This window comes from Enterobacter cloacae complex sp. P24RS, from assembly GCF_014982165.1.
In the GTDB taxonomy this organism is placed as follows: Bacteria; Pseudomonadota; Gammaproteobacteria; order Enterobacterales; family Enterobacteriaceae; genus Enterobacter; species Enterobacter quasihormaechei.
This window is the reverse complement of record NZ_JADCKU010000008.1, coordinates 57,120-172,462: the sequence shown is the minus strand read 5'-3', so window position 1 is coordinate 172,462 and position 115,343 is coordinate 57,120. Positions and strand designations below refer to the sequence as shown.

The window sequence follows — 115,343 nt, the reverse complement described above, 5'->3', positions numbered from 1 at the left end:
CGAGCAGAAAATGCGTAACGGTGGCATTACCCTGAACTTCACCCCGGATGAGAAGAACGATTTCGATCTTGATTTTGCTCGCGAGCTTCAGGACAGAAACAGCACGCCAGGGATGTCGAAAGCGGCTGAAACCTGCCGGGGAACGACCTGTAAGCCAAATACCAAAAGCGACTCGCGCTATGAGCACACGACCTACTCCTTAACCCACAGCGGGTATTACGACGACTTCAATACCACCAGCTATATCCAGCAGGAAGAGACCAATAATCCAGGTCGCAAAATGCGCTCGTATAACACCACCTTCAACAACCAGAACCAGATTTTCCTCGGCGATCATACGTTGACCCTCGGCGGACAGTATCGGTATGAGAAACTGCGCGACAAGGGCAATCAGCTGGAAGCGGCGGACGGCCTGAACAAACTGACGCGCTGGAGCTGGGCCCTGTTTGCCGAAGATGAATGGTCAATGACGGAAAGCTTTACGTTGACCGGCGGCCTGCGTATGGACAAAGACCAAAACTACGGGACGAACTGGACGCCGCGCGGTTACGGCGTATGGCACCTGGCCGATCACTGGACGTTGAAAGGCGGGGTTTCGGCTGGCTACCGTGCGCCGGATTTGCGTCAGTCGTCTGCCAGCTGGGGCCAGGTAACGGGTGGCGGCCGTCTTGACGGTATCATCGTCGGCAACCCGGATCTGAAACCAGAGAAGAGCCTGAGCGAAGAGCTCGCCCTGCTCTGGGATAACAACGATAATCTGAATGCTGGCGTGACGCTGTTCAATACCGACTTCAAGGACAAGATTACGGAAGTTCGCCGCTGTAACAGCAGCGCCGATCCCGCCTGTACGATTGGCGATCACAGCTATGATTTCGTGAGCGACCGCGTCAACGTGGATAAAGCCAACATGCGCGGCGTGGAGTCCTCCTTCGGCTGGAAAATCTCGCGCGATGTAAACTGGACCGCAAACTATACCTATACCGAATCCGAGCAGAAGAGCGGTCAGTTCTCAGGCAAGCCGCTGAACAAGATGCCGAAGCACATGTTCAACACCACCCTGGACTGGCAGGCGACGCCCGACGTCGGTTTCTGGAGCCGTCTGAACCTTCGCGGTAAAACGTCTGAGTACCTGAGCCGCACGTCAATGTCACAGGGCACACCGTCCTACACTCAGGTTGATGTCGGTCTGCGCTACAACGCGAACAAAAACCTGTTGGTTACTGCCGGTGTGTATAACGTGCTTGATAAGCAGATTGACTACGACACGTATGACACCGTGCTGGACGGGCGTCGCTATACGGTTGGCATGACCTACAGCTTCTGATCTGCCCATAAAAAAGCCCGCTCGGTTGAGCGGGCTTAAAGAGAGGAAGTGCGGTTATTGCTTAAATCGTTCAGGGAAATCCATTTCACTGTAGCGAACGAAGCGTGTTCCTTTCGTCAACTTGTAGCCAAACCAGATGAGCAGGAACAGCGGGATACCAATGTAGGTGGCCGTAACGGCGCCCCAGTCAATGGTGTCCGCAAGGAAGGCCTCATAGTTCTGACCCAGAGTAATGATCAGGCACAGAACGAAGGCGAAAATCGGCCCCAGCGGGAAGAACCCTGAACGGTACGGCAGATTATTCAGATCATGACCCTGCATGACGTAGCCGCGACGGAAACGGTAGTGGCTGATGGCAATACCCAGCCAGGCGATGAAGCCCGTCATACCGGAAGTGTTAAGCAGCCACAGGTACACCGTCTGGTTGCCGAACATGGAGGTCAGGAAGCACAGACCCGCAATCACCGTGGTCGCATACAGCGCGTTGCGCGGCACGCCACCGCGAGACAGTTTCGAGAAGATACGCGGCGCTTTGCCGTCGCAGGCCAGGGTATAGAGCATACGGGTGGAGGCGTACATGCCGGAGTTACCCGCAGACAGTACCGCCGTCAGGATCACCGCGTTCATCACCGCCGCCGCAGAGAGCAGGCCCGCGTGCTGGAAGACCAGGGTGAACGGGCTGACGCTGATGTCTTTCACATCGTTACGCAGCAGGCTTGGATCGGTATACGGAATGATCAGGCTGATAATCAGGATAGCGAACACGTAGAACAGCAGAATACGCCAGAACACCTGACGCACCGCGCGCGGAATGGTCTTCTCCGGGTTTTCAGATTCACCGGCCGCGATACCAATCAGCTCCGTGCCCTGGAAGGAGAAGCCGACAATCATCGCCACGCCAATCATCGCCGAGAAGCCCCCGGCAAACGGCGCGTCGCCAATGGTCCAGTTACTCCAGCCCGCCGGTTCGGCCCCTTTGAAAATACCAACGATCATCGCCACACCGACGACGATAAAGATGATGACGGTTGCCACTTTAATCAAAGAGAACCAGTATTCCGCTTCGCCAAAGCCGCGCACGGAGATGTAGTTCAGCAGGAAGATAACGGCCAGGAACAGCGCGCTCCAGATCCAGCCAGGCGTGTCCGGGAACCACCAGGTCATCACCAGCTGTGCGGCAACGAGGTCCACGGCGATAGTCACCGCCCAGTTGTACCAGTAGTTCCAGCCCAGCGCGAAGCCGAAGCCTTCCTCAACGTATTTTTGTCCGTAGGTCGAAAACGACCCCGATACCGGCATGTAGGCCGCCAGTTCGCCCAGGCTGGTCATCAGGAAGTAAACCATCAGGCCAATCAGGATATAAGAGAATAGTGCCCCACCCGGGCCGGCTGCCGAAATCGTTGCGCCAGAGGCAACGAAAAGACCTGTACCGATGGATCCGCCAATGGCGATCATCGTCAGGTGACGCGCCTTGAGTTCGCGACGTAGCGCGGGCGCTTCTGTGGTTTTAGTTTCTGAAACCATGTGAAAATGCTGTCCATTCAATAAATGAGGCGCGATTGTAGCAGACGATCCGCGTTCCTTCCGGCAGAAATGCTCAGTTATAAGAGAGCTTCATGACTCGGCCAGGATTATAAGTAAAGCATAAAAATGTGGGGTGGTAAGCGCACATAGCCCCGGTAAGCGAAGCGCCACCGGGAATGTTAAATGGCGCAGTAACGCAGAAAACGCTGGAGCGAACTGGAAAGGTGTTTCTGACGATGATGGATGCACCACAGCGTACGCACCAGCTTCGGCAGCGGAACGGGGATCTCAACCAGCGAGCCGGTTTCCAGCTGTTCGGCAATCACCCGACGGGAGAGACAGCTGATGCCCAGACCATGACGCACGGCGTGCTTGATGGCCTCCGAGTTACCTAACTCCATCCCCAGCTGGAACTGCGGCAGATGGGACAACAGCAGATAATCGACGATTTCACGCGTACCGGAGCCCTGCTCGCGCAGGATCCACTGGGCCTGCGCCAGCCGTTCCAGCGTGACCTCGCCCTGTAACAGAGAAGAGGCCGGGGAAGCGAATACCACCAGCTCATCCTCCAGCCAGGGTTCCGCAATGATATCCACGTTGTGGCATGGCCCTTCGATAAGCCCGATGTCCACGCGGAAATCAATGACCGCGTTTATGACGTCCTGACTGTTGCCGACGCTCATCTCCAGCGGCAGGGTCGGAAAATCACGGCGGTAGCGGGCGATCACTTCCGGCAGAATGTAGTTACCGATCGTGCTGCTGGCAAAAACGCGAATAGCGCCGTTGTCCTCGCGGAACAGCTGCTCGATCTCCGTCGCCTGCTCCAGTAGCGCCAGCGCGCGCGGGTACAGCAGTCGGCCATGTTCGTTCACCACCAGCCGCTTCCCTACCCTGTCGAAAAGCTGGACGCCCAGCTGCCCTTCCAGATCGGTCAAGGCCGCGCTGACGGCGGACTGCGAGAGCGCCAGCATTTGTGACGCCTGGGTCGTCGAGCCGCTTTTAAGCACTTCGGCAAAAACTTCCAGCTGACGCAATGTAATGTGCATGGTTGCTTACCACTTATAAAGATTGATTATAAATATATAATCAATTTTATTTTTAAGCCAGAGCGCCGTAACCTTTAGCCAGACAAAGGAGAAGGTTATGTCAGAAATCACCTTACAACATCATCGTACAGTGTGGCACTTCGTGCCGGGTCTCGCGCTCAGCGCCGTAGTTACCGGGGTTGCCTTATGGGGCGGCAGTATACCGGCGGTTGCCGGCGCAGGGTTCAGCGCCTTAACGCTGGCCATTCTGCTCGGCATGGTGGTGGGGAATACCGTTTATCCGCACCTCTGGAAATCCTGCGACGGCGGCGTGATTTTCGCCAAGCAGCATCTATTACGTCTCGGGATTATCCTTTACGGCTTCCGACTCACCTTTTCGCAGATTGCGGACGTGGGCGTCAGCGGGATTGCCATTGACGTCCTGACCCTTACCAGCACCTTTTTACTGGCGTGCTTCATCGGCCAGAAGATCTTTGGGCTGGACAAACAGACCAGTTGGCTGATCGGCGCGGGCAGCAGCATCTGCGGCGCCGCCGCGGTGCTGGCGACGGAGCCGGTCGTTAAGGCCGAAGCCAGTAAAGTGACGGTCGCCGTTGCAACGGTGGTCATCTTCGGTACGCTGGCGATCTTCCTCTATCCGGCCATGTACCCGCTGGTGGCGCACTGGTTTAGCCCGGAAACCTACGGCATCTATATTGGCTCAACCATGCACGAAGTGGCGCAGGTGGTGGCGGCAGGTCACGCCATCAATCCGGAAGCGGAAAACGCGGCGGTCATCGCCAAAATGCTGCGCGTGATGATGCTGGCCCCGTTCCTGATTTTCCTCGCGGCGCGGGTTAAGCAGCTGGCTCCGGCAGGCGGCAGCGAGAAAAGCAAAATCACCATCCCCTGGTTTGCGATCCTGTTCATCGTGGTCGCTATCTTCAACTCCTTCCACCTGCTGCCAAACGCGGTGGTGGAGATGCTGGTGACGCTCGATACGGTGCTGCTGGCGATGGCGATGGCGGCGCTGGGGGTGACCACTCACGTCAGCGCGCTGAAAAAAGCCGGTGCGAAACCGCTGCTGATGGCGCTGGTGCTCTTCATCTGGCTGATTGTGGGCGGCGGCGCGATTAACCTTGCCGTGCACAGCCTGATGGCATAAACCATCTCGTCCTTCTCCTGTTAACCCGTTATCATAGGCGTTTCGGGTTAACAGGAGTCTTTTCATGAAATATGTTGGAGCGCACGTTAGCGCTGCCGGTGGCCTTGCGAATGCCGCCATTCGCGCCGCCGAAATCGAGGCGACCGCTTTCGCCCTGTTCACCAAAAATCAGCGCCAGTGGCGCGCAGCGCCCCTCACCACCGAGGTGATTGACGATTTCAAAGCCGCCTGTGAAAAATACCATTACGGGCCGGGCCAAATCCTTCCCCACGACAGCTATCTGATTAACCTCGGGCATCCGGTGCAGGAAGCGCTGGATAAATCCCGCGAGGCGTTCCTTGATGAGGTTCAGCGCTGCGAACAGCTGGGGCTGACGCTGCTGAACTTCCATCCGGGAAGTCATCTGATGCAGATTGACGAAGACGCCTGTCTGGCGCGCATTGCCGAGTCGATCAACATGACGCTGGATAAAACCCAGGGCGTGACGGCGGTGATCGAGAATACCGCCGGTCAGGGCAGCAACCTCGGCTTTAAGTTTGAGCATCTGGCGGCGATCATCGACGGCGTGGAGGATAAATCCCGCGTGGGCGTGTGCATTGATACCTGCCACGCGTTTGCCGCCGGGTATGACCTGCGCACCACCGAGGCCACGAAAACTACCTTCGAGGAGTTCGAGCGCGTTGTTGGCTTCAAATATCTTCGCGGTATGCATTTAAACGATGCGAAAAGCGGGTTCGGCAGCCGCGTTGACCGTCACCACAGCCTGGGCGAAGGCAATATCGGCCACGATGCGTTCCGCTTCATCATGCAGGACGCCCGCTTCGACGGCATTCCGATGGTGCTGGAAACCATTAATCCGGACATCTGGGCGGAAGAGATTGCGTGGCTGAAGGCCCAGCAGACCGCTGAACAGGCGGCATAAAAAAAGCCGGGCGCTTAACGCGACCCGGCTTTTTTGTAGGTCGGGTAAGGCGAAACCGCCACCCGACACCTCATTCAGGCTGCTTTTGCTACCGCTTCCGCTTCCGGACGCTTCAGCACCGCGTAAGACAGACCCGCCACCAGCGTACCGGCGACAATCGCCAGCAGATAACCCAGCACCGGAGTAATCGCGCCAGGGATCAGCAGGACGAACAGACCGCCGTGCGGTGCCATCAGCTTCGCGCCAACCGCCATGGAGATAGCGCCAGTGACCGCGCCGCCCACGATACAGCAGGGCAGAACGCGCATTGGATCGCGCGCCGCAAACGGGATTGCGCCTTCGGTGATGAAGCACAGCCCCAGCACCAGCGCCGCTTTGCCGCCTTCCTGTTGCGCTTTATCGAACTTACGACGGGCAATGAGTGTCGCCAGGCCGAGCGCCAGCGGTGGCACCATACCTGCCGCCATGATCGCCGCCATCGGCGCGTAGGTCTGGGTACTCAGCAGGCCAACGCCAAAGGCATATGCCGCTTTGTTTACCGGGCCACCCATGTCGGTACACATCATACCGCCGAGGATAGCGCCCAGCAGAACCGCGTTCGCCGTCCCCATGGTTTGCAGCCAGTGGGTCAAGCCTTCCAGAATGCCCGCGACCGGTTTACCAATCAGGTAGATCATCGCCAGGCCCACCACCAGGCTGGAGATCAGCGGAATGATCAGGATAGGTTTCAGCGCTTCCATACTCTGCGGCAGCTTCAGCTTCGAGCTGATCAGCTTCGCCACGTAACCCGCAAGGAAACCGGCAATGATACCGCCGATAAAGCCAGAACCGGTGCTCACGGCCAGCATACCGCCGATAAGACCCGGGGTCAGGCCCGGACGGTCAGCAATGGAGAAGGCGATAAAGCCCGCCAGTACCGGCACCATCAGCGCGAACGCGGAGCCGCCGCCAATCTGCATCAACGCCGCCGCCAGCGTGCCCGGCTCTTTAAACGCCTCGATACCAAAGGCGAAGGAGAGCGCAATGCACAGGCCCCCCGCCACCACCATCGGCAGCATGTAAGACACGCCTGTTAACAGGTGACGATAGGCACCGGCAGACTCTTTCTTGCCTTCGGCTGGCGTTTTCGCCGCACCGGTTGCCTGATAAGGTTTGGCTTCCGCCAGCGCTTTATCAAACTCCTGCGCGGTTTTCTTCAGCGCCAGGCCGGTAGAGGTGCGGTACATCGGCTTACCGGCAAACTTCGCCAGATCCACTTCGATATCGGCCGCCACAATCACCAGATCGGCTTCTGCCACCTCTTCCGGCGTGATGGCATTGCCTGCGCCCACGGAGCCGCGGGTTTCAACCTTCACCCACCAGCCGCGTTTTTTCGCTTCGGTTTCAATGGCTTCAGCCGCCATAAAGGTATGAGCCACGCCTGTCGGGCACGCCGTTACCGCGACAATGCGTTTCGGGCCAGTGGCTGCAACCGGCGCCGCCTCAACGAGGGCGCTGTAGACCGTCGCATGGCCTTTTGCTTCGCTCAGAAACAGTTCAGGGTGAGCCACCGCGCGATTAATATCACCCAGCCACACCTTTTTGCCGTTCAGGGCGCTGTCAGCGGGGATTTTGTCACCCAGAACAATCGCCATTTCGGCATCACCCGGGTTATCAATGATATCCAGGTGCGCTTTTTGTGCCGCCGCGCCCAGCAGGGTCTTCGCCATGTAGGCACGAGCCTGTCCGAGACCGGAGTCAATGATCAGCAGCGTTTTCATTATTCCTCTCCTGCTGTTAGTTAAAAGGTTTTAAGTCAACGCGCGCCATCATCGCGGCTAACTGGGTACGATCGGTAATGCCGACGTTGCTCTGGCTCACGGCCAGGGCCGCCACGGCGGTAGCAAGACGTAAGGTGTGTTCGCTGGATTCGCGCATCAGCAGGCCATAGATCAGGCCGCCAACCATTGAATCCCCGGCACCCACGGTGCTGACCACTTCCATTGACGGCGGTTTGGCAATCCACTCCCCGGAGGCGTTCACCCACAGGGCACCTTCTGCGCCAAGCGAAATCACCACGTGAGCAATACCCTGCTCGCGCAGCGCATGGGCAGCTTCAATCACATCTTTTAATTCTGGCAGCTTACGGCCCGCCCAGATCTCCAGTTCACGGCGGTTAGGCTTAACCAGCCACGGAGAGGCTTTCAGACCGGCGACCAGCGCGTCGCGGCTGCTGTCGAAAATAATGCACGGGCACTGGCTGCGCAGGCGCGTCATCCAGTCGGTGAACGCTTCCGGGCTGACGCCGGACGGCAGGCTGCCGCTGACGCACACCATGTCAAACTGGCCCAGCCAGCTCAGGGAATCGGCAACGAAGCGCTCCCAGTCAGCCGGCGTCACTTCGAAGCCGGAGAAGTTCAGATCGGTCACTTCACCGTCTTTCTCGGTCAGCTTAACGTTGATGCGGGTACGGCCCTGCACAACCTGAAAACGGTTGGCGATGCCCAGCTCGCTGAACAGCTGCTGAAAGCCGTCCTGGTTATCTTTGCCGAGGAAGCCGCCAACGGTGACGTCGATGCCGAGATCTTTCAGCACTTTCGCCACGTTAATGCCTTTACCTGCGGCATGCAGGCCGGTAGTCCGAACCAGGTTGACTTCACCACGCTCAATTTCGGGGCAGAAGCCCACCAGATCGTAAGCCGGGTTCAGCGTAATGGTTGCAACACGTCTGCTCATTATGCGCCCTCCCCCAGACCGGCCGCGATGGCATCGCCAATCGCCTTCAGCGCCTGTTCAGCATCTGCACCCTGCGCGGTGAAACGCAGGCGATGGCCTTTCTTCACGCCCAGCGCGACAACTTTCATCAGGCTGCGCCCGTTGGCAGGTTTACCCGAACCGTCCAGATTGGTCACGGTAATCTCACTTTCAAATTGTTTGATGGTATTCACCAGCATGGTACCCGGACGGGCATGCAGGCCGTGTTCGTTACGCACCACGTACTCTGCGCTCAGCAGGTCGTCCGTCAGCGCATCGTCGCTGGTCAACAGGGCCAGCACCGTCGCCGCGTCGGCATTCAGCAGTTTTTCAGCTTTATTGTTCAGCAGCAGATCGCTCAGACGCTTCAGCACGGCAACCGGCTGGTCGTCAGCCATGGCGACAGTCACCAGCATCGCGGCGCGCTCGCCGTCTGTTTCAAAAGCAACAGCCGCCCGGCTGACGGCGATAGCGCTACGCAGGTTGCCTTCAGCACTGTCGTTCAGCCAGATGCCCTGCCCCAGGTTTAAAGGCTTATCATTGATGGTACGCGTCACAAAAGTGGTATCCGCCGCCCCCACCTCTTTCAGACGAGCCGCGTTCAGCGCCTGGAGCGTCACCAGATCGGACGCCACGACGTCCAGCGTCAGGGTTTCATTGTCCAGCTTCAGCGCTTCGCTCTGTTTTTCGCCCATCAGCAAAGCACGCAGCTCTTCAGCCGTGGTCGCAGATTTAAGCTGTTCCGCCACGGCATCATCGCTCAGCACGTGCGTCAGCTGACGCAGCAGGCCCAGGTGTTCATCACCGCTGGCCGCGATGCCGATCGCCACGTAAGCCACCTGACCCTCGCCCCACAGTACGCCCTGCGGGAACTGGAAGACCTGCACGCCGGTTTTCAGCACCTGATCGCGGGTGTCGGTGGTGCCGTGTGGGATAGCAATACCGTTACCGAGGAACGTGGACGTCTGCTGTTCGCGCGCCAGCATGCCGTTGACGTAGCCGTCAGCCACGTTGCCTGCCTGCACGAGCGCAGCAGCAACCTGGCGAATAGCCTCTTCTTTATTCCCGGCCTGTTCGCCCGGGTGGATATCCTGAACAGATAACTGGAACATGATTCTCCTCTCCTGCTGAAATTGAATCGTTTCAGCTTAACTGAGAAAATAAGCGCTAAACTGCTTCATCTCGACGTGCAAGATAGCGCTGAAACGTTTCAAGAAGTCTTGTCTTTTCTACAACAGGTTGCAAGAAAAGTTACATTTCTTGTTGCAGAATTTAGAAGTGCAGCACATTTCTTCTTCATCTCAGGGGGTTTTGCTGATGTTCAGCAAACAGGTTCAGCACGCTTCAGAGAGGCGGCGCGAAAGTGAAATGCCATTTTGATTTTTTGTAGCAATCTTGACTTTACCCTCTGTTTATTTAATGACGGGCGGCGTAAACTCCGCCTCTCTCTGTTACTCGCAAAGACTGAACATGCATAACACCCCCGCTGCCGCCTCACCAAAGCCCTTTGATTTGACGTCAACAGCGTTTTTGATTGTTGCTTTCCTCACCGGTATTGCCGGTGCGTTACAAACGCCTACGCTGAGCCTGTTTCTGACCAACGAAGTTCACGCCCGTCCGGCGATGGTCGGCTTCTTCTTTACCGGGAGCGCCATCATTGGCATTTTCGTCAGCCAGTTTCTTGCCGGTCGTTCAGACAGAAAAGGCGATCGCAAAAGCCTGATCGTTTTTTGCTGCCTGCTCGGGGTGTTTGCCTGTCTGCTGTTTGCCTGGAACCGCAACTACTTCATTCTGCTGTTTGTAGGCGTCTTCCTGAGCAGCTTCGGCTCTACCGCCAACCCGCAGATGTTCGCCCTTGCCCGCGAGCACGCAGACCGCACCGGGCGGGAAGCGGTGATGTTCAGCTCAATACTGCGTGCTCAGGTGTCGCTGGCCTGGGTAATTGGTCCCCCGCTCGCCTACGCGCTGGCGATGGGTTTTGGCTTTACGGTGATGTACCTGAGCGCAGCCGTGGCCTTCGTGGTGTGCGGCGCGATGGTCTGGTTCTTCCTGCCCTCCATGCGTAAAGAGCCGAAAGTGGCGACCGGCACGCTGGAGGCACCGCGACGTAACCGGCGCGACGCGCTGCTGTTATTCATTATTTGTACGCTGATGTGGGGAACGAACAGCCTCTATATCATTAATATGCCGCTGTTTATTATTGATGAGCTGCATCTGCCGGAGAAGCTAGCCGGGATCATGATGGGAACCGCCGCAGGGCTTGAAATCCCAACCATGCTGATTGCGGGCTATTACGCGAAGCGCTTCGGCAAGCGCTTTTTGATGCGCATCGCCGCCGCTGCCGGGCTGCTGTTTTATGTCGGTATGCTGACGGTCCATACGCCAGCGCTGCTTCTTGCTTTACAGCTGCTTAACGCCATTTACATTGGCATTCTGGCCGGTATCGGCATGCTCTATTTCCAGGATCTGATGCCGGGTCAGGCGGGCTCTGCCACCACCCTTTATACGAATACCACCCGCGTGGGCTGGATTATTGCAGGCTCGCTGGCGGGCGTGGTGGCTGAAATCTGGAACTATCACACGGTGTTCTGGATTGCGCTGGTGATGTGCGTCCTGACGCTGAGCTGCCTGACGCGCATAAAAGACGTTTAAGGCGCGGTGAGCGCTTCCAGCTCAAGCAGATAAGTAATGGCCTGCTGGCGCGTACTGCCGCACATTTCGGCGGTGGGCTGTAGCCCGGAGCACACTTTCGGGCGTAACGGCGAGCCAAAGATCATGCACAGGTTGGATTCCGAGAGCTGAACGCAGCGGGTATTGGCAGGCTTGCCGTCCGGCATGCCTGGAATGGGACTTGAGATGGACGGTGCGGTACAGCACGCGCCACAATCGGAACGACAATCCATACATGCTCTCTGTGGGTGGCAAATGCCCGCGCGGTCGGGCATTGCGCGCACAGTAACACCTTTTATGTATTGATAGCAAAAGCCACGAATTCCGCTTGCCTGAAAGGCCGCGCGCGAGTAATTTGGCGCGATATTTTTTACCTCCCGTATACAGGATTACTGCAATGCCAAGAGCGAACGAAATTAAGAAAGGTATGGTACTGAATTACAACGGCAAACTGCTGATTGTGAAAGATATCGACATTCAGGCACCAAGCGCCCGTGGCGCAGCAACGCTGTACAAAATGCGTTTCGCCGACGTCCGTACCGGCCTGAAAGTGGAAGAACGTTTCAAAGGTGACGATATCGTGGATACCGTGACCCTGACCCGCCGCTACGTTGATTTCTCATATGTCGACGGTAACGAATACGTGTTCATGGATAAAGAAGATTACACCCCGTATATCTTCACCAAAGACCAGATCGAAGAAGAGCTGCTGTTTATTCCTGAAGGTGGAATGCCGGACATGCAGGTGCTGACCTGGGATGGCGTGCTGCTGGCGCTGGAGCTGCCGCAGACCGTTGATCTGGAAATCGTGGAAACGGCGCCGGGCATCAAAGGCGCGTCTGCAAGCGCGCGTAACAAACCGGCTACCCTGACGACCGGTCTGGTCGTACAGGTGCCTGAATACCTGTCAGCGGGCGAGAAAATCCGCATCCATATCGAAGAAAAACGCTATATGGGTCGCGCTGACTGATAGTGGCGTTTGCCGGGCGGCGGCTTCGCCTTACCCGGCCTACAAATACACAAAAACCGGCTTCAGAGCCGGTTTTTCGTAGGCCCGGTAAGCGAAGCGCCACCAGGCAATTCCGTCTACAGAAGCTCAGGATATTTGGTCATTTTCAGCGCCAGCTCAATACCGCGCACTTCCGCCATGCCCTTCAGACGACCAATCGCCGAATAGCCCGGATTCGTTTTCTTGCGCAGATCGTCCAGCATCTGGTGCCCGTGATCCGGACGGAACGGGATAGGACGCACATCGCCCGCCTGTTTACGCCGTACTTCTTCAGCCAGAATGGCATCTACCACCGCAACCATATTCACGTCACCGCCAAGATGCGCGGCTTCGTGGAAGGTTTTCGGGTTCTCTTCCCGGCAGGTTGCGCGCAGGTGGGTAAAGTGAATGCGATCGCCGAAGGTTTCGATCATCCGCACCAGATCGTTATCCGCACGCACGCCATAGGAGCCCGTACACATGGTAAAGCCGTTGTAGATGCTATCCACCGTCTCCTTCAGCCACTGCATATCGTCGATTGTCGACACGATACGCGGCAGGCCAAGGATAGGACGCGGAGGATCGTCCGGATGGACCGCCAGGCGCACGCCCGCTTCTTCGGCCACCGGCACGATAGCGCGCAGGAAGTGCGCCATGTTTTCACGCAGCTGGTTTTTATCGATATCGCCGTATTCCGCCAGGCGCGCGCGGAACTGGTCGAGGGTGTATCCTTCTTCCGCCCCCGGCAGGCCCGCGATGATATTGCGGACCAGTTTGTCTACGTCCGCTTCACTGGCGGCTTTAAACCACGCCAGCGCCTGCTGCTGCTCTTCGGCGGTATAGTCGGCTTCCGCGCCTGGACGCTTCAGAATGTGCAGCTCGAAAGCCGCAAACGCGATTTGATCGAAGCGCAGCGCTTTCGAACCATCGGCCATTTCATATTCCAGGTCGGTACGCGTCCAGTCCAGAATCGGCATAAAGTTATAGCAGACGGTATCAATACCGCAGGCCGCCAGGTTACGAATGCTCTGCTGATAATTCGCAATCCAGGTTTCACACTCGCCGGAGTGGGTTTTAATGTCTTCGTGAACCGGAATACTTTCCACGACGGACCAGGTTAACCCCTTCTCAGCCAGCTGTGCCTGACGCTTTTGAATTTCCTCAACCGGCCACACCTGACCGTTCGGAATATGATGCAGCGCCGTGACTACACCCGTTGCGCCAGCCTGACGCACATCATCAAGAGAAACCGGATCGTTCGGCCCGTACCAACGCCAGGTTTGTTCCATTGCCCCACCCTCTCAAGTTGTTATACCAATATGTGTTAGCTCAATGACGACTACCATACATGTTTAATCGGAGTGGTCAACACAGCGCGCGACATTGATTGATCAAACTCACATAACGGGGATATTTACGGCTTACCAATTTAATTTGTTGTCATATAACTTTACACTGACATTGTTAATTAATGGTTAATCAGGTGTGTACTACATGAAGACTATTGCCTCCACCGCGCTTCCTGCTCATGTCCAGCAGCCCCGCTACGATCGCCAGCAGTTACGCTCCCGCATCGTCCATTTCGGCTTTGGCGCGTTCCACCGGGCGCATCAGGCGTTGTTAACAAACCGGGTGCTGAACGCCAAAGGAGGCGACTGGGGAATTTGTGAGATTAGCCTCTTTAGCGGCGATGTCCTCATGAGCCAGCTCCGGGCGCAGGATCATCTTTTTACCGTGCTGGAGAAAGGTGCAGAAGGTAACCAGCCGATTATTATTGGTGCGGTAAAAGCGTGCCTGAACGCAAAACTCGACTCGCTGGCGGCCATTATTGAGAAGTTCTGCGAACCGCAGGTAGCAATTGTCTCCCTCACCATAACCGAAAAAGGCTACTGCATCGATCCGGCGACGGGAAAGCTGGATATGCAAAACAGCCGCATCCTTCACGATCTGGAGCACCCGTCTGAGCCGCATTCCGCGCCGGGCATTCTGGTCGAAGCGCTTCATCGCCGCCGCGAACGGGGCCTGCCGGCGTTTACCGTGCTCTCCTGCGACAATATCCCCGACAACGGTCACGTGGTGAAAAACGCCGTACTTGGCATGGCCGCAAAGCGTTCCGCAGAGCTGGCCGGATGGATAGAGACGCACGTGAGCTTCCCCGGCACCATGGTCGACCGAATCGTGCCCGCCGCCACCGACGCCTCGCTCGCGGAAATCACCCGGGAGCTGGGGGTTGACGATCCCTGCGCCATCAGCTGTGAACCGTTCATTCAGTGGGTGGTGGAAGATAATTTTGTCGCCGGGCGCCCGGAGTGGGAGGTTGCAGGCGTACAGATGGTTGACGACGTCCTGCCCTGGGAGCAGATGAAGCTGCGGATGCTGAACGGCAGCCACTCCTTCCTCGCTTATCTGGGCTACCTTGCCGGTTACGCGCACATTAATGAATGCATGCAGGACGACAGTTTCCGCGAGGCAGCCCGCAGACTGATGCTGAATGAGCAGGCCCCTACGCTGCGCATCACCAACGTCGATCTGACGGCGTATGCCGACAGCCTGCTTGACCGCTTCGCCAACCCGGCGCTACAGCACCGTACATGGCAAATCGCCATGGACGGCAGCCAGAAGCTGCCTCAACGCATGCTGGATGGGATCCGCGTCCATCTTGAACGTAAGACCGCCTGGCCACTTCTGGCGCTGGGGGTGGCGGGCTGGATGCGCTACGTCAGCGGTACGGATGAACAGGGCAACGCCATCGACGTGCGCGACCCTCTGAGCGAAAAGTTTCAGGCGCTTGCTGAAGCCAGCAGCGACGCGGAACGCGTTAATGCCCTGCTGGCGCTTAAAGAAATCTTTGGCGATGACCTGCCGCAAAACCCGGTGTTTGTCGAGGCGATAACCGGAGCGTACCAGCGCCTCGTCCGGCTCGGCGCGCGTCAGGCCGTTATCGAAACGTTAAAAATTTAGCGATTATTGCGTTTAAGGCGAACGGTTATGCGCTCCGTTCGCCCTCCCTCTTCTCAATGCCCGTTTTTTTCGTCAGGATGATAGATAATTGTTACGACATCACAATTATCTATCGGAGCGAACGTGACCAAAACCAACCTGATCACCGGTTTTCTCGGCAGCGGTAAAACTACGTCCATTCTGCATTTGCTGGCCAATAAAGATCCGGCGGAAAAGTGGGCCGTGCTGGTCAACGAATTTGGCGAAGTGGGGATCGACGGCGCGTTGCTCGCCGACAGCGGCGCAATGGTGAAAGAGATCCCGGGCGGGTGCATGTGCTGCGTGAATGGTCTGCCGATGCAGGTCGGCCTGAATACGCTGCTGCGCCAGGGTCAGCCGGACCGCCTGCTGATTGAGCCCACCGGCCTGGGTCATCCGAAGCAAATCCTTGATTTACTCACCGCCCCGGTATACGAGCCATGGCTTGAGCTGCGCGCGACGCTTTGCCTGCTTGATCCCCGCCAGCTTCTGGATGAAAAAGCGATCGGTAACGACAATTTCCGCGATCAGCTCGCCTCGGCAGACATTATCGTGGCGAATAAATCCGATCGCGCGACGGCCGAGAGCGAGGCCGCGTTCGAAGCCTGGTGGCAGCAGGCTGGCGGTGGACGTCGGTATGTTCAGACAACCCAGGGCAACATTGACGGCGTCCTGCTCGACCTTCCCCGCCTCAACCAGACGCAACTGCCCGCCAGCGCAGAGCATTCGCACAGCCACGGCGTGAAGCAAGGACTGGCCGCACTGAGCCTGCCGGAACATCAGCGCTGGCGCCGAAACCTGAACAGCGGCCAGGGGCACCAGGCGTGCGGATGGATCTTCGATGCCGATACGATTTTCGACACCATTGGTATACTGGAGTGGGCGAGACTGGCTCCGGTTGAGCGGGTAAAAGGGATCATGCGCACCCCGGATGGTCTGGTTCGCATTAACCGTCAGGGCGAGGATTTCTTCATAGAAACCCAGAACGTCGCACCGCCCGACAGCCGGATAGAGTTAATTAGTGCGGTTAATACCGACTGGAATGCCCTCCAGTCAAGCCTGTTGAAGCTTCGTTTAAGTTTGGGCGGCTAACGTTGCCGCTGGTTTTATTCAGTGCTGAAGACTATGACGACTCGACTTCCTGCTATTTTATTGCTCAATGCTGCCGGCCTGGCGATCTTTTTCTCCTGGTATCTTCCGGTGGATCACGGTTTCTGGTTCCCGCTGGATTCCGGTCTTTTCCACTTCTTTAACCAGGCGCTGGCGAAGAGCGAGGCCTTCCTGTGGCTGGTCGCGATCACCAACAACCGCGCCTTTGACGGCTGTTCGCTGCTGGCAATGGGCTGCCTGATGCTCTCCTTCTGGCTGAAAGAAGACAAAACGGGTCGTCGCCGTATTCTGATTATCGGCCTGGTGATGCTGCTGACCGCCGTGATTATCAACCAGCTGGCGCAGCATCTGATGCCGGTTAAACGCGCCAGTCCGTCGCTCTCTTTCCCGAACATTAACCGCGTCAGCGAGCTGCTGCATATTCCAACCAAAGATGCCTCGAAGGACAGTTTCCCGGGCGACCACGGTATGATGCTGCTGATTTTTGCTGGCTTTATGCTGCGCTATTTCGGTAAAAAAGCCTTCGCCATCGCCCTGGTTATTGTTGTGGTATTCGCATTCCCGCGGGTAATGATTGGTGCGCACTGGCTGACCGATATCGCCGTGGGCTCATTCACGGCGGTGTTGATTGGCTTACCCTGGGTACTGATGACCCCGTTGAGCGATCGCTTAATAGATATTTTTGATCGCTATCTTCCCGACAAATTTAAACAAGTCGGAAACAAATAAATAACGCAAATTAACACCATTCATCAGGGATTGTTTTCGATCCCTGACTCCCTTCTTACCGGCGTCATTCACCCCTGTCATCTTCCCGTCATACTATTCATGATTAAAATGAAGCAATTGCGGGGATTAGCGTCAGGAATGGCGGCGTTTTGAGCATTTCCACGCTGTAACGTTGTGTATCACAATTTCTTATAAAAAAAGGGACTTTTTTGCTCGCAATACCCTGAGCAATCGGTTAACCTCGAATTCGTTTTGCCCCACTGAGACAATTATTATCGTGGTGAATAATTTTGTGCGTTGCGCCACAGTTTTCACCATAAAGAATTGTCTCATTGTGAACAGATAATTAGTCTCGTCACGGTTGGCATTTTTATAACGATATTTTCGTTAAGGACTTCAAGGGAAAACAAACAAAATGGTCAAATCTCAACCAATCTTGAGATATATCTTGCGGGGGATCCCGGCGATTGCAGTGGCGGTTCTGCTTTCGGCATGTAGCACAACGAATACCGCGAAGAATATGCATCCTGAGACGCGTGTTGTGGGAATGGAAGATTCCTCTTCACTGCAAGCCTCTCAGGATGAATTTGAAAATATGGTACGTAATCTCGACGTTAAGTCGCGCATTATGGATCAGTATGCTGACTGGAAAGGCGTGCGTTATCGTCTGGGCGGCAGCACCAAGAAAGGCATCGATTGTTCTGCGTTCGTACAGCGTACGTTCCGCGAGCAGTTTGGGTTAGACCTTCCGCGTTCTACTTATGAACAGCAGGAAATGGGCAAGTCCATTTCGCGTACTAAACTGCGCACGGGAGATTTAGTCCTGTTCAGAGCGGGTTCAACCGGTCGGCACGTTGGCATCTATATCGGTAACGATCAGTTTGTCCATGCTTCCACCAGCAGCGGCGTGACGATTTCCAGCATGAACGAACCCTACTGGAAAAAGCGCTACAACGAAGCTCGCCGCGTTCTGAGCCGTAGTTAATCTTGCTGTCGTATCGTGGGTTATCCCTTGGCTGGCGATACGATAAAAAAAAGCACTGCTCCGGCAGTGTTTTTTTTTGCCCGTTACACTGATAGACATCCAGCGGCATTTCAGGAATCACGACATCTATGTTTACCCGCTACTTCTCCAGCAACCGCAAGATACTGTTTCTCAGTTTTCTTACGGGGTTATTCACCGCCCTGCTTCTGGGTGCGTTACAGTTTTACTGGAGTTATCACAAGCGAGAAGTCAGGTTCGACACCCTCATTACGGATTTAAGCGTCTATATGGAGGGCTATTTTGACGAGCTCAAAACGTCTATTGATACGCTCCAGCCGCTCACGCTGAACAGCTGTGACGAAGTCAGCGCGGCGCTGACCTCACGCGCGGCCTTCAGCATTAACGTGCGCGCCTTTTTGCTGGTCAGGGATAAACAGGCCTTCTGCTCTTCGGCAACAGGTCCGATGAATACCCCGATGGAAACGCTTATTCCTCAATTACATATCAGCAAACCTGTTGATATCGCGCTCCTGCCGGGCACGCCCATGCTGCCGGATAAGCCCGCGATTGCCATCTGGTATCGCAATCCGCTGGTAAAAGACGGCGGCGTGTTTACCTCCGTCAACCTCAACCTGTCGCCATACCTTCTCTACACCTCGCGTCAGGATGAGTTTGCCGGCATTGCCATCGTCATAGGCGATTCTGCGTTATCCACCCGGTCCGAAATGCTGGTTCAGGCGAGTGAGTTACCTGACGTCCCTGCGCGCACCGCCACGCTGAAAAATATTCCTTTGACCGTTAACGTCTATGCGCAGGCCTGGACGACCGATGAAGTGCTGTACGCCGTCTTTTTCGGCCTGGTCTGCGGCATCGCGGCGGGTCTGCTGAACTTTTATATTCTCACTATCCGTTTGAATCCCGGGAAAGAGATCCTCACGGCCATCAAGCGCGACCAGTTTTACGTGGTCTATCAACCCGTCGTGGATGCGCAGTCGCTCAAAATGACCGGGCTGGAAGTCCTGATGCGCTGGAAGCATCCGGTGATGGGTGAAATCCCACCGGACGCCTTTATCACTTTCGCCGAAGCGCAGAAGCTGATCGTTCCGCTGACGCTGCACCTTTTTGACCTGATCGTTCGCGATGCCCCGGTTCTGCAAACGCGGCTTCCGCCCGGCGCCAAGTTCGGGATAAACATCGCGCCCGGTCATCTGCATGCGGAAAGCTTTAAAGAGGATATGCTCGCCTTTGCCGCTGCCCTGCCGCCCGATCACTTCCAGATAGTGCTGGAAATAACCGAGCGCGACATGATTAACCACCGCGAGGCTAATCAGCTGTTCGAATGGCTGCACGATGAAGGTTTTGAAATCGCCATCGATGATTTTGGTACCGGCCACAGCGCGCTGATCTATCTTGAACGCTTCACCATGGATTACCTGAAAATAGATCGCGGTTTCGTCAACGCCATCGGGACGGAGACCGTCACCTCGCCGGTGCTTGACGCGGTGCTGACGCTGGCGGGTCGCCTGAATATGTTAACCGTCGCCGAGGGCGTTGAAACACCTGAGCAGGCGGCGTGGCTGCGCGAGCATGGCGTGAACTATCTTCAGGGCTACTGGATCGGCCGCCCGATGCCGCTGGAGGAGTTTAAGACGTGGCAGCCCGACGTCACGCTCGGGGAATAATTTCACAATCGCGGCGCAGTCACTTATTATTCTCCTCAACCGAGCCTGCCTGTGAACAAAGGGATCCGCCGCACGATGATTATGCGCGTTGTAGTGATGCTGTTGGCGCTGGTGAGCCTGTCGAGCCAGGCGCAGTCCATCAAAGAAAGCACGGCCTTTGCCGTCATAGGCGAGCCGAAATACGCGGTCAACTTTACTCACTACGATTACGTGAACCCCGCCGCACCCAAAGGCGGGAACGTGACGCTTTCCGCCACGGGAACGTTTGATAACTTTAACCGCTTTGCCCTTCGCGGCGTGGCGGCAGCCCGAACCGAATCCCTTTATGACACGCTGTTTGTCACCTCCGACGACGAGCCCGGCAGTTATTATCCCCTGGTTGCCGAGAACGTGCGTTACGCTGATGATTTTAGCTGGGCAGAAATCGCGATCAATCCGCAGGCGCGTTTTCATGACGGCTCCCCGGTTAGCGCCCGCGACGTGGCGTTCACCTTTCATAAATTTATGACCGAGGGCGTACCGCAGTTTCGTCTGGTGTACAAGGGCACCACGGTGAAAGCCATCGCCCCGCTGACCGTGCGAATCGAACTGAGTGAGCCGAACAAAGAGAACATGCTGAGCCTGTTCTCCCTGCCCGTCATGCCTGAATCGTTCTGGAAAAACCATAAGCTGAGCGATCCCCTCTCTACCCCGCCGCTGGCCGGAGGACCGTATCGCATTACCGACTGGCGCATGGGCCAGTATGTGATCTATTCCCGCGTTAAAGATTACTGGGCTGCCGCGCTGCCGGTAAACCGTGGCCGCTGGAACTTCGATACCCTCCGCTACGACTACTACCTCGATGACAACGTGGCCTTCGAGGCGTTTAAGGCAGGCGCGTTTGATTTACGTGTCGAGAACAGCGCCAAAAACTGGGCTACCCGGTATATCGGAAAAAATTTCGCGAAAGGCTATATCGTTAAAGACGAACACAAAAATGAATCTGCGCAAGATACGCGCTGGCTGGCATTTAACATCCAGCGTCCGGTGTTTTCCGATCGTCGGGTGCGTGAAGCCATTACCCTGGCGTTTGATTTTGAATGGATGAACAAAGCGCTGTTCTACGGAGCCTACAGCCGGGCGAACAGCTATTTCCAGAATACCGAATACGCCGCCCGTGATTATCCCCACGCGGATGAACTGCTTCTGCTGGCTCCGATGAAAGCGCAGCTGCCGCCGGAGGTGTTCACCCGCGTATTTGAACCGCCCAAATCCGACGGAAACGGGTTCGACCGTGAAAATCTGCTGAAAGCCAGCAAGCTGCTGGATGACGCCGGGTGGGTGCTGAAAAACCAGCAGCGAGTGAATGCCAAAACCGGTAAACCTCTGAGCTTCGAACTGCTGATTGCCTCCGGCGCGAACGATCAGTGGGTGCTGCCCTTTAAGAAGAACCTTGCCCGGCTTGGGGTGATCATGAATATTCGCCAGGTGGATATCGCGCAGCTTACCAACCGCAAGCGCAGCCGCGATTACGACATGATGCAGAGCCTGTGGGCCGCGCAGCCGTGGCCGAGCTCAGATCTGCAAATCTCCTGGGCATCGGGCTATATCAACTCCTCCTACAACGCACCGGGCGTCAAGAGCCCGGTGATTGACGCGCTGATTGCGAAAATCGTGGCCGCTCAGGGCGATAAAGAGAAACTTCTGCCGCTCGGGCGCGCGCTTGACCGGGTGTTAACCTGGAACTATTACATGCTGCCGATGTGGTACATGGGTGAAGATCGCGTGGCCCGCTGGGACAAATTCTCCCTGCCCGCCGTTCGCCCGGTTTATACGCTTGGTTTTGATACGTGGTGGTATGACGTGAATAAAGCCGCAAAACTGCCCGCAGCGCGGCGTTAAGGAGTGACGATGGGCGCTTATCTTATCCGCCGGCTGCTGCTGGTGATCCCGACCCTGTGGGCCATCATCACCATTAACTTTTTTATCGTGCAGATTGCCCCCGGCGGCCCGGTGGACCAGGCGATTGCGGCAATCGAATTTGGTCACGCTGGCGGCATGCCGGGCGGCGGCGGTGAAGGGATGGGCGCCAGCCATGCCCGGACGGGCGTGGGCAATATCAGCGAAAGCCACTACCGGGGCGGCCGTGGGCTGGATCCGGAGGTGATCGCCGAGATCACCCACCGCTATGGTTTCGACAAGCCGCTGCACGAACGTTATTTCAACATGCTCTGGGATTACGTCCGTTTCGATTTTGGCGACAGCCTGTTTCGCAGCGCCTCGGTGTTAACCCTGATCAAACAAAGCCTGCCGGTGTCCATCACGCTCGGGCTGTGGGGAACGTTGATCATCTATCTGGTCTCCATTCCGCTGGGGATCCGCAAAGCGGTCCACAACGGTAGCCGTTTCGATATCTGGAGCAGCACGTTCATTATTATTGGCTACGCGATCCCGGCGTTTCTGTTTGCCGTGCTGCTGATTGTCTTTTTTGCCGGCGGCAGCTATTTCGACCTCTTCCCGCTGCGCGGGCTGGTCTCCGCGGATTTCAGCACGCTGCCGTGGTATCAAAAAATCACCGACTACTTCTGGCACATCACGCTTCCGGTGCTGGCAACGGTTATTGGCGGCTTTGCGGCGCTTACGATGCTCACCAAAAATGCCTTTCTCGATGAGATCCGCAAGCAGTACGTGGTCACCGCCCGCGCCAAAGGGGTCGGTGAAAAGCAGATTATGTGGAAGCACGTTTTTCGCAACGCCATGCTGCTGGTGATTGCCGGTTTTCCCGCCACGTTCATCAGTATGTTTTTTACCGGCTCGCTGCTGATAGAAGTGATGTTCTCTCTCAACGGATTAGGGCTGCTGGGCTATGAGGCCACCGTCTCCCGTGATTATCCGGTGATGTTTGGCACACTGTACATTTTCACCCTGATCGGCCTGCTGCTGAATATCATCAGCGATATCAGCTACACGCTGGTCGATCCCCGTATCGATTTTGAGGGCCGCTGATGTCGCGTTTAAGCCCCGTCAATCAGGCCCGCTGGGCTCGCTTTCGCCACAACCGTCGCGGCTACTGGTCGCTGTGGATCTTCGCCGTCCTGTTCGCCTTATGTCTGTGTTCGGAACTGATTGCCAACGATAAACCCCTGCTGGTGCATTTCAAAGACCGCTGGTACGTGCCGGTACTTACTACCTATAGCGAAAGCGATTTTGGCGGTCCGTTTGCGACGCCAGCCGAGTATCAGGATCCCTGGTTACGTGAACAGATCGCGCAGCACGGCTGGGCGCTCTGGGCACCGATTCGCTTTGGCGCGAACAGCATAAACTATGCCACCTCCACCCCCTTCCCTTCCCCGCCTTCCTCGCAGAACTGGCTGGGAACGGACGAGAACGGCGGCGATGTGCTGGCGCGCATTCTTTACGGCACCCGCATCTCGCTCCTGTTTGGACTGATGCTGACGCTCTTTTCCAGCATCATGGGCGTCGTGGCGGGCGCCGTGCAGGGCTATTACGGTGGAAAAATCGATTTGTGGGGGCAGCGCGTGATTGAAGTCTGGTCCGGTATGCCGACGCTGTTTCTGATAATCCTGCTTTCCAGCGTGGTTCAGCCTGGCTTCTGGTGGCTGCTCGGGATCACCGTCCTGTTCGGCTGGATGGCGCTGGTCGGCGTGGTGCGCGCGGAATTTCTGCGCACGCGAAATTACGACTATATTCGCGCTGCGCAGGCGTTAGGCGTGAGCGATCGCGCAATTATCTTCTGCCATATGCTTCCCAATGCGGTGGTGGCGACCCTCACCTTCCTGCCGTTTATTTTGTGTAGCTCCATCACCACCCTGACGTCACTCGATTTTCTGGGCTTCGGTTTGCCGCTGGGCTCACCGTCCCTTGGCGAACTGCTGTTACAGGGCAAAAATAACCTCCAGGCCCCCTGGCTGGGCATCGCCGCATTCCTTTCCGTGGCGGTGCTGCTTTCCCTGCTGATTTTTATTGGCGAAGCCGTGCGCGATGCCTTCGATCCCAACAAGGCGGTATGACATGACCCGGCCTCTTCTGAGCATAGAAAACCTGTCGATTGCGTTTTCAAAGCAGGGCGAATCACGCACGGTAGTGACGGATTTATCGTTGCAGATCCAGCGCGGAGAGACGCTGGCGCTGGTTGGGGAATCCGGTTCCGGTAAAAGCGTCTCGGCACTTTCGGTGCTGCGCCTGCTCCCTTCCCCGCCGGTCAGCTATCCGCAGGGAGACATTCTGTTCCATGGACAATCGCTGCTGAATGCGGATGAGCAAACCCTGCGCGGCATTCGCGGCAATAAAATTGCCATGATTTTCCAGGAGCCGATGGTGTCGCTTAACCCACTGCATACGCTGGAAAAACAGCTCTATGAAGTGCTGTCACTTCATCGGGGGATGCGTAAAGAGGCGGCGCGGGGTGAAATTCTGGACTGCCTGGAGCGCACCGGCATTCGTCATGCGGCGAAACGACTGAACGATTTCCCGCACCAGCTTTCCGGCGGCGAGCGCCAGCGCGTGATGATCGCGATGGCCCTGCTGACGCGCCCCGAGCTGTTGATTGCGGATGAACCCACCACCGCGCTGGACGTCACGGTGCAGGCGCAAATTCTGCAACTGCTGCGCGAGCTTCGCGACGAGCTGAACATGAGCCTGCTGTTTATTACCCACAATCTGAGCATCGTGAAAAAGCTCGCTGACGCGGTGGCCGTGATGCAAAACGGCCGCTGCGTGGAACAGAACAGGGCATCCGCCCTGCTGAGCGCGCCTCAGCACCCGTATACCCGGCGCCTGCTGGACAGCGAACCTTCTGCGACCCGGTTCCGCTTAACGCCGACGGCGCGCCGCTGCTGAAGGTTGAGGGGCTGTCGGTGTCATTCCCGATCCGCAAGGGCATTTTGCGCCGCGTGGTTGATCATAATCATGTCCTGAAAAACATGAGCTTCTCTCTGCGTGCGGGTGAGTCGCTTGGGCTTGTGGGCGAATCCGGCTCGGGCAAAAGCACCACCGGCCTGGCGCTGCTGCGCCTGATTGCCTCGCAGGGAGACATTCTCTTTGACGGCATGCCGCTGCAAAACCTAAGCCGCCGCCAAATGCTGCCCGTCCGCCCGCGCATGCAGGTGGTATTTCAGGATCCGAACTCTTCGCTGAACCCGCGGCTAAGCGTGTTGCAGATTGTCGAGGAGGGCCTGCGCGTTCACCAGCCCGCGCTGACGGCACAACAGCGCGAAAGTGAGGTGAAGCGGGTGCTGGCGGAAGTCGGGTTAGATCCCGAAACCCGCCACCGCTACCCGGCAGAGTTTTCCGGCGGCCAGCGCCAGCGTATCGCGATTGCCCGCGCGCTGATCCTGAAACCGGAGCTGATCGTGCTGGACGAGCCGACGTCCTCGCTGGACCGCACCGTGCAGGCGCAGATCCTGACGCTGCTGAAGGGGCTACAGGAAAAGCATCGGCTGGCCTATATCTTTATCAGCCACGATTTACAGGTGGTGCGTGCGCTTTGCCATCAGGTGGTGGTATTGCGGCAGGGAGAGGTTGTTGAGCAAGGAGAGTGCCAGCGCGTATTTACCGCGCCGACGCAGGATTACACGCGCCAGCTATTGTCCGCTGACTAGCACTCAGAAGGGATATTGACCGGAGAACGGTTCGGCAATCGCCACGCCGAAGTTTTTCAGGCGGCAGGTCGCGGCAAATTCATCCTGGCTGTTAACAAACAGGCACGGCTCACCTTCGCATTCCAGCACGGAGCTGTCTACTTCGATGTCCGTCAGCGCCTGGCTGAGACGTTCCATAACCGGCCACGCGTTTTCATCGCTCGGGCTGAGCAGCTTGAGCGCCACCAGGCAATTATCCTCCCCTGCAACGCTTTGCGGAATCGGTTCAACTTTCGAACCTGCAAAACCCGTCGACCAGCGATAGCTCTGGGGCAAGCGATGGACAATGGAGAGTTGTAATGTATTCACGTTCAGTTCCCCGGAAGCAAATTTACTTCACAATTTATTTACATTTATAGTAACACATCATCGCCAACCTGCACTGTTTAGCGGATTTTATAGGCGTCACAGGCTCGCGTCGGCGCTATATGTACCCGTTTCTGCGATCTAACTCAACCTTTTTAAATACAATGATGTGACTTTTTACATAAATAGATTTTACATAAAAGAAACAAACACAGGGTAAACGAACGAAGGGTTGGTTGATATGGGTCAACAAAAAGGCCCGTATCGGGCCTTAAGCGTTCATTTATGCGCCGTCTTACGCGGCCGGCTGGCATACAGATAGAAGAGGATGGAGCTGGTCGCGCAGAGGGCGATCGCCCACAGCATCGGCCAGGCGGTATTAAACGTCGCCATTGAGAGCAGCGCTCCGACTATCGCGCCAATCCCGAAGCGGAACGTCCCTGCCAGCGACGAGGCGGTGCCCGCCATATGCGGGAATTCGTCGAGGATCACCGCCATCGCGTTGGACGAGACCATCGACACGCATCCGACAAACGCTGCCACGCCCACCACCAGCGCCCAGAAGCCGACGCCTAACAGCGCGCTCACCACCAGCCAGATAGCCATCACGAACTGGATCCACAACCCGGCGCGGAACATATTCAGCGCTCCGACCCGCCGGACAAAGCGGCTGTTGATAATGGTCATGACAAACAGGAAGACGATATTCAGCGCGAAGTAGTAGCCAAAGTGCTGGGGTGACACGTGGTTCAGTTCGATGTACACAAACGGCCCCGCGCTCAGAAACGAGAACATCCCGGCAAAGCTAAAGCCGCTGGCCAGCATATAGCTCAGCACGCGCTTGTGGCGAAACAGCGAGGCAAAGTTGCCAAGCGTGGTGCGAACGTGAAACTTCTGGCGTCGCTCGACCGGCAGCGTTTCATCGATAAAGACGAAGATCATCACCGAGGCCAGCAGCGCGGCAATCGCCAGGATCCAGAAAATCGCATGCCAGCTGAACCACACCAGCACTGCCCCGCCCACCATGGGAGCGATCAGCGGCGCAATGGTCGTGACCAGCATGACGAACGACATCATGCGCGAGAACTCTTCCTTCGGGTAGACGTCGCGCATCAGCGCGTTGATGACCACGCTTGCCGCAGCCGCCGCCAGGCCATGGAAGAAACGCATCACGATCAGCTGATCGATACTCTGCGCCAGCGCACAGGCCACCGCCGCCGCGGCAAATATCAACGTTCCGCCCAGAATAACCGGTTTACGCCCCAGGCTGTCAGCCATTGGGCCATAAAAAAGCTGGCCGAGCGCGAACCCAAGGATGTAGGTGCTGAGCGTCATCTGCGCGCTGCCCGCCGGTACGCCAAACTGCGCGGAAATCACCGGCAGCGCGGGCAGATACATATCGATAGACAGCGGCATCAGCATGGCCAGCAGGCCAAGGATAAACACAATTTTAAACGACGAGTGTGGCCTGGTGGTCACAGGGTTCTCCTGAATTTAGCGTGAAGGCAGCCCGACGCTGGCGATCTCTTCTTCCGTCAGCGGGCGATATTCCCCTGGCGCCAGGTCTGGATCGAGCTCAATCGCGCCGATACGTTCACGATGCAGCCCCACCACGTGGTTGCCCACGGCGGCAAACATACGTTTCACCTGGTGGTAGCGGCCTTCACTGATGGTCAGACGGACGTCCGTTGGGGTGATGACTTCCAGCACCGCTGGTTTGGTCAGATCTTTTTCATTATGCAGCTGAACGCCTTTCGCGAATTGCTCTGCCGTGTCATCCGAGACCGGCGATTCCAGCGTCACCCGATAGGTTTTCTCGCAGTGGTGGCGCGGGGAAGTGATGCGGTGCGACCACTGCCCGTCATCGGTCATCAGCACCAGGCCGGTGGTATCAATATCCAGACGCCCTGCCGCATGCAGCTTGTGCGCCACAGGCTCATCCAGGAAGTAGAGCACCGTCGGGTGATCCGGATCGTCCGTTGAACAGACGTACCCTTCCGGTTTGTTGAGCATGAAGTAGCGCGGGCCATTCTGCTGGGTCAGCGGGTTGCCGTCATACTCCACCTCGTGGTCGGGCTGGAGTTTAAAAGCGCTGTCTTTCACAATGTCGCCGTCCACGGTAACGCGGTTGGCGCGAATTTCGCGCCCGGCAATAGCGCGGCTTACGCCGAGTTGCTGAGCGATAAACTTATCAAGTCGCATGAAATCTTTTTAGCCTTAATGGTGCTGGAAGTCGGACTACGCGTCCGAAAAAGAAGCTGTCAGGAACGGTTCAGTATAATGGTCTGGTTGCGCCACTCAAGGGAAAAAGTTTCGTGGCATACTATATGCGAGTTAACTGAATAGAGAAGCCATGACTTTCACACTACGCCCCTATCAGCAGGAAGCCGTTGATGCCACCCTCGCCTGGTTTCGCAAGCACCGGGAACCCGCCGCCATCGTGCTCCCGACCGGAGCCGGTAAAAGCCTGGTGATTGCCGAACTGGCGCGCCTGGCCCGCGGGCGCGTGCTGGTGCTGGCGCACGTCAAAGAGCTGGTGGCGCAAAACCACGCCAAATATTGTGCGCTCGGCCTGGAGGCCGACATTTTTGCTGCCGGGCTGAAACGCAAAGAGAGCCACGGGAAAGTGGTGTTTGGCAGCGTACAGTCGGTGGCCCGCAACCTGGACCTGTTTCGCAGCGAGTTTTCCCTGCTGATTGTCGACGAATGTCACCGCATCAGCGATGACGACGACAGCCAGTATCAGCAAATCCTCACTCACCTGAAAGCGGTGAATCCTCAGATACGTCTGCTTGGCCTGACCGCCACGCCGTTTCGTCTGGGCAAGGGCTGGATTTATCAGTTCCATTATCACGGTATGGTGCGTGGCGACGAAAAAGCCCTGTTCCGCGACTGTATCTATGAGCTTCCGCTGCGCTACATGATCAAGCACGGCTACCTGACGCCGCCGGAACGGCTGGATATGCCGGTCGTGCAGTATGATTTCAGCCGCTTGCAGGCGCAGAGCAACGGGCTGTTCAGCGAGGCGGATCTTAACCATGAGCTGAAAAAACAGAAGCGGATCACGCCGCATATCATCAGCCAGATTGAAGAGTTCGCGCAAACGCGTAAAGGGGTGATGATTTTTGCTGCCACCGTCGAACATGCGCGCGAAATCACGGGACTGCTGCCCGCCGACGACGCGGCGTTAATTACCGGTGAAACCCCCGGGCCGGAGCGCGACAGCCTGATTGAGGCCTTCAAAGCCCAGCAGTTCCGCTACCTGGTGAATGTCTCCGTATTAACCACCGGGTTTGACGCCCCGCACGTCGACCTGATTGCGATCCTGCGCCCAACCGAATCCGTCAGCCTGTATCAGCAGGTTGTCGGGCGCGGGCTGCGCCTGGCGCCGGGCAAAACCGACTGCCTGATCCTTGATTACGCCGGTAACCCGCACGATCTCTACTCCCCGGAAGTGGGCACGCCAAAAGGCAAAAGCGACAACGTGCCGGTACAGGTATTTTGCCCGGCCTGCGGGTTTGCCAACACTTTCTGGGGCAAAACCACCGCCGACGGCACGCTGATTGAGCACTTTGGCCGCCGCTGTCAGGGTTGGTTTGAAGACGACGACGGTCATCGCGAGCAGTGCGACTTCCGCTTCCGCTTCAAAAACTGCCCGCAGTGCAACGCCGAGAACGACATCGCAGCCCGCCGCTGTAGGGAGTGCGACACGGTGCTGGTCGACCCGGACGACATGCTGAAAGCGGCGCTGAAGCTGAAGGATGCGCTGGTGCTGCGCTGTTCCGGCATGGCGCTACAGCCCGGCGCGGATGAAAAAGGCGAGTGGCTAAAGATTACCTATTACGACGAGGACGGCGCAGACGTCAGCGAGCGGTTCAGGGTTCAGACGCCCGCCCAGCGAACCGCGTTCGAGCAGCTTTTTATCCGCCCGCATACCCGCACGCCCGGCGTGCCGCTGCGCTGGATAACCGTGGCGGATATCGTGCACCAGCAGGTGCTGCTGCGCCATCCCGATTTCGTTGTCGCCCGCAAAAAAGGCCAGTTCTGGCAGGTGCGTGAGAAGGTCTTTGACTATGAAGGGCGCTTCCGGCGGGCAAACGAATTACGCGGTTAGCGGGACTTTTCGTTGATGCGCGCGCCATTTGAGTATAAAATGCCGCCCGCTTCACATCCGTGAGGCAGAACACTCACCTGCTGCTGGGTCGCCTGTAGCAGGGTTTTAAATACAGAGAGAAATCAATGTTCACTATCGAAGCAGAAGTACGTAACGTGCAGGGTAAGGGTGCGAGCCGCCGCCTGCGTACCGCTAACAAGTTCCCGGCTATCGTTTACGGTGGCGAAGCTGCTCCAGTTGCTATCGAACTGGATCACGACAAAGTATGGAACATGCAGACTAAAGCTGAATTCTACAGCGAAGTTCTGACCATCGTTGTTGGCGGTAAAGAAGAAAAAGTGAAAGTTCAGGCTGTTCAGCGTCACCCGTTCAAGCCAAAACTGTCTCACATCGACTTCGTTCGCGCGTAATCGCAAACCTGTCGAGAAAAACCCCGCTTCTGCGGGGTTTTTTTATGGCCGTTATTTACCGCCTGAGGTGCGACGCTGGAGCTGATCGCGCAGGTTCGGCGGCGTGCCTTTAATGGTCAGCGTGTCGGTGGCCGGATCCCAGAAGATACGTTCCCCGAGCAGCATGGCATCAAAGTTAATGGTTAACCCACCGCCGCTGCCGGCAAATTTCGTCAGCTGACGCAGGGTGCTGCGATCCGCCGGGAAGCTCTCTTCCAGCTCATAGCCTTTGTCCGCAGTAAATTCCTGGAAGCTGACTTCGCTGACGCCCGCCAGCTCTTTGGACAGCGACTCCAGCTCAATCTCTTCCCCGGCCTGTAACTGCTCGTTGCAGTAGCTGTAAACCTGCTGACGCACGTTCTGACGCTCAGACTTATCAAGCTGCGCCTCAGCCGTAAAGTCATCCACCGCCTGGAGCAGACCTTTGTTCTGCGCTTTGGCGTTCAGCCCTTCGCTGGCGCCGAGGAAGTCCATAAAGAAATCTGCCACTTTGCGGCCCACGCGGCCTTTGAGGAAGGTCAGGTAGCGCGTCGATTCCGGGTTGGTTTCCCATTCGGTTAAATCGATACGCGCCACAATATCCGCATGGTTGATATCCAGATAGTGCGTTGAGCTGATATCCAGCTGCTCGTTCACGCGCATGCTGCTTAAGTTATTCAGCACGGTCACCAGCAGATACTCTACCGCCAGATAACGGTAGTGGCAGAACAGGACGATACCGCCATCGGCGAAGGGATATTTCGCCAGTTCGTCACGCAGACGGCCCGTGGCAGCGCGGCTGAACGCCAGGAAATCCTCTTCGCCCTGACGTTGCAGGCGCAGGCTATCCGCCAGCTCGCTCTCTTCGCTGAACAAGCCATAGGCTTTATTTTTCGCGCTGTAGACGCGATGCAGCTCCGCCATCATCTCGACAACGGTAGGCGTTGGTTCCAGTAACGAATCGCGCAGCACCACTTCAAGGGTTTGCTCATCACGCTTGATAAGCTGGTGCAAGGCAATCTGGTTGATTTCCAGACTCATGATAAACTCTCCTTTTAGACCGGGCGGTATTCAACCACCACCAACGCATGTGTGCAACAGAAGATAAAAAAGGGGAAAAAAAGCTGTTGCTACGGTAATATGTCGCCCTTCTCTCAACAAACTGATTTTGATTTATGCCACAACATTCCCGCTACAGTGACGAACACGTTGAACAACTGCTCGGTGAGCTGGTCAACGTACTGGAAAAACATAAAACGCCAACCGATCTCTCCCTGATGGTTTTGGGAAATATGGTTACCAATCTGATTAATACCAGCGTTGCTCCGGCTCAGCGTCAGGCGATCGCCAAATCTTTCGCCCAGGCATTGCAGTCCTCCGTTAGCGACGACCAGGCACACTAAGGGAAACGAACAACAGTTTATGGTGACGAATCGTCAGCGCTACCGTGAAAAAGTCTCCCAGATGGTCAGCTGGGGGCACTGGTTTGCCCTGTTCAACATTCTGTTGGCGATGGTGCTCGGCTGCCGTTATCTGTTTGTGGCGGACTGGCCAACCACGTTAACCGGGCGAGTCTACTCGTGGATGAGCCTTGTTGGTCACTTTAGCTTTCTGGTTTTCGCCACCTATTTGCTGATCCTGTTCCCTCTGACGTTTATCGTCATGTCGCAGCGGCTGATGCGCTTCCTGTCCGCTATCCTTGCGACGGCGGGCATGACCCTGTTGCTTATCGACAGCGAAGTCTTCACCCGGTTCCACCTGCACCTGAACCCTATCGTCTGGGAGCTGGTGATTAACCCGGATCAGAACGAGACCGCGCGCGACTGGCAGCTGATGTTTATCAGCGTGCCGATTATCCTGCTGATTGAAATGCTGTTCGCCACGTGGAGCTGGCAAAAGCTCCGCAGTCTGACCCGACGCCGCCATTACGCGAAGCCCGTCGCGGCGCTCTTTTTCGCCTCATTTATCGGTTCGCACCTGATGTATATCTGGGCAGATGCGAACTTCTACCGCCCGATTACCATGCAGCGCGCGAATCTGCCGCTCTCCTATCCGATGACGGCGCGTCGTTTCCTGGAAAAACACGGCCTGCTGGATGCGCAGGAGTACCAGCGTCGTCTGGTGGAACAGGGTAATCCGGAAGCGGTTAGCGTGCAGTATCCTTTGAGCGATCTGAAATATCGCGACATGGGCCGCGGTCAGAACGTGCTGCTGATTACCGTTGATGGCCTGAATTATTCTCGCTATGAGAAGCAGATGCCTGCCCTGGCTGAATTCGCGCAGAACAACATCGCATTCACCCAGCATATGAGCTCCGGTAATTCGACCGACGCGGGTATTTTCGGCCTGTTCTACGGCATTTCACCGAGCTATATGGACGGCGTGCTGTCTGCCCGTATTCCGGCCGCGCTGATTACCGGGCTTAATCAGCAGGGCTACCAGCTGGGGCTGTTCGCCTCCGATGGCTTCAACAGCTCGCTGTACCGCCAGGCGCTGCTGTCTGATTTCTCACTGCCTGCCGCGCAGAGCCAGTCTGACGATCGGACCGCTGAACAGTGGATAGACTGGCTGAAGCGCTATGCGCAGGAAGATAACCGCTGGTTCTCCTGGGTTGCGTTTAACGGCACAACGCTTGATGACAGCAATCAGAAAGGCTTCGCGCGCCGCTATAGCCGTGCGGCGGGTGACGTCGATGCGCAGATTGGCCGCGTGCTGACCGCCCTGCGCGACGCGGGCAAGCTGGACAATACGGTCGTCATTATTACGGCGGGACACGGCGTGCCGCTAGGCGACGGGGCGAAGGGCATGGAATGGTCGCGTCCCAACCTGCATGTTCCCCTGGTGATCCACTGGCCGGGCACGCCCGCGCAGCGCATCAACATGCTGACCGACCATAAAGACGTCATGACCACGCTAATGCAACGGCTGCTGCACGTCAGCACGCCGGCGAATGAGTACTCGCAGGGACAGGACCTCTTTAGCGCCACGCGCCGTCATAACTGGGTCACGGCGGCCGGCGGAAATACGCTGGTGGTGACCACGCCGACGCTGTCCCTGGTGCTGAACAGCAACGGAAATTACCAGACGTATAATCTCGAAGGTGAGAAGCTCAAAGATCAGAAACCGCAGCTCAGCTTGCTGTTGCAGGTGCTGACAGACGAGAAGCGCTTTATCGCTAACTGATTATTTATGAATCAGTTAGCGCTGCTTTCCCCTTGCAATCAAAAAGGAATCGAGTAGTATTCCTTTTATGCGTCGGCACGTAGCGCAGCCTGGTAGCGCACCGTCATGGGGTGTCGGGGGTCGGAGGTTCAAATCCTCTCGTGCCGACCAAAAATACACAAAAAAAACCAGCCGCTTATGGCTGGTTTTTTATTGCCTGTACCCACATGCAGTAGGGTCAGTGCTTATCACGCCCACCGAGAAAGAAAATCCCCAGCGGAATCGCAAGCAGGACGGTGAACACCAGACTGTAAACAAAGATCATCGCCGATTGCAGGACAAACATGCTGGTTGTCCACGCAGAGAGCGGAATGTTGTACTGCTCGATCACACCGACAATGGTCGCGCGCCCCACGCATGCGGCAGCAATCATAAATACAACCAGTAACGCCAGCAGGAACTTGCGGCCTTCAGGTGTCTTCAGTTTTTCCCCTACCATCTCTCCTCCCTTTACAGATAAATAACAATAATTAACGCGTAAAATAACACGATCGCCGCCCCGACTCCAACGTAGCATTAAACACCACAAAAAGAACACTAAAGCAGTGTATTACTCCATTTAAATTGAAAACATGAGTAAATTGCGCCAACCATTCACGTACATTATGTTAGTCTTTCCCGGATCGTTTTGACAAAAAAGGAATGACAGTGAAAAACGCACCTAAATTTGCCATCGCCCTTCTCGCCGCTGCGTGCGCCAGCACCAGCGCTTTTGCCAGCGAAACCCAGAAAGAGCAGCCGCTGGAAAAAGTTGCCCCGTATCCGCAAGCGGACAAAGGGATGAAGCGCCAGGTTATTCAGCTCCCGGCCCAGCAGGATGAAGCAAATTTCAAAGTTGAGCTGTTAATCGGCCAGACGCTGGAAGTGGACTGCAACCAGCATCGTCTGGGCGGCAAGCTGGAAAGCAAAACGCTGGAAGGCTGGGGTTATGACTACTATGTCTTCGACAAAGTAACGTCACCGGTTTCTACCATGATGGCGTGTCCGGACGGCAAGAAAGAGAAGAAATTTATTACCGCGTATCTGGGTGATAACAGTCTGCTGCGCTATAACAGCAAGCTGCCAATTGTCGTCTATACGCCGGAAAACGTAGATGTGAAATATCGCGTGTGGAAGGCAGATGAGACTGTCGGGCAGGCGGTAGTTCGTTAAAAAAAAGCCGGGTGGCGCTCACGCTTACCCGGCTTTTTTACGCTACAGCGCGATATCCGCAACCGGCTTGTTTTCTGCCTGTGGCTTCAGCTCCGCCTTTGGCGCCGCATCCGCAGCCTGCGGTTTGACGTATTGCAGTTGCAGTACGCGGCTGGTGTATTCCAGCTCTTGCTCCGTGGCGTCAACGTTACCGTTCAGCTTCGTACCGTAAGATGGAATAATGGTTTTCAGCTTCGCCTGCCATTCCGGGCTGGACACTTTATCCTTAAACACTTTTTCCATCAGGTGCAGCATGATTGGCGCAGCGGTAGACGCACCCGGGGATGCCCCCAGCAGCGCGGCAATGGTGCCATCCTTATCGCTCACCACTTCGGTACCCAGACGCAGTACGCCGCCCTCTTTCGGATCGCGCTTGATGATCTGTACACGCTGACCCGCCTGCCACAGACGCCAGTCTTCTTTCTTCGCCTGCGGATAGTACTCTTTCAGCGCCTCGAAGCGTTCTTCATCAGAAAGCATCACCTGGCTAATCAGGTATTTCACCAGATCAAAGTTATCCAGCCCAACGTCCATCATAGGTTTGACGTTCGACGTCGTGGTCGCGCTCAGCAGATCCCACAGGGAACCGTTTTTCAGGAACTTGGTAGAGAAGGTAGCGAACGGCCCGAACAGCACCACGCGCTTACCGTCCAGCATACGGGTGTCGATATGGGGAACGGACATCGGTGGCGCGCCAACGGAGGCCTGACCGTACACTTTAGCCAGATGACGGTTAACCACTTCCGGGTTTTCCGACACCAGGAACTGGCCGCCGACCGGGAAGCCCGCGTAGTCGTCAGCTTCCGGAATACCGGACTCCTGCAACAGTTTCAGCGCCGCACCGCCCGCACCGATAAACACGAACTTCGCCTTAATGACATGCTCGGCTTCGTTGTTTTTCAGATCGGCAACGGTCACGCTCCAGCTGTTATCCGCGTTGCGCTTGAAACCACGCACTTCGGAGCTGAGTTGCAGGTTGAAGTTCTCTTTTTTCTTCAGAGAGGCCACCAGCTGACGGGTGATTTCACCGTAGTTAACGTCAGTACCAATTTCAGTGCGGGTCGCCGCCACTTTCTGGTTCGGATCGCGTCCTTCCATGACCAGCGGTGCCCACTCTTTGATTTGAGCGTGATCTTCAGAGTATTTCATCCCGCGGAACAGCGTGCTCTGTTGCAGGGCAGCGTAACGCGCGCGCAGGAAATTGACGTTTTGATCGCCCCACACAAAGCTCATGTGCGGTACGGTGTTGATGAAGGAGTGCGGATTGTGTAACACGCCGCTGTTCACCTGGTGAGACCAGAACTGGCGTGAGATCTGGAACGCTTCGTTGATCTCTACCGCCTTCTCGATACTAATGGAACCGTCCTTTTTCTGCGGCGTATAGTTCAGTTCCATAAGTGCCGAGTGCCCCGTCCCGGCGTTATTCCAGCCGTTAGAGCTTTCCTGCGCCACGCCATCAAGGCGCTCGACCATGGTCATGGACCAGTTCGGCTCTAATTCCTGAAGATACGTGCCCAGCGTAGCGCTCATGATGCCGCCACCAATTAAAAGGACATCCGTTTCCTGCTCTTTTGGTGCGTCAGCTTTCGCCGCCAGCGAGACGGCGTTCAGCCCCACGGCCAGTGAAAAGAGCACGGCAGTCATTTTTTTCATCATTTATGCCTTAGTTGAATAGTGCTTGATGCGTAGAAATTACAGGTGAAACACGCTGCGGGGGCACGGTAACAACTTTTAAATATTGTTTAAAGGTTACGAAATTATTGTAATTGTGAAATTTAATGATGGATTGTTTGTGGGGTTTTGACAGGCAGGCTGGCACCAGGCGATTTTCCTGGCTATTATGCTGCACTTTGTGATCGCGCGCACGGAAGCCTGCCCCTACTAGCGAATTCTTATGTCATTACCCCACTCGTCTGTACCCCACGAAGGCCACGTCGCCACCGTTTTACGTTCGCCTCAACGTCTGATGCGCGAAACCCTGGCCGGCGTGATTACCGCGCTGGCGCTGATCCCGGAAGTGATTTCGTTTTCCGTGGTTGCGGGCGTGGACCCGAAAGTGAGCCTTATCGCCTCCGTGGTGCTCTGTTTTGCCCTTTCCCTGCTCGGCGGGCGTCCGGCCATGGTGACCGCGGCGGCGGGCTCCGTCGCGCTGGTTATTGGTCCGATGGTTCATCAACACGGCGTACAGTACATTCTGCCTGCGGTAGTCATGGCGGGCGTGATTCAGATCCTGTTCGGCGCGCTGGGTATGGCGCGGCTGATGCGCTTTATTCCCCAGTCGGTGATGACCGGGTTTGTTAACGCCCTTGGCATTTTGATTTTCTTTGCCCAGGTTCCCCATTTCTGGAGCCGAAGCCCGCTGATTGTGGGCCTGTTCGTGCTGACGCTGCTGATTGTGCTGTGGGTGCCACGCTATATCAAAAGCGTCCCCTCCCCGCTGATTGCCATTGTGGTGCTGACGCTGTTTACCGTCACCAGCGGACAAATTCTGCCAACGGTGGGTGATGAAGGCTCCATGAGCGGCGGTTTGCCTGGCTTTACGCAACTGCTGGTGCCGCTTAACCTGGAGACGCTGAGCATCATCTGGCCGTGCGCGCTGAGTATCGCCTTCGTTGGCCTGCTGGAATCGCTACTGACGGCTAAGCTGGTGGATGAACTGACCGTGACCCCTTCAAGCAAGCGCCGCGAGAGCATCGGGCTGGGCGTAGGAAATATCATGGCCGGGTTCTACGGCGGCATTGCGGGCTGCGCGATGATTGGGCAAACCATCGTTAACGTGGAGATGGGCAAAGGCAGAAGCCGTATCTCCACCCTTGCGGCAGGCGTTGTGCTGCTGGTACTGGTCACGGCGCTCAGCGAGGTAATGGCTAAAATCCCGATGGCGGTACTGGCGGGTATTATGGCAATTGTGGCCGTCAAGACCTTTAGCTGGCATAGCGTTCAGCCCGGAACGCTGAAAAACGCGCCGGTGGCGGAAACCGTCGTGATGCTGGTGACGGTTGTAGCAACGGTTTCCACCGGTAACCTGGCGATTGGCGTGCTGGGCGGGATCGTGATGATGTTCATCCTCCCTGCCCGACTGAAGCAAAAGGCGCTGGCTACAGAAGAAAAATCGTCGCCAGTCCAAGAAAAATAAAGAAACCGCCGGTATCGGTAATGGCGGTGATCATCACGCTCGACCCCACAGCGGGGTCGCGCCCCAGACGGGTCATCGTCAGCGGGATAATCACGCCCATCATCGCCGCCACCAGCAGGTTCAGCACCATCGCCAGCATCATGACCCCGCCGAGCGCCATATCATCGTACAGCCACCAGGTGATGCCGCCCATGATGCCGCCCCAGACCAGGCCGTTAATCAGCGCAACGCCCATCTCCCTGAAGATCAGCCACGAAAAATTACCCGGCTGAATATTTTCCAGCGCCAGGGCACGAACGATCATGGTGATAGTCTGGTTACCGGTATTCCCCCCGATCCCCGCCACAATAGGCATCAGAGAAGCCAGGGCTACCAGCTGGGAAATGGTATGTTCGAAGCCGTCGATGACGCGGGAGGCCACAAACGCGGTGCATAAATTGATGGCAAGCCACGCCCAGCGCGTTTTGACGGCCTTGCCGACGGAGGCGTGAACGTCATCTTCGGCACTGATCCCACCAAGGGCTCGCAGGTCGTTATCGGTCTCTTCATAGACCACATCAACGATCTCATCGATGGTCAGACGCCCCATCAGTTTGCCCACGGAATCCACCACCGCGGCGCTCACCAGGTCATCACGTTCGAAGGTACGCGCCGCTTTTTCGGCATCGTCTTCCGGCGAGAACACCATCGGCTCGGTTTCCATCACCTCACTCACCCGCTGCTGGGTGCTGTTCAGCAGGATCGTTTTAAGCTCCAGCTCGCCGAGCAGGGTTTTGTCCCGCGAGGTGACAAACAGTTTGTCGGTGTTGTCCGGCATGCTGCCGAGCCGACGAAGGTAGCGCTGCACCGTGCCCAGGGTGACGTCCGGACGCACGGTGATAACGCCAAACTCCATGATTGCGCCGACGCTGTTTTTCTCGTAGTGCATCACCTGACGCACGCGCGCCCGCTCCTCAGCAGGCAGGGAAGCCAGCAGGCGACCGGTCAGGTTTCGCGGAAGGTGCTGTACAAGGTAGATCTGCTCGTCGATATCCAGCGTTTGCAGAGCGTCAAGAATGTCCCGGTCGCTCATCTCATCGATAAGGTCATCCCAGACGTTTTCCGACGCTTCAAGCAGCACCTGACCGCGCTCATGATCCTGCACCAGCCGCCACAGGGCGTGGCGCTCCTCGGAAGGCAGCGCCTCCAGCGTATCCGCCAGATCCGGGGGCGGTAAATGTGCTACCAGCGCACCTACCTCAGCAATATCGTCGGCCAGCGTGCCGACATCATATTGCTCAGCCAGGGTCAGCTTACCCAATAACGTTGACGTCACCGCTTTATCGGTCGTCAGGAGCCAGATGAGGCGCGCACGCTCCTGGTCACGCTGCCTTGCGCTGTTTTTCTTTAATAACGACATTAATCATAAATCCATGAAATAGGTTGGCTTTAAGCATAGCGCGGGGATATGTAAATAAGAATAAACGGCGTGTCGGGATGGAGAAAAAATCGGCATATATGAAAAATTAACGTGCCGGGCGCACCCGGCACAATCGCACTCAGGCCGTACGCGCCACCGCATCCCGTGACGCAGCATCGCGCTCGTCACCGGTCAGCTCGCTCAGCTTGCCGTCGCGCATCTCCAGCAGACGGTCGGCGTGAATGAAGTAGTGATCGTCATGGCTGATGGCAAAAATGGTTTTCCCCATCGCCTGCATCAGCGGCAGCAGCACCTGATAAAACTCGCGGCGGAAGTGCGGGTCCTGATCGGCGGCCCACTCGTCCAGCAGGATGATGTCGCGCTCCTCGGCCAGCGCCAGCAGCAGCGCCACGCGTTTCTTCTGCCCTTTCGACAGCCTGAGATTGAGGATTTTGCCATCCTGGAGCTCCAGCTTGTGTGACATTTGCAGGTGCGCAAGCCACTTCTCCACCAGCGCGGGATCCGCCTGCTGCCCTTCCGGACCCAGCAGCTGATCGAACAGCCAGACGTCGGTAAATACCGCCGAGAAGAGCTTGCGGTAGTCCTCCGGTTTCTCCGCGCTCAGCGCGTTGCCATCCAGCAAAATTTCACCCGACTGCGGCTGATAGAGCCCCGTCAACAGCATCGCCAGAGTGGATTTGCCGCTGCCGTTGCCGCCGATGAGGAACAGCAGCTCGCCACGGTGAAGGGTCAGGTTTATCGGCCCCACGGAGAACGCGCTCTCCTGATAGCGGAAGGTAACGTTACGCAGCTCAAGCGTTTGCCAGTTCGGGAAGGCCTGCGGACGCGGGAACTCGGCCTTAAACGGCGCAAGGTCGAGCTTCTTCAGCTTGTTAAAGGCGACCTGAGCGCTCAGCAGCGTCGGCAGTGCGCCAACGGCCGACAGCAGCGGCGTGCGTAAAAACAGCAGCGTCAGGGAGTACGTGGCCGCCACGTTGGTATCCGCCCACCCCAGGCTATTCGCCATCCAGAACACCAGGCCAATGGCGCCCAGCATCATAATGTTGGACCAGTTCACGGCGCTCAGGTGGAACGTATCGGCGCGAATAATATGATGACGATATTCGTGCGCGTCAGGAATATAGAGGTTGTTGAAGATGTGCTCGGCGCGCTCGCGGTTCAGCGTCAGCTCTTTGCGCCCTTCCAGCACCGTCTGGTAGTCGTTATAGAGCTTGTCTTCCGTTTCGCGCAGCACCGCCATGTGCTTATAGACACGGGAGACCAGCAGGAACCCGCCCCAGATGGTGATGGCAATCCACAGCGCCGTCACGGCCAGCATTTTGCTGGAGAGCCAGGCGAGATAGGCCGCCGAGCCAAAGGTCAGGATGATCCCCTGCACCAGCTCCGGCAGACGTACAAACGCGATGGTAATGGCGCGCACGTCGCTGGTCAGCCCCGCCAGCAGAGAGGCGCTTCCCAGCTGTTCGATGCGCTCAACCTGGGTGTCGAGAATACGTTTGATGAACTCACTGCGCAGACGGAAAACGAAATGGTGGCCGAGCGCGGTCAGCGCCAGCTGCGATCCGAGCGTGACCGCCATCAGCAGCAGCAGTAATCCCAGAAATTCCGGCAGGACGGAGAGTGACGTGTCGACCATTTCGATCAAACGCACGTTAATGAAGGCAATCAGGCCAATCCCCAGCGCCGCGCTGGCAAGGCTTAGCGCCATTACCGCGATGAAAGGCCAGCGGTACTGCCGCCAGACAAGAAGAAGTAGTTGCATGCAGAGCAATCCGGACAAGAAAAATCAGCCAGCAGTGTAAACTGCCTTTCACACACATCAAGAATAATTCTTATTTTTATTCTCTGTACGCTGCCTGCCGGAACGTAAGGTTGTAGCGAAACGCCCCCGCCACCGGGTGTTCGCCATTTTTAAGCGGCTGAATACCATGGTAAAAAAGCCGTGACTCACCGCCCCAGACCACCACATCGCCATGCTCCAGCATCAGCCGTTTTAGCGGGTCGTTGCGCCGCAGCCCGCCAAACTGAAAGACAGCGGGCAGCCCAAGGGATACCGAGACAATCGGCGCGCGCAGATCCGGCTCGTCCTTATCCTGATGCAGGGAGAGTTTTGCCCCGATGGCATAGCGGTTGATAAGACAGGCGTCGGGTCGAAAATCAGGATAGCCGGCCGCGACGGCGGCATCATGGCACAGCGCCTGAAACGCCTCCGGCATTGGCGGCCACGGCTGCCCTGTCAGCGGATCGTTCGGCGCATATAAATAGCCCCGCGCATTTGTCGCCCATCCCAGTTCGCCACAGTTGGTCATCGCCACGGACATGGTATACCCGCCCGGCGTGACCATATGGCGAAACGGCGAACGGGCGGTGACGGCATCAATACCGTCGAACAGCGCCGCCGCGCGGGAAAGCGCGAAGCGTCTCAGGATCGTCGCCCCCGGCGCGAGCGGCTCCTGCCAGGGTTCAGCCTCCGCAAAAAGATCGAGCATTATCCCTCCTGTTTATTCGCCTCACGTTTTAATAATAGTACCTTACGCGCTGCCCCCCAGCGATAGCCCGAGAGCGCACCGTCGTTACGCACCACGCGGTGACAGGGGATCACAATCGCCAGTTTATTGGCGCCGCAGGCCCCCGCCACGGCGCGCACGGCGTTGGGTTTGCCAATGGCCTTTGCCACCTGCTGATAGCTTGCCGTCTCACCGCAGGGGATAGCCCGTAGCGCCTGCCAGACCTGCTGCTGGAAGGCGGTACCGCGGATATCCAGCGGCAGCGTCAGGGGCGTCGCGCGGCTGTCGACAGAGGCAATCACCTGACGGATCCGCCCGGCAAACGCGCCTTCCATCGGTTCACGGACGGCAAGCGGAAACAGTGAAAGCAGCTCGGCCGTCAGCGCGGCGTCGTCATCCCCCAGCAGTATCGCGCAGATCCCGCGCTCGCTTTCCCCCACCAGACAGCGGCCCAGCGAGCAGTCGCTGATGGCATAGCGGACTGCGGCATCCCCGTTGCGGTACTGTCTGGCCGTCATGCCCAGCGCGCCATCGGCTTTACGGTAGTAGCTGCTGCTGTCCGGGAACCCGGCGGCCAGAACGGCATCGGTGATTTTACCGCCCTGCGCCAGCGTGCTGCGCAGGCGTTGTTCGCGCGCGGCCTGCTGCCAGGCTTTCGGCGTCATGCCGGTAACGGATTTAAACAAGCGGTGGAAATGGAACGGGCTCATGGCAACCTGCTGCGCCAGCGCGTCAAGGTTCAGCGCGGCATCCTGCTCAAGCAGCCGGCAGGCCAGCGCAATACGGGCCTTTTTCTGCGCCATAGGATCGTCCTGGTCTGGCAAACAGCGTTTACAGGGACGGAAGCCCGCCAGCCCGGCCTGGTGAGCATCAGGATAGAAGCAGACATTTTTACGCAGCGCGTGGCGGGCACGGCAGGACGGGCGGCAATAAATGCCGGTCGTCTGCACGGCAAAAACAAACTGGTTATCCGCATGAGGATCGCGGGCCAGAACGGCCTGCCAGCGATCCTCATCGGTGAGATAGGTTGTGTTTTTCATCATCGGCTCCTCTTACAAGCATACGCTTAGCCTGCCTGAACGCCACCGAACAAAAACCCGCAACCTTGCTTTTTAATTTTTCTCGCTTACCAGGAAGCTGTTGAACTGCGGTGAACTCCAGGTTTTAAACCCGTCAGCCTCTTTGGTGATCATATAGACGGCCAGCCCTTCCTGGCGCACCACCTCTTTGGCTTTCTCCGTGCCGAGCACCATCAGTCCGGTATCCCATGCGTCCGCTTCCAGCGCGGTTGGGGCTATCACCGTAACGGACACCAGATTGTGGGTAATGGGGCGTCCGGTTTGCGGATCGATAACGTGCGAAATACGTTTGCCGTCCAGTTCGTAATAGTTGCGGTAGCTGCCGGAGGTGCTGATACCGTGCCCGTTGATGTCGACAATCGCCTGCACCGCGTTCTGCTGGTCGGTTGGTTTCTGGATAGCCACCCGCCACGGCCTGCCGCTGGCGTTCATACCCCGGCTGACGAGCGCGCCCCCTACGGAAACCAGGTAACGGGGAATGCCTTCCTGCGCCATCAGGGCCGCAAGATGGTCCGCCGCATACCCCTCGCCTACCGTAGAGAGATCCACAAACAGATCGGGAATATCCTTTTGCAGGTATTGTTGACCGTACTGGCCGATCACCGACAGATGTTGTAACCCTGTACGGGCGCGGGCGTCGTCGATGGCGTCCTGATCGGGGGTAGCCACCGGCTGTTTGTCAGGCCCAAATCCCCACAGATTGACCAGCGGCCCCACGGTCACATCCATTGCGCCGTTGGTTTTGTAGCCCACGCGCATAGATTCCGTGACGATATCGGCCATCGCTTCGCTCACCGGCCACAGCGAGGTGCTGCTGGAGCGATTGAAACGCATCAGTGCTGAGTCATTCTTATACGTCGAGAGCAGCTGATCGTCAGCATCCAGCTGCGCCTGAATTTTTCCGCGTAATTCTTCAGCGCGGGATTTATCAATATCCATCACGCTGACGCGCCAGAAGGTCCCCATGGTTTTCCCTTCCAGCACCGTCGCGGCTGGCGCCTCGATTTTTGCGGGCTGCGTAGAAGAGTCACACGCGGTCAGGAGTAAAACAATCGCCAGAAAGCTGGCGCGCAAAAAAGTCATTTCCATTGGTTATTATCCTCATGCCAGGGCGGCAAGAGTACACTAAAACAGCGTATTTGTAAGACCCTAAAAAAGCATGAAAAAAGGGGCCTGATGGCCCCTTTGTTGCAGTATGAGCAATTAGAACTGGTAAACCAGACCCAGCGCTACGATATCGTCGGTGCTGATACTGGTGCGGCGAGTGAAGTCGTTTTCATCCAGCAGGTTGATTTTGTAATCAACATAGGTGGACATGTTTTTGTTGAAGTAGTAAGTCGCGCCTACGTCAACATACTTCAGGATATCCTGATCGCCATAGCCTTCGATGTCCTTACCTTTAGATTGCAGGTAAGCCACGGATGGACGCAGACCGAAGTCGAACTGATACTGAGCAACCACTTCGAAGTTCTGTGCTTTGTTAGCCCAGCCCTGATCGCCAACGCGGGTCGCGTTGTAGGTCTGAGAATACTGTGCAGCCAGGTAGATGTTGTTCGCGTCGTATTTCAGACCGCCGGTGTAGGTCTCAGCACGATCGCCGTTACCGAAGTAGTTTGGCGCGTTCTGGTCATCAGTACGTTTAGAGCTGGTGACAGCCGTACCGAGTGCGAAGCCTTCGCCCAGATCGTAGGTCAGAGAGCCGCCGTAGCCGTCACCGTTCTGACGCAGCGCGTCACGACCGTTATTGGTCTGGCCTTCACCGCTTGGGCTGCCGTTTTTACCCTGGTACTGTAACGCAAAGTTCAGACCATCAACCAGACCGAAGAAGTCCTGGTTACGGTAGGTCGCGAAGCCGTTACCGCGCTGCTGCATGAAGTTGTCAGAACCGTAGGTGTCGCCGCCGAATTCCGGCAGAACGTCGGTCCAGGAAGTGACATCGTAAACAACGCCGTAGTTACGACCGTAGTCGAATGAACCCGCATCAGCGAATTTCAGACCAGCGAACGCTACACGCGTCCATGAGTTGTTTTCGTTCTCGCCAGAGTTGCCCTGGATCTGGTATTCCCACTGGCCGTAACCGGTCAGCTGATCGTTAACCTGAGTTTCGCCTTTGAAGCCCAGACGCATGTAGGTCTGGTCGCCGTCTGCACCGTCGTCATCGGAGAAATAGTGCAGGCCATCCACTTTACCGTACAGATCTAATTTGTTGCCGTCTTTGTTATAAATTTCAGCCGCATTTGCTGCGCCTGCCACCAGCAGAGCTGGTACCAGGAGGGACAGTACTTTAACTTTCATTTTATTAACCCTCTGTTATATGCCTTATTATTTACCACTGCTTACTGGTCAACCCTCTTAACCAGTCGGCAAGTTCATTCTCCTCAAAAATGCAGAATAATCCAACAGGAATATGATACGAAAACTTTGAAGATGTTTCACTTTACCATCAAGATGTTTCAATTTGTAAATATTAAGGAACTTTCACAGAGCATCAAAAGTTTAAAAATATAGCACGGATAATCAAAAAAAAATATATCGTAAAAATTTCAATAAATTAACTTAAAAAACAGTACCGCACTGAATGACAAAAAAATTCCCTTCAACACCACTAAAATAACTCTCGCTATCATCATTAACTTTATTTATTACCGTCATTCAGTTCTGAATGTCTGTTTATCCCTAATTGAACCGGATGCTTTGCATTCGGTTTTTTTTTACCTTTCTTTACGTCAGCAGACATTTAATGTGCTACCCGCCTGTAATGATAACGACTATTAACTAAATTCAGCGTTGGCGTTTACAGAATTCTTTTTTTGTAGCCGCAATTAATTTCTTGTTAATTCGTGCTATTTTTCAGCCGTTGTGACGGCGTATTTGTACATTTGACTGGGTTTTGTACATCTTTTACCCGGATGTCGTTGAAGCGGGTTGCGACAGATAAAAAGTCAAGGTCATGCCGATAACGACGCTGGAAATTCGGTTATTACCCTTTATACTGCCCTATCCCATTACCGCGCGGCCATTACGGGTTAAACACATCAATGAGTCAGACAGAAACTACCGCCCCGAGCAAATTCTCCCTTCTACCGGGCAGCATCACCCGTTTCTTTCTTCTGTTGATCGTTGTGCTGTTAGTCACAATGGGGGTGATGGTCCAGAGCGCCGTGAACACCTGGCTTAAAGATAAAAGCTATCAAATCGTCGATATCACCCACGCGGTGCATAAGCGCATTGATACGTGGCGCTATGCGACCTGGCAAATCTACGACAATATTGCCGCCGCGCCTGCCACTTCGTCAGGCGAAGGGTTGCAGGAAACGCGCCTTAAGCAGGATGTTTATTACCTTGAAAAACCGCAGCGCAAAACTGAAGCCCTGATTTTCGGTTCGCACGACAGCGCAACGCTGGAGATGACGCAGCGGATCTCCTCCTATCTGGACACCCTGTGGGGCGCCGAGACTGTTCCGTGGTCCATGTATTACCTGAACGGCCAGGACAACAGCATGATCCTGGTCTCTACCCTGCCGCTTAAGGACCTCTCGTCCGGCTTTAAAGAGACCACCGTTGGCAGTATTGTGGATTCCCGTCGGGCAGAAATGTTGCAACAGGCCAACGCGCTGGACGAGCGCGAAAGTTTTTCTTCGCTACGCCGCCTGGCCTGGCAGAACGGCCATTACTTTACGCTGCGCACCACCTTTAACCAGCCGGGCCATCTCGCGACCGTGGTTGCCTTCGATCTGCCGATTAACGATCTCATCCCGCCGGATATGCCGCTGGACAGTTTCCGTCTGGAGCCAGACAACAGCACCCAGAATATGCGCACGCCGTCGGACAAAGAAGGCGCGGACAGCGTCGCGATCTCCTTCAATGGCTCAAAAATTGAGATTGCCTCATCGCTCAATTCAACCGGTATGCGGCTGGTGTGGCAGGTGCCTTTTGGCACCCTGATGCTTGATACCCTGCAAAACATTCTCCTGCCGCTGCTGCTGAATATCGGCCTGCTGGCGCTGGCGCTGTTTGGCTACAGCACCTTCCGTTTCCAGTCGGGCCGCCAGAGCGACTCGACATCGGTATCCTCAGGAACCAGCAACGAACTGCGCGTCCTGCGTGCCTTAAACGAAGAGATTATTTCCGTGCTGCCGCTGGGGGTGCTCGTTCACGATCAGGAAGCAAACCGCACGGTCATGAGCAATAAAATTGCCGACCACCTTCTGCCGCACCTTAACCTGCAAAATATTACGGCCATGGCGGACCAGCATCAGGGCGTTATCCAGGCCACCATTAATAATGAACTGTATGAGATCCGTCAGTTCCGCAGTCAGGTCGCCTCGCGCACGCAAATCTTCATCATTCGCGATCAGGACCGCGAAGTGCTGGTAAATAAAAAGCTCAAGCAGGCGCAAAGGCTGTACGAAAAGAACCAGCACGGCCGCGCCGCGTTTATGCAAAATATCGGCGATGCCTTTAAACAACCGCTGAAGTCACTCGCCACGCAGATTGCTGATTTAAGCACGCCGGAAAGCCGACAGCTGAGCAGCCAGGCCGACTCGCTGGTTCGTCTGGTGGACGAAATCCAGCTGGCGAATATGCTGGAGAACGACATCTGGAAGGGCACCCCGACGCTCTTCTCCATCCAGGATCTGATTGATGAGGTGGTACCGGAAGTGCTACCGGTGATCAAGCGCAAGGGACTCCAGCTGTTGATCAACAACCATTTACCGGCCAACGACGAGCGTCACGGCGATCGTGATGCCCTGCGCCGCATTCTGATGATGCTGATCCAGTATGCCGTCACCACGACGCAGATCGGCAAGATCACCCTGGAAGTCAGCACCGATGAATCCACCGACGATCGCCTGACGTTCCGCATTCTGGATACGGGCGAAGGCGTGACCGTCAGCGAAATCGATAACCTGCACTTCCCGTTCCTGAACGATACGCAGCGTGATCACTACGGTAAGGCGAATGCCCTCACCTTCTGGCTCTGCGATCAGCTGGCGCGCAAGCTGGGCGGTCATCTGAACATCAAGGCCCGCGAATCCCTCGGTACCCGCTACTCCTTACACGTCAAAATGGCGGCGAATCCACAGGAAGAGGATGAAGAGCGTCTGCTGGATGATGTAGTCGTGATGGTGGATGTGACCTCCAGCGAGATCCGTAATATCGTTGTTCGTCAGTTAGAAAACTGGGGCGCGTCCTGCATCACCCCGGACGAAAGGCTCGCGAGTCAAGAATTTGATCTATTTTTAACTGATAATCCGTCTAATCTTACTGCCTCAGGCTTGCTTTTAAGCGATGATGAGCCAGGCGTGCGGAAAATTGGCCCTGGGCAGCTGCGCGTCAACTTTAATATGAGCAATGCAATGCAGGAAGCTGTATTACAACTGATTGAAGAGAATCTGGCGCAGGAAGAGATCCTGGAGTCACCGTTAGGCGGCGATGAAAATGCAGAACTCCATGCCAGCGGATATTATTCGCTCTTCGTTGATACAGTACCAGATGATGTTAAGCGGTTGTATACTGAGTCCGCTGCGCAGGATTTTGCAGCGCTGGCACAGACAGCACACCGGCTTAAAGGGGTGTTTGCCATGCTTAATCTGGTTCCCGGCAAGCAGTTATGTGAAACGCTGGAACATCTAATTCGTGAGAAAGATGCCTCTGGCATTGAAAAATACATCAGCGACATTGACGCTTACGTCAAGAGCTTGCTGTAGCAAGGTAGCCTTATACATGAACAATATGAACGTAATTATTGCCGATGACCATCCGATTGTACTGTTCGGTATTCGCAAATCACTTGAACAGATCGAGTGGGTGAATGTAGTCGGTGAATTTGAAGATTCCACAGCTCTCATTAACAACCTGCCTAAACTTGATGCGCACGTGCTCATTACCGATCTCTCCATGCCTGGAGATAAATACGGTGACGGCATTACGCTCATCAAATACATTAAACGCCACTTCCCGGACATTTCGATCATTGTTCTGACCATGAACAATAACCCGGCGATCCTGAGCGCCGTTCTGGATCTCGATATTGAAGGGATTGTACTGAAACAAGGCGCACCTACCGATCTGCCAAAAGCGCTGGCGGCGCTACAGAAAGGGAAGAAATTCACCCCTGAAAGCGTCTCACGCCTGCTCGAAAAAATCAGCGCGGGTGGCTATGGCGACAAGCGTCTTTCGCCAAAAGAGAGTGAGGTTCTGCGTCTGTTCGCTGAAGGTTTCCTGGTCACTGAAATTGCCAAGAAGCTGAACCGCAGTATTAAAACCATCAGTAGCCAGAAAAAATCCGCGATGATGAAGCTGGGTGTGGATAACGATATCGCCCTGCTGAACTATCTCTCTTCCGTAACGCTGAGCGCAACGGACAAAGATTGATCTTCGCTGTTTACGCCGGGTGGCGCTCGCGCTTACCCGGCCTACAGCCGCCGGAGAAATAAAAAAGGCCCTTTCGGGCCTTTTTTATTGTCTCGCTTTTCTTACCCGCTCCGCATACACGGATAGGGTCTGCTTCAGGACATCCAGCGTGACCGGCTTCGACAGACAGCTGTCCATCCCGGACTCCAGACAGCGCTGTTTCTCCTCTGCCAGGGCGTTGGCTGTCACCCCGACCACCGGTAGCGTCAGCCCCAGCTGTCGGATACGCTGTGTCAGACGGTAGCCGTCCATGTTAGGCATGTTCACATCGCTGAGCACAATATCAATATGGTTCTTACTTAAAACGTTCAGGGCATCCACGCCATCATTGGCCGTTTTACACTGATAGCCCAGAGAGCCAAGCTGGTCTGCGAGCAGACGACGGTTAATCGGATGATCGTCGACAACCAGAATCATCATGTCGTCGTTCACCGACGCCAGCTCATCAGGAGAGGCCAGCGCGGTCGCGCCATCGCTGTCCTCAAGCTGTACGCTGTAAATGCGCGCCAGCAGGCCCAACAGCTCGTGCGGTGTCGCCACGCTGTGCACCCACAGCCCAGGCGAACGCTCAATCGGAATACCGATATGGCGGCGGCAGAACATCACCACCCCGCGTCCCGCCCACGCCTGGTCTGGCTCAACGTCGGTGATCAGCATGTCATCCGCGTCCGGCGTCTGGCCTTCATAGCGTGAGACCCGCACGCCGCTGCTGGTCAGCATCGAGGTCAGGAAATCGTGTAAGGAGGCGTTGTGCACCGCCAGCCAGCAGTGCTTATCGCTCAGTCCGTCGACCGTGGCTTTCGCCGGATAGTGTGCCGAATAGAGCGGAATACGGATGGTGAACTGGCTGCCCATACCCGGCTCGGTATCGACGGAGATATCCCCGTCCATCATGCTGATCAGCTTCTCACAGATCGCCAGGCCCAGCCCGGTCCCCTGGAAGTTGCGCTGTACGCCCGTTCCCACCTGGAAGAACGGATCGAACAGGCGAACAACCTCTTTCGCCGGGATGCCGACCCCCGTGTCGCGCACGCGAATGGTCAGGTACTCCCCTGCCCGACAGACATGCAGCACAATACAGCCGATATCGGTGAATTTGATGGCGTTGCTCAGCAGGTTCGAAATGACCTGTTGCAGACGCATCGGATCGCCATGCAGCGTCAGCGGCACATCCGGCTCGATAAAGCAGTACAGCCCCAGCTGCTTGCGCACCACCAGCGGCAGATAGTTGGCGCTGATATGGTTCATCACCTCGCGCGGGGAGAACTCACGCGGTTCTATTTTCAGCTGCTCAGACTCAATTTTAGAGAAGTCGAGAATATCGCTGATGATTTTCAGCAGCAGGCTGGAGGAGTTGTTCATGGCCGTCACCAGCCGGTCGACCCCTTTCGGCAGCTCCTTGGTCTGGAGCAGATCGAGGTTACCGATAATGCCGTACAGCGGCGTACGCAGCTCATGGCTAACGGTCGCGAGGAACATCGACTTGGACTGACTGGCCTGTTCCGCCGCCTGCGCCATATCCTGCAATGACTCTTCCATCTTCACGCGCGCAGAAACATCCACCAGCACGCAAATCGCCACGTTTTCATTGCGGTAGCGCGAATGGACGAAGCTGATTTGCAGGTTGGTGTGGGTACTGGTCAGCACGTCCACAAAGTTAACCTGCTGACCGCAGATGATCTGCGTTAACCGCTGGCGGTCTTCATGCGTGAGCATGTTCAGGTAGTTATGGGCAAGCTCGTTACTGAGGATATTCGTCCCGTCCTGAGTACGCAGGATACAGATCCCCACTGGCGCCGAGGCGACAATCTTACGGTTAAACTGCTCGTGCTCTTCCAGACGCTGCGCATCCGCTTCCGCCGGAATAAAGATCCGCCGCTCATACATTCTCGCCAGCATAAACAGCGCTACGCCTACCGCGATGTTCAACAAAATGGCGTTAAGGATCAGGATGCGAATGCGCTCCAGCACCTTGTCCACCGGCAGCGAGTAAACGATGCTCAGCGACGACGGCGGCAAACTTTTTTTCAGCACCAGCTCGCGGAAACCGGAGGTATAGCCAAACCATGACCGCTCCTGCATCCAGCTGGGCTCCACCTTCAGGCGGTTTTCAGGCCCGGCAAGGGAAATGAGCGGGTGGGCGTTTTCATCCAGAATGGTCACCCCCATCGGCAGGCTGCCCGGCGTGAAGAAGTTTTCCATGCGGATGGTTTGTTCAATCCCCAGCAGCGCTTGCAGGCGGTTACCGAGATAAACCGGAGTCAGGGCATAGAAATAGCCGACGCCCATGCGCGACCCCTGGCTTATCCAGAAGATGTTGTTTCCACGCTCCTCCTGAGGCGCATTACGGTATTTCACGATGCGCTCGTGCAGGCTTTTCAGCGCGTCTTCGCGTTCGACGGGCATATCCCGCAGGCCGAAATCCGCTATGCAGAGGTTTTCGTTGCCAATCAGGTAGACGCGGTTCAGATCGTAGGCGGCGGAGAAGTTATCGCGCCAGTAGCGCATAAACCATGAAAGCGACTCCAGCGAGCCACGCCAGGCTTTGCCCATGGCTGAACAATCGGAGTCCGGGAAGAGCGGTTCGAAATCAGGTACTTCGGTTTTTTCATCTCGTCCACGAAGGGCCAGAATGCCGTTCTCTGCCGTCAGTCGATTTTCGGCAATATATTTAAGCTCTTTCATCACATCAGACGTGCGCTGGATATAGCGCTGGGCCTGATCCGAGCTTAAGTTAAACTCCTGACGGATCTCCGCTTCTTTCTGGTGCAGCGCGTTAACGATGTAAAACACCGAGAGCAGCGCCACCAGCAACCAGAGCAGCAGCGCAAGCGCCCGAAACAGATAGCGAGAGACTTTTAGCGTGGTACGAAAGGAAACGAGGTATTTCAAAGGGGCGAGGCTCCGCCATCGGGGAAAAAAGAATGTGGTTAAGGTAGCGGTAAACGCGGCTTGTCGCAACGTTCACTTGTCTGCTTACGCAAAACAAAAGGGCCGGAAACCGGCCCTTTATGCGTCAGGAGACGTTACTCGTCAGCGTCATCCGCTGCGTCATCATCGGTGTCCGCTTCCGGGACGATTTCGTCATCCCCTTCCGCGACGCTGCCATCGATAGAGTCGAGCTCTTCGTCATCCACCGGCTCAGCAACGCGTTGCAGACCGACGACGTTTTCATCTTCCGCAGTACGGATGAGGATAACGCCCTGGGTGTTACGACCCACCACGCTGATCTCAGACACGCGCGTACGCACCAGCGTACCGGCATCGGTGATCATCATGATCTGGTCCGCGTCGTCCACCTGCACCGCGCCCACAACGGAACCGTTGCGCTCGGTGACCTTGATGGAGATAACGCCCTGCGTGCCACGTGATTTGGTCGGGTATTCGCTTTCCGCCGTACGCTTACCGTAACCGTTCTGGGTGACGGTCAGGATTGCGCCTTCGCCACGAGGAACGATCAGGGAAACAACGGTGTCTTCACCCGCCAGCTTGATACCACGCACGCCGGTCGCCGTACGGCCCATGGCGCGAACGGCGTTCTCTTTGAAGCGCACCACTTTACCGGCCGCAGAGAAGAGCATCACTTCATCAGAACCGGACGTCAGATCCACGCCAATCAGTTCGTCGCCTTCGTTCAGGTTCACCGCGATAATCCCGGCGGAACGTGGACGGCTGAACTCGGTCAGTGCGGTTTTCTTCACGGTACCGCTCGCGGTCGCCATAAAGACGTTCACGCCCTCTTCGTACTCGCGTACCGGCAGGATGGCGGTGATACGTTCGTTCGCTTCCAGCGGCAGCAGGTTGACGATTGGACGTCCCCGCGCGCCACGGCTCGCTTCCGGCAGCTGATAGACCTTCATCCAGTACAGACGGCCCCGGCTGGAGAAGCAGAGGATCGTGTCGTGGGTGTTAGCCACCAGCAGACGGTCAATGAAGTCTTCTTCTTTAATACGTGCCGCAGATTTGCCTTTACCGCCACGACGCTGTGCTTCGTAGTCGGTCAACGGCTGATACTTCACGTAGCCCTGGTGAGACAGGGTCACTACCACGTCTTCGCGGTTGATCAGATCTTCAATGTTGATATCAGAGCTGTTGGCCGTGATTTCGGTACGACGCTCGTCGCCGAACTGATCGCGAACCAGCTCCAGCTCTTCGCGGATCACTTCCATCAGGCGCTCTGCGCTGCCCAGGATATGCAGCAGCTCGGCAATCTGCTCCAGCAGCTCTTTGTACTCGTCGAGCAGTTTTTCATGCTCAAGGCCGGTCAGTTTCTGCAAACGCAGATCCAGAATCGCCTGGGCCTGCTGTTCAGTCAGGTAGTACTGACCGTCACGCACGCCGAATTCCGGTTCCAGCCACTCAGGACGCGCGGCGTCGTCGCCGGCACGTTCCAGCATCGCCGCCACGTTGCCCAGATCCCATGGACGCGCAACCAGCGAGGCTTTCGCTTCTGCCGGGGTTGGCGCACGGCGGATCAGTTCGATGATCGGGTCGATGTTCGCCAGCGCAACGGCCAGTGCTTCAAGGATATGAGCACGATCGCGCGCTTTGCGCAGTTCAAAGATGGTACGGCGAGTCACCACTTCACGGCGGTGACGCACGAACGCGCTCAGGATCTCTTTCAGGTTCATGATCTTCGGCTGACCGTGGTGCAGCGCAACCATGTTGATACCGAAGGAGACCTGAAGCTGAGTCTGGGAGTAAAGGTTGTTCAGCACAACTTCACCCACCGCGTCGCGCTTGATTTCAATCACGATGCGCATACCGTCTTTGTCAGACTCGTCACGCAGCGCGCTGATGCCTTCAACGCGTTTTTCTTTTACCAGCTCGGCGATTTTTTCAATCAGACGCGCTTTGTTCACCTGATACGGGATCTCGTGAACAATGATGGTTTCACGGCCGGTTTTGGCGTCCGCTTCCACTTCGGCGCGGGCACGGATGTAAATCTTGCCGCGACCGGTGCGGTACGCTTCTTCAATACCGCGACGACCGTTGATGATCGCCGCCGTCGGGAAGTCCGGGCCCGGGATGTGCTCCATCAGCCCTTCAATGCTGATGTCTTCATCGTCGATGTAGGCCAGGCAGCCGTTGATCACTTCCGTGATGTTGTGCGGCGGAATGTTGGTTGCCATACCGACGGCGATACCGGACGAACCGTTCACCAGCAGGTTTGGGATCTTCGTTGGCATAACGTCAGGAATTTTTTCCGTGCCGTCGTAGTTATCAACGAAATCAACCGTCTCTTTTTCCAGGTCGGCCATCAGCTCATGGGCAATCTTCGCCAGACGGATTTCCGTATAACGCATTGCCGCGGCGGAGTCGCCGTCGATAGAACCAAAGTTACCCTGACCATCTACCAGCATGTAACGCAGCGAGAACGGCTGCGCCATACGGACAATGGTGTCGTACACCGCGGAATCACCATGGGGATGGTATTTACCGATTACGTCACCAACGACACGGGCAGATTTTTTGTAGGCTTTATTCCAGTCATTGCCCAATACGTTCATGGCGTATAGTACGCGACGGTGTACCGGCTTCAGGCCATCGCGGACGTCCGGCAGCGCACGGCCAACAATGACCGACATCGCATAGTCCAGATAGGAGCTTTTCAGCTCTTCCTCGATGTTAACCGGTGTAATTTCTCTCGCAAGGTCGCTCATCTAACCGCTATCCCTCTACTGTATCCCGGATTCAAAGGTCGCAAATTATAACACAGCCGCGGTGATACAGGTAAACCTATACGCTTTATTCACAGGGATTGCCTGATATACTCATTTGTCTTGCTAAATAAGGAGTAAAAGCGCCCATGAATGCCGAAAAATCCCCGGTGGCTCACAACGTTGACCACGAAGAGATTGCCAAATTTGAAGCGGTGGCGTCCCGCTGGTGGGATCTCGAAGGTGAGTTCAAACCTCTGCATCGTATTAACCCGCTGCGTCTGGGCTATATCGCGGAGCGTTCCGGCGGTCTGTTCGGTAAAAAAGTGCTCGACGTTGGCTGCGGCGGCGGCATCCTGGCGGAAAGCATGGCGCGCGAAGGGGCCACCGTCACCGGCCTGGACATGGGCTTCGAACCCCTACAGGTTGCCCGTCTTCACGCGCTGGAGTCCGGCGTACAGGTAGAATACGTTCAGGAAACCGTGGAAGAGCACGCGGCAAACCATGCGCACCTGTACGACGTGGTGACCTGCATGGAGATGCTGGAGCACGTTCCCGACCCGCAGTCGGTGGTGAACGCCTGTGCAAAACTGGTGAAGCCGGGCGGCCAGGTCTTCTTCTCGACGATCAACCGCAACGGCAAAGCCTGGCTGATGGCCGTGGTGGGCGCGGAATATGTGCTGCGCATGGTGCCGAAAGGGACGCACGACGTGAAGAAGTTTATCAAGCCTGCCGAACTGCTGGGCTGGGTTGACCAGACATGGCTTAAGGAGCAGCACATCACCGGCCTGCACTACAACCCGCTAACGGATAAATTCAAACTTGGCCCGGGCGTGGATGTTAATTATATGTTGCATACAACCGCCAAAAACGACTAACGTCATCCGTTATTCTTATAATGATTGCGCGACATCATGTTGCGCAATTCTGACCTCCCGTTGAAGAAATCAGCACTCGATCAAATTTTGAATTTTTTTTCTGGAATATTGACATCTCTTCCAGGCCTTATGGCACGAGGACTTAGCCTTTTTTACCCTTTCACAACCTCAATTTAACGTCAAAATCAACCCTTGTACTGAAAAGAATCCTTACTAGAATACTCACCATATAGCGTTATTCTTATCGCAAAACCCCTATATGTAGTATTTATCCACAGAGTTAGTCACAAGACGGATCTGTGGATAAGCGGGGGATATTTTTTATTTCACGGACAGGTAAAAACCCACATGAATCAGAGTCTGCTGGTGACAAAGCGCGACGGTACCACCGAGCGTATCAATCTGGACAAAATCCATCGAGTTCTCGACTGGGCAGCAGAAGGACTGAACAACGTATCTATCTCCCAGGTTGAACTGCGTTCTCACATTCAGTTCTACGACGGCATCAAAACGTCTGATATCCACGAAACCATTATCAAAGCAGCGGCGGATCTGATCTCCCGCGACGCACCGGATTATCAGTACCTCGCTGCGCGTCTGGCGATTTTCCACCTGCGTAAAAAAGCCTACGGCCAGTTCGAGCCGCCGAAGCTTTACGATCACGTGGTGAAAATGGTCGAGCTGGGCAAATACGACACGCATCTGCTGGAAGACTATACGGAAGAAGAGTTCGAGCAGATGAACGGGTTTATCGATCACTGGCGCGACATGAACTTCTCCTACGCGGCGGTGAAGCAGCTCGAAGGCAAATATCTGGTTCAGAACCGTGTGACCGGTGAGATCTACGAAAGCGCCCAGTTCCTCTATATTCTGGTGGCCGCCTGCCTGTTCTCGAATTACCCGCGTGAAACCCGTCTGGATTACGTGAAGCGTTTCTACGATGCGGTATCAACGTTCAAAATTTCTCTGCCTACGCCAATCATGTCTGGCGTGCGCACCCCTACCCGTCAGTTCAGCTCCTGCGTTCTGATCGAGTGTGGTGATAGCCTGGATTCCATCAACGCCACCTCCAGCGCCATCGTAAAATACGTTTCCCAGCGTGCCGGTATCGGCATTAACGCTGGCCGTATCCGCGCGCTGGGCAGCCCGATCCGCGGCGGCGAAGCGTTCCACACCGGCTGTATTCCGTTCTACAAGCACTTCCAGACGGCAGTAAAATCCTGCTCTCAGGGCGGCGTGCGCGGGGGTGCAGCCACCCTGTTCTACCCAATGTGGCACCTGGAAGTGGAAAGCCTGCTGGTTCTGAAGAACAACCGTGGCGTGGAAGGCAACCGCGTGCGTCACATGGACTACGGCGTGCAGATCAACAAGCTGATGTACACCCGTCTGCTGAAAGGTGAAGACATCACCCTGTTCAGCCCGTCCGACGTCCCGGGCCTGTACGACGCGTTCTTCGCCGATCAGGACGAGTTCGAGCGTCTGTACACCAAATACGAAAAAGACGACAGCATTCGCAAGCAGCGCGTGAAGGCGGTAGACCTGTTCTCCCTGATGATGCAGGAACGTGCCTCTACCGGTCGTATCTACATTCAGAACGTTGACCACTGCAACACCCACAGCCCGTTTGACCCGGTCGTTGCGCCAGTACGCCAGTCTAACCTGTGCCTGGAGATCGCCCTGCCGACCAAACCGCTGGACGATGTGAACGACGAAAACGGCGAAATCGCTCTGTGTACGCTCTCCGCGTTCAACCTGGGTGCGATTAAGAGCCTGGACGAGCTGGAAGAGCTGGCCGTGCTGGCAGTTCGCGCGCTCGACGCCCTGCTGGACTACCAGGATTACCCAATCCCGGCGGCAAAACGCGGCGCAATGGGCCGTCGTACCCTGGGTATCGGCGTGATCAACTTCGCCTACTGGCTGGCGAAAAACGGCAAGCGTTACTCCGACGGCAGCGCCAACAACCTGACCCACCAGACGTTCGAAGCGATTCAGTACTACCTGATGAAAGCCTCCAACGAGCTGGCGAAAGAGCAAGGCGCGTGCCCGTGGTTCAACGAAACCACCTATGCGAAAGGCATTCTGCCGATCGACACTTACAAAAAAGACCTGGATGCGATCGTCAGCGAGCCGCTGCACCTCGACTGGGAAGGCCTGCGCGAGTCCATTAAAACGCACGGCCTGCGTAACTCCACGCTCTCTGCCCTGATGCCGTCCGAGACCTCTTCGCAGATCTCCAACGCCACCAACGGTATTGAGCCACCGCGCGGCCACGTCAGCATCAAAGCGTCGAAAGACGGCGTGCTGCGTCAGGTGGTACCGGATTACGAAACGCTGGGTAACAACTACGAGCTGCTGTGGGAAATGCCAAACAACGACGGTTACCTGCAACTGGTGGGTATCATGCAGAAGTTTATCGACCAGTCGATCTCTGCCAATACTAACTACGACCCGACGCGCTTCCCGTCAGGTAAGGTTCCGATGCAGCAACTGCTGAAAGACCTGCTCACCGCCTACAAATTTGGCGTGAAGACCCTGTACTATCACAACACCCGTGACGGTGCAGAAGACGCGCAGGACGACCTGGCCCCGTCAATTCAGGACGACGGCTGCGAAAGCGGCGCATGTAAGATCTAATGTAAATGCCGGGTGGCGCTCCGCTTACCCGGCCTACGATTTTGTTTGCCCGATTGACAAAATCTCTCACAGGACACACTCATGGCATATACCACCTTTTCACAGACGAAAAACGACCAGCTCAAAGAGCCGATGTTCTTCGGCCAGCCGGTCAACGTGGCACGCTACGATCAGCAAAAATATGACATCTTCGAAAAGCTGATTGAAAAGCAACTCTCCTTCTTCTGGCGTCCGGAAGAAGTGGACGTTTCCCGCGACCGTATCGATTTCCAGGCGCTGCCGGAACACGAAAAGCACATCTTCCTCAGCAACCTGAAATACCAGACGCTGCTGGACTCCATTCAGGGTCGTAGTCCGAACGTGGCGCTGCTGCCGCTGATTTCGATTCCTGAGCTGGAAACCTGGGTAGAAACCTGGGCGTTCTCTGAAACGATCCACTCCCGCTCTTATACCCACATCATCCGCAACATCGTGAACGATCCGGCGGTGGTGTTTGACGATATCGTTACCAACGAGCAGATCCAGAAGCGCGCCGAAGGCATTGCGCACTACTACGACGAGCTGATCGAGATGACCAGCTACTGGCATCTGCTGGGCGAAGGCACGCACACCGTGAACGGCAAAACCGTCACCGTGAACCTGCGGGCGCTGAAAAAACAGCTCTATCTGTGTCTGATGAGCGTCAACGCGCTGGAAGCAATCCGCTTCTACGTGAGCTTCGCCTGCTCCTTCGCCTTTGCCGAGCGCAAGCTGATGGAAGGCAACGCCAAAATTATCCGTCTGATCGCCCGCGATGAAGCCCTGCACCTGACCGGCACCCAGCATATGCTGAACCTGCTGCGCAGCGGAACGGACGATCCGGAGATGGCGGAAATTGCGGAAGAGTGCAAACAGGAGTGCTACGACCTGTTCGTGCAGGCCGCCCAGCAGGAGAAAGAGTGGGCAGACTACCTGTTCCGCGACGGCTCCATGATTGGCCTGAACAAAGACATTCTGTGCCAGTACGTTGAGTACATCACCAACATCCGCATGCAGGCGGTTGGCCTCGATCTGCCGTTCCAGACGCGTTCTAACCCGATCCCGTGGATTAACACCTGGCTGGTGTCCGATAACGTGCAGGTGGCGCCGCAGGAAGTGGAAGTGAGTTCGTATCTGGTCGGTCAGATTGACTCTGAAGTCAACACCGACGATCTGAGCGATTTCCAGCTCTGATGACCCGCGTAACGCTACGCCTTTCGGGTACAGAGGTGCTGTGCCAGGAAGAGCACCCTTCCCTGCTGGTGGCGCTTGAAGCGCATCAGGTGGAGGTAGAGTACCAGTGTCGTGAAGGCTATTGCGGCTCCTGCCGCTGCCGTCTGGTCGCAGGCCAGGTGGACTGGCTGACCGAACCGCTGGCCTTTATCAGTGAAGGGGAAATTTTGCCCTGCTGCTGCCGGGCAAAAGGCGATATAGAGATCGAGATGTAACAGTGTCGGGTGGCGCTACGCTTACCCGACCTACAAAACCGCAGTTCGCAGGCCGGGTAAGCCGAAGCCGCCACCCGGCAATTTTAGCGTTTATCCTTCAAAAAACTCACCGCTTTATCCGGGAAATCCGTAAACACCCCGTCCACATCCGCCTGGTTATACAGCACGTCGTAAAGCTGATTCACGTCCGTCGCATAGTCCGGCAGCTGGTCTGCACGCACGGTATACGGATGCACCTGCATGTTGCTCGCGTGCGCCTCTTTCACCATCGCCGTCAGCTTCACGTGATCCGGCGTTGAGCCTTCCGCCACCAGCATGTGGTAATCCGGCCCAATGCCGTCGGCGTACTGCGCAATCTGCTTCATCGCGCCCGGCTTAAACATCCAGTCGTAGCTGTAGTTCACCCACTTCCCGTCCGGCTGTTTTTCCTGGGTTTCGTTCCAGTCGGTATAGGCAATCAACTGCACCAGATTGAGATCCATCCCCATCTTCGGCTCCAGCTCGGTTTTGATGCGCTTCAGCTCCGCCGCATCGAAACATTGCAGGAAAACCTTATCCTGCTTGCTGGTGTAGCCGTACTTTTTCAGCACCTCCAGCGTTGTAGCGGCAATGTCTTTTCCTTCCTGATGGTGGAACCACGGCGCTTTGATTTCCGGATAGATACCGATGTTTTTCCCGGTCGAGTGGTTCAGCCCCTGAACAAACTCGATCTCCTCTTCGAAGGTGTGAATACGGAAGTCAGATTTGCCCATCGGGAAACGTCCCGGATAGACCTGCACCTTCTTGCCGTTTTCAATCTCGAAGCCCTCGGTAAACCTCAGCGAGCGGATCTCGGCCAGCGTAAAGTCGATGGCGTAATAGCGACCGTCTTTACGGGCGCGATCCGGGAAGCGTTCCGCCACGTCCGTGACGCGGTCAAGATAGTGGTCATGCAGAACGACCAGCCGGTCGTCCTTCGTCATCACCAAATCCTGCTCCAGATAATCCGCGCCCTGCGCATAGGCCATCGCCTTCGCCGGCAGCGTATGCTCCGGCAGATAACCGCTGGCGCCGCGATGGGCAATCACGATTTTATCCGCCGCCAGCGCGGAGCCGGTCATCAAACCGGCCAGCAGCAGGCCGGCTGCAAGTTGAGTGAATTTCATGACAAGGCTCCTTATTGACGACGCGCCAGCACTTCAGCGTGGTGACGTTTTTCACCGATCATCACGACGATCAACAGCAGAACCGCCAGCACGCTGCCGCCAATCATGACCATAAAGCCACCGTCCCAGCCGAAGAAGTCGACGGTGTAACCGACGATGGCACTTGCCGCCACTGAACCGCCGAGGTAGCCAAACAGACCGGTAAAGCCCGCCGCCGTGCCTGCCGCTTTCTTCGGCGCCAGCTCCAGCGCGTGCAGGCCAATCAGCATCACCGGACCGTAAATCAGGAAGCCGATAACGATCATACAGGCCATGTCTACTGATGGATTACCCGGCGGGTTCAGCCAGTAAACAACCGTCGCGATGGTCACCAGGGTCATAAAGAACACGCCCGTCGCGCCACGGTTACCTTTGAACACTTTATCCGACATCCAGCCGCAGATCAGCGTGCCGGGAATGCCCGCGTACTCATACAGGAAGTAGGCCCAGGAGGACTTATCCAGCGCGAAGTGCTTCACCTCTTTCAGGTAGGTCGGGGACCAGTCGAGGATGCCGTAGCGCAGCAGGTAAACGAAGACGTTCGCCACCGCGATGTACCACAGCAGCTTGTTTGGCAGCACGTACTTCATGAAGATCTGCTTTGCCGTCAGCTCTTCTTCGTGCTTCTCGCTGTAATCATCCGGGTAGTCGTTTTTGTACTCTTCGATTGGCGGCAGGCCGCAGGACTGCGGCGTGTCGCGCATCAGCGCAAAGGCGATAATCGCCACCAGGATCGCCCCAAAGGCTGGCATATAGAGGGCGGCATGCCAGTCGTTGAACCAGGCCATCCCCAACAGGAACAGCAGCGGCGGAAGCCCGCCGCCGACGTTATGCGCGCAGTTCCACACCGACACAATGCCACCACGCTCCTTCTGTGACCACCAGTGAACCATGGTGCGTCCGCACGGCGGCCACCCCATCCCCTGGAACCAGCCGCAGAGGAACAGCAGCACGAACATGATGGCAATGCTGGAGGTCGCCCATGGCACGAAGCCCATGAACAGCATGACCGCTGCCGCGAGGATCAGACCGGCAGGCAGGAACACGCGCGGATTCGAGCGGTCCGACACGGAACCCATAATGAATTTCGAAAAACCGTACGCGATGGAGATCCCCGACAGCGCGAACCCCAGGTCGCCGCGAGAGAAGCCCTGCTCCACCAGATACGGCATGGCGAGCGCAAAGTTTTTACGTACCAGATAGTACGCCGCATACCCGAAGAAGATCCCGAGGAAGATTTGCCAACGCAGACGGCGGTAGAGAGGATCGATCTCTGCCTCTGGCAGTCGCGCCCGGTGTGGCGCAGGTTTAAAGATACTGAGCATAACAGCCTCCGTGGCCTTTCAAATAATGACCGGGCATCTCGCGCCCGGCTACAGAGGCGGCGATGTTAAGAAATCACGGTGAATGTTACTGTGAATCAACGCACAGATTGTTACAGAAATATGACAGAATGCGCAAAAAAGCGCATGACATCACGTTTCACTTTCGAATTTCGCGCGTTTATGTTCGAAATCAAACAAACCACACGATCGCTGTGGCTAAATGCTAAAAAACGAACATAGAGGAAAGGCAATGACAATTCACGATCCACGCTTAAGCGATGTGATTATCATTGGCGGTGGCGCGACGGGTGCCGGCATCGCACGCGACTGCGCCCTGCGGGGGTTGAGCGTCACGCTTCTGGAACGCCACGATATCGCCACCGGCGCGACGGGGCGTAACCACGGCCTGCTGCACAGCGGCGCCCGCTATGCGGTCACTGACCCTGAATCCGCGCGCGAATGTATCGCTGAAAACCAGATCCTCAGGCGCATCGCCCGCCACTGCGTTGAACCCACCAACGGCCTTTTTATCACCCTTCCCGAAGACGATCTCGACTTTCAGCAAACCTTTATTACCGCCTGCACGGCGGCAGGCATTCAGGCTGAGGCGATCGATCCGGCGCAGGCGCGCCGTATTGAACCCTCGGTGAACCCGGCGTTACTTGGCGCGGTGAAGGTGCCTGACGGAACCGTTGATCCCTTCCGCCTGACCGCCGCCAATATGCTCGACGCGCGGGAACACGGGGCGCATATCCTGACCGGGCACCACGTTACCGGGCTTATTCGTGAAGGCAATACCGTGCGCGGCGTGCGCGTGTTTGATGCGCAGTACAATGAACACCGCGAGCTGTATGCCGCCGTGGTGGTTAACGCGGCGGGGATCTGGGGCCAGCACATCGCGGAATACGCCGATTTATCCATCCGCATGTTCCCGGCCAAAGGTTCGCTGCTGATCCTCGATCACCGCATCAATAACCACGTCATCAACCGCTGCCGCAAGCCGTCCGATGCCGACATTCTGGTGCCGGGCGATACCATTTCGCTCATCGGTACGACGTCAACGCACGTTGACTACAGCGACATTGACGTCAACCGGGTTACCGCCGAAGAGGTGGATATTCTGCTGCGCGAAGGGGAAAAGTTGGCCCCGGTGATGGCGCAGACCCGTATTCTGCGTGCCTACGCGGGCGTGCGTCCCCTCGTCGCCAGCGATAACGATCCGAGCGGGCGTAACGTCAGCCGCGGCATCGTGCTGCTCGATCACGCCGAACGTGACGGGATGGACGGGTTTATCACCATTACCGGCGGCAAGCTGATGACCTACCGGCTGATGGCGCAGTGGGCCACGGATGCCGTCTGCCGTAAGCTCGGCAATACCACGCCGTGCGTGACGGCGGAGCGGGCCCTGCCCGGCTCGCAGCACTCGACAGAAAAAACGCTGCATAAAATCATCTCGCTCCCCGCACCGCTTCGCGGCTCGGCGATTTACCGCCACGGCGACCGCACTCCGACCTGGCTTGGCGAAGGGCGACTCAGCCGAAGCCTGGTGTGCGAATGCGAAGCCGTGACCGCAGGCGAAGTGCAATATGCCGTGGAAAACCTGACGGTGAACAGCCTGCTTGATTTACGCCGCCGCACGCGCGTCGGGATGGGCACCTGTCAGGGGGAGCTGTGCGCCTGCCGTGCCGCCGGGCTGCTGCAACGTTTTCACGCCACCACGTCAACCCAGTCGCTTGCCCAGCTCAGCGATTTTTTAAACGAGCGCTGGAAAGGCATTCAGCCCGTCGCCTGGGGCGATGCCCTGCGCGAAAGCGAGTTTACCCGCTGGGTCTATCAGGGGCTTTGCGGTCTGGAGAAGGAGCACCCCCATGAAATTTGATACCGTGATTGTCGGCGGCGGGCTGGCGGGCCTGCTGTGCGGCCTTAAGCTGACGCAGCGCGGTCTGCGCTGCGCCATTGTGACTCGTGGTCAGAGCGCCCTGCACTTCTCCTCCGGATCGCTGGATTTACTGGGCGCGCTGTCGTTCGAAGATCTGCCGCCTGAACATCCCTACCGGCTGACGGGCGCAGAGAATATGGCCCGCTTTGCCTGTGAAACCGAATATCTGCTCACCACCTGCGGCGCACGCATGCAGGGTGACGCGGAGCTTAACCATCAGCGCGTCACGCCGCTCGGCACCCTGCGCGCCGCCTGGCTTAGCCCGGAAGAGGTGCCTGTCGCCCCCATCACTGCGGAACGCGTGCTGGTGGTGGGGATCAGCGGATTCCTCGACTTTCAGCCGCATCTGGCCGCCGCGTCTCTCAGGCAGCAGGGAATTCAGACAGATACCGCGGAGATTGACCTCCCTGAACTCGACGTGCTGCGCGAAAATCCCAGCGAGTTTCGGGCGGTGAACATTGCCCGCCTGCTGGATAATGAACGTTACTGGCCGCAGCTGTACGCGGCGCTTCGACCGCTCGGCGAGACCTGCGACGCCCTGTTTATGCCCGCCTGCTTTGGCTTAACGGATAATCGTCTCTGGCGCTGGCTCTCGGCGCGCCTGCCCTGTACGCTCGGTTTACTGCCGACGCTCCCCCCTTCCGTACCCGGCATCCGTCTGCATACCCAGCTTCAGCGTCAGTTTGTCGCCCAGGGTGGCGTCTGGATGGCGGGCGACGAGGTGAAAAAAATCACCCTGGCAGAAGGCGCGGCAAGCGAAATCTGGACCCGCAACCACGGCGATATCCCGCTTCGCGCACGCTATACGGTGCTGGCAAGCGGCAGCTTCTTCAGTAACGGTCTGCTGAGCAGTCGGGAGGGCGTGCGTGAGGCGATCCTCGGGCTGGACGTCCGGCAAAGCGCCTCCCGCGCGGACTGGTATCAGAGCGATTTTTTCACTCCGCAGCCCTGGCAGCAGTTCGGGGTGATTGTCGACGCCCAACTGCGCCCGCGGCTGGACGGGCAACCGGTTGAAAACCTGTACGCCATCGGTTCGGTTCTGGGCGGGTACGATCCCGTGGCGCAGGGCTGCGGCGGCGGCGTCTGCGCCGTCACCGCGCTGCACGTTGCGGAGCAGATTATTCAGCGCAGGGAGGCAGCACAATGAACGACACCCGGTTTGAAAACTGCATCAAATGCACGGTCTGTACCACGGTTTGCCCGGTCAGTGGCGTCGATCCGCGCTATCCCGGCCCGAAGCAGGCCGGTCCCGACGGAGAACGTCTGCGCCTGAAGGACGGAGCGCTTTACGACGAGGCGCTGAAATACTGTATCAACTGCAAGCGCTGCGAAGTTGCCTGCCCGTCGGACGTGAAAATTGGCGATATCATCCAGCGCGCCCGCGCGCGCTACAGCACGCAGAAACCGACGCTGCGTGACGCGATACTGAGCCATACCGATCTGATGGGCAGCATCTCCACGCCTTTCGCACCGGTCGTCAATGCCGCCACCGCCCTGAAGCCGGTGCGCAGGCTGCTGGATGCAACGCTCAAAATCGACCATCACCGCAGCCTGCCGAAATATTCTCACGGCACCTTCCGCGGCTGGTATAAATCCGTGGCGGCAGAACAGGCGCGGTTCGCCGAGCAGGTCGCCTTCTTCCACGGCTGCTACGTGAACTACAACCATCCGCAGCTGGGGAAAGACCTGCTGAAAGTGCTGAACGCCATGGGAACGGGCGTTCAGCTGCTGAGCAAAGAGAAGTGCTGCGGCGTTCCGCTGATTGCCAACGGTTTTACCGACAAAGCGCGCAGGCAGGCGAAAAGCAACGTCACCGCTTTACGTGAAGCGATCGTCGACAAAGGCATACCAGTACTGGCAACTTCGTCAACCTGCACCTTCACGTTGCGCGATGAATATCCGCATCTGCTGGATGTGGATAACACCGGCCTGCGCGAGCACATCGAGCTGGCGACCCGTTTTCTCTGGCGCAAACTGGACGGCGGGCAGACGTTACCGCTGGGCAAATTGCCGCTGAAAGTGGTGTATCACACGCCATGTCATATGGAAAAGATGGGCTGGTCGCTCTATACGCTTGAGCTGCTGCGGCTGATCCCGGGGCTGGAGCTGACGGTGCTGGATTCACGCTGCTGCGGCATCGCAGGCACCTACGGCTTCAAGCGCGAAAACTACCCAACGTCACAGGCAATTGGCGCGCCGCTGTTCCGGCAAATTGAAGAGAGCGGCGCGGATATCGTCGTGACCGACTGTGAAACCTGTAAATGGCAGATTGAGATGTCCACCAGCAAACGCTGCGAACATCCTATTACCCTGCTGGCAAACGCGCTGGCGTAACCGTTGCCGGGGCCACCGCCCCGGCAGATTCTCACCCCACGAACAGCGACTCGACGACGTTGATCCAGCCGTGCTCGCTGGCGACCTCTTTGCCGTTCAGCCAGCGGCGCAGCATGTTCAGGGCCATCATCGCGCACACCTCCTGACGCACGGCCAGACTGTGGCGGGTAATACTCATCTTCACCCGCAGGGCGTGCGTTCCTTCCGGGGTTGCCAGGGCGAAGTTGAGATGCTCCTCATCCAGCCCGCCAACGAACAGCGCCAGCCCCGCGAAATGCTTCACTCTGCGCTCGGACGCCCAGCGCGCGGTCTGCGCGAGCGTCTCCTGCTGGAACGGCACCACTTCGCTGGCCAGCAGCGGCGCACCCGCCCGGGTCAGCTGGAGCGCCAGCAGCCCGCCGGTAAACTGCTCGCTTAGCGTCACGCTCAGCTGACGAGACTGCAAATGGCGGGCGATCTGCGCCGGCAGCCCTTCCGTGCCTTCGAAAATCAGGCTTTCCCCGGCGACGCGCTGCACTTCGGGCCACAGCGCCAGCATGGCGGCTTTCTCAGACGCCGGTCCGGTCAGCTTCAGTTCAATAATCGGCATGGAGGAGCGATAGCCCATCGACACGCCGGGAGGCAATTGCAGATGATCGAGGCTCTGGGCCAGATCGCTCTCCGAGCGGCCAAACGTGGTCAGACGCAGGCACAGCGGCGGTTCCGGCAGGGTAAAACGGTCGCGCAGGCGCGGCAGGATCTGCTGCTCGACCATCACCTTAAATTCCGACGGCACGCCCGGGGTGAAGAACATCAGGCAGCGGTTCAGCTGAACGGCAAACCCGCAGGCGGTGCCGACCGGGTTATCAATCAGCTCCGCGCTGGCGGGGATCTCGGCCTGCTTGCGGTTGCTGGGGGCCATCACGCGGCCACGATCGGAGAAGAAACGCTCCATCTGCGTCAGCCACGCGTCGTGGAGAACCAGGCCTTCGCCTTTGGCGGTGGCGGCAGCCAGCGCGCTGAGATCGTCACTGGTCGGTCCCAGCCCGCCGTTCACAATCAGCACGTCGCAGCGTTCGCTGCGCTCGCGCAGAACGTTGACCAGCGACTCAAGATTGTCACCCACGGTGTTGCGGCGCGTTAACGGTAATCCTTGCTCAAAGAAGAGATCGGCGAGCCAGGCGGCATTGGTATCAATGATTTGCCCATGCAGCACTTCGTCGCCAGTGGATAACATTTCCACGTTTATCATTGTGTTCTCCCATTTCAATGGTCAAAACACTATAGCGCAATCGAAGACCGGGGGAAGAGAGAAACTGGCGCGACAGAACGCCGCGCCGAGAGGATCAGAAACCTGCGCTAACGCCAACGTACGGGCCGTCTGCCAGGGCATTGTCGCGGTTGCCGTCTTTACCGGCCAGGTTCAGATAGCGATAGCCCGCTTCGATGGTGATCGGACGCATGATGGTCCAGCGCGCGCCGGCGTTAGCTTCCTGATAGCTGTCGATACCGCTGGAGAGGGAATCCGGAGAGTAGTAGTACTCACCGAACAGGCCAAAGCTGTCGCCAATTTTCCACTGCAAGCCGCCGCCCACTGCCGCCGCGTAACCTTCGTCACCGTCGTTCGGGTTGGTGTAGATCCCTTTACCGCCGACGGTCGCCAGGAACGGGCCCAGAGGAACGTTGAAGCCGAGACCCAGGCTTGCCGCATCGCCGTCGTCGTCGTTATGCGTCCAGCCGCCGGTCATTGCCAGCCCTGCGCTGTCCGCGCCAAGACCGAAGCCCAGGTGGGTATAGTCCTCGCCCGCCGAGCCGTTGAAGGAAATAGCGTTGGCCGCCGCCGATACACACATCAGGCCTAAGCCCATTAATGCCACTTTTTTCATTGTCGTGATCCCGCACAATTTATTCAGAGATGTCCAAAAACCGCGAGATTTTAACCTGACTTTCAGGGGGATCAATGGACTCTGCGTGCGTCGGGCAATTAGTTTGTAACGATTTGATAATATCGACATTTACATCATCAACAAAAAGCGCATTTTCACGCACAGCCCGCCCAGATTTTGACTGGGCATCAGCTGGAGATGGCTGCGGTGAAGACGGGCAATATCGTTGGCCAGCGCCAGACCAATGCCGGACCCGGCGGCATCGCCCACGTTATCCAGCCGATGAAACGGCAGCATGGCCTGGGAGATCTGATCTTCGGCAATCCCCGGTCCGCTGTCCTCCACGCTCAGCTCAACGGCATCGTTATCTGTGCGCAGGTACACCGTGACGATGCCCTGCTCCGGCGTGTATTTGATCGCGTTCTCCAGCAGGTTGGCGCAGAGTTCGCCCAGCAGCACGTCATCTCCCTCAATCATCACCGGCTGCTGTACGCCGTCATAACCGAGGTCAATAGCCTTGCTGCGCGCCTGCGCCAGCCGGGAAAAGCAGCTGTTTTGCACCACCTGAACCAGATCGACAGGGGCAAACTGTCGCTCACCCTGCTCTTTTCGCTTCACCGCTGAAAGCTGTAGCAGCCTCTCGGTCAGCACGATGGTGTTATCCAGCGTCACGTTCATTGCCCGTAAACTTTCCTGCCACAGCGCCGGATCGTTACGCGTCAGGGCAACGGACACCTGGGTTTTCAGCACCGCCAGCGGCGTTTTGAGCTGGTGTGAGGCATCGGCATTGAAGCGCGCCTGCCGCGAAAGTACGCCGCGCAACCTGTCGATATAGCGGTTAAATGCCACAATCAGCAGCCGCGTTTCCGACCAGGGCAACAGCTCCGGCAGCGGAGCCAGCAGCCCGGGCTCGCGGCGCACCATCAGCGAGGAGAGCTGGCGCATCGGGCGCAGCACGCGGCGAAGCAGCCAGGCGGTTAAAATCAGCGTCAGCAGCACCAGTAGCCCCTGCGACACGAGCGAGGAAAACAGCAGCTGAGTGGCGAGATAGCGCCGCGACTGCAAGGTTTCGGCAACGTATATCTCCGCCATGCCGAACACGCTGTCTTCGTTAACCGGCTGGAGCAGCTTCGCCACGCGGATCGCCTGCCCGCGATACTCGGTATGATAAAACCAGGCCAGCGCAGGATAGTGGGTGGTGCGCGACGTGGAGGGTGGCATATTTGGCAGATCGTCATAGCCGGAGATCGTCCGCCCGTCAGGATCAACGACCTTGTAATAGAGGCGATCGTTCATGTTCAGCTCAAAGCTGTCGAGCACCACCCAGGGCACGTTTACCTGGAGCTTGCCGTTGTGCACCACCAGCCGCTCTGACACCGTGCGCGCCGAGGATAACAGCGTGCGGTCATAGGCCTGCGTTGCCGCCTGTAGCGCGCTAACGTAGCTGTTAAAGGCCGACAGCCCCCATAACAGCAGCAGCGGCAAACCCAGAAAGAGCAAAAGTTGCAGATAAAGCGACTGCGGCTTAACCCACTTCATCGCCGCACTCCAGCACGTAGCCCAGCCCACGAAGCGTGGTGATCCGCACGCCGCTGCCGGTCAGCTTCTTGCGCAGGCGGTGAATATAGAGATCGATGCTCTCGGGGCTAACGTCGTCGTTCAGGCTGAACACCTGGTCGAAGAGCTGCTGTCGGGAAACGGGACGGGTCCGGCGGTGCATCAGCACCTTCAGCAGAGAGAGTTCGCGCGGCGTGAGGGAAAGGGGTTCATCGCGCAGCAGAAAAAAGCCTTCATCATCGTACTCCAGCTCCCCCAGCCGCTGCCGCTCCTGGGTTCGCCCTTCACTGCGGCGCAGCAGCGCGCGCAGGCGGGCATCGAGTTCTTCCAGCTCGAACGGCTTCGGCAGATAGTCATCCGCCCCGGCATTCAGCCCTTTCACCCTGTCCGCCACGTTGCTGCGGGCGGTAAGAAACAGCACGGGAAGCGTCTGCCCGCGCTTTCTCAGGCGATGCACCACCTCCAGCCCGTCGAAGCCGGGCATGCCGATATCAAGAATGGCGACGGCATAGTTTTCCCCCTGCAAAAGGTGGTCGGCCGCCCGCCCGTCGTTGACGCAATCCACGGCAAATCCGTTCTGTACCAGCGCTTTCTCCAGCCAGTGAGCCAGCTCACGATTATCTTCCGCCAGTAAGAGACGCATATCACATCCTGTAAAGTTGGTGTCGCAGTGAAAGGGAAATGAAAGGTTATTGTTTTAACAATCACGCAACGGAACCGCTACAAGGTGGTTCACATAATCAGAAAAAAGACACCCGTACTCGTACTCCCGGTTCTCCGGCGTGAGGATAAACGATGAAAAAACAATTACTTTCTGCTGTTGCTGCAAGCGTATTGCTGTTGAGTGCCTCTGTCGTCCAGGCGCAGGAAGCGCCGTCCCGCACCGAATGTATCGCCCCGGCCAAACCCGGCGGCGGCTTCGACCTGACCTGCAAGCTGATTCAGGTCAGCCTGCTGGAGACGAAGGCCATCGAAAAACCGATGCGTGTCACCTACATGCCCGGCGGCGTGGGCGCGGTAGCCTATAACGCCATTGTTGCGCAGCGCCCTGCCGAACCCGGTACCGTCGTGGCCTTCTCCGGCGGCTCGCTGCTGAACCTGTCGCAGGGGAAATTTGGTCGTTATGACGTGGATGATGTGCGCTGGCTCGCCACCGTGGGCACCGATTACGGGATGATCGCCGTTCGCGCCGACTCTCCCTGGAAGTCCCTGAAAGATTTGCTGACCGCCATGGAAAAAGATCCGAACAGCGTGGTGATTGGCGCGGGCGCGTCTATCGGCAGCCAGGACTGGATGAAAGCCGCGCTGCTCGCGCAGCAGGCCAAAGTGGATCCGCACAAGATGCGCTACGTGGCCTTTGAAGGCGGCGGCGAGCCGGTGACGGCGCTGATGGGCAATCACGTGCAGGCGGTTTCGGGCGATCTCAGCGAGATGGTGCCCTACCTGAGCGGAGATAAAATCCGCGTGCTGGCGGTCTTCTCGGAAAACCGTCTGCCGGGCCAGCTGGCGGACGTCCCAACCGCCAAAGAGCAGGGTTATAACCTGGTCTGGCCGATCATCCGCGGCTTCTTTGTCGGGCCAAAAGTGACCGACGCCGAGTACCAGTGGTGGGTGGATACCTTCACAAAACTCCAGCAAACCGACGAGTTCAAAAAACAGCGCGATCTGCGCGGACTGTTTGAGTTCAACCTGAACGGCAAGCAGCTGGACGAGTACGTGAAAAAACAGGTGAATGACTACCGCGAACAGGCGAAAGCCTTTGGCCTGGCGAAATAACCGGAGGCGCTATGAGCGATCGCATTTTTGCCGGGATATGGCTGCTGCTCTGCATTGGCGGGCTGTTCGTCGCCTGGCAGATCCACAGCGAATACAGCTATGAACCCGTCGGGCCACGCCCCTTCCCCGTCGGCATTGTCGGCCTGATGCTGCTCTGCTCGGTGGCGCTACTGCTGCGCCATCCGGACACCGTAGAGTGGCCGCCACGTCGCACCCTGCAACGTCTGCTGGTGATGGTGATTGTCCTGCTGATGTACGCGTGGGGCTTTGAGTGGCTCGGCTTCCCGATTGCCACTGCCCTGCTGACGATGGTGATTGGCATGCTGTTTAACGCCTCGCTGCCCGCGGCGGGGATCTCCGGGGTCGTACTGGGCATTTTGCTCTGGTACGCCTTCGACCGCCTGCTGGACGTGACGCTGCCGCTTGGCGCATGGTTTAACTAACGGAGCACGCTATGGATACCTGGATCTATCTCTCTCAGGGGTTCGCGGTAGCGATGACCCCGGAAAATCTGGTGATCGCCCTGATCGGCTGCTTCGTCGGGACCATCGTCGGCCTGCTGCCGGGCCTTGGCCCGATCAACGGCGTGGCGATTTTACTGCCGCTGGCCTTTGCCCTGCACCTGCCTGCGGAGTCGGCGCTGATCCTGCTGGCGACGGTGTACATCGGCTGCGAGTACGGCGGGCGAATTTCGTCGATACTGCTTAACGTGCCCGGCGATGCCGCCGCCATTATGACCGCGCTGGACGGCTACCCGATGGCGCAGCAGGGACGCGGCGGCGTGGCACTCTCAATTTCCGCCGTCAGCTCGTTCTTTGGCTCCCTGATCGCCATTGGCGGCATCATTTTGTTCGCGCCGGCGCTGGCCCAGTGGTCGCTGGCGTTTGGTCCTGCCGAGTATTTCGCGCTGATGGTGTTCGCCATTGCCTGCCTTGGCAGCATGATGGCGCAGAACCCGCTGAAGTCGTTTTTATCTGCGCTGATTGGCCTGGGGTTAGCCACCGTCGGCGTGGATGCCAACACCGGGGTTTACCGCTTTACCTTCGACAGCGTTCACCTCTCCGACGGCGTGCAGTTTATCGTCGTGGTGATTGGTCTGTTCTCCGTCTCAGAAATCTTGCTGATGCTGGAGCATACCAGCAGCGGGCAGACGCTGGTGCGTAAAACCGGACGTATGCTGTTCAATGCCAAAGAGGGGGCGCAGTGCGTGGGTGCCACCCTGCGGTCGTCGGTGATCGGTTTCTTCGTCGGCATTCTGCCCGGCGCCGGGGCAACCATCGCCAGCGCCATCACCTACATGACCGAGAAGAAGCTGAGCGGTAACAGCGACGGCTTCGGCAAAGGCGATATTCGCGGCGTGGCGGCGCCGGAGGCGGCCAATAACGCTTCGGCCTGCGGTTCGTTCATCCCGATGCTGACCCTCGGCGTGCCGGGTTCAGGCACCACGGCAGTGATGATGGGCGCGCTGACGCTCTATAACATCACCCCGGGGCCGGCGATGTTCACCGAGCAGCCGGATATCGTCTGGGGCCTGATTGCGGCGCTGCTGATCGCCAACGTGATGCTGCTGGTGATGAACATCCCGCTGATCGGCCTGTTTACGCGCATGCTGACCATTCCCCTGTGGTTCCTGGTTCCTGCCATCGCCGCCGTCTCTGCGGTTGGGGTGTACGCGGTGCACAGCACCACCTTCGACCTGGTATTGATGGTGCTGCTGGGGATCCTGGGCTACATCTTGCGCAAGATGCACTTCCCGATGTCACCGCTGATTTTAGGGTTTGTGTTGGGGGAAATGCTGGAGCAGAACCTGCGCCGCGCGCTCTCCATCAGCAACGGCAACATGGCGATCCTGTGGGAGAGCAGCGTGACGAAGATCCTGCTGGCAATGGCGATTATGGTGATTGTCGTGCCGCCGGTGCTGCGCTGGGTCCGTCGTCGCCAGCACAAACCGCAGCCGGATATCGGCTGATTAGCCCCTCAACAGGGCATTGACCCACTGCCTTAACGCCTGGCGGGAGATTTTAATCCCGCCATTTTTCAGTTCTGACGGCAGCGCCAGCCAGTGCACCGGCTGCTCAAAGCGCGCCAGCCTGCCCTGAACCCACTCTGGCAACAGCGTGATATCCGTGCCCGGCTTACATTCCACTACCGCCACCGGTCGCTGCCCGTACTCGGCATCGTCCAGCGGAACGACAAACGCCTGGCTTACCTGCGGATGCGTAACGATGACGCGCTCCAGCGCTTCCGGCTGGATCCCTTCTCCGCCGCTGAAAAAGAGATTGTCCATGCGGCCCAGAACGGCCAGGCGGCCGTTATGCCACTCACCGCGATCGCGGGTGGCGAACCAGCCCAGCTCGTTGACCAGCGGCAGTAAGGCGCCGTCCCGCCAGTAGCCCGCCGCCATGCTTTCTGCCCGGATCCAGATTTCACCGTTTACCACCTGCACCTCTCTGCCCGGCAACGCGCGGCCCACGTCCGGCGCACCGTCGGCCTCTTTGGCACAGACGGTGGAGGCGAACTCGGTCAGGCCATAGCCGCAGTAGGTCCGAATGCCCTGCTCGCGCGCCTGTTCGGTCAGCTCAACGGGGATTTCCGCCCCCCCGAGCAGCACGGCCTTCAGCGCGACGGGATGGTGTGAATTGAGCAGCCGCCACAGCTGCGTCGGTACCAGCGAGGCGTGGGTGCAGCCCTGGAGCGCCTGCTCCAGGGGCTGTTTTTCGCGCACGGTGAGGCGGCCTCCGCCCTGCAACCAGCGCCACAGAATCCCCTGACCGGAAACGTGAAACAGCGGCAGGGACAGCAGCCAGTCGTCATCACCGCCGTAAGGCATCAGGGACAACACGCCTCGAGCGCTGGCAAGGTGGGCAGCACAGGTATGCACCGCCGCTTTTGGCAGGCCGGTGGAGCCGGAGGTGAGCGTCATTGAGGCCAGACGTTCAGCCCGCCACGCCACGCTGGCAAGCTCCTCGCCCTCTCTCAACGCCAGCGCGGGCAGACCGTCATACTCACCGTTAAGCACCAGCGCAAAGCGCAGCGTCATCTGCGGCAGGAGAACGTCCAGCAGCGGGCGGGGAAGCTGAGGGTTTACCGGCAAAATGCGGGCGCCGCACTGAAGCAGGGCCAGCCAGGCCAGCAGCGTGCGCGGATGGTTGTGGGCGAGGAGCATGACGCCGTCGCCCTCCCTGACGCCCTGAGCCTGAAAACCGGCGGCCAGACGATCGATACGCTCGCACAGCTGAGACCAGTTGTGCGTGACTTCGTCTAAACGCAGCGCGGGTTTATCACCACTCCGGGCGCGCCAGTGCCGCCACGGCCAGTCGTTAAAGCTCATCGCAACGGCTCCAGCGCCCCGACGTCAAGGCACGGTAAGGTGCTGTCCGGCCACGGGCGAAGCAGCTGCGCCTGCATCAGGCTCAGCGTATCAAGGCCGGGTACAGTCTCTGGCGTTAACCAGGCGGCAATGCGCGCCAGCTGCGTCAGCCCGAGGCTCGATTCTATGGACGAGCTGATCACCGCCGTCATCCCCAGCGCATGGGCCGCTGCAACCTGCTCGCGCACCTTGTCGAGGCTGCCGGTCAGCGTTGGCTTAATCACCACGGCGCTGACGCCCGGCTCGGCGGCAAACGCGAAATCGGCTTCGCGCAGGCTCTCATCCCAGGCGATAGCAATGCCGGTTTCCCGGGCAAAGGGGCGGGACTCGTCGCGGGTTTTGCACGGCTCTTCGAGAAACGCGATGCGGCTGCGGTACGCCGGGTTGACGTACTTCGCAAACTGCTGCGCCTTCAGCGGCGTCCAGGCGCGGTTGGCGTCCAGGCGCAGGTGTAGATCGGGAATGGCTTCCAGCAGCAGGTTGACGACCATCCCGTCGCGCACCGCTTCGTACAGGCCAACCTTAATTTTCGCCACCTTCTCGCCCGGCATCGCGGAGAGCAGCGCGAAGAGTTCATCCGGATCGCCGGTACAGAGCGGCGCGGCGCGATAGTTCGCCGCGTCCGGCAAACTGCCGTCCAGCTCTGCCAGCGCACAGCTGATGCCGAACGCGGCGGAAGGAACGTCCGGCAGTGCCGGAGCCACCCCCTCGCGCCATTGGTGCGTCCAGGCCATCAGCGCCGCCTGCGCCTCGTCCAGCGTTTCCAGGCTAAAACCCGGAAGCGGGGCGATTTCGCCCCACCCTTCCCGCTCGCCCTGCCGGAGGTGCACAAAAAGTCCGTCACGGGTTTTTAACCGCCGTTCACGCAGCACCACGCCCGCGTCCATCGGTATCTGCCAGCGGTAAACCTGCGCGCGACGCATTACGGGTTCCGTTTGTATTTGCTGAAGTCTGGCTGGCGTTTTTCGTTGAACGCGTTGCGCCCTTCCTGACCCTCTTCGGTCATGTAGAACAGCATGGTGGCGTTACCCGCCAGCTCCTGAAGACCTGCCTGACCGTCACAGTCCGCGTTCAGGGCCGCCTTCAGGCAGCGCAGCGCCATTGGGCTGTTTTGCAGCATTTCGCGACACCAGCGCACGGTCTCTTTTTCGAGATCGGCGATCGGCACCACGGTGTTAACCAGCCCCATATCCAGCGCTTCCTGTGCATTGTACTGACGGCACAGGAACCAGATTTCGCGGGCTTTTTTCTGCCCGACGATGCGCGCCATGTAGGAAGCGCCCCAGCCGCCGTCAAAAGAGCCCACTTTCGGGCCGGTCTGGCCGAAGATGGCATTTTCCGCCGCGATAGTCAGGTCACACATCATGTGCAGTACGTGACCGCCACCGATGGAGTACCCTGCCACCATCGCCACGACCGGTTTCGGACAGGTGCGGATCTGGCGCTGGAAATCCAGCACGTTCAGGTGGTGCGTGCCCGCATCATCCTGGTATCCGCCGTAGTCGCCACGCACTTTCTGATCGCCGCCGGAGCAGAAGGCTTTCTCGCCTTCACCGGTCAGAACGATAACGCCGATATTGTCGTCGTAGCGGGCATCCGCCAGCGCCTGGATCATCTCTTTGACGGTCAGTGGACGAAACGCGTTGCGCACCTGCGGACGGTTGATGGTGATTTTGGCGATACCGTCGGCGGATTTGTGGTAACGAATGTCGGTGTAGCCTTCGGAGCAGTCCTGCCATTCAACCGGCGCGTAGAGCATGTTTTCATCAGGATAGATCATAGCGTGTCCTTTGTTCGATGACGCAGTATCTGAGCCAGACTCGCGGCAACCGCATCCGGGTTCTCCCGGTGGGCGTTGTGTCCGGCATGGGGGATAGCATGGCGCGTGGCGTTGAGTTCAGCGGCAAGGGCTTTGAACTTCTCATCACGTTCGCCATAGAGAAAGTAAAAAGGAAAATCACGCGCGGTGAGCGCGGGACGTAAATCAGGCTGAACGGCAAGCGAGGTGGCTTCCAGCATATCAGCCAGCCTCGGGCCGTTGTTCCGGCTGCGCAGCGCGATCACCGCCTTGCGCTGTTCCTCCGTAAGGGAGGCAAAGACCGGCTGTTGATACCAGTCGGCAAAGACAGCTTCCAGCGGCTCGCTGCGAAAACGTGACGCCCAGCGTCGGTCAGCGATCAGCCGCGCCTGACGCGCATCGGTATCTTGCAGGCCCGGGTGTCCACCTTCCACAATCACCCCGTCTAACCCCGCAGGGTGCTGGCAGGCATGAAACATCGCAATGCGGCCGCCGAGGGAGTACCCCACCAGCCAGTATTTTAGTATGTTGTAACTAATAACAGTGTGCGTGAGCAGCTCGCTCATCTCTGCAAACCCCGCCACGCCCGTCTCCGCGGAATCACCGTGTCCGGGCAGGTCAAGGTAGAGCCGGGGATAGTCATCCAGCGACGCCCCAACGGTCTGCCACTCGTGACAGTCACCGGAAAAGCCGTGCAGGAAAACCAGCCAGGGGTAGCCTGGTTTTCCGCGCTGAGTGACGCCTGCGAGGATCACAGGTGGCTCACCTGCGCCAGCAGATGTTGCAGCTTCTGCGCGCCGTCCGAATCGTTAACCACCAGCTCAATCAGCGTTGCGCCGGGCTGTCGCCAGGCGGCGTTCAGCGCCGTTTCCAGCGCGTCCCAGCTTTCCGGGCGATGGTACTTAAGGCTGAACATGGCGGCGGCGTGTTCGAACTGCACGTTTTGCGGCATCAGATAGAAGCGCTCGCGTTCGCTTTGCGGAGTGGGCAGCAGGGAGAAAATCTGCCCGCCGTTGTTGTTAACGACAATCAACACGAAAGGAGCCGACGCCTGACGCAGGAGCGCCAGCGCGTTGAGATCGTAGAGGGCTGAGAGATCGCCCACTATCGCCAGCGTGGATTTCGCGCTGGCCCGCTGTACGCCCGCCGCGGTGGAGATCAGACCATCAATGCCGCTCGCCCCCCGGTTGCTGTACACCGGGTAACCTGCGGGCAGCTTCGAGAAGGCGTCAATCAGGCGCACCACCAGGCTGTTGCCGACAAAAAGTTGCCCCTGCTCGGGAAGGTATTTGCGGATACGGTGCGCCAGACCGGCTTCACTGAACGCCTCGCACTGCGCTTTGGTGAGCTCCCACGCCTGACGCGAAAGTTCGGGGATCTCAACCGCCCAGGGCTTACGTTTTTCTGCCGGATGAAGCTCCAGCCAGCGCTCAACGTCGCTGACCAGCCTGCGACCGCGGTGGTGCGCCGGGTCAAGGCGTCCTTCGAGCGGATCCACCAGCCAGTACTCTTCCGGCGTGCAGGTGGCCTGCCACTGGAGCAGGCGCTTGCCCGTCAGGCTCGATCCCAGCTGGACGACAATCTGCGCCTGCGCAAGCTCGGTGACCGCCTTCGCGTTCCCCAGCCAGAGGTCCGCGCAGGGCAGCGGCTGGCCCGTCTGGGAAAGCACGTCGCCAATCAGCGGCCAGCCAAGCGTGTGTGCCCACTCCGCCGCCAGCCTGCCTTCCGCCGCGCTCATCCGCCCGGCAATGACCACGCCGCGCTTCTGACGCCAGAAGAACCAGTCGCGCTGTTTCGCGCTTTCCAGATGCGTCTGCTCGCGCAGCCACGGTTTTTCGCTTTCCCACCAGTCGCCGAGCTGCTGCTGCCAGGCGAGGCCGGTATCGTTCATTTCGCCGTACAGCGGCTCGGCAAACGGACAGTTGATGTGCAGCCCGCCGCTGCGCAGCGCGTTCATGGCGTGGTCGAGGGTGGAGACCAGCCAGCTGGCAGGAATATCCTGCGTGGGGCGCGGCAGTGAAACCGTTCGTGACGGATGCGAGGCAAACATGCCGGGCTGACGAATCGCCTGGTTAGCGCCGCAGTCAATAAGTTCAGGGGGACGATCGGCGGTGAGTAAAATCAGCTTTTCGCCGGTTAACCCCGCTTCAATCAGCGCCGGATAGAGGTTCGCCACCGCCGTGCCGGAGGTGACTATCACCGCCACGGGCGCTTTGCTGACTTTCGCCAGGCCGAGCGCCAGATGACCGAGCCCACGCTCGTCAAAATGGGTGTGATGAATAAAAGCCCGGTTTTCCGCCGCAGCAAGGGTGAGCGGCGTGGAGCGAGAGCCCGGGGCAATACACACGTGCCTGACGCCATGCCGGGTCAGGGCTTCAAGGATCACCGTCGCCCAGCGTCGGTTAAAAGAACTTACTGACATGAGATTGTCCAGTATCAAGAATGCGACACAGTATAAATAATAGAAAAAGTCAGAATTTTGATATGAATCGGGATTGCACGAATCAGTATTAATCCTTCAGGAGAAGGGAACGCAGCCCGGCGGCTTTGTTTTCGATCTCCTGCCACTCCTGTTCCGGATCGGAGCCGCTGACGATGCCCGCCCCCGCATAAAGACGCAGCGCGGCGTCGTGAACGCGGGCGGAGCGTAATGCCACGCAGAATTCACTTTGATCGACCGACAAATAGCCCGCCGATCCCGCGTACCACTCCCGGTCAAACGGCTCCACTTTCTCAATAAATTCTCGCGCCGCCTGACGCGGCAGCCCGGCCACCGCCGCCGTCGGTTGCAGAATATGCAAACACTGCTCGTCGTCAGCGTGTTTGAGTTCGGTCCAGATACAGCGACGTAAATGCTGCACCTTGCGCAGACGCAGCACCTGCGCAGGCAGGATTTCCAGCGTCCGGGTCTGGTGCTGAAGACGCTGACAGATATCTTCCACCACCAGCATATTTTCCCGCTGATTTTTGTCGTCGTTCATCAGCCAGTCCCCCAGACGCTGGGCCTGCTTATCGTCAGAATGGCTGGCAACGGTGCCTGCCAGCGCTTCGGTGCGCAGCAGCGTGCCGCGTCGCCGCCACAGGCGCTCGGGGGTCGAGCCAAGAAACGCGTTGTCGGCATCGAAGACCATGCAAAAATGATAGCAGTTGAGGTTCAGCGCGCGGCTGGCGGCCATCAGTGCAATGGCGTCTACGGGCTGCCGGCACTGCACATCGGTGGCGCGTGCGAGCACCACTTTCTCGACGCCGCCGCGAGCAATGGTATCCGTTGCCTGACGGATCAGCGCCAGCCATTCCGGTTTTTCTGGATGATGGGTTTCCTGCTCAATCTGAACGGACAACGGGCGGATCGGCGCGGCGTCGCGCAGGTTATCGACAAAACTCAATGCCACACGGGCATCTTCGCGCAGCGAGGTTTCGCTCCACAGTTGCAGGCGCAGCGTGGCGACCCCGGCAGACCGTCGCCAGAGAAGACGCGGTAAAAACAGCGTGCCCTGCGCCGGGTTGAAGGCGTTCAGGCCGCAGATACGGGTGTCATTTGCCACGGCATGGGTGTGCAGGAACCGGGAAGCCGAGGCCAGAGAATCAAAATGGGCGAGGCTTCCGAGCGCGGCAAGTTCTTCATCACCGCTGCGCTGTTGCCAGTAAAACTGGGGATAGCACCGCTGTACGCCCAGCCAGGCCAGGGGATCGAAGGCATCGTTTAACGGGAAAGAGACGTCGAAATGACGGAAACCGGGTGTATCAGGCAACGCTTGCGCAAGCTGGGTGCGCAGGCTTTGCAGCGCGAGGAAAATCGAGTGCACGCGAACCTCTCCCTGTTAAAACCTTATATTATACGGGGTACTGACAATAAATAGCAGTACCCACGTGTAGGGAGGGGTTTAGCGGCTTAACGGCGGGCTAACAGCAGACCCAGCACCAGCCCTACGGCCGCACCGACGCCAATACCCTGCCATGGTTTTTCATGCACATAATCGTCGGCACGATACACCGCCTGTTTGGCGCGGTAGTAGTAGTTGTCGGACGCGTTACTGACGCGGTTTTTGACGTCATGCAGCGCCTGCTCAGCGCGGGCTTTGAGCTCAATGTACTTCTGATCGGCAGGATCGCCTGACGAGCGCAGCACTTCTTCCAGCGTTTCGCTTAGCAGCGTCAGGTCGTCGTCTGCTCGGGTTTCCCAGGATTGAAATGACATATTTTTCTCCATGTTAGTACACCAGTCCGATAACTATAGACAACGTCTCGCTATTGCGCCTGTTTCGCTTCGCGCGCCATGCCGACATGGGGGATGCCATCTTCGTCATAAACCCCGGTGACTGCGCTAAAGCCAAAATGGGCATAGAAAGATTGCAAATGTGCCTGTGCGCCCAGGTATAACGCCTTGTCCGGCCACTGTTTTTGGCATGCTTCCAGCGTTTTATCCATCAGCTGATAGCCCAGCTTTTCACCACGCGCGCTGCCGCTGACGATGACGCGGCCAATGACGACAGGGTCAAAATCGTCGTCGCTTTTCAGAATCCTCGCATACGCCACCAGCTCGTTATTCCGCCAGCCGAGGATGTGCCGGTTCTCGCCGATTAAGTCATCGCCGTCGATATCCTGATACGGGCAGGTTTGTTCAACCACGAAGACTTCACAGCGCAGCTTGAGCAGGGCGTAGAGTGACTGCACGGTCAGTTCGCTATGGTGTAGATCTTGCCACTGGATCATGTGTTTCTCCTTCCTGGGGTTCATCACGTTATACTAAACCTCTTCCCATTGGGCAAAGGGCTGATTGCGTTATGGAACTGATTTTTCTGGGTACGTCCGCCGGCGTGCCAACCCGCTCACGAAACGTGACGGCAATTCTGCTGGATCTTAAGCATCCTACCCGGGGTGGGCTGTGGCTGTTTGACTGCGGTGAGGGCACGCAGCACCAGCTGCTGCACACCTCATATCACCCAGGGAAAGTGGATAAAATATTTATTACGCATCTGCACGGCGATCATCTTTTCGGCCTGCCGGGCCTGCTGTGCAGCCGTTCAATGGCGGGTAACGCCAACCCGCTGACGATTTATGGCCCTGCGGGCATTCAGGAATTTGTTGAAACCACGCTGCGCCTGAGCGGCTCGTGGACAGACTATCCGCTGGAGGTGATTGAGATAGCCGAAGGCCAGGTGTTCGACGACGGTGATTATCGGGTGCACGCTTACCCGCTTAACCATCCGGTGGAATGCTACGGCTATCGCATTGAGGAGCACGATAAGCCCGGTGCGCTGAACGCCGCCGCGTTGCGGGCCGATGGCGTCAGGCCCGGCCCGCTGTTCCAGCGCCTTAAGCTTGGTGAAACCGTCACGCTGGACGACGGGCGCGTCATTAACGGTCAGGATTACCTCGCGCCGCCGCAGCCGGGCAAAAAACTGGCTATTTTTGGTGATACCGCCCCCTGCCCTTCGGCGCTTCGGCTTGCCGGGGGCGTGGACGTGATGGTGCACGAGGCGACGCTGGAAGCGGCGATGGAAGAGAAAGCCAACAGCCGGGGGCACAGCTCAACGCGTCAGGCGGCGCGGCTGGCGCGTGAGGCTGGCGTTGGGAAACTGATTGTCACGCACGTCAGTTCACGCTATGACGTCCGCGGCTGTGAAAGCCTGCTGGCAGAGTGTCGGGAGGTGTTTCCCGCCTGCGAGCTGGCGGAAGATTTCGCTCAGGTCAGCGTTTAGTCCTTTATTTTTCCCTCAGGATGCCGATAACGATTAAAAGGCCAGCATTTCTCTTGAGGGTAGAATGGATAATTTCCAGAAAGATATTGATGACAGGGCGAATCTCACCCTGTCCAACCGTTTTGAACTGTTGCTGTTCCGTCTTGGCACCTCTTTGAACGAAAATAAATCCGAGCTGTTCGGCATCAACGTGTTCAAATTGCGCGAAATTGTGCCGATGCCGACCTTCACCAAACCGGCGGGCATGAAGTCGCCGCTGATGGGGATGGTAAACATTCGCGACCAGGTGATCCCGGTGATCGATCTGGCCGCCGTCGCTGGCTGCAAGCCAACCACCGGGCTGAACATTCTGCTGATCACCGAATATGCCCGCAGCGTGCAGGCCTTCGCCGTGGAATCGGTGGAGAACATCATGCGTCTTGACTGGAAGCAGGTGCACGCCGCTGAAACCGCCGTCAGCGGTCGCTATATCACCAGCATTGCCTGCCTGGATGACAAGACCGACACCAACGATCTGGCGATGGTGCTGGACGTGGAACAGATCCTGTATGACATCACCCCGGCGAATCACGATCTGCACGCCACCCATCTGGAAACCACCAAATTCAACATCAAGCCAGGCTCCGTCGCGATTGTTGCAGAAGACTCAAAGGTGGCGCGCTCAATGCTGGAGAAGGGTTTGCAGGCGATGGAGATCCCGGCTCAGCTGCATATTACCGGCAAAGACGCATGGGAGAAAATCACCCAGCTGGCCGCGCAGGCGCAGGCTGAGGGCGTCCCCGTCACCGACAAGATCGCTCTGGTATTAACCGACCTCGAAATGCCGGAGATGGATGGCTTTACGCTGACGCGCAAAATCAAAACCGACCCGGTACTGAAAGATATTCCGGTGGTGATCCACTCGTCCCTTTCCGGCAACGCCAACGAAGATCATATTCGCAAAGTGAAGGCGGACGGCTATGTGGCGAAGTTTGAGCTGAACGAGCTGTCGTCGGTGATTGAGGAAGTGCTGGAGCGGTCGATGAAGAAAATTGACGGGCCGTTAATTAGCCGGAAGCAGCTGGCTTAGTCGGGTGGCGCTACGCTTACCCGACCTACAAAACCCGCAGGCCCTGCAAGCGTAGCGCCGCTGGACAATAAAAAACCCGCCGAGGCGGGTTTTTTGTTTTTACATCAGCGGCATCGCGCGCTGAACAATCTCAATCAGCGGCTGCGGATAGATACCGAAGATCAGCACCAGCAGCGCGGAGATGAGCACCACAATCCCGCCGGCGCTGTACTGCCAGTTGGATGGCGCATCGCGGTTAAGCTGCTGAGGCGCGCTCAGGTACAGGCTCACCGCTACGCGCAGGTAGTAATAGAGACCAATCGCGGAGCCGATAACGACACCGGCAGTCAGCCACCACAGACCCGCCTGCACACCGACGGCCAGCACGTAGAACTTACCGATAAAGCCCAGCGTCATCGGGATACCCGCCAGCGAGAGCATCATCACGGTCATTACCGCCGACAGAATCGGACGGTGCCAGAACAGGCCACGGTAGGAGAACAGGGAATCTGCATCCGGTCCACGGTACGGGCTGGACATCAGGCTCACCACGCCGAAGGCGCCGAGGCTGCTGAACAGGTAACCGGCCAGATATACACCCACGGTTTCCATCGACATCTCACCGCTTTGCAGCGCAATCAGCGCCACCAGCAGGTAGCCCAGATGGGAGATAGAGGAGTAGCCCAGCAGACGCTTGATGTTGGTCTGGCTCAGCGCCATCAGGTTACCGAAGATGATGGACACGAACGCGATAATGCCCAGCACCACGCGAACCGCTTCGCTGTCACCCACCGGCGCGTACAGGAACAGACGCATAACCACGCCGAAGATAGCGATTTTACTCGCCGTCGCCAGGAAGGTAGAGACCGGTGCAGGCGCACCCTGGTATACGTCTGGCGTCCACAGGTGGAACGGCACCAGAGAAAGCTTGAAGCCAAGGCCAACAATCATCATGCCCAGACCCGCCAGCAGCAGCGGCTCGTGCATCATGCCGTCGCCCAGGCTCTTGCCGAGCGCCATGAACGAGAGGTTACCCGTCTGCGCGTACAGCAGCGCGATACCGAACAGCAGGAACGACGACGCGGCAGCAGACAGAATGGTGTACTTGATTGCCGCTTCCAGCGAGCGTTTCTGGCGGAAGGCGTAACCAATCAGGCCGAACAGCGGCAGTGAGATCAGCTCAATACCGAGGAACAGCGCGGCCATGTGGTTCGCGTTCGCCAGCAGAATGCCGCCCAGCGCGGCAATCAGTACCAGCAAATAAAACTCTTCTTTGTTGTCGTTGTAACCTTCGAGCCACGGGTAGGCAAAGGTACAGGTTGCCAGGCTCGCCAGCAGCACCAGACCGGTGTAGAGCATGGCGTAGCCGTCAACGCGCATCAGCGGCGTGACGTCCATCGCGCCCGCCTGGCCAACAAACCAGAGGGAGACTAACGCAGCGTTCAGACCCAGAACGGACAGGGTCGCATTCAGGAAGTGATTGCGTCGCCACGCAATGGAGAGCATCACAACCACCACCGTCAATCCGACGATCAGCAGCGGTAGCAGCGCGATCAGTTGTTGTGGAGTTATTGTCATGGCGAATTACGGCCTTGTAGTAGAAGCAGAATTAACAAACCACTGCTGGATGTTACCCATCGCGGAGTGCGAGGTATCCAGAATCGGCTGCGGATAGAAGCCCAGCAGCACCAGCAGTACGACCAGCAGCAGGATGATGAACAGCTCACGCAGCGACATCCCCGGCAGTTCTTGTGCAGCAATTTCGCTCTTCGCTTTACCGAAGTATGCGCGGTGCAGCATCGCCAGCGAGTACACGGACGCGAACACCAGACCGAAGGTAGAGATGACGGTAATCATCGGAACCACCTGGAAGCTGCCGAACAGGATCATAAACTCGCCGACGAAGTTACCGGTACCCGGCATACCCAGCGTTGCCACCGCGAAGAACATGGAGAGCGCAGGCAGCCATTTCATTTTGCCCCACAGGCCGCCCATCATGCGCATGTCGCGGGTGTGCAGACGCTCGTAGAGCTGACCGCACAGGATGAAGAGACCGGCTGCGGACAGGCCGTGCGCAATCATCTGGATCACCGCGCCCTGGTACGCCAGCTGGCTGCCGGTGTAGATGGCAATCAGCACGAAGCCCATGTGGGAAACGGAGGTGTACGCAATCAGACGTTTGATGTCGTACTGCGTGAAGGCCATCCACGCGCCGTAGAAGATACCGATCACGCCCAGCCACATGGCAATCGGCGCGAACTCTGCGGAGGCGTTCGGGAACAGCGGCAGGGAGAAGCGCAGCAGACCGTAGGCCGCGGTTTTCAGCAAGATACCCGCCAGGTCAACGGAACCCGCCGTTGGCGCCTGTGAGTGCGCGTCCGGCAGCCAGCCGTGCAGCGGTACTACCGGCATTTTCACCGCGAAGGCAATGAAGAAGCCCAGCATCAGCAGGTATTCCACGCCGTGGGACATCGGGGTCTTCAGCAGATCTTCATAGTTGAAGGTCCAGACGCCGGTGGCGTTGTAATGCACAAACACCAGCGCCAGGATGGCAATCAGCATCACCAGACCGCTCGCCTGGGTATAGATGAAGAACTTGGTGGCCGCCGTGATACGCGTTTTACCGTCGGAGGCCTTGTGGCCCCACAGCGCGATCAGGAAGTACATCGGCACCAGCATCATCTCCCAGAAGAAGAAGAACAGGAACATGTCGATGGCCAGGAACACGCCGATTACGCCACCCAGGATCCACATCAGGTTCAGGTGGAAGAAGCCCTGGTATTTTTCGATTTCTCGCCAGGAACACAGTACCGCCAGAACGCCGAGCAGACCGGTCAGTACCACCATCAGCAGCGACAAACCGTCAATCGCAAGGTGGATCGTGATACCGAAACGGGGGATCCACGGCAGAATGAACTCAGACTGCCACTGCGGAAGGCCCGCAGACTGAGTCAGTGAGTAGCCACCCTGCAACCACAGTTGCAGGCCAAGCGCGAGCGTCAATCCCATGGTGATCAGCGCGATCCAGCGCGGCATCTTCACGCCAAAGCGTTCAGTCTGCCAGCACAGGAAGCCGCCGATGAAGGGAATTAATATTAGCCAGGGTAGTAACATGGCGATTTATATTCCTTTTTAAGGCCCCCAACAGGGGCCTGATTTTCAACGAATTCGAATAAAATTCACTTAACGATCAACGCAACACCATCAGCAGCGCCAGTACAACAACCGCACCGATGCTCATGGACGCCACATACCAGCGCAGATAACCGTTCTCGCTGAACAGCAGGCCTTTACCTGCAAAGCGAGAGAGGATCGCCGGGATATTCATCAGGCTGTTCAGGGGATCGCGCTTCAGCAGCCACGCAATGCCCAGGAACGGCTTCACGAAGATCATGTCGTACAGCCAGTCGAAGCCCCACGCGTTGTACCACCAGGTGCCCAGCAGACGGCCCGGCGCGCTGTTGGCAACGGCCGTCACCAGCGTGCGTTTGCCCAGCCACAGCCATGCGGCAATCAGAATGCCCGCAATTGCGACCACGCCGGAGGTGATTTCAAGCGTCAGAACGCGACCGTGCTCAAGCTCGGTTGTCGCCGGCAGTACGCCCTGCAACGGTGGCACAATCATCGCGCCAACGAAGGTGGAGAGGACCAGCAGCACAATCAGCGGCAGGTGATGGGTGATCCCCTTCCCTGCGTGAGCGTGAATTTGTTCTTTACCGTGGAATACGATGAAAATCATACGGAAGGTGTACAGGGAGGTCATGAACGCACCGACCAGACCTGCAACCATCAGATTGATATGACCATTCGCCATGGCGCCCGCAAGGATTTCGTCCTTACTGAAGAAGCCCGCGGTAATCAGCGGCAGTGCCGCCAGTGCCGCGCCGCCCACCAGGAAGCAGACATAGACCAGCGGGATGGACTTACGCAGTCCGCCCATTTTGAAGATGTTCTGCTCGTGGTGGCAGGCCAGGATCACCGAACCGGATGAGAGGAACAGCAGCGCTTTGAAGAACGCGTGCGTCATCAGGTGGAAAATGGCTGCGTCCCACGCCTGAACGCCCAGCGCCAGGAACATGTAACCAATCTGGCTCATGGTGGAGTACGCGAGAACGCGCTTGATGTCGGTCTGAACCAGCGCGGCAAAGCCTGCCAGCACCAACGTAACCGCACCGACGATACCCACCAGATGCAGAATTTCCGGGGTCATCAGGAACAGGCCATGGGTACGCGCAATCAGGTAGACACCGGCGGTAACCATGGTCGCGGCGTGGATCAGCGCGGAGACAGGGGTTGGACCCGCCATCGCGTCGGCCAGCCATGTCTGCAACGGCAGCTGCGCGGATTTACCCACGGCGCCACCCAGCAGCATCAGCGTTGCCCACCACAGCATGTTGTTGCCTGCTTCGAAGTGCGCCGGCGCCAGTTCCACCATTTCGCGGAAGTTCAGCGTGCCCAGTTCGTTGTAGAGAATGAACAGCGCGAAAGCGAGGAACACGTCACCCACACGGGTCACGACGAACGCTTTCATGGCCGCTGCGCCATTCTTCGGATCGGTATAGTAGAAACCGATCAGCAGGTAAGAGCACAGGCCCACGCCTTCCCAGCCCAGATACATCAGCAGCAGGTTATCGGCCAGCACCAGAACGACCATGCTGGCGATAAACAGGTTGGTGTAGGCGAAGAAGCGGGAGTATCCCTCTTCACCGCGCATATACCAGGAGGCGAACATGTGGATCAGGAAGCCCACGCCGGTGACCACGGAGAGCATGGTCAGAGACAGACCATCCAGCACCAGGTTAAAACCGATGTTGAAGTTACCGACCGACATCCAGTTCCACAGCGGTACGCTGTAGGCCTGACGCCCGTTGTTAAAGAAGTCGATACCCGCATACGCTGTGACCAGCGCCGACAGGCCGATAGCGCCAATGCCCACGGTCGCGGACAGATTCTCAGACCAGCGGCCGCGAGAAAATGCCAGCAGCACGAAGCCAATCAGCGGAAAAATAATGGTTAAGGCAAGCATGTTCATCCACGCAACTCACTTACTGAATCGATGTTCAGGTTCTGGCGGCGACGATGGAGCTGTAGCAACAGCGCCAGGCCAATACTCGCTTCAGCAGCCGCGAGGCTGATGGCGAGAATGTACATCACCTGACCATCGGTCTGGCCCCAGTAGCTGCCGGCGACCACGAAGGCCAGCGCGGAAGCGTTGATCATGATTTCCAGACCGATCAGCATAAACAGCAGATTGCGGCGGATAACCAGACCGGTTAAGCCCAGAACGAATAAAATCGCAGCGAGGATCAGTCCATGTGTTAAGGGGATCATGCGCGTTCCTCCGTTTTTCTTTTCGCGCGGTCGTCAGTGCGGTTGCTCAGCACCTCGCCAGCACGCTCTTCGCGGCCAACGTGGAAGGCCACAACCAGACCCGCCAGCAGCAGCATTGAGGCCAGCTCAACCGCCAGAACGTACGGACCAAACAGGGTGATACCCACGGCTTTCGCGCTGATTGGCGTCCCGTCGATCCCCTGGTCGTTGACGCCCAGAATGGCGTAAACAATGACCGCCAGCATAATGGCCGACAGAATTGCCGGGCCGATCCACACCTGCGGTTTCAACCACTGACGTTCCTGCTCAATTTCAGAGCCGCCCAGGTTCAGCATCATCACCACGAACACGAACAGCACCATGATGGCCCCGGCGTAGACGATGATTTCCAGCGCACCGGCGAAGTGCGCGCCCAGCGCAAAGAACACCCCGGAAATAGCCAGCAGCGAAATGATTAAGTACAGCAGCGCATGCACCGGATTGGTGTGCGTGATCACTCGCAGCGTAGCCAGGATGGCGATAAGGCCACAGATATAAAAAGCGAATTCCATTGCCCTCTCCTTACGGTAACAGGCTCTTGACGTCGATAGGCTTAGCTTCGTTCTCTGCTTCGCCTTTATCTTTGCCGTCGATTGCCATACCCGCCATCCGGTAGAAGTTATATTCCGGGTATTTGCCCGGACCGGAAATCAGCAGATCCTCTTTCTCGTACACCAGATCCTGACGCTTGTACTCACCCAGCTCGAAGTCCGGAGTCAGCTGAATCGCCGTGGTTGGGCACGCTTCTTCACACAGACCGCAGAAAATGCAGCGTGAGAAGTTGATGCGGAAGAATTCCGGATACCAGCGGCCATCTACCGTCTCCGCTTTTTGCAGAGAGATACAGCCCACCGGACACGCTACCGCACACAGGTTACAGGCAACGCAGCGCTCGGCACCGTCCGGGTCGCGCGTCAGCACGATACGGCCACGGTAGCGCGGCGGCAGATATACCGGCTCTTCCGGGTACATCCGGGTTTCGCGTTTAGCAAACGCGTGCAGGCCGATCATCCAGATACTGCGTACCTGGGTGCCGAAACCTACCAATAATTCTTTTAAGGTCATGATCTCAAAGCCCCTTATGGCTGCTGCCAAAGAATGACAGCCGCCGTTACCAACAAGTTGACGAGCGTCAGCGGCAGGCACACTTTCCAGCCGAAGGACATTACCTGGTCATAACGCGGACGCGGTAAGGACGCACGAATCAAAATGAACATCATCATGAAGAACGCGGTTTTCAGCGCGAACCAGATGAACGGCGGTAAGAACGGGCCATGCCAGCCACCAAAGAACAGCGTTACCATCAACGCGGAAATGGTGACGATACCGATGTACTCGCCCACAAAGAACAGACCGAACTTCATGCCGGAATATTCAATGTGGTAACCGTCGGCCAGTTCCTGTTCGGCTTCTGGCTGGTCAAACGGGTGACGGTGACACACCGCCACGCCCGCGATAGCAAAGGTCACAAAACCAAAGAACTGCGGGATAACGTTCCAGATGTCGGCCTGGTTGTTGACGATGTCGGTCATGTTGAATGAACCGGCCTGCGCCACCACGCCCATCAGGGAGAGCCCCAGGAACACTTCGTAGCTCAGCGTCTGCGCGGAAGCACGCATCGCGCCCAGCAGCGAGTATTTGTTGTTACTGGACCAGCCTGCAAACAGCACCGCGTAAACCGCGAGGCCTGCCATCATCAGGAAGAACAGAATGCCGATGTTCAGGTCAGCGACAACCCAGGTCGGGCTGACGGGAACAATAGCAAACGCCAGCAGCAGCGAGGTGAAGGCGATCATCGGTGCCAGCGTAAAGATCACGCGGTCCGAGAAGCGCGGAACCCAGTCCTCTTTGAAGAACATCTTGATCATGTCCGCCACCAGCTGGAGTGAACCACCCCAGCCCACGCGGTTCGGTCCGTAACGGTTCTGGAACAGACCGAGAAGACGACGTTCACCAAAGCTCATGAACGCGCCACAGGTGACGACCACCAGCAGAATCACAACCGCTTTCAGAATGCTCAGCAGGATATCGATAAGATCCGGCGTTAACCAACTCATGCTTTTGCCTCCTGAAGGTTATCAAGATGCGCACCCGCCAGAACCGGCGCGATGCCAGGCATCCCCATCGGCAGACCCACCTGCCCTGCTGACAGACGTTCAGAAATAATCAGCGGCAGGCTGATGGTCTGGCCGTCGTAGCTAAAGGCAATGTTCGCACCCGCGTTCACGCCAAGCTTCGCGGCATCCGCCGGGTTGAGCTTGATGTACGGCTGCGGCATACGCTGCTGGAATACCGGAGAACGCTGGGACATTTCGTCGCTACCGAACAGGTGGTAGTACGGCGCAATACGCCACTGACCTTCCTGAGCCTGGAAGCTCGCCGGAACGGTAGTGAAGAAGTCCAGACCGGTTTCGGAGGCTTCAATCAGACGTACGCCCGGATCGCCGTGGCGCAGGTGACCGCCCACTTCAGCCTGGAACTTGTTCCATGCCTGCGGGGAGTTCCAGCCCGGTGCCCATGCAAACGGGATTTGCGAACGCGGCGCAGACGGCTGGTTGTTCCCTTCCATCGAGAAGGCAAACATGGTGTCTTTATCCTGCGGCTGGCGCGGTTCGTGCACGCTGATGTTGGCGCGCATCGCGGTACGACCGCTGTAGCGGTGCGGTTCACGCGCCAGTTTCTGACCGCGAATGCGGAAGCTTGCGTCAGGCGCGGCGTCTTTAATACCCGCCAGCTGAGGCAGTTTCTCAACAACCGCGTCGATAACGTGGTCGAGCTGCGTCCAGTCCACTTCACGGCTCTGCACGGTGCTGTGCAGGGAGTGCAGCCAGCGCCAGCTTTCCAGCATCACGGTGTTGCTGTCGTAGTACGCCGGGTCATAAACCTGGAAGAAACGCTGTGCGCGGCCTTCGTTATTAATAACCGTACCGTCACTTTCTGCAAAGCTTGCCGCAGAGAGTACCAGGTGCGCTTTGTCCATGATCGCGGTGCGCTGATGGTCAATGACCATCACCAGCGGCGCTTTGGAGAGCGCTGCGTCAACGCGTGCGGCAGACGCGTGGCGATGCAGGTCATTTTCCAGCACCACAACGGCGTCAGCGGCACCGGATTCCAGTTCGCTTAACGCTTCTTCCAGCGAGCCGCCGCCAATCATGCCCAGACCGATGCTGTTTACCGCACGGGCAATCATGGTCACACCGACGTCTGCGCCGCGGCCTTTCAGGGCTTTGGCAACGTTCGCGGCGGCCTGAATGATTTCAGCGCTTCCGGCGTTGGTACCGGAGATGATCAGCGGTTTTTTCGCACCTGCGAGGGCCTGAACAATCACGTCGACTTTGTTTTGCAGGTCGCGATCCAGTTCAACGGCCGGAGAGTTGCTGTCCAGCGCGTGGGCAATGGCAAAGCCCAGGCGCGCCTGGTCTTCAACCGGCGCGCAGTAGGTCCACGCGGCAATATCGTCCAGACGGGTGTTGTCGACGTTAGTCACAAACAGAGGATGTTTCGCGCGCTGGCCGATATTCAGGATCGCCGCAATCTGCCAGTCAGCCACTTTCTGCGCCGCTGCCATTTCACGTGCTTTACCCTTCACCGCCTGACGAACCGCCAGAGCCGCGCGGGCGCCGGTCTGCGTCAGGTCTTCACCCAGCACCAGAACCGCATCATAGGATTCGATTTCGCGCAGCGCAGGCGTATGAACGCCGCCTTCACGCAGCACCTTCAGCACCAGCTGGAGACGTTCCTGCTCGCCCTGGGCGATACCGGTATAGAAGTTTTCCGCACCCACCAGCTCGCGCAGCGCAAAGTTGCTTTCGATGCTGGCGCGCGGGGAGCCGATGCCGATCACTTTCTTCGACTGGCGCAGAATATCTGCCGCACCCTGCATCGCCTGCTCGGCGTTGAGGGTGATGACGTCGTCGCCACGGCGCTGAACCGGCTGACGCGGACGGTCTTTCAGGTTCACGTAGCCATAGCCGAAACGACCGCGGTCGCAGAGGAAGTAGTGGTTAACGGTACCGTTGTAACGGTTTTCGATACGACGCAGTTCGCCGTAACGCTCGCCCGGGCTGGTGTTACAGCCGAGGGAACACTGCTGGCAGATGCTTGGCGCAAACTGCATGTCCCATTTACGGTTGTAGCGCTCGGAGTGGGTTTTATCCGTGAATACGCCGGTCGGACAGATTTCTACCAGGTTACCGGAGAATTCGCTCTCGAGCGTACCGTCTTCCGGACGACCGAAGTAGACGTTGTCGTGCGCGCCATACACGCCCAGATCCTGACCGTCTGCGTAGTCTTTGTAGTAACGCACGCAGCGGTAGCAGGCGATGCAGCGGTTCATTTCGTGCGAGATGAACGGCCCCAGATCCTGGTTACGGTGGGTACGCTTGGTAAAGCGATAGCGACGGAAGCTGTGACCGGTCATGACGGTCATATCCTGAAGGTGGCAGTTACCGCCCTCTTCACAAACCGGACAGTCGTGCGGGTGGTTGGTCATCAGCCACTCCACCACGCTTTCACGGAACTGTTTGGCTTCTTCGTCATCAATCGAAATAAAGGTGCCTTCGGCGGCTGGCGTCATACAGGACATCACCAGGCGACCACGCGTGTCTTCCGCGTTTTGATATTGCTTCACCGCACACTGGCGGCAAGCACCGACGCTGCCCAGCGCCGGATGCCAGCAAAAGTACGGAATATCGAGGCCAAGAGACAGACAAGCTTCCAGCAGGTTGTCCGCCCCGTTGACTTCGTATTCTTTGCCGTCTACATGAATCGTAGCCATTAGCATGCTTCCAGTTGGCTCAGTCGAAACCGAGCGTTAATCAAAATTCTTGTCGTTACCAGCGCGCTTTCAGCAGGTTCGGCTGAATACCATTGATCGAATGGGTATTGCTGAACGGCTGCTTGATGCCTGCTTCGAATTCGTCGCGGAAATATTTAATCGCGCTTTGCAGTGGCTCGACGGCACCCGGTGCGTGGGCGCAGAAGGTTTTACCTGGCCCCAGGAATCGACACAGTTGCTCAAGTGTCTCGATATCACCCGGCTGACCTTCGCCACGCTCGATAGCACGCAGGATCTTCACGCTCCACGGCAGACCGTCACGGCACGGTGTACACCAGCCGCAGGACTCACGGGCGAAGAACTCTTCCAGGTTACGCACCAGCGATACCATGCCGATCTCGTGGTCGACGGCCATCGCCAGCGCCGTCCCCAGACGGCTGCCCGCTTTACCGATGCTTTCGAACTCCATTGGCAGATCAAGGTGGGCTTCGGTCAGGAAGTCCGTCCCCGCCCCGCCCGGCTGCCAGGCTTTGAATTTCAGGCCATCGCGCATGCCGCCTGCGTAGTCTTCAAGAATTTCGCGTGCGGTGGTGCCAAACGGCAGTTCCCAGACGCCAGGGTTCTTCACGCGCCCGGAGAAGCCCATCAACTTGGTACCCGCATCTTTGCTTGAGGAGATGCCCTGATACCACTCCACGCCGTTCGCGAGGATAGCCGGGACGTTACACAGGGTTTCGACGTTGTTGACGCAGGTCGGTTTACCCCAGACGCCGGAGCTTGCCGGGAACGGTGGCTTGGAACGCGGGTTCGCACGGCGACCTTCCAGGGAGTTAATCAGCGCGGTTTCTTCACCGCAGATATAACGCCCGGCACCGGTGTGCACGAACAGCTCGAAGTCAAACCCGGTGCCCAGGATATTTTTACCCAGAAGGCCGGCTTCGGTGGCTTCGGCAATGGCGCGACGCAGGTTTTCAGCCGCTTCGATATACTCACCGCGCAGGAAGATGTAGCCACGGTACGCTTTCAGCGCAAACGCGGAAATCAACATGCCTTCCACCAGCAGGTGCGGCAGCTGCTCCATCAGCAGACGGTCTTTATAGGTGCCCGGCTCCATTTCATCGGCATTACACAGCAGGTAACGGATGTTCATGGATTCGTCTTTCGGCATCAGGCTCCACTTCAGACCGGTGGAGAAGCCCGCACCGCCGCGCCCTTTCAGGCCAGACTCTTTTACCGCGTTAACGATATCGTCCGGCGCCATGCCGCCAAGGGCCTTACGCGCGCCGGCGTAGCCGTTTTTGCTCTGATATTCTTCGAGCCATACCGGCTGTTTGTCATCACGCAGACGCCAGGTCAGCGGATGCGTCTCAGCAGTACGAATTACAGTTTTCATTTGTACTGCTCCAGCAGGTCAGGAATCGCTTCCGGCGTCAGATGGCTGTGAGTGTCCTCATCAATCATCATGGTCGGCCCCTTGTCGCAGTTACCCAGGCAGCAGGTTGGCAGCAGAGTAAAGCGTCCATCGAACGTGGTCTGGCCCGGCTTGATATTGAGCTTTTTCTCAATCGCAGCCTGAATGCCCTGATAGCCGGTAATGTGGCAGACGACGCTGTCACAGTAGCGGATCACATGGCGGCCTACCGGCTGACGGAAGATCTGGCTGTAGAACGTGGCTACGCCCTCTACGTCACTTGCCGGAATGCCCAGCACTTTTGCGATCTCGTAGATCGCCCCATCCGGCACCCAACCACGCTGTTTCTGTACGATTTTCAGCGCTTCAATGGACGCCGCACGCGGGTCTTCGTAGTGGTGCATCTCGTGCTCAATGGCGGCACGCTCTGCTTCACTCAGCTCAAAAGCCTCGGTTTGTGGTTGTTGATTCTCGTGCATAATTAGCGGTCCACATCTGACATAACAAAATCGATACTACCCAGATACACAATCAGGTCGGAGACCAGACTGCCGCGAATGGCGGCCGGGATCTGCTGCAAGTGCGCGAAGCTTGGCGTACGCACGCGGGTACGGTAGCTCATGGTGCTGCCGTCACTGGTGAGGTAGTAGCTGTTGATACCCTTGGTCGCTTCAATCATCTGGAAGGATTCTTGTGCCGGCATGACCGGGCCCCAGGAAACTTGCAGGAAGTGGGTGATCAGGGTTTCGATATGTTGCAGCGTGCGCTCTTTCGGTGGCGGCGTCGTCAGCGGGTGATCCGCCTTGAACGGGCCTTCCGGCATGTTGTTGAGGCACTGCTCAAGAATGCGCAGGCTCTGGCGCAGCTCTTCCACTTTCAGCATCACGCGGGTGTAGCAGTCGGAAACGCCGCCGCCCACCGGGACTTCAAAGTCGAAGTTCTCGTAGCCAGAGTAAGGACGGGCTTTACGCACGTCGAAGTCAATACCGGTCGCGCGCAGGCCTGCACCCGTGGTCCCCCACTCCAGCGCTTCTTTCGCGCCGTAGGCCGCAACGCCCTGGGAACGGCCCTTCAGGATGGAGTTACGCAGCGCGGCTTTCTCGTAAGACGCCAGACGTTTCGGCATCCAGTCGAGGAATTCACGCAGCAGGCGGTCCCAGCCGCGCGGCAGATCGTGCGCCACACCGCCGATACGGAACCAGGCCGGGTGCATACGGAAGCCGGTAATCGCTTCCACCAGATCGTAGATTTTCTGACGATCGGTAAAGGCGAAGAAGACCGGGGTCATCGCGCCAACGTCCTGAATGAACGTGGAGATGTACAGCAGGTGGCTGTTAATACGGAACAGTTCAGACAGCATCACGCGAATCACGTTAACGCGATCCGGGACGGTGATACCTGCCAGTTTCTCAACGGCCAGCACGTAAGGCATTTCGTTCACGCAGCCGCCGAGGTATTCGATACGGTCGGTATACGGAATGTAGCTGTGCCAGGACTGACGCTCGCCCATCTTCTCAGCACCACGGTGGTGGTAGCCGATGTCAGGGACGCAGTCGACAATCTCTTCGCCGTCAAGCTGAAGAATAATACGGAATGCACCGTGCGCAGACGGGTGGTTCGGACCGAGGTTGAGGAACATGAAGTCCTCGTTTTCGGTACCGCGCTTCATGCCCCAGTCTTCCGGCTTGAAGGTCAGCGCTTCCATCTCCAGATCCTGCTTGGCTTTGGTCAGCTCAAACGGGTCGAATTCGGTGGCACGTGCCGGGTAGTCTTTACGCAGCGGGTGGCCGGTCCAGGTCTGCGGCATCATGATGCGCGTCAGGTGCGGATGGCCGTCGAAGGTCATGCCGAACATTTCCCAGGTTTCACGCTCGTACCAGTTAGCGTTAGGGAAAAGTTTGGTGATCGTCGGCAGATGCATGTCGTTTTCAGACAATGCCACCTTGAGCATGATATCCGTGTTGCGGTCTATTGATATCAGGTGGTAGAAAACGGAAAAATCCGCAGCAGGGAGGCCCTGGCGGTGCGTTCTCAGACGTTCGTCCATGCCGTGTAAGTCAAACAGCATGACGTAAGGTTTTGGCAATTTCTTGAGGAAATCGACAACTTCCAGTAATTGCTCACGCTTCACCCAAACAACGGGTACCCCGGTGCGGGTGGCCTGAACAGTAAAGGCATCCGGCCCAAAACGGTTGCGCAGTTCGCCAATGACGGGGTCATCGAGATGATCCCGGGTCTGCCAGGCAGCTTCTTGCGCGGTTAAGTCGGTCATATTGTTCACCATTGCAAATGGTCCGTGGTGACTGTTAAGCCTGGCTTCGCGCTATTTGAGTAGTGATATGCGAAGGTGTTCTCCAGGCCCACAGGCGCAAATTAAATTTCGTCAGGCGTACGCAGGTTGGTGACGGCAATACGTTCACCACGTTTACGCTCGCGCTCGGACTGCATGTTCGCGCGATAGACACCCTGATCGCCAACAACCCATGAGAGTGGGCGGCGTTCTTTACCGATTGACTCCTGGAGCAGCATCAGCGCCTGCATGTAGGCCTCTGGACGCGGCGGGCAGCCCGGGATGTAAACGTCCACCGGAATGAACTTATCAACGCCCTGCACAACGGAATAAATGTCGTACATACCGCCGGAGTTTGCACATGCACCCATGGAGATAACCCATTTTGGCTCCAGCATCTGGTCATAAAGACGCTGAATAACCGGTGCCATCTTGGTAAAGCAGGTCCCGGCCACCACCATCAGGTCAGCCTGACGTGGAGAAGCACGCAGTACCTCGGCCCCAAAACGCGCAACGTCATGCACCGCAGTGAATGACGTCACCATTTCAACGTAGCAGCAAGAAAGGCCAAAGTTGTAGGGCCAGATGGAGTTCTTACGACCCCAGTTGACCATATCGTGCATGGCATGCTCGAGCTTGCCCATGTACACGCTTTTGTTGACTTCTTGCTCCAGGGGGTCAGTTACGATCTCCTGTTTTTGCAGGGGGTAACGGTCATTCTCACCGTTAGGATCTATGCGGGTGAGCGTATAATCCATCTTATTGCCTCGCTGTTACTGCTGACGATTAGAGATACTGTTTTCCGGGTTGATGTGTTCACGGCGTGAACGCACAGGTGTCCAGTCCAGCGCGCCAATACGCACCAGATAAACCAGACCGGCCAGTAACACTAAAATGAAAATTGCGGCCTCGACAAAGCCCACCCAACCACTTTCGCGAATGGAGGTCGACCACGCGAAGAGGTAAAGCGCTTCCACGTCAAAAATGACGAAGAACATGGCTACCAGATAGAACTTGGCAGACAGGCGTAAGCGAGCGGTACCTACGGAATCAATACCTGATTCGAAAGGTGTGTTTTTGTGCCTTGCGCGGGCGCGACCGCCCAGGAACCAGCCGCCGACTAACATCAGGCAGCACAGCCCAATGGCTACAATAAGAAAGATTGCGAATGCCCAGTGATGAGCGATGACTTCTGTGGATGTTGACATACTCATTGCTTACTCATCAAAAGTGATACCGACGACACTGCTCTTGCTGGCAGATGGGCATCACATCGATTCATGGGGAGGAACAAAATAACCTTACACTAACTGTCAGAAATGAGACATAGACAGCAAAATGATGGGGTTTTTTACTCCTATCTATAACCTTTTGTCAACTTTAACAAAGGTTTCTTCACATTAAATTACATCGAGCGATTCTCATTAACATTTGGTGCCCTTTAACCCTGGTGGCCAGGTGACTTTACGTCAAATGCATCTTGTTGAATCGTGTCCGTTTTGGAAGTAAAAAAAATAACCCTCCTATTTTGACAGGATTTGCCAACGATTCCTCCCCCTAAATAGGAGTATTTTCTTGATCTGAGACACGCTTTTGTTAATTCAAGCAAAAAAACAGCAACATATTTCCTGTTTTTTTAACATCGGCAGGGTATGAGGGAAGATAGAACAACCATTGTTCACATATTAATCAAATGCATTTGTCTTATTGATAATTAAGCGCTATTTCACTTATCCACACACCTCCAGCGGTTATGAATAGCAAAAAAAACCACTCGCATGAAAAAATCATGCGAGTGGCTCTTTTTTACACTTACATTTTGTTACGAGAATTTTGAGGAAACGATCACTCAAAATCCCCTTCCACGATCAGCGAGTCATCCCCTCCTTCAGGAGTAGCATGCGCGTACTGCCATGGATTGTGGTAGTTTTGCATTGCTTCGAATACCACCTTTGCCAGCTCGTTGTTGCTGCCGGCGTTATGGCACAGCATGTACTCCGTATCCGGCAGCGAGGGAAGCCCCTCTGATTTGCCCAGCACGCGCAGGTCGGGGCTCATCATCTCAACCGGACGGGCCGTTACGCCAAGCCCGGCCTTCACCGCCGCTCGCACTGCGGGCAACGTGGACGCCACGTACGCCAGACGCCAGGGGATACTGGCCTCGTTAAGCGCAGCCAGCACCATATCGCGGAACGGACTGGGATCGTCCAGCAGAACCAGGGGTATTGGCTCACCTTGTTGCAATACGTACTCCGCGGCACAGTACCAGTGCGTAGGAGAAGTACGTAGCGTCAGGCAGTCAAACTGGCCGGGTCGATGCGTGGTGACCACCAGGTCAACCTCGTTCTCTTTCAGCATCTCAACCATGAAGGCATTGCGTTTAACGCTAACGTCCAGGGCAAGCTTCGGATAAACCGAGCTAATTCGATTGAGAAGGAAAGGTAAAATGGTATCTGCTGATTCATCTGACGCCCCTAATGTTAACACTCCCTGAAGGTTGCTAAACATTAATGACATACAGGCTTCATCATTAAAGCGCAGTATCTTTCTGGCATAACCCAGAAGCTGAATACCATGTTCTGTTAAAAGCTTATTACGTCCATGGCGCGCAAAAAGCTCTTTACCAACCAGTTGTTCCAGTCGCTGCATTTGCTGACTTACGGCGGACTGGGTACGGCATACTGCGGCAGCAGCTGCTGCAAAAGTGTTGAGATCGGCGACCGCAACAAACGTTCTCAGCAGATCGAGGTCGAGATTCATTATCGGACGATTTGCATTTATCATATCTTTTCACTTTCAGGTTGCTCGTGCGGAGCTGCCCGGGTTGAAGCTGTGTGTAACGGTTAAGCAATTCCTTCTGAAGTGTTTCCCTCGCATCCCGGCCCGGCAGACTGCCTGACAGATAGTTATTGTACTGTGGTATATCAACAGTCAGAAATCACGTTTCATGACGTTATTTTTATTCTCTTGCGTTCAGGTTATTTCGTTGTGTGCAGGTAGATGTAAATTCCATAAAGAGTAAAACATGTTTTCTGCCATCTATATCGCAGCGTTGCCAACGTCGCAAGATGTGACTTACCCAATCGGCCAGAGATAACTTTAACAATAACAATCGATTAATACAGGAAAGCAGAATCCGATATACGTAACAGGCCTATCGCTCTGCTGCATTCCCGAAACACATCTTAACCCAAATCCACTATATTTATAAGTCTTATTGCACTAATACGGATTTAACGCCAATGATAAGCAACTACACTCTTTTTATTAAAATTAACGAAAGTTGCATTTTCGTCGTTAATAATAAATAAAGTTTAATTTAGATTCAGGCCAATCATTAATAACCCTTAACATTAATTTCACATGAGTAACTTTTAACCTGGCTTTGCTAATATGGCAATCTGTATCTGAGCATTCAGGTTTTACGAATGGTCACTCAGAGGGACTACTGCCTCAGCCCGGATCGTCTTTTTATTTACTTCAGAATAATATTAATACTTATATGCTATTTTCAGCATAAAAAACCCAAAAATAAGCGTAATCACGGTGATTTCAGGCACAAAATCACTCCGTCATTAGATTAAGCGATCACAGCGGCGCTGCCCGACTGGACAAAATCTTCTTCTGTGCGCCCTTCAAAACGAGGCGCGGTGGGAGTACATTGTTCCGTGCTGCTTCCACGGCAGGAAGTTGCAATAATAGCGAAAAGGTTAAAGGTTCATGTCCCCTATCGAAAAATCCAGCAAGCTCGACAACGTCTGTTACGACATCCGTGGCCCGGTACTCAAAGAGGCAAAACGCCTTGAAGAGGAAGGCAATAAGGTTCTGAAACTCAACATCGGCAACCCCGCGCCATTTGGTTTTGAAGCGCCGGATGAGATCCTGGTGGATGTGATCCGTAACCTGCCAACGGCACAAGGTTATTGTGATTCAAAAGGCCTTTACTCCGCTCGCAAAGCCATTATGCAGCACTACCAGGCTCGTGGAATGCGCGACGTCACCGTTGAAGATATTTACATTGGTAACGGCGTCTCGGAATTGATCGTTCAGGCGATGCAGGCGCTGCTGAACAGCGGTGACGAAATGCTGGTTCCCGCGCCGGACTATCCGCTGTGGACGGCTGCGGTCTCTCTGTCCAGCGGTAAAGCGGTGCACTACCTGTGCGATGAGTCGTCGGACTGGTTTCCGGATCTGGACGACATTCGCGCGAAAATTACGCCTCGCACGCGTGGGATTGTGATCATCAACCCGAACAACCCGACGGGCGCGGTCTATTCAAAAGAGCTGCTGATGGAGATCGTCGAGATCGCCCGCCAGCACAACCTGATCATCTTTGCCGACGAGATTTACGACAAGATCCTGTACGACGCGGCGCAGCACCACTCTATCGCCGCGCTGGCGCCCGACCTGCTGACCGTCACCTTTAACGGACTGTCTAAAACCTACCGCGTGGCCGGTTTCCGTCAGGGCTGGATGGTGCTGAACGGTCCGAAAAAACATGCGAAAGGCTATATTGAAGGGCTGGAGATGCTGGCATCCATGCGTCTGTGCGCCAACGTACCGGCACAGCATGCGATCCAGACGGCGCTCGGGGGCTATCAAAGCATCAGCGAGTTCATCGTCCCGGGCGGCCGTCTGTATGAACAGCGCAACCGCGCATGGGAACTGATTAATGATATTCCGGGGGTTTCCTGCGTGAAGCCTAACGGCGCGCTGTATATGTTCCCGAAAATCGACGCGAAGCGCTTTAATATTCACGACGACCAGAAAATGGTGCTCGACTTCCTGTTGCAGGAAAAAGTGCTGCTGGTTCAGGGTACGGCGTTTAACTGGCCGTGGCCGGATCACGTGCGTATCGTGACCCTGCCGCGTGAAGACGATCTTGAGATGGCCATCAGCCGCTTTGGGCGCTTCCTCTCCGGGTATCATCAGTAACTGGCCTTTCTGCCGGGTGGCGCTGCGCCTGCCCGGCCTGCACCATCCGCAAATTTGCATCTTCCCTCCCCTCCCCGCACAATGAAGTCTGTCGCAGTGAAGACATAAGGTAACCTATGAGTCAGAGTCATTTTTTTGCCCACCTCTCCCGCCTGAAACTCATCAACCGCTGGCCGCTTATGCGCAACGTACGCACTGAAAACGTGTCAGAGCACAGTTTGCAGGTTGCCATGGTCGCGCACGCGCTGGCCGCGATTAAAAACCGCAAATTCAACGGACAGGTGAATGCCGAGCGTATCGCCCTGCTGGCGATGTACCATGACGCCTCGGAAGTGCTGACCGGGGATCTGCCCACGCCGGTAAAATACTTCAATTCGCAGATTGCGCAGGAATATAAGGCCATTGAGAAGATTGCCCAGCAGAAACTGATCGACATGGTGCCCGAAGAGCTGCGCGATATCTTCGAGCCGCTGATCGACGAGCATCAGTACACGGATGAGGAAAAATCCCTGGTCAAGCAGGCCGATGCGCTGTGCGCCTACCTGAAATGTCTGGAAGAGCTGTCCGCCGGGAATAACGAATTCCTGCTGGCGAAATCGCGCCTGGAAAAAACGCTGGCATCCCGCCGCAGCGAGGAGATGGACTACTTTATGCGCGTGTTTGTGCCAAGCTTCCATCTGTCGCTGGATGAGATTAGTCAGGATTCGCCGCTGTAGTTTTTCGCCCAGCGGCGCTGCGCTTGCAGAGCCTACGGCCGGGTAAGGCGTAGCCGCCACCCGGCGATGTTCTCAGAACGGGAATAAAACCGGAATCAGCACCACGCATACCAGCATCACCAGCACGGTGAACGGCACGCCAATCTTCACGAAGTCGCTGAACTTATAGTTCCCCGGCCCCAGCACCAGCGTATTGACCGGAGAAGAAACCGGCGTCATAAACGCCGCGGACGCCGCCATCGCCACCATCATCGCAAACGGATACGGCGAAACGCCCATGGATTTCGCCATCGCCAACGCAATGGGCGCCATCAGCACCGCCGTGGCGGTATTGGAGATGAACAAACCAATGGTGGCACACATGACGAACAGGCAAATCATCATCAGGTACGGGCCATACCCCCCGCCCGCATCCATCAAGCCTTTAACGATCAGGTCTACCCCGCCGGTTTTCTGAAGCGCCAGGGCAAACGGCATCATCCCGACAATAAGAATAATGCTCGGCCAGTGAATCGCCTTGTAAGCGCTTTCGGCGTCGATACAGCGGAATTTGCCCATCAGCAGACAGGCGATTATTGCCGCCACCGGGTTAGGGATCTCGTCGGTCAGCATTAGCGCGACCATCAGCACCAGACAAAAAATCGCGTGGGGCGCCTGGCTGTGCGCCGGGGATGCATCGCTCTCTTCAATCGGCATATTCAGCACCACAAAGTCGCGGCCTTTCTGCCCGAGCTGGCTAATCAGCTTCCAGTTGCCGACCACGAGGAAGATATCCCCCAGCAGGAGCGGCTCGTCCACGACCGCCCCTTCAAGGGCCACGCCATCGCGCTTCAGGCCCACCACGTTCAGCCCGTAGCGGGTACGAAAGCCGATTTCGCGCACGGTTTTGCCCAATAATTCTGATTCGGGGATCAGGGAGACCTCGGCCATCCCTACATCCAGCGCCTGGTCGGAGAAATACTCGCCGCGCAGCACCATCGGCTCCAGCAGCTGCTCGCTACAGAACTCTCGCAGATCTACGTCCGCCGTGGACATATCGATCAGCAGGACGTCACGCGCGCGGAACTCTGATACCCCGTTCACGTTAACGATAACCCGACGAAAACGACGCCAGCGCTCAACCCCGATGACGTTCGCGCCGTAGCGTTCGCGTAGCTTAAGATCATCCAGCCGCTGCCCCACCATCGGCGACCCCGGGCGGATGGCCAGACGCCGGGCGCGCCCGGTCAGACGGTACTCTTTAATCAGATCGCGGAAAGAGCGCCGCTTCCAGCCCTCTTTGGCTTTGTCCTGCTTTTCGCCTTTCAGCGCGAAACGGGTCAGAAGCATATAGATAATGCCCATCACCAGCACCACCAGGCCGATCGGCGTGACGCTGAAAAAGCTAAACCCCTCAAGCCCCTCACGGATCAGCTCGCTGTTCACGACGAGGTTCGGCGGCGTCGCGACCAGCGTCATCATGCCGCTGATGAGCCCGGCGAAGCTTAACGGCATCATCAGCCGCGACGGAGAGATCTGCATTCTCATGCAGACGCTCAGCACCACCGGAATAAAGATGGCCACGACCCCCGTTGAGCTCATAAACGCGCCCAGCCCGGCAACCGTCAGCATCAGGTAAATCAGCATTTTGGTTTCGCTGCTGCCCGCCACCTTAACCAGCCACGCTCCCATCATTGTCGCCACGCCGGTGCGGACCAGCCCGTCGCCGATGATAAACAGGGCGGCAATCAAAATGACGTTGGGGTCGCTAAACCCGGAAAAGGCTTCCGGCAGGGAAAGCGTACCGCTCAGAACAAACGCAACAATCACAAACAGGGCGACGGCATCCATGCGCACCTTGCCCGTGGCAAACAGAATGATGGCGATTAACAGCAGGCTCAGGACCCAAATCAGTTCACCGTTCACAACATGTCCTTGTCAGTGGAGGAGAAGCCATTCTGCCATAAAAAAAGCCCCGGTAATGCGGGGCTAAATCATGGGATTACATTTTTAGCGAGACGGTTACGATCCCGTCAGAGGCCTTCGAGACGTCGATGGCGGTCAGGGTGTTAATCACAAAATCCGCCTCCTCCAGCCGGGGGGAACCCGCCGGTACGTTAACGGCAATGACGTGGCTCCCGGCGTTCAGACCGGCCAGAACGCCTGCCGCCGCGTCTTCCACCACCACGCACTCCGCAGGGGCAAGGCCCAGCAGTTCAGCGCCGAGCAGAAACGCATCCGGTTCAGGCTTGCCGCGCTTCACGCGCTCAGCGGTAATGAACACGTCCGGCGTCGGTAAACCGGCCGCCTTATGACGGGCATGCGCGACGGGAATCGAGCCGGAGGTGACGATAGCCCACGGGATCTGCGCTTCATTCAGGTGCTCAAGCAGTTCGCGCGCACCGGGCAGCGCGGTAATGCCGTCGGTGTCGGTGGCTTCTATCTGCTCCAGATAGCTGAACTCCGCCTGAATTTCTTCCTCAGAACGTCCCGCCAGGAAGTGCCGCAATGAGGTAATGGCCTGTTTGCCATGGATAAAATTCAGTACGTCCTGATGGTCGATGCCGTGCCGGTCGGCCCAGTGGCACCACGAGCGTTCCACCACCGGCAGCGAATCCACCAGCGTACCGTCCAGATCAAACAGAAAACCTTTACACTGCACACGCACCTCCGTCAGGCATTAATGATTTGTTGAATTTCGTTGCTGCTTAAATGGTACTGACGCGGACAGGCGTGCCACGCGCTCAGCATACGTTGATATTTATCCCACATGGGGGTTTGGGCGTTGAAGCCGTGCGTACCCGCATCAAAATGGGTGTAGCGCCCTTCAGTATTCACCATAAAGCGCACATAGCTCAGATAGCGCGCTTCCGTCGCGGCATCAAAGCCCAGGAACGTCACGCGGCGCTCGTCAATGGACTGCCGATCTTTCAGGTTGGTCCAGGACACATGCAGCGCGTGGTACATCTCCATGATGTCGATAACGATACGGCAGGTTTCCTCTTTCAGCTCGCCAAATTCGCGATCCAGTTCGCGCATTTGCAAGCCAAAGCCACGTTCGACAATGGTTTGCAGGCGGCTGTAGCGCGCAGCGTTATCGGGATCAAGCATAGTCATCATCTTGTACTGGTTAGACAAAATCAGACGTTGAGCATGGGTCATTTCCATCTTTCGACTCCTGTAGCGCATTGCACTGTAAAAAAAAGACACGGTAACTGACTGTTACTGTGCCTTCTTTTGGTCGTCGTTTCGATGATCAATCACAAGTCATCGAGGAATGTTTTATCAAGCTGTTTAAACGCGCGCTTTAACGTGTCCGCCAGCGCCTGATAATCCGGCTTGCCTTCAACCGGGGCGAGCGCCTGCCCGGCCTCCTCCAGTTTTCCACGCACTTCATAAAACCAGTGTAAAATAGAAGGCGGAAGTGGCGTGACGGAACGTTTACCTAACCACCACAGCCCCTGCATCGGCAGGCTTAACGCAAAGAGCGCTGTCGCGACGGCAGGCCCAAGCTGTCCACCTAATGCTATCTGCCAGCACAGGGTAAAGACGGCAACAGGAGGCATAAAGCGGATCGCATAGCGCGTGGCGCGGATGGTACGGTTCTCAATAAACATCGGTGCCAGGCGCTTTTCCATCGGCCACGTCTTAGCGTAATGCTGTCCCCGACGAAACAGACTAAAAAAATTTACGGACGGGATTTCGGGTGTCGACATGGCTGTACCTCAACTTCACATATAAAAATTAAAATTTTCGTGCAAAACCACAACAGGCTATGACAACGTTCAAAATATTTTGTCATCGCTACCCCGTATCGGGTATCCTGTGCCAGCCTGATAGGGCCGTAGACGAGAAGCGTTAACTCGTCAAATTATCGCATATTATGCCATTGTCTGAAAAATGTTCAAAATGGCTTAAAATCATAGGTATTTCTTCCATCCTGCCAGAATGTTCGTTTGGCATGATGTTAATCATAAACGTCTGGGTCAGCTTGCGTTACGCTTTTAGGCTCATTGACGTTTTTTTAGCCACGTATCAATTATAGGTACTTCCATGTCGAGTAAGTTAGTACTGGTTCTGAACTGCGGTAGCTCTTCACTGAAATTCGCCATCATCGATGCGCTCAACGGTGACGAGTACCTCTCTGGTTTGGCCGAATGTTTCCATCTGCCTGAAGCACGTATCAAGTGGAAGATGGACGGCAGCAAACAAGAAGCGGCTTTAGGTGCAGGCGCCGCTCACAGTGAAGCGCTGAACTTTATCGTTAACACTATTCTGGCACAAAAACCAGAACTGTCTGCTCAGCTGACTGCGATTGGTCACCGTATCGTCCACGGCGGCGAAAAATACACCAGTTCCGTGGTGATTGACGACTCTGTGATCCAGGGCATCAAAGACTCTGCGTCTTTCGCACCGCTGCATAACCCGGCTCACCTGATCGGTATCGCTGAAGCACTGAAATCCTTCCCGCATCTGAAAGACAAAAACGTGGCCGTATTTGACACCGCGTTCCATCAGACCATGCCGGAAGAGTCTTACCTCTATGCCCTGCCGTACAGCCTGTACAAAGAGCACGGCGTACGTCGCTACGGCGCACACGGCACCAGCCACTTCTATGTGACTCAGGAAGCCGCAAAAGTACTGAACAAGCCGGTTGAAGAAGTCAACATCATCACCTGCCACCTGGGCAACGGTGGTTCTGTTTCAGCTATCCGCAACGGTAAGTGTGTTGACACCTCTATGGGTCTGACCCCGCTGGAAGGTCTGGTGATGGGTACCCGTTCCGGTGATATCGACCCGGCGATCATCTTCCACCTGCACGACACCCTGGGCATGAGCGTTGACGACATCAACAAAATGCTGACCAAAGAGTCTGGCCTGCTGGGTCTGACCGAAGTCACCAGCGACTGCCGTTACGTTGAAGACAACTACGACAGCAAAGAAGATGCTAAGCGTGCAATGGACGTTTACTGCCACCGTCTGGCGAAGTACATCGGTTCTTACACCGCGCTGATGGACGGTCGTCTGGATGCGGTTATCTTCACCGGCGGCATCGGTGAGAACGCGGCAATGGTACGTGAGCTGTCCCTGGGCAAACTGGGCGTACTGGGCTTCGAAGTCGATCACGAGCGTAACCTGGCTGCCCGCTTCGGCAAGTCTGGCTTCATCAACAAAGAAGGCACCCGCCCGGCTATCGTTATCCCAACTAACGAAGAGCTGGTCATCGCGCAAGACGCGTGCCGCCTGACTGCCTGATTCCACACCGCCAGCAATGCTGGCGGTGCTGTTTTGTAGCCCGCCCAACGCGGCGGTAACGAAAGAGGATAAACCGTGTCCCGTACTATTATGCTGATCCCTACCGGAACCAGCGTCGGCCTGACCAGCGTCAGCCTCGGCGTGATCCGCGCTATGGAACGCAAAGGCGTTCGTCTGAGCGTCTTTAAGCCTATCGCCCAGCCTCGTGCCGGTGGCGATGCGCCAGACCAGACCACCACCATCGTGCGTAAGAATTCCAATCTTCCTGCGGCTGAACCGCTGAAGATGAGCCACGTTGAGTCTCTGCTCTCCAGCAACCAGAAAGACGTGCTGATGGAAGAGATCATCGCCAACTACCACGCTAACGCGCAGGACGCGGAAGTGGTGCTGGTTGAAGGCCTGGTCCCGACCCGTAAACACCAGTTTGCCCAGTCCCTGAACTTTGAAATCGCGAAAACCCTGAACGCAGAGATCGTTTTCGTGATGTCCCAGGGTACTGATACCCCAGAGCAGCTGAAAGAGCGTATCGAACTGACGCGCAGCAGCTTCGGCGGTGCGAAAAATACCAGCATCACCGGCGTGATCGTTAACAAACTGAACGCACCGGTTGATGAACAGGGCCGTACGCGTCCTGACCTGTCCGAAATCTTCGACGACTCATCCAAAGCGAAAGTTATCAAGGTTGACCCGGCTAAGCTGCAAGATTCCAGCCCACTGCCTGTTCTGGGCGCGGTGCCATGGAGCTTCGATCTGATTGCCACCCGTGCAATCGATATGGCGCGTCACCTGAACGCTACCGTGATCAACGAAGGCGATATCAATACCCGCCGCGTGAAGTCCGTGACCTTCTGTGCGCGCAGCATTCCGCACATGCTGGAGCACTTCCGCGCAGGTTCCCTGCTGGTGACCTCCGCAGACCGTCCGGACGTGCTGGTTGCTGCCTGCCTGGCGGCGATGAACGGCGTGGAAATCGGTGCAATTCTGCTGACCGGCGGCTACGAAATGGACGCGCGTATCAGCAAGCTGTGCGAACGTGCGTTCGCGACCGGCCTGCCGGTCTTCATGGTGAACACCAACACCTGGCAGACCTCCCTGAGCCTGCAAAGCTTCAACCTGGAAGTGCCGGTTGATGACCACGAGCGTATCGAGAAGGTTCAGGAATACGTTGCGGGCTACATCGACGCAGACTGGATTGAATCCCTGACCGCGACCTCCGAGCGCAGCCGCCGTCTGTCTCCTCCAGCCTTCCGCTACCAACTGACCGAGCTGGCGCGTAAAGCGGGCAAACGCGTGGTTCTGCCAGAAGGCGACGAACCACGTACCGTTAAAGCGGCGGCCATCTGTGCTGAGCGCGGTATCGCGACCTGTGTACTGCTGGGTAATCCGGATGAGATCAACCGCGTTGCGGCGTCTCAGGGCGTTGAGCTGGGCGCTGGCATCGAAATCGTCGACCCAGAAGTGGTGCGCGAAAGCTACGTTGCCCGTCTGGTTGAGCTGCGTAAGAACAAGGGCATGACCGAAGCCGTTGCGCGCGAGCAGCTGGAAGACAACGTGGTGCTGGGCACGCTGATGCTGGAGCAGGACGAAGTTGACGGTCTGGTTTCCGGTGCGGTTCACACCACCGCGAACACCATCCGCCCACCGTTGCAGCTGATCAAAACCGCACCGGGCAGCTCTCTGGTTTCCTCCGTGTTCTTCATGCTGCTGCCTGAACAGGTTTACGTTTACGGCGACTGCGCGATCAACCCGGATCCAACCGCAGAGCAGCTGGCAGAAATCGCTATCCAGTCTGCTGACTCCGCGACTGCCTTCGGTATTGAACCACGCGTAGCGATGCTCTCCTACTCCACCGGCACCTCTGGTGCAGGTAGCGACGTAGAGAAAGTCCGTGAAGCAACCCGCATTGCGCAGGAAAAACGTCCCGATCTGATGATCGACGGCCCGCTCCAGTACGATGCTGCCGTCATGGCTGACGTGGCGAAATCTAAAGCGCCAAACTCGCCGGTTGCAGGTCGCGCTACCGTGTTCATCTTCCCGGATCTGAACACCGGTAACACCACCTATAAAGCGGTACAGCGTTCAGCAGACCTGATCTCCATCGGGCCAATGCTGCAAGGCATGCGCAAACCTGTGAACGACCTGTCCCGTGGTGCGCTGGTTGACGATATCGTCTACACCATCGCGCTGACGGCGATCCAGTCTTCGCAGCAGCAGCAGTAATGTTAAAAAGCCCGGTGGCGCTAGCGCTTACCGGGCCTGCGGTTTTATAGGCCGGATAAGCGAAGCGCCATCCGGCAAGAAAGGCGACCACTTAACCGGTCGCCTTTTTTATTACAGTAGCTCACGCGCCGCCGAGACAATGTCATGCGCCGTCAGGCCATACTCTTTTTGCAGGAAGTCCTGCGTGCCCACCTGGCCATAACGTTCCTTCACACCTACCCGACGCATAGGCACCGGACAGGTTTCCACCAGCACTTCCGCCACCGCCGATCCCAGCCCGTTGTGAATGCTGTGGTTTTCGCAGGTCACAATACGCCCGGTTTTCTCTGCATAGTTTTTCACCAGCATCCGATCGATGGGCTTCAGGGTAAACATGTCGATGACCGCTGCGCTTACCCCCTCCTGTTCAAGCTGGCGCGCCGCCTCCAGCGCTTCCGCCACCATAATGCCGTTGGCAATTAGCGTGATATCGCTTCCCTCGCGCAGCACGTTGCCCTTGCCGATGGTGAAGGTTGACCCAGGGGCATAGACGCTCGGCGCCTGCTTGCGGATGGTACGCACCCAGTAGAAGCCTTCCAGGTCGATAAGCTGACGCAGCACGTCCTCGAACATCACCGCATCGGTGACTTCCAGCACCACAGAGTGCGCCAGACCGCGCACGATGCCCATATCCTCGAACGACATATGCGTCCCGCCGTTGTGGCAGGCCGTCACGCCCGCATCCGAGGCAATCACCTTCACGTTATTGCGCTGGTAGTCCAGGCACATAAACAGCTGGTCGAAGCAGCGACGGCTGGCGAAGGCGGTAAAAGTGTGCACGAACGGCTTACGTCCGGTGAGCGACAGCCCGGCGGCCGTTCCGATCACGTTGGCCTCCATAATGCCGCAGTTGATGACGTGCTGTGGATAATCCCGCGCTACGCCGTCCATCGCCATCGAACTCATCAGGTCCGCCTCGAGCGCAACGATCTCGCTCCCGGCCTCAATCTGCCTGGCCACAAAGCCCGCGTAGACCTTACGCATCTCAACCGAATCTTTCTGTCCTGCCGGTGCAACCTTAATCATGTGAAGCCTCCAGTTGGCGAATCGTCTCGTTGAGCGTCGCTTTGCTCTCCTCGGTTAATCGCAGGTGATGCGAATTACTGAGCTGTTCCAGATACGGCACCCCCTGCCCTTTAATGCTGTCGAGGATCACCACCCGCGGACGCGCATTGGCCTCAGGGATCGGTGAAGTCACCTTCAGCAGTGCCGGAATGTCGTTCCCTTTGACCGTCACCACGTCAAAGCCAAAGGCGCGGAATTTGCCCTCCAGGTCGAAGGCACAGATGATTTCGTCCAGTTCACCGTCGAGCTGCTGTTTGTTCCAGTCCACGAACACGGTCAGGTTGTTCAGTCGATGGTGAGCGATAAACTGGAAGGCTTCCCAGCACTGGCCTTCGTTTAGCTCCCCGTCACCGACGATGCAGAACACGCGGTTAGGCCTTCCTGCCAGCTTGTGCGACAGCGCCATGCCGCCCGCAATCGAGATCCCCTGCCCCAGCGAACCGGTGGTGGCATCCACGCCGCGGGTTTTCAGGCGGTCCGGGTGGCTGGGCAGACGTGTTCCGTTCTGATTCAGCGTGCTCAGCTCTTCAACCGGGAAGTAGCCCTTAATCGCCAGCGTGCTGTAGAGCGCCGGGCCCGCATGGCCTTTCGACAGCACAAAGTAATCGCGCTCTGGCCAGTCCGGGTCGGCCGGGTCTATTTTCATCACCGCGCCGTACAGTACCGCCAGCGTTTCAACGACTGACATGCTGCCGCCGTAGTGGCCAAAGCCCAGCTGCGTCAGGGACTTCAGGGTCTCAAGACGGATCTGACGCGCCAGTTCGGTTATCTCATTCTCATTCATGATTTGGCTCCGGGGTTTTCCTGCGCGTTACCGCCCGCAGGTTTGTTTTTAGCGAAGATGTTGTAAGCCACCAGCAGCGCGAACAACACAACAACCAGTCCGGTGATGGCAAGCGGCGACAGGAAGCGCGCAAGATTGCCGAGCACAATCCCGACCGCACCAAAATCAGCGTCCGAGAAGGTGGTATTTGCAAAGCCAATCGCGCCCAGAACAGGCAGCAGGAGGACCGGCAGGAAGGTGATCAGCAGGCCGTTGGCAAACGCGCCAATCATCGCCCCGCGACGTCCGCCGGTGGCGTTCCCAAACACGCCCGCCGTCGCACCGGTGAAGAAATGCGGCACCACGCCCGGGAGGATCAGCACCCAGCTAAACTGACCGCAGATCAACAAGCCCACAATCCCGCCGAGGAAGCTGAACAGGAAGCCAATCAGCACCGCGTTTGGCGCATACGGGTAGACCACCGGGCAGTCCAGCGCAGGCCGCGCGTTCGGCACCAGTTTTTCAGAGAAGCCGGTAAAGGCCGGGACGATTTCCGCCAGAATCAGGCGCACGCCTTGCAGGATGATGAAGACGCCTGCTGCGAAGGTGATCGCCATGATAATGGCGTACACCAGGTAGTTTTGCCCGCCGCTGAAGGTGGACTCCACGTACTCGCGCCCGGCGCTCACCGCCATGATCAGGTAGATAATCATCATGGTCAGCGAAATTGAGATCGAGCTGTCACGCAGGAAGCTGAGGTTCTTCGGCAGGTTCATCTCTTCGGTGGAGCGCGAGCCTTTGCCGACCCTGCTGCCAATCCAGCCGGACAGCACGTAGCCCAGCGTACCGAAATGACCGAAGGCGATCTCATCGTTGCCGGTGATACGCTTCATATAGCGCTGCGCAATCGCCGGGAAGAAGGCCATAATCAGGCCGAGGATCAGCGAACCGGTAAAGACCAGCCCTACTCCCTCGAAGCCTGCGACCGTCAGGATCACGCCGATCATGCACGCCATGTAGAAGGTGTGGTGCCCGGTCAGGAAGATATACTTCAGGCGGGTAAAGCGCGCGACGATAATATTCGCCACCATCCCGAAGGCCATAATTAGCGCAGTCGATGCACCGTATTTTTCCAGGGCAATGGATACAATCGCTTCATTGTTGGGAATAATGCCCTGAATATTAAAAGCGTGCTCAAACATACCGCCTAACGGATTTAAAGAGCCTACCAGCACGGTGGCGCCACCGCCCAGAACAATAAAGCCAAGAATGGTTTTAATCGTGCCTTTTACCACATCAGAAAAGGCTTTTTTCTGCGCGACAAGACCAATTAAGGCAATTAACCCTACCAGGACTGAAGGGACTTTTAAAATATCAACAACGAAATTCAGCGTTTCAAGGATAAACATATCCACCTCGCCTAATCAGGATTATTGTCTTTCGAACCAGGCGCGCAGCTGCGCTTCGAGTTCGTTGATATCGATAATATTGTTGATGACCACCAGCTGGCTTTCCGGCACGCTGGCGCTGGCCGCAATGTCTTTCGCCATCACAAACAGGTCTGCCGCGCCCGGCGTGGCCGAGGAGAGGTCGGAGTGTTCCACCTCGGCCTCAATCTCCAGTTTTTTGAGCACCTTTTTAATATTCATTTCGACCATAAAACTGCTGCCCAGGCCGGAGCCGCAAATAGCCATAATTTTCATTGTTATCCCCTTTTTTGAGTAGAGTACGCTCCATCACGCTGACGCGTAATGTTGAGATGAAACGGATTAAAGAATTAAATCAGAAGCGGTCGATGATGGTTTTTATCTCCTCCAGCGTGTTCGCCCGGTGTAATTCAGCCATATCCTCGTCGCTGGAAAATAATTCCGCTAACGCCGAAATCATTTCGATATGGCTATGTTTGTCCGGCGCCGCCAGCATTACAATCACATTGACGGGGTCAAACTCACCGGCACCAAAAGAGACGCCCTGTTTCAGTTTTAATAATGACAGGCCGAGACCTTTCGCCCCCTCTTCCGGCCGTGCATGCGGCATTGCCAGGCCGGGAGCCAGTACATAGTAGGGTCCTAGCGCGTGGTGCTGCTCGATGATCGCCGTGACGTATTCTGGCGCAATCACCTGCAAATCCAGCAGCGGTTTCGCGCTCAGCTCCAGCGCCTGCGGCCAGTTTTCAACGCTATCCTGTAGCGTTATGGTTGTATCATATATCCACTTTTTGAGCACTTTTCACTCCCGCTAAAGCCCAGACATGGGCAAACTCTATTCAACCCATCAATCATTGACTGCGATCGCGATCACAAAGATAGCGCTACCAATAACTAACATGCAGAACTGTGATAGCGCTATCAAATTGCTATCATGGTGTGAAATCACAGCAAAAAAAGGGATTTAAGGCGTATACTGCCTGTCACGTAAAATAAGGATGAAACTGACTCACGTCCTGTCAGCAGGAAGATGTATGTCTTTAACCCGAAAACGCCGCAGTACCGGAAAAGTAACGCTCGCGGATGTCGCGCAGCTTGCCGGCGTAGGCACGATGACCGTTTCCCGTGCTCTCCGCACGCCCGAACAGGTTTCCGATAAACTGCGTGAAAAAATTGAAGCTGCGGTGCAGGAGCTGGGTTACATGCCCAATCTTGCTGCCAGCGCGCTAGCTTCAGCGTCGTCATGGACGATTGCGATGGTTGT

General features: G+C 57.0%; 96 protein-coding genes, 1 tRNA gene and 1 pseudogene (2 of these 98 cut by a window edge). 40 read left to right on the top strand and 58 right to left on the bottom strand.

The features are described 5' to 3' along the window. Positions 1–1,324, top strand: partial view of a ligand-gated channel protein gene (locus INF58_RS11095; RefSeq protein ID WP_047367964.1) — the 3' portion only. 662 nt of this gene lie to the left of the window's left edge; the window shows 1,324 of its 1,986 coding nt (coding positions 663–1,986); the start codon falls outside the window, past its left edge; it ends in the stop codon at positions 1,322–1,324. Positions 1,325–1,378: 54 nt separating this feature from the next. On the opposite strand, the gene INF58_RS11090 is transcribed toward INF58_RS11095, so the two are convergent. Together INF58_RS11090 and yieE are read right to left on the bottom strand one after the other, a co-directional pair. Continuing rightward, positions 1,379–2,848, bottom strand: a complete 1,470-nt coding sequence (locus INF58_RS11090; RefSeq protein WP_063450324.1) for an amino acid permease — start codon at positions 2,846–2,848, stop codon at positions 1,379–1,381. A gap of 179 nt (positions 2,849–3,027) precedes the next feature. Next, on the bottom strand, positions 3,028–3,894 hold the full coding sequence (gene yieE / locus INF58_RS11085) for a DNA-binding transcriptional regulator YeiE (protein ID WP_063943443.1): 867 nt from the start codon (positions 3,892–3,894) through the stop codon (positions 3,028–3,030). 97 nt (positions 3,895–3,991) lie between these two features. Between yieE and INF58_RS11080 the strand changes: the two genes are divergently transcribed. Together INF58_RS11080 and nfo are read left to right on the top strand one after the other, a co-directional pair. Next, positions 3,992–5,038, top strand: coding sequence for a YeiH family protein (locus tag INF58_RS11080; RefSeq protein ID WP_063450326.1), 1,047 nt, complete (start codon positions 3,992–3,994; stop codon positions 5,036–5,038). 64 nt (positions 5,039–5,102) lie between these two features. Then, positions 5,103–5,960: a deoxyribonuclease IV gene (gene nfo / locus INF58_RS11075; protein ID WP_063868297.1), complete on the top strand. Its 858-nt coding sequence runs from the start codon at positions 5,103–5,105 to the stop codon at positions 5,958–5,960. A gap of 74 nt (positions 5,961–6,034) precedes the next feature. Here the strand turns inward: nfo and fruA are convergent, their stop codons facing one another. Genes fruA through fruB form a run of 3 tightly spaced genes read right to left on the bottom strand, consistent with a single transcriptional unit; the run spans position 6,035 to position 9,805 of the window. Then, positions 6,035–7,720 carry a PTS fructose transporter subunit IIBC gene (gene fruA, locus INF58_RS11070; RefSeq protein ID WP_193527681.1) on the bottom strand — a complete coding sequence of 562 codons (1,686 nt, stop codon included), beginning with the start codon at positions 7,718–7,720 and terminating at the stop codon, positions 6,035–6,037. 16 nt (positions 7,721–7,736) lie between these two features. Then, the gene (fruK, locus tag INF58_RS11065; protein ID WP_063450329.1) at positions 7,737–8,675 is read right to left on the bottom strand and encodes a 1-phosphofructokinase; all 939 of its coding nucleotides are present in this window, start codon (positions 8,673–8,675) and stop codon (positions 7,737–7,739) included. Further along, on the bottom strand, positions 8,675–9,805 hold the full coding sequence (gene fruB, locus INF58_RS11060; RefSeq protein WP_193527680.1) for a fused PTS fructose transporter subunit IIA/HPr protein: 1,131 nt from the start codon (positions 9,803–9,805) through the stop codon (positions 8,675–8,677). The genes fruK and fruB overlap by 1 nt, the downstream gene beginning before the upstream one ends. 358 nt (positions 9,806–10,163) lie before the next feature. Between fruB and setB the strand changes: the two genes are divergently transcribed. Then, on the top strand, positions 10,164–11,345 hold the full coding sequence (gene setB / locus INF58_RS11055) for a sugar efflux transporter SetB (protein WP_063450331.1): 1,182 nt from the start codon (positions 10,164–10,166) through the stop codon (positions 11,343–11,345). Here setB and INF58_RS11050 read toward each other — a convergent pair. After that, complete coding sequence (locus INF58_RS11050; protein WP_063450332.1) at positions 11,342–11,596, bottom strand: YkgJ family cysteine cluster protein; 255 nt, start codon at positions 11,594–11,596, stop codon at positions 11,342–11,344. The two genes, setB and INF58_RS11050, sit on opposite strands and share 4 nt — an antisense overlap. 164 nt (positions 11,597–11,760) lie before the next feature. Here INF58_RS11050 and yeiP point away from each other — a divergent pair, with 164 nt between their 5' ends. Further along, positions 11,761–12,333 (top strand): elongation factor P-like protein YeiP, encoded by a 573-nt coding sequence (yeiP, locus tag INF58_RS11045; protein WP_014884579.1) that lies wholly within the window; start codon positions 11,761–11,763, stop codon positions 12,331–12,333. Between the two features lie 116 nt (positions 12,334–12,449). Here the strand turns inward: yeiP and uxuA are convergent, their stop codons facing one another. Continuing rightward, positions 12,450–13,640 (bottom strand): mannonate dehydratase, encoded by a 1,191-nt coding sequence (uxuA, locus tag INF58_RS11040; RefSeq protein ID WP_063868292.1) that lies wholly within the window; start codon positions 13,638–13,640, stop codon positions 12,450–12,452. Between the two features lie 205 nt (positions 13,641–13,845). Here uxuA and INF58_RS11035 point away from each other — a divergent pair, with 205 nt between their 5' ends. From INF58_RS11035 to yejF, 9 genes and pseudogenes are all read left to right on the top strand, one after another. After that, on the top strand, positions 13,846–15,312 hold the full coding sequence (locus INF58_RS11035; RefSeq protein WP_193033367.1) for a mannitol dehydrogenase family protein: 1,467 nt from the start codon (positions 13,846–13,848) through the stop codon (positions 15,310–15,312). Between the two features lie 123 nt (positions 15,313–15,435). Beyond that, positions 15,436–16,422, top strand: coding sequence for a GTP-binding protein (locus INF58_RS11030; protein WP_193527679.1), 987 nt, complete (start codon positions 15,436–15,438; stop codon positions 16,420–16,422). Positions 16,423–16,455: 33 nt separating this feature from the next. Further along, positions 16,456–17,169, top strand: coding sequence for a phosphatase PAP2 family protein (locus INF58_RS11025; RefSeq protein WP_193527678.1), 714 nt, complete (start codon positions 16,456–16,458; stop codon positions 17,167–17,169). Positions 17,170–17,584: 415 nt separating this feature from the next. Continuing rightward, entirely contained in the window at positions 17,585–18,154 is a 570-nt protein-coding gene (mepS, locus tag INF58_RS11020; RefSeq protein ID WP_003859364.1) for a bifunctional murein DD-endopeptidase/murein LD-carboxypeptidase, read from the top strand. Positions 18,155–18,282: 128 nt separating this feature from the next. Further along, positions 18,283–19,836: a cyclic di-GMP phosphodiesterase gene (locus INF58_RS11015; RefSeq protein WP_193033368.1), complete on the top strand. Its 1,554-nt coding sequence runs from the start codon at positions 18,283–18,285 to the stop codon at positions 19,834–19,836. Positions 19,837–19,911: 75 nt separating this feature from the next. Further along, a complete protein-coding gene (locus INF58_RS11010; protein ID WP_193527694.1) occupies positions 19,912–21,717 on the top strand; it encodes an extracellular solute-binding protein in 1,806 nt (601 codons plus the stop codon). 9 nt (positions 21,718–21,726) lie between these two features. After that, positions 21,727–22,821: a microcin C ABC transporter permease YejB gene (locus tag INF58_RS11005; protein WP_102750720.1), complete on the top strand. Its 1,095-nt coding sequence runs from the start codon at positions 21,727–21,729 to the stop codon at positions 22,819–22,821. Beyond that, the gene (locus INF58_RS11000; protein ID WP_193527677.1) at positions 22,821–23,846 is read left to right on the top strand and encodes a microcin C ABC transporter permease; all 1,026 of its coding nucleotides are present in this window, start codon (positions 22,821–22,823) and stop codon (positions 23,844–23,846) included. Before INF58_RS11005 ends, INF58_RS11000 begins: the two co-directional genes overlap by 1 nt. 1 nt (position 23,847) lies before the next feature. Continuing rightward, positions 23,848–25,436 (top strand): annotated as a pseudogene (gene yejF / locus INF58_RS10995) (microcin C ABC transporter ATP-binding protein YejF). Between the two features lie 3 nt (positions 25,437–25,439). Here yejF and INF58_RS10990 read toward each other — a convergent pair. The 3 genes from INF58_RS10990 to rsuA all read right to left on the bottom strand — a co-directional run bounded on the left by INF58_RS10990 (position 25,440) and on the right by rsuA (position 27,983). Next, a complete protein-coding gene (locus INF58_RS10990) occupies positions 25,440–25,784 on the bottom strand; it encodes a YejG family protein (protein ID WP_003859372.1) in 345 nt (114 codons plus the stop codon). A gap of 276 nt (positions 25,785–26,060) precedes the next feature. After that, a complete protein-coding gene (locus INF58_RS10985) occupies positions 26,061–27,260 on the bottom strand; it encodes a Bcr/CflA family multidrug efflux MFS transporter (RefSeq protein ID WP_193527676.1) in 1,200 nt (399 codons plus the stop codon). Positions 27,261–27,275: 15 nt separating this feature from the next. Beyond that, positions 27,276–27,983, bottom strand: coding sequence for a 16S rRNA pseudouridine(516) synthase RsuA (gene rsuA, locus INF58_RS10980; protein WP_193527675.1), 708 nt, complete (start codon positions 27,981–27,983; stop codon positions 27,276–27,278). 151 nt (positions 27,984–28,134) lie between these two features. On the opposite strand from rsuA, the gene INF58_RS10975 reads away from it, so the two are divergent. After that, entirely contained in the window at positions 28,135–29,895 is a 1,761-nt protein-coding gene (locus tag INF58_RS10975; protein WP_193527674.1) for a DEAD/DEAH box helicase, read from the top strand. A gap of 125 nt (positions 29,896–30,020) precedes the next feature. Beyond that, positions 30,021–30,305 (top strand): 50S ribosomal protein L25, encoded by a 285-nt coding sequence (gene rplY, locus INF58_RS10970; protein ID WP_063450345.1) that lies wholly within the window; start codon positions 30,021–30,023, stop codon positions 30,303–30,305. A 51-nt stretch (positions 30,306–30,356) separates the two neighbouring features. Here the strand turns inward: rplY and yejK are convergent, their stop codons facing one another. Further along, positions 30,357–31,364, bottom strand: coding sequence for a nucleoid-associated protein YejK (yejK, locus tag INF58_RS10965; RefSeq protein ID WP_028016284.1), 1,008 nt, complete (start codon positions 31,362–31,364; stop codon positions 30,357–30,359). 134 nt (positions 31,365–31,498) lie between these two features. Between yejK and INF58_RS10960 the strand changes: the two genes are divergently transcribed. The 3 genes from INF58_RS10960 to INF58_RS10950 all read left to right on the top strand — a co-directional run bounded on the left by INF58_RS10960 (position 31,499) and on the right by INF58_RS10950 (position 33,656). Next, entirely contained in the window at positions 31,499–31,726 is a 228-nt protein-coding gene (locus INF58_RS10960) for a YejL family protein (protein ID WP_063450346.1), read from the top strand. A 19-nt stretch (positions 31,727–31,745) separates the two neighbouring features. Continuing rightward, positions 31,746–33,506, top strand: a complete 1,761-nt coding sequence (yejM, locus tag INF58_RS10955; RefSeq protein ID WP_193527673.1) for an LPS biosynthesis-modulating metalloenzyme YejM — start codon at positions 31,746–31,748, stop codon at positions 33,504–33,506. A 73-nt stretch (positions 33,507–33,579) separates the two neighbouring features. After that, a tRNA-Pro gene (locus INF58_RS10950) sits at positions 33,580–33,656 on the top strand. 67 nt (positions 33,657–33,723) lie between these two features. Here the strand turns inward: INF58_RS10950 and INF58_RS10945 are convergent. Further along, entirely contained in the window at positions 33,724–33,984 is a 261-nt protein-coding gene (locus INF58_RS10945; protein WP_063450348.1) for a DUF2534 family protein, read from the bottom strand. Positions 33,985–34,187: 203 nt separating this feature from the next. Here INF58_RS10945 and eco point away from each other — a divergent pair, with 203 nt between their 5' ends. Next, entirely contained in the window at positions 34,188–34,697 is a 510-nt protein-coding gene (eco, locus tag INF58_RS10940) for a serine protease inhibitor ecotin (protein ID WP_063450349.1), read from the top strand. Positions 34,698–34,739: 42 nt separating this feature from the next. On the opposite strand, the gene mqo is transcribed toward eco, so the two are convergent. After that, positions 34,740–36,389 carry a malate dehydrogenase (quinone) gene (gene mqo, locus INF58_RS10935; RefSeq protein WP_058646988.1) on the bottom strand — a complete coding sequence of 550 codons (1,650 nt, stop codon included), beginning with the start codon at positions 36,387–36,389 and terminating at the stop codon, positions 34,740–34,742. Between the two features lie 241 nt (positions 36,390–36,630). Here mqo and INF58_RS10930 point away from each other — a divergent pair, with 241 nt between their 5' ends. Beyond that, positions 36,631–37,872: a SulP family inorganic anion transporter gene (locus tag INF58_RS10930; RefSeq protein WP_131636564.1), complete on the top strand. Its 1,242-nt coding sequence runs from the start codon at positions 36,631–36,633 to the stop codon at positions 37,870–37,872. Here INF58_RS10930 and mgtE read toward each other — a convergent pair. The 6 genes from mgtE to INF58_RS10900 form a co-directional block, all read right to left on the bottom strand. Then, a complete protein-coding gene (mgtE, locus tag INF58_RS10925) occupies positions 37,835–39,271 on the bottom strand; it encodes a magnesium transporter (protein ID WP_063450351.1) in 1,437 nt (478 codons plus the stop codon). The two genes, INF58_RS10930 and mgtE, sit on opposite strands and share 38 nt — an antisense overlap. A 139-nt stretch (positions 39,272–39,410) precedes the next feature. Then, positions 39,411–41,054: a multidrug ABC transporter permease/ATP-binding protein gene (locus tag INF58_RS10920; protein WP_193527672.1), complete on the bottom strand. Its 1,644-nt coding sequence runs from the start codon at positions 41,052–41,054 to the stop codon at positions 39,411–39,413. A gap of 76 nt (positions 41,055–41,130) precedes the next feature. Further along, positions 41,131–41,781 (bottom strand): DNA oxidative demethylase AlkB, encoded by a 651-nt coding sequence (gene alkB, locus INF58_RS10915; protein WP_193527671.1) that lies wholly within the window; start codon positions 41,779–41,781, stop codon positions 41,131–41,133. Beyond that, complete coding sequence (gene ada, locus INF58_RS10910) at positions 41,781–42,839, bottom strand: bifunctional DNA-binding transcriptional regulator/O6-methylguanine-DNA methyltransferase Ada (protein WP_112791563.1); 1,059 nt, start codon at positions 42,837–42,839, stop codon at positions 41,781–41,783. Before ada ends, alkB begins: the two co-directional genes overlap by 1 nt. Positions 42,840–42,911: 72 nt before the next feature. After that, a complete protein-coding gene (gene apbE / locus INF58_RS10905) occupies positions 42,912–43,967 on the bottom strand; it encodes an FAD:protein FMN transferase ApbE (protein WP_193527670.1) in 1,056 nt (351 codons plus the stop codon). Positions 43,968–44,081: 114 nt separating this feature from the next. After that, the gene (locus INF58_RS10900) at positions 44,082–45,173 is read right to left on the bottom strand and encodes a porin OmpC (protein ID WP_063450356.1); all 1,092 of its coding nucleotides are present in this window, start codon (positions 45,171–45,173) and stop codon (positions 44,082–44,084) included. 743 nt (positions 45,174–45,916) lie between these two features. Between INF58_RS10900 and rcsD the strand changes: the two genes are divergently transcribed. Both rcsD and rcsB read left to right on the top strand, forming a co-directional pair. Next, positions 45,917–48,589 (top strand): phosphotransferase RcsD, encoded by a 2,673-nt coding sequence (rcsD, locus tag INF58_RS10895; RefSeq protein WP_063450357.1) that lies wholly within the window; start codon positions 45,917–45,919, stop codon positions 48,587–48,589. Positions 48,590–48,605: 16 nt separating this feature from the next. After that, positions 48,606–49,256, top strand: coding sequence for a response regulator transcription factor RcsB (gene rcsB / locus INF58_RS10890; RefSeq protein WP_003859405.1), 651 nt, complete (start codon positions 48,606–48,608; stop codon positions 49,254–49,256). Between the two features lie 84 nt (positions 49,257–49,340). Here rcsB and rcsC read toward each other — a convergent pair whose 3' ends face one another. Both rcsC and gyrA read right to left on the bottom strand, forming a co-directional pair. Beyond that, the gene (rcsC, locus tag INF58_RS10885) at positions 49,341–52,187 is read right to left on the bottom strand and encodes a two-component system sensor histidine kinase RcsC (protein ID WP_193527669.1); all 2,847 of its coding nucleotides are present in this window, start codon (positions 52,185–52,187) and stop codon (positions 49,341–49,343) included. Positions 52,188–52,321: 134 nt separating this feature from the next. After that, a complete protein-coding gene (gene gyrA, locus INF58_RS10880; RefSeq protein WP_112791567.1) occupies positions 52,322–54,958 on the bottom strand; it encodes a DNA topoisomerase (ATP-hydrolyzing) subunit A in 2,637 nt (878 codons plus the stop codon). Between the two features lie 146 nt (positions 54,959–55,104). Between gyrA and ubiG the strand changes: the two genes are divergently transcribed. The 4 genes from ubiG to yfaE all read left to right on the top strand — a co-directional run bounded on the left by ubiG (position 55,105) and on the right by yfaE (position 59,933). After that, positions 55,105–55,833, top strand: coding sequence for a bifunctional 2-polyprenyl-6-hydroxyphenol methylase/3-demethylubiquinol 3-O-methyltransferase UbiG (ubiG, locus tag INF58_RS10875; protein ID WP_193527668.1), 729 nt, complete (start codon positions 55,105–55,107; stop codon positions 55,831–55,833). A gap of 348 nt (positions 55,834–56,181) precedes the next feature. Further along, entirely contained in the window at positions 56,182–58,467 is a 2,286-nt protein-coding gene (gene nrdA / locus INF58_RS10870) for a class 1a ribonucleoside-diphosphate reductase subunit alpha (RefSeq protein WP_023300610.1), read from the top strand. An 81-nt stretch (positions 58,468–58,548) separates the two neighbouring features. Then, positions 58,549–59,679 (top strand): class Ia ribonucleoside-diphosphate reductase subunit beta, encoded by a 1,131-nt coding sequence (nrdB, locus tag INF58_RS10865; protein ID WP_063868242.1) that lies wholly within the window; start codon positions 58,549–58,551, stop codon positions 59,677–59,679. Next, positions 59,679–59,933: a class I ribonucleotide reductase maintenance protein YfaE gene (yfaE, locus tag INF58_RS10860; protein WP_063868240.1), complete on the top strand. Its 255-nt coding sequence runs from the start codon at positions 59,679–59,681 to the stop codon at positions 59,931–59,933. Before nrdB ends, yfaE begins: the two co-directional genes overlap by 1 nt. Positions 59,934–60,016: 83 nt before the next feature. Here yfaE and glpQ read toward each other — a convergent pair whose 3' ends face one another. Then, positions 60,017–61,078: a glycerophosphodiester phosphodiesterase gene (glpQ, locus tag INF58_RS10855; RefSeq protein WP_193527667.1), complete on the bottom strand. Its 1,062-nt coding sequence runs from the start codon at positions 61,076–61,078 to the stop codon at positions 60,017–60,019. A gap of 11 nt (positions 61,079–61,089) precedes the next feature. Further along, entirely contained in the window at positions 61,090–62,442 is a 1,353-nt protein-coding gene (gene glpT / locus INF58_RS10850) for a glycerol-3-phosphate transporter (protein ID WP_063868234.1), read from the bottom strand. A 250-nt stretch (positions 62,443–62,692) separates the two neighbouring features. Between glpT and glpA the strand changes: the two genes are divergently transcribed. The 3 genes from glpA to glpC are packed head-to-tail and all read left to right on the top strand — an operon-like array spanning position 62,693 to position 66,715. After that, the gene (gene glpA, locus INF58_RS10845) at positions 62,693–64,321 is read left to right on the top strand and encodes an anaerobic glycerol-3-phosphate dehydrogenase subunit A (protein ID WP_193527666.1); all 1,629 of its coding nucleotides are present in this window, start codon (positions 62,693–62,695) and stop codon (positions 64,319–64,321) included. Further along, positions 64,311–65,528 carry a glycerol-3-phosphate dehydrogenase subunit GlpB gene (gene glpB / locus INF58_RS10840; RefSeq protein WP_193527665.1) on the top strand — a complete coding sequence of 406 codons (1,218 nt, stop codon included), beginning with the start codon at positions 64,311–64,313 and terminating at the stop codon, positions 65,526–65,528. The genes glpA and glpB overlap by 11 nt, the downstream gene beginning before the upstream one ends. After that, the gene (gene glpC, locus INF58_RS10835) at positions 65,525–66,715 is read left to right on the top strand and encodes an anaerobic glycerol-3-phosphate dehydrogenase subunit GlpC (RefSeq protein WP_112791571.1); all 1,191 of its coding nucleotides are present in this window, start codon (positions 65,525–65,527) and stop codon (positions 66,713–66,715) included. The genes glpB and glpC overlap by 4 nt, the downstream gene beginning before the upstream one ends. A 31-nt stretch (positions 66,716–66,746) precedes the next feature. Here glpC and INF58_RS10830 read toward each other — a convergent pair whose 3' ends face one another. From INF58_RS10830 to tctD, 4 genes are all read right to left on the bottom strand, one after another. After that, positions 66,747–67,946, bottom strand: a complete 1,200-nt coding sequence (locus INF58_RS10830) for a nicotinamide mononucleotide deamidase-related protein YfaY (protein ID WP_193527664.1) — start codon at positions 67,944–67,946, stop codon at positions 66,747–66,749. Between the two features lie 94 nt (positions 67,947–68,040). Continuing rightward, positions 68,041–68,580, bottom strand: coding sequence for a YfaZ family outer membrane protein (locus tag INF58_RS10825; RefSeq protein ID WP_193527663.1), 540 nt, complete (start codon positions 68,578–68,580; stop codon positions 68,041–68,043). Positions 68,581–68,709: 129 nt separating this feature from the next. After that, on the bottom strand, positions 68,710–70,119 hold the full coding sequence (locus INF58_RS10820) for a sensor histidine kinase (protein WP_193527662.1): 1,410 nt from the start codon (positions 70,117–70,119) through the stop codon (positions 68,710–68,712). After that, entirely contained in the window at positions 70,106–70,780 is a 675-nt protein-coding gene (gene tctD / locus INF58_RS10815) for a transcriptional regulator TctD (RefSeq protein ID WP_017693014.1), read from the bottom strand. Before tctD ends, INF58_RS10820 begins: the two co-directional genes overlap by 14 nt. A gap of 152 nt (positions 70,781–70,932) precedes the next feature. Here tctD and INF58_RS10810 point away from each other — a divergent pair, with 152 nt between their 5' ends. The 3 genes from INF58_RS10810 to INF58_RS10800 are packed head-to-tail and all read left to right on the top strand — an operon-like array spanning position 70,933 to position 73,882. After that, positions 70,933–71,913 carry a tripartite tricarboxylate transporter substrate binding protein gene (locus INF58_RS10810; RefSeq protein ID WP_064910302.1) on the top strand — a complete coding sequence of 327 codons (981 nt, stop codon included), beginning with the start codon at positions 70,933–70,935 and terminating at the stop codon, positions 71,911–71,913. A gap of 11 nt (positions 71,914–71,924) precedes the next feature. Continuing rightward, positions 71,925–72,356, top strand: coding sequence for a tripartite tricarboxylate transporter TctB family protein (locus tag INF58_RS10805; RefSeq protein ID WP_063450373.1), 432 nt, complete (start codon positions 71,925–71,927; stop codon positions 72,354–72,356). 11 nt (positions 72,357–72,367) lie between these two features. Next, positions 72,368–73,882, top strand: a complete 1,515-nt coding sequence (locus INF58_RS10800; protein WP_063868219.1) for a tripartite tricarboxylate transporter permease — start codon at positions 72,368–72,370, stop codon at positions 73,880–73,882. Here the strand turns inward: INF58_RS10800 and menE are convergent, their stop codons facing one another. The 8 genes from menE to INF58_RS10760 form a co-directional block, all read right to left on the bottom strand. Further along, positions 73,883–75,244, bottom strand: a complete 1,362-nt coding sequence (gene menE / locus INF58_RS10795) for an o-succinylbenzoate--CoA ligase (RefSeq protein ID WP_193527661.1) — start codon at positions 75,242–75,244, stop codon at positions 73,883–73,885. After that, positions 75,241–76,206, bottom strand: a complete 966-nt coding sequence (gene menC / locus INF58_RS10790) for an o-succinylbenzoate synthase (protein WP_193527660.1) — start codon at positions 76,204–76,206, stop codon at positions 75,241–75,243. The genes menE and menC overlap by 4 nt, the downstream gene beginning before the upstream one ends. Continuing rightward, a complete protein-coding gene (gene menB / locus INF58_RS10785; RefSeq protein WP_013098093.1) occupies positions 76,206–77,063 on the bottom strand; it encodes a 1,4-dihydroxy-2-naphthoyl-CoA synthase in 858 nt (285 codons plus the stop codon). Before menB ends, menC begins: the two co-directional genes overlap by 1 nt. After that, positions 77,060–77,836: a 2-succinyl-6-hydroxy-2,4-cyclohexadiene-1-carboxylate synthase gene (gene menH, locus INF58_RS10780; RefSeq protein WP_193527659.1), complete on the bottom strand. Its 777-nt coding sequence runs from the start codon at positions 77,834–77,836 to the stop codon at positions 77,060–77,062. Before menH ends, menB begins: the two co-directional genes overlap by 4 nt. Next, on the bottom strand, positions 77,833–79,503 hold the full coding sequence (gene menD / locus INF58_RS10775; RefSeq protein WP_063868211.1) for a 2-succinyl-5-enolpyruvyl-6-hydroxy-3-cyclohexene-1-carboxylic-acid synthase: 1,671 nt from the start codon (positions 79,501–79,503) through the stop codon (positions 77,833–77,835). Before menD ends, menH begins: the two co-directional genes overlap by 4 nt. A gap of 88 nt (positions 79,504–79,591) precedes the next feature. Beyond that, entirely contained in the window at positions 79,592–80,887 is a 1,296-nt protein-coding gene (menF, locus tag INF58_RS10770) for an isochorismate synthase MenF (RefSeq protein ID WP_193527658.1), read from the bottom strand. Between the two features lie 86 nt (positions 80,888–80,973). Then, positions 80,974–81,279 carry a stress response protein ElaB gene (elaB, locus tag INF58_RS10765; RefSeq protein WP_063450380.1) on the bottom strand — a complete coding sequence of 102 codons (306 nt, stop codon included), beginning with the start codon at positions 81,277–81,279 and terminating at the stop codon, positions 80,974–80,976. Between the two features lie 50 nt (positions 81,280–81,329). After that, a complete protein-coding gene (locus INF58_RS10760; RefSeq protein ID WP_063450381.1) occupies positions 81,330–81,794 on the bottom strand; it encodes a GNAT family N-acetyltransferase in 465 nt (154 codons plus the stop codon). A 71-nt stretch (positions 81,795–81,865) separates the two neighbouring features. On the opposite strand from INF58_RS10760, the gene rbn reads away from it, so the two are divergent. Together rbn and INF58_RS10750 are read left to right on the top strand one after the other, a co-directional pair. Further along, complete coding sequence (rbn, locus tag INF58_RS10755) at positions 81,866–82,783, top strand: ribonuclease BN (protein WP_193527657.1); 918 nt, start codon at positions 81,866–81,868, stop codon at positions 82,781–82,783. A 64-nt stretch (positions 82,784–82,847) separates the two neighbouring features. Next, a complete protein-coding gene (locus tag INF58_RS10750; protein WP_193033387.1) occupies positions 82,848–83,852 on the top strand; it encodes a chemotaxis protein in 1,005 nt (334 codons plus the stop codon). 99 nt (positions 83,853–83,951) lie between these two features. Here INF58_RS10750 and nuoN read toward each other — a convergent pair whose 3' ends face one another. The 14 genes from nuoN to lrhA form a co-directional block, all read right to left on the bottom strand. Next, positions 83,952–85,409, bottom strand: a complete 1,458-nt coding sequence (gene nuoN, locus INF58_RS10745; protein WP_063450384.1) for an NADH-quinone oxidoreductase subunit NuoN — start codon at positions 85,407–85,409, stop codon at positions 83,952–83,954. Between the two features lie 6 nt (positions 85,410–85,415). Beyond that, positions 85,416–86,945 carry an NADH-quinone oxidoreductase subunit M gene (gene nuoM, locus INF58_RS10740; RefSeq protein ID WP_063868201.1) on the bottom strand — a complete coding sequence of 510 codons (1,530 nt, stop codon included), beginning with the start codon at positions 86,943–86,945 and terminating at the stop codon, positions 85,416–85,418. A gap of 76 nt (positions 86,946–87,021) precedes the next feature. After that, positions 87,022–88,863, bottom strand: coding sequence for an NADH-quinone oxidoreductase subunit L (nuoL, locus tag INF58_RS10735; protein ID WP_063868199.1), 1,842 nt, complete (start codon positions 88,861–88,863; stop codon positions 87,022–87,024). Beyond that, positions 88,860–89,162, bottom strand: coding sequence for an NADH-quinone oxidoreductase subunit NuoK (nuoK, locus tag INF58_RS10730; RefSeq protein WP_003861496.1), 303 nt, complete (start codon positions 89,160–89,162; stop codon positions 88,860–88,862). The genes nuoL and nuoK overlap by 4 nt, the downstream gene beginning before the upstream one ends. Beyond that, entirely contained in the window at positions 89,159–89,713 is a 555-nt protein-coding gene (gene nuoJ / locus INF58_RS10725) for an NADH-quinone oxidoreductase subunit J (RefSeq protein ID WP_006811379.1), read from the bottom strand. The genes nuoK and nuoJ overlap by 4 nt, the downstream gene beginning before the upstream one ends. Positions 89,714–89,723: 10 nt before the next feature. Beyond that, positions 89,724–90,266 carry an NADH-quinone oxidoreductase subunit NuoI gene (gene nuoI / locus INF58_RS10720; RefSeq protein ID WP_002913152.1) on the bottom strand — a complete coding sequence of 181 codons (543 nt, stop codon included), beginning with the start codon at positions 90,264–90,266 and terminating at the stop codon, positions 89,724–89,726. A 14-nt stretch (positions 90,267–90,280) separates the two neighbouring features. Next, a complete protein-coding gene (nuoH, locus tag INF58_RS10715) occupies positions 90,281–91,258 on the bottom strand; it encodes an NADH-quinone oxidoreductase subunit NuoH (RefSeq protein WP_022648828.1) in 978 nt (325 codons plus the stop codon). Further along, positions 91,255–93,978 (bottom strand): NADH-quinone oxidoreductase subunit NuoG, encoded by a 2,724-nt coding sequence (nuoG, locus tag INF58_RS10710; RefSeq protein WP_063450388.1) that lies wholly within the window; start codon positions 93,976–93,978, stop codon positions 91,255–91,257. Before nuoG ends, nuoH begins: the two co-directional genes overlap by 4 nt. A 55-nt stretch (positions 93,979–94,033) precedes the next feature. Next, the gene (gene nuoF, locus INF58_RS10705; protein WP_193527656.1) at positions 94,034–95,371 is read right to left on the bottom strand and encodes an NADH-quinone oxidoreductase subunit NuoF; all 1,338 of its coding nucleotides are present in this window, start codon (positions 95,369–95,371) and stop codon (positions 94,034–94,036) included. After that, a complete protein-coding gene (gene nuoE, locus INF58_RS10700; protein ID WP_006176513.1) occupies positions 95,368–95,868 on the bottom strand; it encodes an NADH-quinone oxidoreductase subunit NuoE in 501 nt (166 codons plus the stop codon). The genes nuoF and nuoE overlap by 4 nt, the downstream gene beginning before the upstream one ends. A 2-nt stretch (positions 95,869–95,870) precedes the next feature. After that, positions 95,871–97,673, bottom strand: a complete 1,803-nt coding sequence (gene nuoC, locus INF58_RS10695) for an NADH-quinone oxidoreductase subunit C/D (protein WP_003861484.1) — start codon at positions 97,671–97,673, stop codon at positions 95,871–95,873. 89 nt (positions 97,674–97,762) lie between these two features. Beyond that, positions 97,763–98,437: an NADH-quinone oxidoreductase subunit NuoB gene (nuoB, locus tag INF58_RS10690; RefSeq protein ID WP_003861482.1), complete on the bottom strand. Its 675-nt coding sequence runs from the start codon at positions 98,435–98,437 to the stop codon at positions 97,763–97,765. Between the two features lie 15 nt (positions 98,438–98,452). Continuing rightward, positions 98,453–98,893 (bottom strand): NADH-quinone oxidoreductase subunit NuoA, encoded by a 441-nt coding sequence (gene nuoA, locus INF58_RS10685; RefSeq protein ID WP_003861475.1) that lies wholly within the window; start codon positions 98,891–98,893, stop codon positions 98,453–98,455. 631 nt (positions 98,894–99,524) lie between these two features. Further along, positions 99,525–100,463, bottom strand: a complete 939-nt coding sequence (lrhA, locus tag INF58_RS10680; protein WP_102750747.1) for a transcriptional regulator LrhA — start codon at positions 100,461–100,463, stop codon at positions 99,525–99,527. Positions 100,464–101,399: 936 nt separating this feature from the next. Between lrhA and alaA the strand changes: the two genes are divergently transcribed. Beyond that, positions 101,400–102,614, top strand: coding sequence for an alanine transaminase AlaA (alaA, locus tag INF58_RS10675; protein WP_003861471.1), 1,215 nt, complete (start codon positions 101,400–101,402; stop codon positions 102,612–102,614). Positions 102,615–102,730: 116 nt separating this feature from the next. Next, on the top strand, positions 102,731–103,330 hold the full coding sequence (gene yfbR, locus INF58_RS10670; protein WP_063868195.1) for a 5'-deoxynucleotidase: 600 nt from the start codon (positions 102,731–102,733) through the stop codon (positions 103,328–103,330). A gap of 72 nt (positions 103,331–103,402) precedes the next feature. Here yfbR and INF58_RS10665 read toward each other — a convergent pair whose 3' ends face one another. From INF58_RS10665 to yfbV, 4 genes are all read right to left on the bottom strand, one after another. Next, positions 103,403–105,235, bottom strand: coding sequence for an SLC13 family permease (locus INF58_RS10665; RefSeq protein ID WP_193035556.1), 1,833 nt, complete (start codon positions 105,233–105,235; stop codon positions 103,403–103,405). Positions 105,236–105,311: 76 nt separating this feature from the next. Further along, on the bottom strand, positions 105,312–105,971 hold the full coding sequence (locus INF58_RS10660; RefSeq protein WP_063450393.1) for a sugar phosphatase: 660 nt from the start codon (positions 105,969–105,971) through the stop codon (positions 105,312–105,314). Between the two features lie 11 nt (positions 105,972–105,982). Next, complete coding sequence (locus tag INF58_RS10655; RefSeq protein WP_023617380.1) at positions 105,983–106,477, bottom strand: YfbU family protein; 495 nt, start codon at positions 106,475–106,477, stop codon at positions 105,983–105,985. Between the two features lie 92 nt (positions 106,478–106,569). Further along, entirely contained in the window at positions 106,570–107,025 is a 456-nt protein-coding gene (yfbV, locus tag INF58_RS10650; RefSeq protein WP_059312846.1) for a terminus macrodomain insulation protein YfbV, read from the bottom strand. A 337-nt stretch (positions 107,026–107,362) separates the two neighbouring features. Between yfbV and ackA the strand changes: the two genes are divergently transcribed. Together ackA and pta are read left to right on the top strand one after the other, a co-directional pair. After that, the gene (ackA, locus tag INF58_RS10645; protein ID WP_063450394.1) at positions 107,363–108,565 is read left to right on the top strand and encodes an acetate kinase; all 1,203 of its coding nucleotides are present in this window, start codon (positions 107,363–107,365) and stop codon (positions 108,563–108,565) included. 75 nt (positions 108,566–108,640) lie between these two features. Continuing rightward, entirely contained in the window at positions 108,641–110,785 is a 2,145-nt protein-coding gene (gene pta, locus INF58_RS10640; protein WP_102750750.1) for a phosphate acetyltransferase, read from the top strand. A 111-nt stretch (positions 110,786–110,896) separates the two neighbouring features. Here pta and INF58_RS10635 read toward each other — a convergent pair whose 3' ends face one another. From INF58_RS10635 to INF58_RS10615, 5 genes are all read right to left on the bottom strand, one after another. Next, the gene (locus tag INF58_RS10635) at positions 110,897–111,850 is read right to left on the bottom strand and encodes a transketolase family protein (protein WP_193527655.1); all 954 of its coding nucleotides are present in this window, start codon (positions 111,848–111,850) and stop codon (positions 110,897–110,899) included. Continuing rightward, a complete protein-coding gene (locus tag INF58_RS10630; RefSeq protein ID WP_193527654.1) occupies positions 111,843–112,673 on the bottom strand; it encodes a transketolase in 831 nt (276 codons plus the stop codon). Before INF58_RS10630 ends, INF58_RS10635 begins: the two co-directional genes overlap by 8 nt. Beyond that, positions 112,670–114,061, bottom strand: a complete 1,392-nt coding sequence (locus INF58_RS10625) for a PTS ascorbate transporter subunit IIC (RefSeq protein WP_063450398.1) — start codon at positions 114,059–114,061, stop codon at positions 112,670–112,672. The genes INF58_RS10630 and INF58_RS10625 overlap by 4 nt, the downstream gene beginning before the upstream one ends. Before the next feature lie 21 nt (positions 114,062–114,082). Beyond that, complete coding sequence (locus tag INF58_RS10620; protein WP_003861447.1) at positions 114,083–114,355, bottom strand: PTS sugar transporter subunit IIB; 273 nt, start codon at positions 114,353–114,355, stop codon at positions 114,083–114,085. Positions 114,356–114,434: 79 nt separating this feature from the next. Continuing rightward, positions 114,435–114,878: a PTS sugar transporter subunit IIA gene (locus INF58_RS10615; RefSeq protein ID WP_193527653.1), complete on the bottom strand. Its 444-nt coding sequence runs from the start codon at positions 114,876–114,878 to the stop codon at positions 114,435–114,437. Positions 114,879–115,113: 235 nt separating this feature from the next. Here INF58_RS10615 and INF58_RS10610 point away from each other — a divergent pair, with 235 nt between their 5' ends. Continuing rightward, positions 115,114–115,343 carry the start of a LacI family DNA-binding transcriptional regulator gene (locus tag INF58_RS10610; RefSeq protein ID WP_063450401.1) on the top strand. Its footprint extends 790 nt past the window's final position, so 230 of the gene's 1,020 nt are visible here — the first part of the coding sequence; it begins with the start codon at positions 115,114–115,116; its stop codon lies off the right edge, out of view.

Excerpts from the sequence above, each read along its gene's own strand:
- nuoK (WP_003861496.1), bottom strand. The coding sequence starts at position 89,162 with ATGATCCCCTTAACACATGGACTGATCCTCGCTGCGATTTTATTCGTT.
- INF58_RS10820 (WP_193527662.1), bottom strand. The coding sequence starts at position 70,119 with ATGAAGTGGGTTAAGCCGCAGTCGCTTTATCTGCAACTTTTGCTCTTT.
- rsuA (WP_193527675.1), bottom strand. The coding sequence starts at position 27,983 with ATGCGACTTGATAAGTTTATCGCTCAGCAACTCGGCGTAAGCCGCGCT.
- menB (WP_013098093.1), bottom strand. The coding sequence starts at position 77,063 with ATGATCTATCCTGATGAAAACATGCTCTACGCGCCGGTTGAATGGCAG.
- nuoF (WP_193527656.1), bottom strand. The coding sequence starts at position 95,371 with ATGAAAACTGTAATTCGTACTGCTGAGACGCATCCGCTGACCTGGCGT.
- fruK (WP_063450329.1), bottom strand. The coding sequence starts at position 8,675 with ATGAGCAGACGTGTTGCAACCATTACGCTGAACCCGGCTTACGATCTG.
- rcsB (WP_003859405.1), top strand. The coding sequence starts at position 48,606 with ATGAACAATATGAACGTAATTATTGCCGATGACCATCCGATTGTACTG.
- INF58_RS10805 (WP_063450373.1), top strand. The coding sequence starts at position 71,925 with ATGAGCGATCGCATTTTTGCCGGGATATGGCTGCTGCTCTGCATTGGC.
- mqo (WP_058646988.1), bottom strand. The coding sequence starts at position 36,389 with ATGAAAAAAATGACTGCCGTGCTCTTTTCACTGGCCGTGGGGCTGAAC.
- nuoI (WP_002913152.1), bottom strand. The coding sequence starts at position 90,266 with ATGACCTTAAAAGAATTATTGGTAGGTTTCGGCACCCAGGTACGCAGT.
- yfbV (WP_059312846.1), bottom strand. The coding sequence starts at position 107,025 with ATGTCGACACCCGAAATCCCGTCCGTAAATTTTTTTAGTCTGTTTCGT.
- ada (WP_112791563.1), bottom strand. The coding sequence starts at position 42,839 with ATGAAAAACACAACCTATCTCACCGATGAGGATCGCTGGCAGGCCGTT.
- menC (WP_193527660.1), bottom strand. The coding sequence starts at position 76,206 with ATGCGTCGCGCGCAGGTTTACCGCTGGCAGATACCGATGGACGCGGGC.
- nuoM (WP_063868201.1), bottom strand. The coding sequence starts at position 86,945 with ATGTTACTACCCTGGCTAATATTAATTCCCTTCATCGGCGGCTTCCTG.
- menD (WP_063868211.1), bottom strand. The coding sequence starts at position 79,503 with ATGTCAGTAAGTTCTTTTAACCGACGCTGGGCGACGGTGATCCTTGAA.
- nuoA (WP_003861475.1), bottom strand. The coding sequence starts at position 98,893 with ATGAGTATGTCAACATCCACAGAAGTCATCGCTCATCACTGGGCATTC.
- menE (WP_193527661.1), bottom strand. The coding sequence starts at position 75,244 with ATGAGCTTTAACGACTGGCCGTGGCGGCACTGGCGCGCCCGGAGTGGT.
- setB (WP_063450331.1), top strand. The coding sequence starts at position 10,164 with ATGCATAACACCCCCGCTGCCGCCTCACCAAAGCCCTTTGATTTGACG.
- nuoL (WP_063868199.1), bottom strand. The coding sequence starts at position 88,863 with ATGAACATGCTTGCCTTAACCATTATTTTTCCGCTGATTGGCTTCGTG.
- nuoE (WP_006176513.1), bottom strand. The coding sequence starts at position 95,868 with ATGCACGAGAATCAACAACCACAAACCGAGGCTTTTGAGCTGAGTGAA.
- rcsD (WP_063450357.1), top strand. The coding sequence starts at position 45,917 with ATGAGTCAGACAGAAACTACCGCCCCGAGCAAATTCTCCCTTCTACCG.
- rbn (WP_193527657.1), top strand. The coding sequence starts at position 81,866 with ATGGAACTGATTTTTCTGGGTACGTCCGCCGGCGTGCCAACCCGCTCA.
- glpC (WP_112791571.1), top strand. The coding sequence starts at position 65,525 with ATGAACGACACCCGGTTTGAAAACTGCATCAAATGCACGGTCTGTACC.
- INF58_RS10630 (WP_193527654.1), bottom strand. The coding sequence starts at position 112,673 with ATGAATGAGAATGAGATAACCGAACTGGCGCGTCAGATCCGTCTTGAG.
- yfaE (WP_063868240.1), top strand. The coding sequence starts at position 59,679 with ATGACCCGCGTAACGCTACGCCTTTCGGGTACAGAGGTGCTGTGCCAG.
- fruA (WP_193527681.1), bottom strand. The coding sequence starts at position 7,720 with ATGAAAACGCTGCTGATCATTGACTCCGGTCTCGGACAGGCTCGTGCC.
- INF58_RS10825 (WP_193527663.1), bottom strand. The coding sequence starts at position 68,580 with ATGAAAAAAGTGGCATTAATGGGCTTAGGCCTGATGTGTGTATCGGCG.
- mgtE (WP_063450351.1), bottom strand. The coding sequence starts at position 39,271 with ATGTCGTTATTAAAGAAAAACAGCGCAAGGCAGCGTGACCAGGAGCGT.
- ackA (WP_063450394.1), top strand. The coding sequence starts at position 107,363 with ATGTCGAGTAAGTTAGTACTGGTTCTGAACTGCGGTAGCTCTTCACTG.
- INF58_RS11035 (WP_193033367.1), top strand. The coding sequence starts at position 13,846 with ATGAAGACTATTGCCTCCACCGCGCTTCCTGCTCATGTCCAGCAGCCC.
- mepS (WP_003859364.1), top strand. The coding sequence starts at position 17,585 with ATGGTCAAATCTCAACCAATCTTGAGATATATCTTGCGGGGGATCCCG.
- alkB (WP_193527671.1), bottom strand. The coding sequence starts at position 41,781 with ATGCTCGATCTTTTTGCGGAGGCTGAACCCTGGCAGGAGCCGCTCGCG.
- INF58_RS11000 (WP_193527677.1), top strand. The coding sequence starts at position 22,821 with ATGTCGCGTTTAAGCCCCGTCAATCAGGCCCGCTGGGCTCGCTTTCGC.
- nuoJ (WP_006811379.1), bottom strand. The coding sequence starts at position 89,713 with ATGGAATTCGCTTTTTATATCTGTGGCCTTATCGCCATCCTGGCTACG.
- nuoC (WP_003861484.1), bottom strand. The coding sequence starts at position 97,673 with ATGGTGAACAATATGACCGACTTAACCGCGCAAGAAGCTGCCTGGCAG.
- yfbR (WP_063868195.1), top strand. The coding sequence starts at position 102,731 with ATGAGTCAGAGTCATTTTTTTGCCCACCTCTCCCGCCTGAAACTCATC.
- apbE (WP_193527670.1), bottom strand. The coding sequence starts at position 43,967 with ATGGAAATGACTTTTTTGCGCGCCAGCTTTCTGGCGATTGTTTTACTC.
- tctD (WP_017693014.1), bottom strand. The coding sequence starts at position 70,780 with ATGCGTCTCTTACTGGCGGAAGATAATCGTGAGCTGGCTCACTGGCTG.
- glpT (WP_063868234.1), bottom strand. The coding sequence starts at position 62,442 with ATGCTCAGTATCTTTAAACCTGCGCCACACCGGGCGCGACTGCCAGAG.
- INF58_RS11005 (WP_102750720.1), top strand. The coding sequence starts at position 21,727 with ATGGGCGCTTATCTTATCCGCCGGCTGCTGCTGGTGATCCCGACCCTG.
- yejK (WP_028016284.1), bottom strand. The coding sequence starts at position 31,364 with ATGAGTCTGGAAATCAACCAGATTGCCTTGCACCAGCTTATCAAGCGT.
- yejM (WP_193527673.1), top strand. The coding sequence starts at position 31,746 with ATGGTGACGAATCGTCAGCGCTACCGTGAAAAAGTCTCCCAGATGGTC.
- glpA (WP_193527666.1), top strand. The coding sequence starts at position 62,693 with ATGACAATTCACGATCCACGCTTAAGCGATGTGATTATCATTGGCGGT.
- nuoN (WP_063450384.1), bottom strand. The coding sequence starts at position 85,409 with ATGACAATAACTCCACAACAACTGATCGCGCTGCTACCGCTGCTGATC.
- INF58_RS11015 (WP_193033368.1), top strand. The coding sequence starts at position 18,283 with ATGTTTACCCGCTACTTCTCCAGCAACCGCAAGATACTGTTTCTCAGT.
- nrdA (WP_023300610.1), top strand. The coding sequence starts at position 56,182 with ATGAATCAGAGTCTGCTGGTGACAAAGCGCGACGGTACCACCGAGCGT.
- nrdB (WP_063868242.1), top strand. The coding sequence starts at position 58,549 with ATGGCATATACCACCTTTTCACAGACGAAAAACGACCAGCTCAAAGAG.
- glpQ (WP_193527667.1), bottom strand. The coding sequence starts at position 61,078 with ATGAAATTCACTCAACTTGCAGCCGGCCTGCTGCTGGCCGGTTTGATG.
- INF58_RS11010 (WP_193527694.1), top strand. The coding sequence starts at position 19,912 with ATGATTATGCGCGTTGTAGTGATGCTGTTGGCGCTGGTGAGCCTGTCG.
- INF58_RS10655 (WP_023617380.1), bottom strand. The coding sequence starts at position 106,477 with ATGGAAATGACCCATGCTCAACGTCTGATTTTGTCTAACCAGTACAAG.
- INF58_RS10830 (WP_193527664.1), bottom strand. The coding sequence starts at position 67,946 with ATGATAAACGTGGAAATGTTATCCACTGGCGACGAAGTGCTGCATGGG.
- INF58_RS10750 (WP_193033387.1), top strand. The coding sequence starts at position 82,848 with ATGGATAATTTCCAGAAAGATATTGATGACAGGGCGAATCTCACCCTG.
- rplY (WP_063450345.1), top strand. The coding sequence starts at position 30,021 with ATGTTCACTATCGAAGCAGAAGTACGTAACGTGCAGGGTAAGGGTGCG.
- INF58_RS10900 (WP_063450356.1), bottom strand. The coding sequence starts at position 45,173 with ATGAAAGTTAAAGTACTGTCCCTCCTGGTACCAGCTCTGCTGGTGGCA.
- gyrA (WP_112791567.1), bottom strand. The coding sequence starts at position 54,958 with ATGAGCGACCTTGCGAGAGAAATTACACCGGTTAACATCGAGGAAGAG.
- yieE (WP_063943443.1), bottom strand. The coding sequence starts at position 3,894 with ATGCACATTACATTGCGTCAGCTGGAAGTTTTTGCCGAAGTGCTTAAA.
- INF58_RS10930 (WP_131636564.1), top strand. The coding sequence starts at position 36,631 with ATGTCATTACCCCACTCGTCTGTACCCCACGAAGGCCACGTCGCCACC.
- alaA (WP_003861471.1), top strand. The coding sequence starts at position 101,400 with ATGTCCCCTATCGAAAAATCCAGCAAGCTCGACAACGTCTGTTACGAC.
- INF58_RS11090 (WP_063450324.1), bottom strand. The coding sequence starts at position 2,848 with ATGGTTTCAGAAACTAAAACCACAGAAGCGCCCGCGCTACGTCGCGAA.
- uxuA (WP_063868292.1), bottom strand. The coding sequence starts at position 13,640 with ATGGAACAAACCTGGCGTTGGTACGGGCCGAACGATCCGGTTTCTCTT.
- nuoB (WP_003861482.1), bottom strand. The coding sequence starts at position 98,437 with ATGGATTATACGCTCACCCGCATAGATCCTAACGGTGAGAATGACCGT.
- INF58_RS10625 (WP_063450398.1), bottom strand. The coding sequence starts at position 114,061 with ATGTTTATCCTTGAAACGCTGAATTTCGTTGTTGATATTTTAAAAGTC.
- lrhA (WP_102750747.1), bottom strand. The coding sequence starts at position 100,463 with ATGATAAATGCAAATCGTCCGATAATGAATCTCGACCTCGATCTGCTG.
- INF58_RS10945 (WP_063450348.1), bottom strand. The coding sequence starts at position 33,984 with ATGGTAGGGGAAAAACTGAAGACACCTGAAGGCCGCAAGTTCCTGCTG.
- nuoG (WP_063450388.1), bottom strand. The coding sequence starts at position 93,978 with ATGGCTACGATTCATGTAGACGGCAAAGAATACGAAGTCAACGGGGCG.
- fruB (WP_193527680.1), bottom strand. The coding sequence starts at position 9,805 with ATGTTCCAGTTATCTGTTCAGGATATCCACCCGGGCGAACAGGCCGGG.
- INF58_RS10620 (WP_003861447.1), bottom strand. The coding sequence starts at position 114,355 with ATGAAAATTATGGCTATTTGCGGCTCCGGCCTGGGCAGCAGTTTTATG.
- nfo (WP_063868297.1), top strand. The coding sequence starts at position 5,103 with ATGAAATATGTTGGAGCGCACGTTAGCGCTGCCGGTGGCCTTGCGAAT.
- INF58_RS10635 (WP_193527655.1), bottom strand. The coding sequence starts at position 111,850 with ATGATTAAGGTTGCACCGGCAGGACAGAAAGATTCGGTTGAGATGCGT.
- INF58_RS11080 (WP_063450326.1), top strand. The coding sequence starts at position 3,992 with ATGTCAGAAATCACCTTACAACATCATCGTACAGTGTGGCACTTCGTG.
- elaB (WP_063450380.1), bottom strand. The coding sequence starts at position 81,279 with ATGTCATTTCAATCCTGGGAAACCCGAGCAGACGACGACCTGACGCTG.
- INF58_RS10975 (WP_193527674.1), top strand. The coding sequence starts at position 28,135 with ATGACTTTCACACTACGCCCCTATCAGCAGGAAGCCGTTGATGCCACC.
- eco (WP_063450349.1), top strand. The coding sequence starts at position 34,188 with ATGACAGTGAAAAACGCACCTAAATTTGCCATCGCCCTTCTCGCCGCT.
- yeiP (WP_014884579.1), top strand. The coding sequence starts at position 11,761 with ATGCCAAGAGCGAACGAAATTAAGAAAGGTATGGTACTGAATTACAAC.
- INF58_RS10920 (WP_193527672.1), bottom strand. The coding sequence starts at position 41,054 with ATGCAACTACTTCTTCTTGTCTGGCGGCAGTACCGCTGGCCTTTCATC.
- ubiG (WP_193527668.1), top strand. The coding sequence starts at position 55,105 with ATGAATGCCGAAAAATCCCCGGTGGCTCACAACGTTGACCACGAAGAG.
- glpB (WP_193527665.1), top strand. The coding sequence starts at position 64,311 with ATGAAATTTGATACCGTGATTGTCGGCGGCGGGCTGGCGGGCCTGCTG.
- INF58_RS10960 (WP_063450346.1), top strand. The coding sequence starts at position 31,499 with ATGCCACAACATTCCCGCTACAGTGACGAACACGTTGAACAACTGCTC.
- INF58_RS10800 (WP_063868219.1), top strand. The coding sequence starts at position 72,368 with ATGGATACCTGGATCTATCTCTCTCAGGGGTTCGCGGTAGCGATGACC.
- nuoH (WP_022648828.1), bottom strand. The coding sequence starts at position 91,258 with ATGAGTTGGTTAACGCCGGATCTTATCGATATCCTGCTGAGCATTCTG.
- INF58_RS10810 (WP_064910302.1), top strand. The coding sequence starts at position 70,933 with ATGAAAAAACAATTACTTTCTGCTGTTGCTGCAAGCGTATTGCTGTTG.
- INF58_RS11025 (WP_193527678.1), top strand. The coding sequence starts at position 16,456 with ATGACGACTCGACTTCCTGCTATTTTATTGCTCAATGCTGCCGGCCTG.
- INF58_RS10760 (WP_063450381.1), bottom strand. The coding sequence starts at position 81,794 with ATGATCCAGTGGCAAGATCTACACCATAGCGAACTGACCGTGCAGTCA.
- INF58_RS11050 (WP_063450332.1), bottom strand. The coding sequence starts at position 11,596 with ATGGATTGTCGTTCCGATTGTGGCGCGTGCTGTACCGCACCGTCCATC.